We start from the raw sequence: 114,798 nt of genomic DNA, 5'->3' as shown, positions 1-114,798 counted from the left end.
GCGGATGTCGCCGCGGGACGCCTGCCGGACCTGCCACAGCAGGTACGACGGATCGATCGGCAGGCAATGTCCTCCGACACCGGGCCCCGGGGTGAAGCGCATGTACCCGAACGGTTTGGAGTCCGCCGCGTCGATGGCCTCCCAGATGTCGACGCCGAGCGGGCGCGACACCGAGGCGATCTCGTTGACCAGCGCGATGTTGACATGCCGGAATGTGTTCTCGAGCAGCTTCGTCATCTCTGCGGTACGAGTGCTCGAGACTGGTACCGGGTTCTCCACGATGCGGCCGTAGAAACTCATCACCCTGACGAGAGACTCATCGTCGATGCCGGAGACCACTTTTGGCGTGTTGGCCAACTGCCAGGTCTTGTTGCCGGGGTCGATCCGCTCCGGGCTGTAGCCGAGAAAGAAGTCCCTGCCCGCTTTCAGGCCACTGCCCTCCTCCAGGATCGGCTGGAGAACCTGGTCGGTGGTGCCCGGATAGGTGGTCGACTCGAGCACCACCAATGCTCCCTCGGTGAGGTGGGGAGACATCTGAGAGGCGGCTTCCTCGATATACCGCAGGTCCGGGGCACCCTCTCGCAGCGGCGTCGGCACGGTGATCACGCAGATGTCGAAGCCGCGAGTGTCGGTCCACGTCCCGCTGGGCCGGTACCGGCCGCTGGCGAGGGCAGCAGTGAGAACCTCCGAGGAGATGTCCTCCACGAACGAGTCACCGGCCCGCAGCCGGTTCAACCGGTCCGGGTCCGACTCCAGACCGATCACGTCGAACCCGGCCTCGACTGCGGCCATGGACAACGGCAACCCGACGTACCCTTGACCGACTACGACGACGGTGGTGGTCATGCAGATCTGCCCTCGGTGCTGCCCAACGTGCTCTCCATCTCCGGCCTCGTCCAAACAGGTGGCGTCAGCGCCCGTCCGGCCGCCGGATTCCGCCTCCGGTCAGCGAAGTGTAGTAGGTCAGGAGGGCCACTCCTGTCCGGCCCACGGGATCAGGCGACGGGCTCATCGCGCACGAGGTCGGCAGGTGGTGCTCAGCCCGACGACTCCATCGGCGCGAGTGCGTGGTGCCCGAAGTACAGAGCCACCCGGTCCATCACGTCGCGTGATCGACTGAGGAAGACGTAACGCTTCCGACCACGGCCGACGGCGCGGAAGTCGACCAGCCAACCCTCCGCACGAGCGATGACGGCGAGCGCTTCCGGTGTGTAGTACGAGGTGTGGTCGGGATAGAAGATGTAGCGGTGCTTGCGCAGCTCGCTGTATCCATCGTTGATGTCGGTGCCGCAGATGAGCAGACCATCGTCCTCGACGTAGTCGAGCATGTGTCGGAAGTCCGGACGAGGTGTACGGAAGTGCTCGATCACCTCGCTCGCGATGACGAGATCGAAGCGCTGCTCCGCCGGCCTGCTGATATCGAAGAAGTGCTCATCGGAGCGAACCTGCATGATGTCGCCGACACCGACCATGCCGGTCCGGCCCAGCTTCTCCAGATGGAGGTTGTCCATGCTCGATCCGACCCCGTAGAGCAGGACATCGGGCGCCTCGGCAGCCAAGATCTCAAGCCCCATGCGACCCATCTGGAACTCGCGGCCAGGCCGATCCACCGTTCCGGCCCTCCGCCCGCGCGGAAGGTCCTCGAAGCTGGTGATCTCGCGATACTTGCCACTTTCGCTTCGCACGATGGTCACGAATCCACAGTCGAGACAGCGTCGCGTGCGGCAGGTGAGCGTCGGGTCGCCAGAGTAGGCGAGCTGACGCCGGCGCAGGTGCTCGCCAGCGCAGACCAGGCACTGCTTGTTGGGCCGGGAGATCTCGAACTCATACCCGGGAGCGGCGCCTGGCGTCGCTGCCCACGTCGCGAGCGTGTGCCGGGCACTGCTCCCCAGGCGTCGTGCACCCTGCCCGGCCCGCATCGCGGCAGCTTTACTGGATCCCATGAGGCGTCGCATCGCCCATACGGTAGCCCGTAATCCGCCGCAGGTTCGGCACGCAGTCCGACTGGTGTCGGCGATCTGGGTCGGCTGGCCTCAGGCCAGCGAGTCACCACGCACCAGGTCGCTGTCCGGAAGCGCCTCGGCGGGGTCGAAGCCGGTGGCGAGGATCTGGTTGTGCGCGTCGACGAAGACGACGTGCGGCTTGAGCTCCCGAGCCTCCTCGGTCGTCATCTGGCCGTAGCCGATCAGGATGACCAGGTCTCCGGGGTGCACCAGGTGGGCGGCGGCCCCGTTGATGCCGATCACGCCCGAGCCGCGCTCGCCGGCGATCGTGTAGGTCTCCAGGCGGGCGCCGTTGGTGATGTCGACGATGTGAACCAGTTCGCCGGGCAGCAGGTCCGCCGCGTCGAGCAGGTCCTCGTCGACGGTCACCGAACCGACGTAGTGCAGGTCGGCCTGGGTGACAGTGGCGCGGTGGATCTTGGAGGTCATCATGGTGCGGAGCATCAGGGGGTTCCTTCCCGCCCGAGGTGGAGCGGCATGTTGTCGATGAGCCGGGTCGAGCCGACCCGGGCTGCGATGAGGATGCGTGCCTCGGTGCCGGGCGGCACGTCGGCAGGGAGCTGCGAGAGGTCAGGGGCGAGGATCTGGAGGTAGTCCAGGTCCACGGCCTTCGCGGAGTCGAGCTCGGTACGCGCGGCCGCGAGTGCGGCCTCGGGTCCGTGCTGGTCAGCGCGCTGGGCGGCGCACAGGGCCCGGCTCAGGGCGAGCGCTTCCACCCTGTCCTGCGCGCTTAGGTACTGGTTGCGGCTGGAGAGCGCCAGCCCGTCGGCCTCACGGATCGTGGGCGCACCGACCACCTCGACCCCGAGACACAGGTCGGAGGACATCTGGCGGATCAGGGCGAGCTGCTGATAGTCCTTCTGCCCGAAGACCGCGACGTCGGGACGCACCAGCCCGAACAGCTTGCCCACGACGGTGAGCACACCGTGGAAGTGCGTGGGCCGGGAGCGGCCCTCCAGGACCGTGGCCAACGGGCCGGGGTCGACGGTGACCATCGGGTCCCCGCCCGGGTAGACCTCGGCCACGCTCGGCGCGAAGACCAGGTCGACGTCCTCCCGGGCGCAGATCTCCAGGTCGGCGTCGAAGGTGCGCGGATAGCGATCCAGATCCTCACCAGGGGCGAACTGCATCGGGTTGACGAAGATGGACACGACCAGCGGGCCGGTCCGGCCATCCTCGGTCACCCGTGCGCGCGCCTCCCGCATCAGGCTGGCGTGCCCGTCGTGGAGAGCCCCCATGGTGGGCACGAACGCGACCCGCTCCCCCGACTCGCGACGCTTCGCGAGCAGATCGGCCAGTTCGGTTCGGGTCCGGGCGACGACCGGGGCGCTCATCGCTGACTCTCCACGGGCGCGGACGGGTTCGGAACACGAGCCGGACCGGCGTGGACGCCGGCCACGGCCGAGTCGAGCAGGTCGGCGATCTTCTGGGCCTGGATCGGCAGGAGTCGGCCATCGGCGAGCGACCGTTCGAGCGTGCCGCGTGCCATCGCGACGTAGGACGCCACGGTCTGCGGCGCGTTGGTGGCGATGTCGTCGAGGTGGGCCCGGACGGTGCCGACATCACCCCGAACGATCGGCCCGGTCAGGGCGGCGTCACCGTGCCCGAGGGCGTTGTCGAGGGCGGCGGTCAGCAGCGGCCGAAGGGTCCCGGCCGGGTCGCCGGCCCCCGCCGCGGCGAGGATCTCCATCGCCTCGGTGACCAGCGTGACCAGATGGTTGGCGCCGTGCGCGAGCCCGGCGTGGTAGAGCGTCCGCATCTCCTCGGGCACCCACATCGGGCGCCCGCCCAGGTCTGCCACCAGTGCTTCGGCGACCTCCCTGTCGGCGGTCTCGGCGGTCAGCCCGAACACACACCCCGCCAGTCGCTCCAGGTCGACGGCTGTGCCGGTGAAGGTCATCGCCGGGTGCAGCGCGATGGTCCGCGCACCCACCTCGCGGGCAGGGGCCAGGACCGCCAGGCCGTGACGACCGGAGGTGTGCACGACGTACTGCCCCTCGTGCAGGGCTCCGGCCGCGGCCAGCATCGTGACGACGTTCTCGAGCATGTCGTCGGGCACGGTGAGCAGCAGGATGTCGCAGGAGCGGGCCACCGCGGTCGGCTTGAGCACCGCCACCCCGGGAAGGAGGTCGGCGATGCGGGCGCGGGACGCCGCGGACTCGCCGGCGGTCGCGGCCACCGGGTGACCGGCCGTGCGCAGGGCCGCGGACAGGATGGCACCGACGCGGCCCGCGCCGATCACACCCACCGTGCCCCGGAGGGGACGATGCGTCATGGGTCTCCGACCTTTCGTTCCAGTCCCGCCGACCATCCGGGGCGACCGACTCGGGGCCGGCCACCGCGGACCGGTGTGGGTACCGGACGCTTGTGTTGAGAGCAACGAAAACGGTACGCCGACCCTTCCCGGCTGTGAACTCCCCAGGGTGTGACCTGCAACACGCCCAGACGGTCCAGTCCTTCGGCCCGTTCCGCCGGCCCCCGACCTAGCCCGTCCGACTGCCCGAACGGGCGCCGCCGAGACCGGCGACCACCTCCTTCACGAACGCACCCTCCCGTTCGAAATCGAAGTGGAAGCCAGCCTGGAACGCTCCGGGCTGCCAGCGACCGTCGCTCCATTCGGCCTCGCTACGGCACCACGCCACGTGGACCTGGTGCCCCACCAGCCCAGCGATCAGCCATTCGTTGCGCGCGCTGTACGACTCCGAGGTGATCAGAATGACCTCCTTCGGTTCCTCAGCCCACAGCAGGCCGAACATCCCGCTGCCCGCATAGCCGGCGACGACGTCCGCCTGGCGGAACATCCGAACCTGTTCGGGCAAGGAATGCTTCTCCGGGTACACCAGCGTGAATCCGGAGCGCTCGAAGAACGCCTCGACCTCATCGGCGTTTCGGCACGGCCTGTTGGCAATGCTTCGGGCGACAAAGATTCGAGAAGGAGACTCCGCGTCCGGCACTCCTTCCAGCAGGCTGTCCCCCGTACGCCGCCAGATCGTCTTCAACTCAGGATGCACATACCGCGGTTGCGCGAACATCGGGGCAGCGACCACCAGGCGATCAACCAGCACCGGCCCAGGCTCGTAGACCACGTCACGGGCGGGGATACCGCACGCCGCCAGGAGTTCGAGCTCCCACGAGGCAGGTTCAGCCCGACGGTTACCGTGCACGAGGGCCCGAATCCCCGGATACCGAGTTCGGGCCTGCTCCCATCCCCAGGTCTTCGAAATCACATCAGTCATGGTGTGACCGAAGTGCCCTCGAAACTCGTTGTCGAGGTGGAAGTACGTGCCTTCTCTTCGAGGTACGTCCGGCTGGCGCGGCGTCGCGTTCCGAGGAGTGATGTACTCCCGTTGTACGAACAGGTTGCCGATCGGCACCGTCCACTCGTTCTTTCGCCTGCCCGTCAGAGGCCGAATGCTCCCGGGCAACAGTGCCGATCCATGGTCGAGGAGTTGACCCGGCGAACTCACACAATCGAAGTACTCGCGCAACACCAGGGGCGGGACGCTCCACTCGGTACGGAATTCTTGCGGATGATCCGCATCCGACTGGGTCAGACGCGCTTCCGACTCCACGTGTGACCCGGGCAGGGTCAGGAGGACCCGTCCGACGTGCGGCGCCCGCTTCAAGAACGCGACTGTCTGGCGTTCACGGATGACGGCACGGGCGCCCGTGCCGTTACGGAGCGCGATGAATCTCGGCCAGATCCGGGAAGCCGCCAGCGAGTCCCCCAGGAGATCGTGCACCTCTGCGCGGAACTGGGCACGCTGTTCACTCGGGGCGTCGGCGAGGTCTCCGAGTCCGGCCAGCAGGGCTCCGCCCTGCTGGGTGTGGAGCAGCAGGTGCGAGAGCCGATCCGGCGCGCCAGAGCCACGCGATGTGTCCACCACAAGATGGTTCGGTCCCGAGGCTGCCAACGCCAGGTGGAGCGCCTCGTCACCCAAACCCGGGGAGAGCCGTACGACGGTTGAGCCGGGGAATCGAGCTCGGATGAAGGCTTCCAGTCCCAGGCTGTGAGCCGGCTGAATGAGAACGACACGAGGTCCGTCCACGCCTTGGAGCCAGGTCTCGAACACCCAGGACACCCTCTGCTGCAGAGCCGTTGGCGTGGGTGCGACGTCGCCCTCATCCTCATTGCGTCCTCGACGCGCGCTTATCATCGTTTCCCCTTCTCAGAGATCCCGCACGCCCGGGGATCACCGACCAGTGTTCTGCGCCGGAATGTATTCGGTCGGGACGGTCAGCCCGACCGGCCGCCCCTCCGAACCCGCCACGCTGCCCAAGCATCGCCCACCATGTCATCCAGGTTCTTGTCCGCCCGCCAGCCAAGCTCTTGGTTGGCCCGCACGGGCGATGCCACCACCGTGGCAGGATCTCCGAGCCTTCGCGGGGACACCTGCCATGTTGCTGGGGCACCCGTGGCGCGGCCGATGGCCTCGATGACCTCGAGCACGGAGTATCCCCTGCCGGTGCCGATGTTGAAGACGTCGTGCGCGAGGTCACCGCTCAGGCGATCGATCGCGGAGAGATGTGCCGCCGCGAGATCCACGACGTGCACGAAGTCTCGCACACAGGTGCCGTCCGGCGTGGGGTAGTCATCCCCGAACACGAGCGGCTCCAGCCCCTGCTCGACCCGCTCGAAGACCATGGGGATGAGGTTGTTCGCGCCGAGATCACCCAGATCCGGCGCTCCCGCCCCCGCCACGTTGAAGTACCGCAGACCCACGAACCGCGGGCCGCCTGCGACGGCGGCAGCCCGCGCCATCGCCTCGCCGTACAGCTTCGTCTCCCCATAGGGGTTGGTGGGCGAAGTCGGGTCGTCCTCGCCGACAAGTTCAGAGGTGGTGTTGCCGTACACCGCGGCCGAGGAGGAGAACACCAGTTTCGGGACCTGAGCAGCCGTCATCGCCTCGAGCACGGTCGCCAGCCCGCCCAGGTTCTGCCGGTAGTACCACAACGGCCGCTCCACCGACTCCGGCACACTCTTCTTCGCCGCGAAGTGGACGACTGCCTCGACCCGATGGGCGCGCATCACGCCTTCCAGCCGTGCGGCCGAATGAGGCGCCGTCAGGTCCAACTCGACCAGCTCCGCGCCGGAAACTCGGCCGGCAGCACCCGAGCTCAGGTCATCGACCACCACCACCGCATCGCCACGCTGCTGCAGCAGCCGCACCACATGGGCACCGATGTAGCCCGCCCCACCCGTCACCAGAACCGTCACCCCTCGACCCTAATTGACGCTCCAGATGCACTGTTGACGCCGATCCGGGCCGCGGGTACGTGGTCTGTCACAATCGCGTCCATGCTCAGCACAGATCAGTCAGTACGTCGGGTCGCGGTCCTCCTGGCGGGCGGAGTCGGCACGCGCGTCGGCCTTGGCGTTCCCAAGCAGCTGATCAAGATCGCCGGCAAGACGATCCTCGAGCACACCCTGAGCACTCTGCATGAGCACGAACTGGTCGACGAGATCATGATCCTGATGGCGCCGGGTCACCTCGACGCGGTGCACAACATCCTGCGATCGGGCCTCTACCCCAAGGTCGACCACGTCCTGGAGGGCGCCGAGACCCGCAACGGCACCACCCAGAAGGCGTTGGCCGCCCTGGGCGAGGAGGACTGCGAGGTTCTCTTCCATGACGCGGTCCGTCCCCTGGTCAGCGACCGGATCATCACCGACTGCTTCCACGCACTCCGCTCCTACGATGCCGTGGACGTAGCCATCCCTTCGGCGGACACGATCATCGAGGTCACCGAGGACGCCGTCATCTCCGAGGTTCCCGACCGCGATCGCCTCCGCCGCGGCCAGACGCCCCAGGCGTTCCGCGCCAGCGTGTTGCGTCAGGCGTACGAGAAGGCGGTCCAGGATCCCGACTTCCGCGCCACCGACGACTGCTCGGTGGTGCTGCGGTACCTCCCCGACGTGCCGATCAAGGTCGTGGACGGCGAAGAACGCAACATGAAGGTCACCAACCCGGTCGACGTGTATCTCGCGGACAAGTTGTTCCAGCTGACCAGCGAGTCTCGTCCTGCCGCTCGCAGCGAGGCCGAGCTGACCGAGCTGCTGACCGGCAAGGTGATGGTGGTGCTCGGCGGCTCCTACGGGATCGGCGCCGACATCGCCGCGCTTGCCCAGGCACACGGTGCCACGGTGGCCTCCTTCAGCCGGTCAGCCACCAACACGCACGTGGAGCGGCGCGAGGATCTCGTGGCGGTCGCCGAGCAGGTGCTCGCCGAACACGGTCGGATCGACTTCGTCGTCAACACCGCCGGCGTCCTGACCATGGGCGAGCTCGTTGACACGACCGAGGAGTCGATCTATGCCTCGACCGAGGTGAACTACTTGGCTCCGATCTTCATCGCCCAGGTCTTCTACCCGCATCTGCGGGAGACCGGCGGCGGCCTCCTGCTGTTCACCTCGAGCTCCTACACCCGCGGACGCCGCGGATACAGCCTCTACTCCTCGGCCAAGGCCGCCACCGTCAACCTCACCCAGGCGCTGGCGGATGAATGGGCTTCCAGCGGGGTCACGGTCAACTGCGTCAACCCGGAGCGCACCAGCACCCCGATGCGCACCCAGGCCTTCGGCGAGGAGCCCCCCGGCACCTTGCTGGCCTCCGAATCGGTTGCGCACGCCTCGGTGGAGGTTCTTCTCTCCGGCGGCACCGGGCACGTGATCGATCTGCGGCTGGTCGACCCGCTCACCCCCGCCTGATCCCGCTCCCAGCTCAGAGACTGGCGAGAAGCCGCTCCAACTCGGGGGTGTTGGCCGTCATGTCGAACTGCCACTCCGACCGATAGGCGTCGTAGGACCACCTGCCCTGGGGGTGGCTCTGGTCCGGTGCGCTCCAGAAGTAGTGGGTGTCCGCCCCGAGCGCCGACGCGAACAGATGCTCGTTCCGAGCGTCGTAAGCCTCTTGGGACAAGACGATCAGAGTCGACAGGCGCTGGGTGTAGAGCAGGCTGAAGAGGTTCGAGCCTGCGAACCCCGCGACGACCTCGGCCTCGGCGAAGATCGTCGCCTGAGCCGAGAGATCGAGCAGCTCGGGCTGCACGATCTCGAAGCCGTGCGCAGCGAAGAACTCCTCCACCTCGAGGTAGTTGTGGCATCGGCGGTTGCCGATCCGTCGCGTGACGAAGATCCGGCGGTGTCCTGCCCCAGGCTCCTTCACGAGGCCGGCCCGGAGACGGCTCCAGACGTCCCGGAGGCCCGGGTGCACATAGTGAGGTGCATGGTTCTGCCACATCGGAGTGGCTCCGACGATGGATTCGGCCCAGACCGGCTCGTCGATCCACACCTGGTCCTGTTCGGCGATGCCGTACGCCGTCAACAATCTCTGCTCGAAGGGAACCCCGGGCTTGATCGGGTCCACGGTGCGCGTCCGCAACAGGATCTTGAGCTCCGGGTCCTCCTTCTTCGCGACGTCCCATCCCCATAGCTTGGCCAGTGCTTCGGTCATGAAGTGGCCGAAGTGCCCCGTGTTGCTGTAGTCGAGGTAGTAGTACGTCCCCTCCAGCCGGGTCCGGGGGACGTGCTCCTCCCGGAATCGGGCGAACTCCGGACCGGCGTTGAGCAGTCTCGGGTTGATCGGGTTGTCGACCCAATGGAATCGGAATGAGTCCGGCAAGACGCTGTCGCCGGTGTGCAGGACTGCCCCACGGGTCACGGCCAAGTGCCCCTCGTAGCGACGCAGGGACACCATGGGGTAGTCCAAGCGCTGCCTGAACCCGCGCAGCGGAGCCGAGCCCCCGCGGTTGTAGGAGTGCAACTCTCCCTGCGCCTCGAGGGTGCCCGGTGCGAGGGTGGCCAGCGGGGTCACCCGCAGTCCCGGCTCGCGACGCCGCAACAGCCTCGTGGTGGTCACGTCATCGCGCACCTTGAGCAGGTGATCAGTGCGCTTCCCGACGATGATGTAGTCCTCCGCGAACAGGACCCTGCTCACCCCCAGCCGAAGCTCGCGCTCCAGACCCGAGAGGTCGGCGGTGTCGTCCGGGAGCCAGGAGCCCACCTGGGCGGCCGTGCGTCGCAAGGTCGGCAAGAACCCCGAGCCAGTGGTGATCGCAGGCCGCGGAACGACGTAGGCACCACCCCGGCAGAGGTGGAAGAAGAGGCGGGTCCACGCGTCCCGATGCCACCGCCCCTTGGCTGAGCGCAGGTTGATCAGCAGGTCGACAGGACCCAACAGGCTCAACTGGTGGTGCAGCTGGTCCAGAACAGCGGCCTTCCGGAACGTGGCACCGAACCCGGTGACCTTCCATCCGGGCTGCGCCTGTCTGGCGAGGACCCTGGTGCGGTCGCCTCGGAAGGCTTCCAGGAGTCCGTGCATCACCTCGTCCGGGACGCGGTGGTCGGCGAGAATGACGACGACCCTGTCCTTCCCCTCCGGAAGGAGTGCCCGATAACGGTTCCACAGGGACTCCGCGGGCGTGGCGCCACCTTCGACGTCGAACGGACGGGTGGTGCCAGGACGCTCATCCCCGCCGTCGCCCCGGCGCAGTTCGGTCAGCGCCGCTCGCAGCCGCTTGACGGGGGCCCCCCGGTCCATGGCCGTGCTCCTCTCGTTCCGAATTCGCGTGCCCACGGTCTGCGTGATCCCTCCTCCGCAGTTGCGCGGGCTCCCCGCCGCTCCACGGATCGCCCGAAGGCTTCAGATGACGCCCGAGCGAGAGTCTCGGCTCGGGCCGCACCCGCTAATAGGAGTGCCGTATCGCGAGCACCTTCCGCACACCGTCCAGGTCGAACGGCTCACCCAGCCAGGAGAACAGCCCCTCGAGGCTGGCCGGATCGGCGACATATTCGTCATAACTGACCAGGTAGGCGTCCTCGCCCATTTGGGTGGCGGCGTCCCGGATCCGGGCGTCGAATCTCCGCAGAGCTGCCGGATCGGTCTCCTTCCACCACTCGCTCTGCTGCACCTGCTCGAGATCACGCACGTTCATCACGAACTTGGCGCCCGGAAACACGTCCTTCAAGAAGCGGAGGTACGGCACCAGATCCCGCTTGTTCCACCGGATCTCCTTGAAGCCGGTGACTCGAGTGTCCGGAGTCGGCAGGAGGAGCGACTCCTCGACCAGCTTGCGCATCCCACGCTTGGCCTCTTCTGGCCGGTAGTTGTCGATGCCGAACCAGGGAGCATGCGGTCGCTCACTCGCGCCCTGCCGGTCGGCCCTGTTGGCGTGCTTGCTCAGGGTGGTGTGGAAGTTGTAAAGGTCGAAGGTCACCCCACCGTTCTCCCCGCGGATCAGGTAGCCAGGGATCGAGTTCAAGATCCCCATCAGGAGAGTCGACCCGGATCGCCCGTAGGTGACCACGAAGACATAGGATCGCGCCCGGTCCTCGGCGCGTGGTGTCTCAGACATTCGTTCGATCATTCCTTCGCACGGAATCTTCCGAATGCGCGGCCGACTCGCCCACGCAGCGAGCGAGCACGGAACTCCCGGGCGGCCTGCTCCCTGCCCTTCGCCCGCGCCGCTCGGACTCGACGCTGCAGGACCTGTTTGAACTCCTCGTCGGCACGCTGCTTCGTCTCTCGGACACGGGCCTGGGTCTCGTCCTTGGCGATGGCCGCCGAGGCCCTGAACAGATCCGCGTACTGCTCGGCCGCCGCGTCGAACATCGCATCCGCCTCCGCACTGCGCCCGCCGTTCGCGGCGAGGAGGCCACCGGCCTCCCACAGCGACTCCGCGATCTCGGTCAGGGCAGCAGGAAGATCCAGATCCTCGAAGCGGAGAGCGTGGCGCCGCAGTCCCGGCTCGATGAAGTCATCCACGTCGTGGTGGACGCCCGCTTCCAGGCTGTGATTGAGCACGACGCCCGTCGCCACCTGGACCTTGGCCATCTCGCGTCGCCAGTCGCCGAGCAGATCCTCGTAGCGCACATATGCGCGTGCGTAGCCGCGCGTCTGCCGCTCGGCCATGATGGTCTGGTTGACCCAGCCGGCCAGGTTCATCACCGCGAAGTTCCACGCTCCGAGCTGTTCCCCACGCTTGCCGTAGTGGGTGGAGCGGCTGCCGACGACCTCAGCAGGGTGACGCAACATCGTGACGAACCCGATGTCGATGCCGAGCTTCCGACTGGTGTCGACCCACAGTTGCGGTACCCAGGAGGAGCGCGGGTCCTTCACCACGATCTGGTCCGCCTCCTCGGCGACGCCGGTGAGCCACTCCAGGAGTTCGGCACGGGTCTCATCCGTGACCGCCTCATGCATCAGCGCCAGCGCCTCGGGGCGGCCATCGATCTGCTCGATACCTGCCCTGTCCATGAGCCGGCGATGGAACCACAGCGGCCAGGTCGACTCGAAGAACCCACGTGGGTTCGACTCGTTCGGCTTGAGCACCGGCAACGGCACATGCATGCCGAGATAATGCAGGGTGCCTGCGATGGTGCTGGTGCCGCTGCGCCCGGCGCCGGTCACCAGGATCAGCTTCCGCCCGCCAGGCGGGGAGGCAGGGGCCGGGCTCGTCTCAGTCATCGGTCTCCCGCTCTGCAATGACGTCTGTTTCCGGCCCGAAGACCCGATCGACCAGGCGCTCAGCAGAGTGCCCGTCGGAACGTGCGTTGAATGTCTGGTTGAAAAGGCCATAGGCGTCGCGGTACGTCGCGGCTGAATCGCCCAGTCGCAGCACTTCCCTGCGAAGTTCGTCGGCCGTGTGCACCCTCGGGCCCGGTGCTGACTCCGCGTACTCGAAGAGCCCGGGAGTCTCGCGGAGGTAATGCTCCTCGTCGGGCACGTAGAAGATCATGGGCTTTCCGGTGACGCCGTAGTCGAACCGGATGGACGAGTAGTCGAAGACACCAGCATCAGAGGCCAGGATCAGGTCGTTGATCTCCGGGTAGTCCGTTGCGTCGATGACACCGGCCGAATGGCCCGCACGGTAGCGGTGACGCTGGTGTGCAGGGTGTCCACGCAGCAACAGTCGGTAGCCGTCGCCCAGCGATTCGGCGAACTCGTGGGGGTCGAGAAACTCCACCATCTTCGACTTCCACGGGTCCGACGCCGTGTTGTCTCTCCAGGTCGGGGCGTAGAGAAGCAGCTTCACGTCGTCGGGTACGCCGAGTTGGCGCCGGACGCGCTGTCTGACCGACGAGGCCTGTGGGGCGAGCAACGCATCGTTGCGCGGATGCCCGATCTGCAGTGTCTCCAGCCCCTCGATCGGGAAGTTCTCTTGGTACAGCTGAGCCGCCAACGGGCTCGGCGCAACCAGGTAGTCCCATTGGCTGCGCGCGGCCAGCCCTTCGGCAACGATCCACGACGGTACCGACATCACCCGCCAACGGTGCAGGCCCATCGACTTGAACGGGTGCCCGTGGTAGGTCTGGATGACGACCTGCCCCGCCTGCTTGCGGAACTCACTGGGGAGCTCGTGGTTGACACAGATCCAGCGCGACTCGGCCAGGGCCCGCAACCATTCCTCGGAGCCTCGCAGAACCGGCTCGGCTCCCTCCGGGAGCCGCACGGTGTAATCGTTGACCCCCCAGATCAGCCGGAGATCCGGCCGCCGGCGTCGCAGGACGCGATGGATCGCCAGCTGAGAGTCGGAGGCGACCTCACCCCGGAGACACTGGAAGAACACCGCATCCGCCAACACTCGATCCTCGCCGAAGACTCGCTCAGCGGCGGCCAAGAGGGCCGCTCGGCTCGGCTCACCGCCCGCGAACGGACGGACCACGCGGATCACGAAGGCGAATCGCCGACGCAACAGCTGGAGTCGCAGGTGGCCGACCAGCATGGCCGGCGGGATGTCGATCCCCTGGCTGATTCGCGTGGTCGTCTCCTCCCCGTCAACGAGCAGTACGACGCGATATTCGCCGAGCGGCAGGACTCCCTCGGTTTCCTCGCCCCACTCGGAGTATCGGAAGGGAAGCAGCAATCGGGCCTCGCCACCGATCGGCGCGACCGACTCGGAGGGCTCGGTACTCAGCCGCTCGGAGAGCAGGTGTGCCTGGGCCGAGCCCACCGTCTCAGGGAGCCCCGAGACTGTCACCGCGAGCCCCTTGTCGGTGACCTCGGCTGCGGTGATCACCGGATGCTCGCGCGGTGTCATGAACCACTGCCCGCCGAATGGCCCTCGCCCGAGCTCGACCTCGCTGGTGCGCAGCACCTCCGCGAGCTCCGGCGAGACGAACAGTGGCTTCGTCTTGTGACGGGCGTCGAGCATCTCGAGACGCCACTTCTCGGGGGCGCCGTCGAGGTCGATCTGATAGGTGGCCGGGCCGACCTTGGTGGCGAGGGTGCGCGCCTTGGTCAGCCAGTCCACGCTCGTCACCGACTCCACCGTGTCGTCGCTCAGCTTCAGCCGCACCGCGGAGTCAGTGAGCTCGACGCCGGTCGCCAGGACAGCGTGTCGTCGAACCTGGATCTGGGGGCCGGTCCCCTCACAGGTCACCGTTGCGATCGCCGACCCGTCGACGCTGTGCTCGACGATGACGTTCTCCAGCCCGGGATAGGCGATCGCGTGGAGCGGAGCCGTCCGCGTCACCGAACCGGACCGCGTCCGCACCGAGATCGACCAGGTGCGGGTCGATGCCTCACCGGCACACAGAGCGGTCCCGTCGATCTCCGCCCGGAAGTCCGCGTCCGGGTAGGTCAGGTGCCAGTGGCTGGGATGTGGGCCCAGGAACTCGTCCTCCACCACGGTGCAGGGGATCTCGAGTTGATCGTGCGTCGCGGTGTCGCTGAGGATCAAGGTCGTCTCATTGGCGTGGGCCTGACGGTCCAGGAACTCGATGAAGGCACGCCCTGTGATTTCGAGACGTTCATCGATCCACCGGGCGCCCGAGAACCAGGTGTGGAGTCGCAGCTGGTCCTCGGATGGCGCGAACAACTCATCGGGCACCGGAAACCGAGAGTCCTGGAACATCGGCAGTGCCAGCACCGAGCCACCCGCCACGGAGCGCACCGGGAATTCCTTCGCCCGCCGGCCACCACGGTGGCAGAACTCCAACACGGCCTCCCGGCCGTGGACAAGGGCGAGGTAGGTCATCACCCGGTTCTCGGCAGAGCAGTCGGCGAGTGCTGACAGTTGGTCGGCGCTGACGACGTCTCGAGCCATCTCCACGACACCGTCGAACTCGACATCGCCCTTCTCGCACGCCTGGGCGAGGTAATTGGGCAGGTGGTCATCGACGAGCGTCCAGCGCCAGGCGTCGATGATCTCCGCCGGCTGCCCCTCGAGGAGGTCGCGGGTGAGGTCGATCGCCTTGCGACGAGCCTTGACCCGGTGGGGCTCCACGATCGCGAAGCTCAGGGAATCCTCGCGCTTGCGCCACTTGTATGTCACGGCCCGGAGCACGTCGATGGTGCCAGCACGCAGATAGACATCGGTGATGAGTGGCTGGTCCTCGAACAGCACGCCCTCCCGGAAGCGGAGGGCGTGACGCCGCCAGAAGTCGGTGCGGTAGACCTTGTTCGGCGAGTAGAAGTCGCGCAGGATCTTGGGGAATTCGGCCAGTCGGATCCCGATCCGATCCTCGTGGTGCAGGTCCCGCGCCCAACCGATCGGTCTATCGGCACCGGCGCGGATCCTGGTCATCTGACCGACGGCCACGTCGGATCCCGACCCCTCCAAGGACTCGATCATCCGCTGGTACGCCGCCGCCGGGATGATGTCGTCGGAGTCGACGAAGGTGAGGTAGTCGCCACTTGCCTCCTGGACCCCTCTGTTGCGCGCGGCGCCGAGGCCGGCGTTGCTCTGGGTGACGATCTCGATCCGCTCGTCGCCCTGCGCATACGTCTCGACGATGGCCCGGGAGGAGTCCGTCGACCCGTCATCGACCACGATGATCTGGAGGTGGCGGTAGTCCTGCCCCAGCAGGCTGTCCAAGCACTCCGCTACGTAGTCCTCCACGTTGTAGAGCGGGACTACGACACTCAGCAACGCCACCGGCGACTCGGACTGCTCGGCTGATCCGGGTGCGGCGTCCTCGGCCGGTGTCTGGTCTCGGCGCAGGCGCTCCCGCAGCGCCCGGAGTGACTTGCGCACTCGACGCGTCTCCTTCGTGAATCTCGACTAACCGAGCCGCGCTCGTCGGCCCCCGGCAGCGTAACAATCGGACGCTGGCGCCGAATCCTACCGGGGGGAGCGCCTGTTCCATGGCCGCCCCCGCCGCTCGTGCCGATCGGCCCGCCGAGTTCTAGCTGTCCCCTCCGAAGAATCGGGCGACAAGTCGCTCCGCGGCGTGTCCGTCGTGGAAGTACTGGAACTTCGCGTTGAAGTCCTTGATCCGCTCCGCGTAACCGGCCTGGAGGGACGCCAAGTCGGACAACGCCTCGACGGCCTCCTCGGTGCTGCCCACCATCGGCCCGGGTGCGGTGTCGGCGAAGTCGAAGAGGAAACCGCGAACCCCTCCGGTGTAGTCGGCCAGATCAGGCACGAGGAACACCATCGGTCTCTCGGTGAGAGCGAAATCGAACCGCAGACTGGAGTAATCCAGCACAGCGGCGTCACTGGCGAGGATCAGGTCATTGATCTCGGGGTAGTGCGTGACGTCGATCAGCGCGGCAGACTTCGCCGAGCGCTCCCCCGCTCCGGCGTGGTAGCGGTGGCCCCGCATGAGGAACACGTAGTTCTCGCCCAGCTCCCGGCTCGCCGACTCCACGTCGAGATGCTCGACGCTCGCGGCTTCGGTGTACGACTTCGCCAGGTCGTCCCGCCAGGTCGGTGCGTACAGGACCACCTTCTGTCCGGGACCGATGCCGAGTCTCTCCCGCGTCCGGGTGCGGATCTCCGCCGCGGACGGGAGCACCAGCGCATCGTCCCGGGGATACCCCTCATGGTGGATGGGCCCGTCATAGGCGTACTCGGCTCGGTAGTAGGTGTCCATCTCGGGCACCGGCGTCACGATCAGATCCCAGCCCCGCATGGTCTGGTCGAGGGCCATCTCGAGCCGGCGCGGGGTGAACTGCTTGGCCCGCCACATCCGGAGGCCCATCGTCTTGGCCGGGTAACCGTGGAAGGTCTGCAGGAACCGCTGTCCGGGACGCTTGCGCCACCACCACGGGAAATTGTCGTTGCTCACGATGTAGCCGACCCGGGCCATCACGTCGAACCACTCCGGTGACTCGATGATCACCGCGATGCTGCCCTCGGGCACGCGGGAGGAGTGGTCGGCGATCCCCCAGTAGACGGTGATCTCGGGCCGGGTGCGGCGCAGCTCGCGGTAGATCTCCAACTGGCTGTCCGTGGCGGTGGCGCCGCCGTAGACGACGAAGTAGGCGCTCTGTTCATCGATCGGCGCCGTACTGTCCCGCAGTTGCTCCCGGAGCAGATTCTGTTCGTAGGGGGCGGCGACGTCGATCGCGACCGGTGGTCCCAGCTCCACACCGACGGCACCGTCCGGCGAGAATCGCTGCCGGAGGCGGAACTCGTCGCCGACCCGATAGTCCAACAGACCGCGGATGAACTCGCCGCTCGGCAACACGGGACGGTCGGAGTCAGCACTCAACAGGTGGAAGTCGTACTGCCCGGTGGGGATGGCCGAGGGGCCGAGCCCCCACAGGTCTCGGCGGGTGTCGAAGGTTGCCGAGAAGCCACCCTCGGGGAGGGTCTCCATGGAGACCTCCTGCCGATGCCGAGCACCGTGGAGAACCATTCGCGCGGCCAGCGGCGTCGTACCGATCCAGCGGCCCTCCACGGTCATCGTGTCGGCGCCGAGCCGGACCCTGTCGACCGCGGCGGCCTCCGCCAGCTCGAGAGCCTCGCTCGTTCCAGCTGCGGTTCGAGTGAGGAGCACCCCGGCTCCGCCCGCGGCCCACTGCTCGCTGCCGCCCTCGCGCCACGCGATCGACCTCGTCTTACCCCCGACGAGAGCTGTCAACGTCCAGGCGCTGGTGGTCGCCATCGGTGCGGACGGCAACTCGACCCGTACGTCGCCGCTGTCCGTGACATCGGCCTCGACGGACTGCCCGCCCCGGTCGGCGCGCACCGAACTCACCCCGGCGTCCGGCGAGAAGCGGAAATGGAGCGTCCGGCCCTCCACCGTGGCGAGCGCGGGAAGCACCCCGTTCCCGGGCGCCACGGTGAAACCGAGTCCGTCCGTGTCGACGCGGTGCATCCTGACCGAATCGCCGGCCGCGGTGTGACGCACCGGCTGGTCCCTGGTGCCCAGGCGCCCCGCAGGGCTTCGTCCCTCGAGGCTGACCGCAGACGTGGTGCGCGAGACCCCTTGCACGGTGATCGACGTCTCCAGCCGCCACGTCCCGCTCTTCAAGGAGGCGAGGTCGACTTCGACCGTGCAAGCGCCGGGCCCGTAGTCCTGATACCGATGACCGAAGATGTGGTTGGTGGCCGGGTCCAGCCGGGAGCGAACCGGGAGATCGACGACATGGCCGTCCTGGTGGACGAGGTGGACCTCGATCCGGGGAGCTGTCCCGGCCATGTCCACGAAGTCGATACGGGCGATCAGGTCGAGCTCGAGAAGGTCCGGACGGCTGCGAACGTCCACCAGCCGCAGCCGTCCGGGCGTCTCCTCGGGGCCGAGGACGAATCGCACCGGTGCGAGGCCGGTCGCGTCGTCGCAGAAGGGGTACTGCGCATGGACGACGCCGCCTCGCACGCGCGTGCGCACCGCCCCGCGCTCATGGAACCGTCGGATGTGGAAGTCGACCAGGTCCTCGCGACGATCGGCAAGGAGCAGTGAGAGTCTCACCCTGGGCTCGCTCGGGATGCGGAGCCACCCGTCGTCCGACAGAAGCTCGGCGAGAGCCGATCCCACCTCCCGCAGCTGTGTCCACTGTTCCTGGCTGAACCTCTCGGTGTCGGCGAGGAATCGCGGCAACTGGTTCCCCAGAACCTCGACACTCCAGTGTTCCTGCGCGCCGGGCGACGTGCGGGCCGCTTCGGTCAGCGCACCGTTCACACCGTCCACCCAGGCCGCCAACTGACCCGTCGTGTCGTGCTGGTATCCGACGGGGGTGGCCGAGCGGCGCTCCTTGTCCAGGTAGGTGCGTCCCACCAGGACGTCGACGCTCCTGGCTCGGACCAGCGCTCCCAGCGCGACCGCGCTGGCGTCGTCGGCGTCGCCGCCGAAGGCGAGGCCCGAGCTCCGCCAGAACTCGGTGCGGAACAGCCGGTTCCCCAGTGCGGTGTCCGCCGCCAGCGCCGGGAACTCACTCAGCGACGTGCCGCGCAGTCGCGTGCTGTGGACGCGATCCTGGGTGCGGCTCGCCGATCCAGTTCGGCCGACCTTGCCGACGGCGAGATCGGACCCACTCTCCTCGAGCGAGGCCACCCCCAGGGCGATCCCCTTCGGCGGCAGCACATCGTCACCGGAGAGGAAGCAGAGGTACGTGCCGCGAGCGTGCCGCGCACCCCAGCCCCGGGCGAGGTCACGGTCTCCGACGACCTCGCCGGCCACGGTGACCCGCTGATCCTCCGCGCATGATCGGCCCACCAGACGAGTGACCTCGGCGCAGGCGCCGTAGGGGACGAACAGGATCTCCAGGTCGTCGTGCGTCTGCCCGCGGGCCGAGGTGAGCGCCTCGTGGATCCACGCCAGATCCGCGTCCGAGCCAGTGACGATGACAGAGACTGTGGGGGCTTGCGGCTGCTCGCGATCCACCCTTCCCGAATCCGGCAGGGCGCGACGTCGGGAGCGGGCGACCTGGTCGACCAGCCTCTTGACCTGTGACCCCACTCGCACACCGGCTCCTCATCCGCGTTCGACCACGTGCGGCCGATCGGTAGTCGTCACCCGATCGACCTGAACTCCCCAGGGACCCTACCCGTGCGGTCTGGTCTCGGCCGACCGGTGTCGAGGCCACAACTGTTCGATCGCGTCGACGACGCGCTCGGTGGCGTGACCGTCCTGGAACGGGTGGTAGATGGCGTTGAACTCGGCGAGTCGATCGGCCCAGTCCGCGCGCAATCCGGGCACGTCCCTGAGATGGGCGAGTGCCGCAGCGGTGGACTCCACGATCGGCCCGGGCGCGGAGCCGAGGAACGGGAAGAGGAAGCCGCGCGTGCCGCCGTCGTACTCCGCCAGATCGGGAACCAGGAAGACCATCGGCTTCTCCGCGAGCGCGACGTCGAAACGGATCGAGGAGTAGTCGAGCACCGCGACATCGCAGGCCAGGATCAGATCGTTGACCTCGGGGTACGCCGTGACGTCGATGATCCGAGCGCCGCCGTGCGTCGACCGTCCGAGGTCCGTGGCATGGAACCGGTGACCGCGGACCAGGAGGACGTGTCCTGTGCCCAACTCGGCGGCGGCCCCCACGACGTCGAGATAGTCGCCCATCTCGGCCGCTCGGGGGCGGGTCGCCAGATGGTCCCGCCACGTGGGTGCGTACAGCACGACCTGTTGCTCAGGGCTGATGCCGAAGAGGTGCCGTACCCGGTCCCTGGAGGCGCGACTCTCCGTCCTGGACGGTGCGAGGGCGTCATCACGGGGGTAGCCATGCTCGACGACCGGACCCTGATAGTCATACTGCTCGCGGTAATGACGAGTCATCTCCGGCGTCGGGGTCACGATCAGGTCCCACGTGGCCACGGTCCGACGACGGATCGCGCGCACCCGCCTGGGGGGGAACTCTCGGGCCTCCCATTGCATCGCTCCCATGGCCTTGGCCGGATAGCCGTGGAAGGTCTGGACGACCAGCTGATCCGGCCGGTGGCAGAACCACTCGTCCAGATCCGTGTTGCTGATGACCAGGCTCGCCCGCTCGAGGACGTCGTAGTGCGCTCGGCTTCGCAGCACCACCGGTAGTGCGCCTTCGGGTGCCTGCTGGCTGTGGTCGAGGATTCCCCAGTACGCCGTGAGGTCGGGGTGCCGGCGACGCAACTCGGCCAGGATGGCGGCAGGCGAGTCCGTCGCTGTGCGTCCGGCGTAGGACTCCAGGTAGACGACCCGGGGGTCGGTGGGCGGGCACCCGGCTCGGGCCTTCCCGGCGTAGGCCGCACGCAGGAGCTCCTGGTTGTAGGGCCCGGCCTCGGCATCGCCGTACGGCGGAGCAAGCTCAACCCTCAGACTCCCCCGAGGCGCATGGCGGACCGTGACGCGATGGTGCTCGCTGACCCACCCGAGCGGTGCCGCGTCGAGCAACTCCACCGCGGGCACCGCTTCGCCCAGATCAAGGCGATAGCTGCCCAGGGGGAGCCCCTGCTCCGAGCCGAACAGCCGACGCTTCAGGGGCAGCTTCACCCGGGATGGGACGGGTGACTCGGGCGGGAGCGGCTGGGGAGCTCCGGGGGCCTCGTCGACGAGACGTACCCCCCGGAGGTCTCCGGTGCCGGTCATCACCAACTCGTCACCCTCGAGCCCCACGGCGGTGATCACGCCGGTGGTGGAATCGGTGGGCTCGGGCGCTCCGAGTGCAGCCGGGATGCGTATCTCGGTCTCCCTGACGAGCCCGTCCACGTCGAGCCGCAGCCGCACCATCCCTGGCCCTGGCGCAACGATCCGGAAGGTGCCGGGACCAGCGGAGGCGAAGCGTGTGCGCGCCCACCGTTCGGCCGCACTGTCAGGGGCCGCGGCGACCTCCAGGGAGGCACCGTCCCCGTCCCATGCCTCCAGGCGGGGATACGTGCCGGCGAGGTCGACGTTCCTGATGCGGCAGAACAGGTCGACGACCAGAGCCCCCGTGCGATCGGTTGGATCACGAGGACGGCGACGGTGCACGTGTGCGACCAGGGGGGTCTCCTCGGGGTCCAGGACACGGAGCTGGTCGTCCAGGTGGACGGACTCCGCACGCAACAACACCTGCCCGTCGCGCTGCTCCGTGCGGATCTCCGAACCCCAGCCGAGCGTCTCCTCGACGAATGCCTCGAGGTCTCGACGCCGCCCGGCCGCCGCCAGTCCGATGAGTATTCGCGCAAGGACCGTCCCCGGCCGTTCAAGTGGCGAAGCCGCCCAGTCCCGCAAGGTCGCCCATTGTGCCTCGCTCGCCCTCTCGGCGTCCTGCAAGAACCTGGGAAGAACGATGGTGGCGACGTGACGACCCCAAGCCGACCCGATCTCTGTGCCGACGGTGAGTTCCGCGAGTCTGGCGGCTCTCGAGCGCTCCCGCTCGATTCCGGGCAGTGGGCTCGGCGTCGCTCCGTAGGCACGTCTGCCGTGGTCGTGGGAGTACCGGTAGAGCGGGCGCGCTACCCGCCGACCCGTCGCCAGATCCTGCAGGAGTCGGGCGGCCACCGCGGAGACGAGCAGCCCCTCCCCCGGGAGATCCGCCGCAGCACGCGTGGCCTCGGAGAGCGCAGCCGCCGGCCACATTCGCCCGATCAGCCGCAGGTCTCCCTGCTCGGGCCCTCGCCAGGTCTGATCGAGCCAGGGGTCGTCCTCACCGATCTGCTCGATCCCCCCGGTCACGACGACGTCCATCTCCGAGCGCGAGGCGATCCGGTGGAGGGCGCTCGCCGCGGCCGGGGCCAGCTGGTCACAGCCGCGCATCACCAGCACCTGCTCTCCGGCCACAGGACGCACGGCCGCTGCCAACGCCGACCGCACATCCACCGCCGACGGCATCAGCTGAAGACGCGGGTCGCCAACCCTCGACACCGCTGCCGCGACTGCTTCCGTCTCCCCCTGGTCCAGCGCCAGCGGGGCCACGACGACGGCGAGATCCTCGTGAGTCTGACCAAGGGCGCTCCAGACGGCCGAGTCGAGACGTACGACGTCCTCGGGCTCGCAGACCACCACCACGCTGACGCGACCACCGGGTGTGAAGTCACCGACGGTCTGCCCTGCACGTCGACGGATCCGTTCCATGGCACGGGACAGGCGACGCGGGGACACAGCCGCATTGTGCCAGCCCGAGCCCACGCCCCGACCCGGCGCGGGCAGCCCCGCGACCTGCCCACCGCGAGGGGAGCCAGACACGCGAAACGGCCCGCCCGGTCAAGACCGGGCGGGCCGTCGAGGACTTCGCTCTCAGCTCAGGCGCTGAGCTTCTGCTGCTCCCAGCGGGCGCGGGTCGCGTCCAACTCGGCACGGACGGCGTCGAGCTCGGCCTCGAGCTCGGCCACGCGGATCATCGCCTCGGCGGCGCGTCCCTCGGCCACCTCGAGCTTGCCGGAGATCAGCCGGCCGTGGCGCGCCTCCTCGCTGCGTGCCCGGAGCGCGTCGGCTGCTCGGGCGTGCGCGGCGGCGAGGGCCTCCTCGAGTTCGCCGACGGTCTTCTCCCGCTCCGCGATGACGCTGGACATGTGCTGGTCGTGGGCCTGATGCTCGGCGACCCGCTGCTCGGTGATCCGCTTGTAGGCCTGGGCCTGCTCGGCGCGGTCGCGGGCGGCGTCCCGCCGGGTCTGGACGAGTTCGGCATGGGTGATCTTGGTGGCCGCGGCCCCGAGCACCAGTGCCGCGAACGCGGCGAGCACGATGAGCAGCGTCGAGCCGCTGAGCACGGCGCCGATCACAACCAGGGCGGCCAGCACGAGCAGGCCCACCGCGACGGTGAGGCGGGTGCTCCGCTGACGTCGCCGTGTGGCCTGTGTGGCTGATGGTGAAGACATGGGCCCGAGACTAGGGCACCGCCACCGCGACCCCGCGGAGGCGCGCGGCCCGTCGAACTCATCGACCCACATCCGCGATGCACCCCCGTCTGTCCCCGCCGCACGAGCAGGCTCAGGGGTACGGCGCTCAGGGGTACGGCGCTCAGCCGGCGCGGGAGGTGTCGGCGCCGTCGCCCCCGTCCTCGGGATCGCGGACCCGGCAGGCCCGCTCGAGCAGCAGGGCGCCGGCGCAGATGCCGATCCCGGCGACTCCGGCGATAACGGACCGGATCAGGCGCTGGGTGGCGAGTTCGTGGTCCATGCCGATCCAGCTCACGGCGTACCCGAGGTAACCACCGGCGACCAGCGCACCGACCAGCGCACAGGCGCGGGCGAGCACCAGTCTGTTGACAGCGCGGTGCGGTTCGAGCGGGATGTGGTGGACGTGCACCTGCCGCCAGGTGCTCCAGGCGGTGAAGCCCAGGATCGCGGCCGCCATCAGGAGCAACAGCGGTTGCGCCCAGGAGACGATCGGCGCGTGGCCCCACCAGGACTCCCCGAGCGGCCGCAACAGCCAGCCGCCGACCAGCCCCACGACCGCCCAGGCCGTGACGACGCCGGGCCGGGTCGGGGCAAGTCGGCGACGCGACCCATCACCCGGCTCTTCCGGGCGAGGGGGCTGGTCGTGCAGACTCACTCGATCTCGAGCGCGAGGTCCTCGCGGAGCGTGATGGTGTCCTTGGCGACCTTGTCCAGCAGGTCCGCGATCGCGCCGTTGCCGGGGATGGTGGCATCCGGCTCGACGTCGTGCCACGGCTTCAGCACGAACGCGCGCCCGGAGGCGCGCGGGTGCGGAAGGGTGAGGAAGTCGTCGTGATTGATCCGCTCGCCCACGACGATCAGGTCGACGTCGAGGGTGCGCGGCGCGTTCTGCACGTCGGTGCGCTCCCGGTCGAAGGCGTCCTCGATCGCCAGGGCCCGGTCGAGCAGGCGGGCCGCGGACATGGTGGTGTCGAGCAGCACGACCGCGTTGAGGTACTTGCCCGCGCCCTCCGGGGAGTCGACCGGCTCGGTCTCATAGACCGGGGACACGTCGGTCACCCAGACGTCGGGGGTGTCCGCCAGCGCACTGACCGCTCCCTGAAGCGCCGCCATCCGCTCACCCAGGTTGGAACCGAGTGACAGGACCGCCCGCCGGATCGGCCGCATCTCTCCGGTGAGGGTGTCTGCGTCGATGATGTTCGGGTTGGGGGTCTCAGTCACTGGATGCCCTTCGCGTGATCGTCAAGGTGACGTCCGAGAACGTCGCTTCGATAGGTGCTTCTGGTTTGTGGAGTGTGACGCGAACCCATTCAACACCGATCGCCAAGAGACAGACGTCGGCGATGCGCGGGGCAAGCGTTTCGATCAGATCGACGGGATCCCGTTCGACGGCCCCCTTGACCGACGCGACGAGGCTTCCGTAGTCGACCGTGTCCTGCAAGTCGTCGGTGCGCGCCGCAGCCGTGGTGTCGACGCCGAGCACCAGGTCGACCACGAAGCGTTGCCCCTCGCGCTTCTCGAAGTCGAAGACACCGTGATGACCGTGGCACACGATGCCGGTGACCGCGAGTTCGTCGAGCCCGACCGGCACCCCGACGTACGTCGTCGGCGAACTCATGCCGACACCTCCTGGATCTTCTGCACGGCGGCGAGCGCATCCCTGGCGGCGCGCACGTCGTGCACCCGCAGACACCACACGCCCCGTTGGGCGAGGACGACGTTGACCGCGACGTGGGCGCTCTCCCGTTCACCGACCGAGCGCAACCGGTCGGCTGCCGGCTCGGCCCCTGCGTCGAGCTCTCCGAGCAGATGGCCGAGGAAGGTCTTGCGGCTGGCGCCGACCAGGACCGGGAACCCGAGGTCGAGGACCCGGTCGATCCCGGCGACCAGCTGCCAGTTGTGCTCGGCGCTCTTGGAGAAGCCCAGGCCGGGGTCGAGCACGAGCGCGTCGTCCTCGAGGCCGGCGGCCCGGGCGGACTCGACCCGTCGCAGGAGTTCGTCGCAGACCTCGGTGACCACGCCGCGCGGGTAGTCCAGCAGTGCGGCCTGCTGCATCTGAGTGCTGTGCGCCCGCCAGTGCATGGCGACGTAGGTGCCGCCGCCGTCGGCGGTCACCTGGAGGATGCGGGGGTCGGCGAGCCCCCCGGAGACGTCGTTGACGATCCGGGCACCGGCCCGGAGCGAGGCCTCGGCCACCTCGGCGCGCATGGTGTCCACCGAGATCACCGCCCCGCGGGCCGAGAGCTCCGAGATCACCGGGATGACCCGGGCGAGTTCCTCCTCGACGAGCGGCCGGGTGGCGCCCGGTCGGGTGGACTCGCCACCGATGTCGAGGAGGTCCGCACCTTCGTCGAGCAGTTGCACGCCGTGCGCGACCGCGTCATCCGTCGCCAGGAACCGCCCACCGTCGCTGAAGGAGTCGGGGGTCACGTTGACGATCCCCATCACCCTCGGGCGACCGATCGGCGAGAACAGCGGCGACATGCCGCAAATCTATCGGGCAGTCTCCTGGGACGATTCACCGGTAGGCGCCAGAGCTGCCAACTCCGACCACAGGCCAGCGAGCTCGTCCGGCGACGCTGTCCCGCCGTCCCGCAGCTCGACAAGCCGCTTCCACGCGTCCGAGTTCAGCAGGACCTGCGGGTCCACCGCAGTGCGCCGTTCGCGCCACTCGAGCGGAACCTCCTGCGGATCGGGCCCGGTGATCGAGGCCTCGATCTCCGCGAGGTTGTCGTCGAGCACCGTGTTCGTCGGGTCGAGACCGACGATGAGATACGTGCCCGTCGGGGAGGTGTTGACCGGGATCAGGGTGAGGTCGGGGCGATACCGGGTGAGCACCTCGTGGACCTTGTAGACGTCCCCGGTCCAGGCACTCGTACGCCGAATCCGATAGGCCTCCAGGTTATTGCGGGGCAACATGTCGTCGAGCAGCACCACGCCCGTGGTCGCCATGTGCTTCTCCGCGTTCATGAAGTCGCGCAGAAGGAACTCCGACAAGTGCATGCCGTCGAGGAAGGCCAGATCGACCGGCGTGCCGCCCAGGTGGTCGAACGCATCGGCACGCGCGAAGAAGCTGTCGCTCTCCTCCCTGACCAGCTGCACGTCGCACTGGAGCGGCTGCTGGACCGTGAAGAAGGGGTCGACACCGAGCGAGCGGGTGCGCGAGATGGTCATGCTTCGCCCCGTGGAGACCCCGACCTCGAAGTAGGTGCGGGGGCTCAGCACCTCATGGAGTCCGGCCAGCAGCTGGTGCCGTGTCACGGTGGGGGTCGGGAAGGTCGCGCTCGGAGCCGGGCTGGCCCAGCCCACCGGAGGTGCCTTGGGAATGAACCCCTCGGGCTGGCGGCCGAGCAGCTCGATCCGCCGCGCCCGGGTCAGCTTCGCAGGGGCCTTCTTCTTCGGCCCGCCCTTCTTCGGCTTCTGCCCAGCCGGCTTCCTCTTGGCCGGAGCAGCGCTGCCCTCGACGTCCAACATCGTGATCAGTCCACGGCGAATCTTCCGTTCGGCACGCCGCACTCCAGCGGTCCGCTCCGGGCCGGCGAGCCGGTCCAGCGCGCTCCCGACGCTGTGTCGAATACCCATCAAGCCTCCTACGTATTGGAATTCACCTGGTGCCCTGCACGACGAGCGGGCAGCGCCACTCCCCGCATTGTGTCGCGAACCACTCTCGGCGACTCAGGCGCCCTCGCCGGGTGCTCGCGGTGACGAGGGGCCGAGCATACTGCCCTGCCACGACGGGATCCGGGACGATCGCGAGGCGAGACGCTGGCGGGTTCATACCACCATGGGCTCCGACATGGCGGCGCGCGAAACGCCGACGTCAGGCGGAATCTGGAGGTGCGACGGATGGGTTGTGCCGAACTGCCCACTCCGCCATGGCCCCGTTCAGGTCCCCTTCTGCCCCGATGCGGTCCAAGAAGCGAGGAAAGTCCGACTCGATCGTTTCGACGTTGATCGTCATATGGGGACGACCACGAAGGAAGTCCTGGATATTACTTGTCACAGTGTCCACGTAGTGGTTCGCCACATCGATGTGCCTGTCCTCGGGCCAATCCTGCGTTCGAGTGAGGATTCCGTGTGCGAATGCGCGGATGATCGAGGCGCGATACGCCCCGTCCCACCGATTCATAAAGCTGCGAGCCACGGCGTCCCGGTCCCGCAGGAGGTGGACATAAAGAACCTCTCGACCATCCCAGCGGGCGCCCAAGGCACCCAGGTGCCAAGCCAGCCGATTGTCGACCTCGATATGTCCCTGCGGATAGCCGAATCGCTCCTCTCCGAGACGTCCGGAGCGGGTCTCATGACCCGCCGAGTAGTTGGTGAGGTGACCGCATGCCTTGCTGAAGGTGACCGATCCGCTGCGGCCGGTGCATAGGACGAAGACGTTCATCGGTCGGGAGCCTGACCCTCGCTTCGTCCGGGGCCAGCGACCAATCATCGGAGTCTCCGTTCCACAAGGGCCCATTCACACACGCGCTCGGCCATCAGATCCTAGGGCACCTGCTTACGCCGGCAGAGGCGGACCACCGGGATGCCGAACTCGTTCGCGGCGCAGTGCCCGTACCCACGAGTCCCCACCTACATCGCTACTCAGCACCGCCACACTTCGAATCGCTGTGCGTCGAACCTGGTGTGGATCGAAGTGCCACTCCCCTCCTGCGCGCTACTCTCCCCGCCATGGCCTCCAGGAATCAGCTCGAAACCTACTTCCGGAACAACGACGGTCGACTCATCCACAAGTGGCTGCACTACTTCGAGATCTATGAAAGACACTTCGAGAGGTTCCGCGGAAAGAAACCGGTGGTGCTCGAGTTCGGGGTCTCCCAAGGGGGCTCGCTGCAGATGTGGCGCGACTACTTCGGCCGCGGCGCGCGCATCCACGGCGTGGACATCAACCCACGGTGCAAGAGCCTGGAGCAGCGCCGGACCAAGATCTTCATCGGCGATCAGGCCGACCGGACGTTCCTACGCTCGATCGTCGAGGAGATCGGCCGGCCCATCGACGTGGTCATCGAGGACGGAGGCCACTATCCCGTGCAGCAGATCAACACGTTCGAGGAGATCTATCCGCACATGAGCCAGGAGGGGGTCTTCCTCATCGAGGACCTGCACACCAACTACTGGCCGAAGAAGTACGCCGGCGGCCTGCGCAAGTCAGGCACCTTCATCGAGTACGCGAAGGACCTCTCCGACCAGCTCAACGCGTGGCACTCCCGTGAGGAGAGCTTCAAGGTGGACGATTTCACCCGAACCACGACCTCGATGCACTTCTACGACAGCATCATCGTCTTCGAGCGTGGCCAGCGGGTGCGACCCACCCACCAAATGACGGGCACGCCGACCGTCCGTGACAAGGACTGGGCAGAGAAGCGCGGCCCGGTCTCGCGCCTCGTGGAGAGGTTCCGCTGATCCGAGCCATCGTGGAGCCGCGCCACGAGCGCGGCTTCCACGATCAACGGCGGTGGATCAGCGCCATCGCCTCAGCGCGGGTGGCAGCGCTGGCCAGCATCGAGCCCCGCACCGCGGAGGTGATGGTGCGGGCGCCGGCCTTGCGGACGCCACGCATGGTCATGCACAGGTGCTCGGCCTCGATCACGACGATCACACCACGTGCCTCGAGGATCTCCATGAGGGCGTCGGCGACCTGGGTGGTGAGCCGCTCCTGCACCTGAGGGCGCTTGGCGTAGACGTCGACCAGCCGGGCGAGCTTGGAGAGCCCGGTGATCTTCCCCGACTCGGCCGGGATGTACCCGACGTGCGCGACCCCGGTGAACGGCACCAGATGGTGCTCGCACATCGACCACAGCTCGATGTCGCGCACCAGCACGAGCTCGTCGTGGCCGAGGTCGAAGGTGGTGGTGAGGACGTCCTCGGGCTCCATCCGCAGGCCCGCGGTCAGTTCGGCGTACGCCCGGGCCACCCGCGCCGGGGTCTCACGCAGCCCTTCGCGCTCGGGATCCTCCCCGATGGCGGCGAGCAGCTCTCGCACCGCCGCTTCGGCGCGGGCGTGATCGAAGCCGGGTACGTCGCGGGTGGTCGCGGCCAGTGTGACCGGGTCGATGCCCGGCACGGCGTCCGAGGACGCCCCTGAGTGAGTCATACCCGGCTCACTGGGGCGCGTCGCCGGAGTCGGCACGGCCGGTCTCATCGCTCTGCCCGGTCTGGACGGGCTGGGTCACCACCGCGGCCGGAGTCGGCAGGTCGGCCTTGGCCCGGTCGCGGATCGCCTGCGGGATCTCCACCGCCGGGATGGCCGAGGGCTTCCGGTTGGGCGAGCCGGTCCAGGCCGGCCGAGGGGGACGGCGGCGCAGCGGCTCGAAGATCCGAGCGATCTCCTCCTTGCCCAGGGTCTCCTTGTCCAGCAGCTCGAGCACCAGCGAGTCGAGGACGTCGCGGTTCTCCTCCAGGACGTCGAAGGCCTCCTGGTGGGCGGTGTGGAGCAGGCCGGTGGTCTCCTCGTCGACGATCCCCGCAACCTCCTCGGAGTAGTTGCGGGAGTGGCCGAGATCGCGCCCCAGGAAGGGCTCGGAGTTGGACTCCCCCAGCTTGATCGCGCCGAGGCGCTCGGTCATGCCGTACTGGGTGACCATCGCGCGGGCCAGGTTGGTGGCCTTCTCGATGTCGTTGCCGGCACCGGTGGTCGGGTCGTGGAAGATCATCTCCTCAGCGGCCCGGCCGCCCAGCATGTAGGCGAGCTGGTCGAGCATCGCCGAGCGCGGCTGGGAGTACTTGTCCTCGTCGGGCAGGACCATGGTGTAGCCCAGCGCCCGCCCGCGCGGCAGGATCGTGATCTTGTGCACCGGGTCGTTGTGCGGCAGCGCCGCGGCGACCAGGGCGTGGCCGCCCTCGTGGTAGGCGGTGATCAGCTTCTCGTGCTCGCTCATCAGGCGGGTACGCCGCTGCGGGCCGGCGATGACCCGGTCGATCGCCTCGTCCAGCGCGGTGGCGGTGATCAGCTTCTCGTTGGACCGGGCGGTGAGCAGCGCGGCCTCGTTGAGCACGTTGGCCAGGTCGGCGCCGGTGAAGCCCGGCGTACGCCGGGCGACCGACTCAAGGTTGACGTCGGAGGCCAGCGGCTTGCCGCGGCTGTGCACCTCGAGGATCTTGGCGCGGCCGGAGAGGTCGGGGGCGTCGACCTGGATCTGACGGTCGAACCGGCCCGGTCGCAGCAGCGCGGGGTCGAGCACGTCGGGACGGTTGGTGGCCGCGATCAGGATGACCCCGCCGCGGACGTCGAAGCCGTCCATCTCGACCAGCAACTGGTTGAGGGTCTGCTCCCGCTCGTCGTGACCGCCACCCATGCCGGCACCGCGGTGCCGGCCGACGGCGTCGATCTCGTCGATGAAGACGATCGCGGGCGCGTTCTCCTTGGCCTGCTCGAACAGGTCGCGGACGCGGGAGGCGCCGACACCGACGAACATCTCGACGAAGTCGGATCCGGAGATCGAGTAGAACGGCACCCCGGCCTCGCCGGCGACCGCACGGGCCAGCAGGGTCTTGCCGGTGCCGGGCTGGCCGTAGAGCAGCACACCCTTGGGGATCTTGGCCCCGACCGCCTGGAACTTGGCCGGCTCCTGGAGGAACTCCTTGATCTCGCCGAGCTCCTCGATCGCCTCGTCGCAGCCGGCGACATCGGCGAAGGTCGACTTCGGCATGTCCTTGGAGATGAGCTTCGCCTTGGACTTGGCGAACTGCATGACGCCACGGCCGCCGCCACCCTGCACGGAATTCATCAGGAACAGGAAGAGCAGCACGATCAGGATGAACGGCAGCATGAAGCTGAGGATCGAGCCGAGCAGGCTCGGCTGCGCGATCTCGGTCGAGTACTTCTCGATGGTGCCTTCGTCGATCTGCTTCTGGACCTCGGTCTCCAGTTGCGCCTGGGTGCCGTCCAACCAGAACGAGGTGACCTCGTCGCCGCTGTCGCGCACCCCGTCGTCCAGGGTCGCCTTGATCTCCTGGTCACCGTCGACGAAGGTGAGTTCGTCGACCTGACCCTGCTCGATGTAGGAGACCATCTGGGACGTGGAGATCTCATCCCCACCCCGCTGGGGGGCGAGGTACTGGAGGGCCAGGAGCACGCCGACGACGGCGACGATGATCCACAGCCACGGACCCTTGAAAATGCGCTTCACGAGCTTCTCTCGACCGGTTTTGGTTGGAACTGCCGACGGTACAACGTCTGGACGACTCGGATCGTCCCCAGCCGCCGCGACCACCATTGTCGCAGCCCGCACCAATGCCGATGCAGGCAGCCACGATCGTGGACAGGGAGCACCACCTCAGCGGGCAGTCCGCCCGGGAGCACTGCGAGAGGAGGTGCCCAGCTCCACTCAGGAATAGATGTGGGGTGCGAGGGTGGCGATGTCGCGCAGGTTGCGGTAGCGCTCGTCATAGTCGAGGCCGTAGCCGACCACGAACTCGTTGGGGATGTCCCAGCCGACGTACCTGGCCTCCACCGGCATCGTCTGCGCCTCCGGCTTGCGGAGAAGCGTGGCGATCTCCACGCTCGCCGGCCCGCGGGAGGACAGGTTGGCGACCAGCCAGGAGATGGTCAGACCGGTGTCGATGATCTCGTCGACGACCAGGACGTGTCGCCCGCTCAGGTCGGTGTCGAGGTCCTTGAGGATCCGGACCACGCCGCTGGACTTGGTGCCCGAGCCGTAGGAGGAGACGGCCATCCAGTCGATCTCGACGTGCCGATCGAGGTGGCGGGCCAGGTCGGCCATCACCATGACCGCGCCGCGCAGAACGCCGACCAGCAGCAGGTCCTCGCCCTCGTAGTCGGCCCGGATCTGCTCGGCCAGCTCCTTGAGCCGGCCCTGGATCTGATCTTCGGTGTAGAGGACCTCGACGAGGTCGCCGCTGACGGAGGAGACGTCCATGACTCGGAGCCTAACCGGCCGACCCCCCGGACACCTGATTCGGTCGACGGTCGAAGACGAGGCGGCCCTCCCGGCGTACGCCGCGGAGATGGCCGGGCAGGTCGATCCAGCGCTGGCCGCGCCAGCCGGTGATCAGGGTGTCCAGGGCCAGGACGTGCTCGTGGAAGAGCTCGGCGCCGGGCGCGCCGGCGGCGAGCGCGGCCAACCGGAGCACCCGGCGCCGGATGGCGGTGGGCAGCTCGGCGAGTGCCTCGACCGACAAGCCGTGCGGCACCGGCTCCCCCGGCCCCGCAGGTGGGGCGAGGACGGCGAAGGCCGCCTCGGCCTGATCGTCGAGGTGATCCATGTCGACGCGGAGCTGGTCGGCGGTGCGCGCCAATGTGGCCGCGACGCCGGGGCCGAGCTCGTCCTCCAGCATCGGCAGCACCCGGGTGCGCACGCGCACCCTGGTGTAGGCCGGATCGCTGTTGTGCGGGTCGGTCCAGTAGTCGATCCCCTCGACCTGGCAGGCCGTGACGGTGTCCGCCCGGGAGACATCCAGCAGCGGCCGGCGGTAGCGGTCGAACCCGCGCCGCATCCCGGCCAGCGAACGGCCACCCGAACCACGGGTCAGGCCCAGCAGCACGGTCTCGGCCTGGTCGTCACGGGTGTGCCCGAGCAGGATCGCCTCGGCCCCGACCTGCTCGGCGACCTGGTCGAGCACGTCGTACCGCGCCCGCCGCGCGGCCGCCTCCGGTCCCATGCCGCCGCCGTCCTCGACGGTGACCCGGGCCGTCACGGTCTGGGCGGCACCGAGCTGGGCCATCTGTTCGACCACATGGGCGGCGTACTCGGCCGACCCCGACTGGAGAGCGTGGTCGACGGTCACCCCGAGGACCACGAGCGCCTGGGTGCGTGCCTCGGCGACGGTCGCGCTGAGCAGCGCCAGCGAGTCGGCGCCACCGGAGCAGGCCACCAACACGGTGGCCCCCGGGGTCAGTGGTTGCAGGGCGGCGCGTACGCCGCGGCGTACCTGGGCGAGGGCGGGATGCAGACTCACCGCCGGCTCACAGCACCCGCGCGATCCAGGCCTGGGGGTCCGCGATCTCCGCGGTGGAGGGCAGGTGGGCGGGCTCGGCCCAGACGGCGTTGAACTCGTCCATGCCCACCTTGTGCACCACCCGCCGCACGAAGCGGGCGCCGTCCCGGTACTGCGCCATCTTGGCATCCAGGCCCAGCAGTCGGCGGAGCATCCGGTCGAGCGAGCCGGCTCCCTTGCGTCGCTTGTTGAACTTGGTGCGGATCTCTCGCACCGTGGGGATCACCCCGGGTCCGACCCCGTCCATCACGACGTCCGCATGACCCTCCAGCAGGCTCATCACACCGGTGACCCGGTCGATGATGGCCTTCTGCTCCTCGTTGCTCACCGCGTCGAGGAGGCTTCCCTCCCGGCTGCGGACCGCCTGTCCGACCCGACGCAGGCCCTCGTCGAGCAGACTGTGGGTGTCGAAGGTGCCGACCAGGTGCTCGATCTCGCCGAACAGGTGCTGCCGCAGCCACGGGACGGCGGTGAACTGCACCCGGTGGGTCTCCTCGTGCAGGCAGACCCAGAGCCTGAAGTCGGTCGGGTCGACGTCCATCTCACGCTCGACGTGGACGACGTTCGGGGCGACCAGGAGCAGTCGGCCGTGCGGCTCGAAGAAGGGGTCGAACTGGCCCAGCACCTTGCTGCTCAAGAAGCCCAGCATCCCACCCAGCTCGGTGCCGGCCACCTTGGCGCTGACCGCGGTGGACCACGCGCCGGGAGGCTTGGTCTGCTTGCGCGCGAGCGCCTCGGCGACCGGCCCGATCAGGCCGGCGAATCCCTCGGCGTTGGCCCGCACCCAGCCCGGACGGTCCACCACCAGGACCGGTGCCGTCCCCGCAGGAGCCTCCAGCCCGGTGTGCTCGGCCACCAGCCCGGTGCTCCTGCGCGCATGCGCACGCAGTTCGGCGACCACGTCCGAGGCCTCCTGCGCGGTCACCTCCGGCCCGTCCCCGGCGATCCGGGCCCCCAGTCGGCAGGCAAGCTCCCAGTCGACCATCGAGGCTCCGGCGGGTCCGTCGTACGACCGTGATGCAGGCAGACTCATGTGCCCGACGCTAGCCGAGGGCTGGGCGGCCGCGGGACGCGTGGGCCGCGTCGATCGAGTGAGTGCGCCGGGCTCAGCCCGCCCCGCAGGCGCAGGCGCCGAGGGCGGAGGCGGCCCGGTCGAGCGCCGCCCGGGCTCCGAGGGTGTCGACCGGATCGATCCGATCCGCAGCGACCACGAAGACCATCCCGGTGCCGTCCACCCCGGTCGCCACCCCGGCCAGGCTGCTGACACCGGTCAGGGTGCCGGTCTTGGCGCGCACGCGGCCCAGGCCGCGGTCGGCGGCGCCCTCGTCGAAGCGGGTGGTGAGGCTGCCGGTGAAGCCCGCCACCGGCAGTCCGCCGACGACCGTGGCGAGTGCCGGATGGGCCGGGTCGCCGGCGGCCTGCAGGGTCGTGAGCAGGGCGGACGCCGTCAGCCGGCCCTGCCGGGACAGTCCGCTGCCGTCGTAGATCCGGCTGTCCGCGAGGTCGACCCCCAGCGCGGTCAGGGTCGCCATCACGTCGCGGACCCCGGCGGCCGAGCTGCCCTCGCCGGAGACGGCCAGCCCGACCTGTCGCGCGACCACCTCGGTCGCCTCGTTGTCGCTGATCAGGATGAGATGCTCGACGATCTCGCGCAACGGCGGGCTCTGCACCCGGGCCAGTTCCGCGCCGGTGGCCCCGGCGGTGCCGTGGGCGGGTCTGCCGCGCACCGTGATCCCCTCCTTGCGGAGGCCGTCGGCGAAGGCCTGCGCCGCGGAAAATGACGGATCGGCCACCCGCCCGATCCCGTCCGCCGGCCTACCCTCGTCGACCCACAGCGCCGTGATCGGGGAGACCACCCCGTCCGGCACGTAGTCCGCCTCCCACGCGGGGTTGACCGCCGGTCCGGTGAACAGGGAGTCGTCATAGCCGAGCCGCACCCGGGTCTGCCCGTCCGCCTTCAACGCCGCGGCGGTACGTCGGGCCAGGGTGCGGATGTCGGCACCGTCGGCATAGTCCTCCTCGGCCGCGGCGGGGTCCGAGGCGAGCAGCGGGTCACCGCCTCCGACCAGCACGATCCGCCCATCGCCGCCGGCCACCACACGGGTCGCGAAGCGGGTCTCCGGATCGATCACGTCGAGGGCGGCCGTGCTGGTCAGCAGCTTGGTGGTCGAGGCGGGGATGAAGGCTCCGCTGCCCTGCGTCCACACCGTCTCGCCGCCGCCCACCGGGGCGACCCCGGCGACCACATGAGGTCCGAGGTCGTCGTCGCCGAGCGGACCGGAGATCGCCCGGCGTACCTTCGCGGGGCCGGGGGCGGTGGCCTCGACCGGCGCGGCCACGGCAGCGGGAGTCACCACCTCGGGGAGGTCCAGACCCTCCGGCTCGGGCGCGGGCGGAGGCGCCTCCTCGGCGAACCAGGTGTCCTGCGCGTAGTCCACCCAGCCCAATTGGTAGGCCGCCGCGGCGGTGCCGCCCAGGACGAGGACCACGGCGAGCGCGACCCAGCGGCCGGTACGCCGTCGGCGGGGCGCGCGCCGGGCGGCACGCCGCCCACCGGCGTGGCTTACGTCACCTCGAGCCATGCTTCGACCTCCCTGAATCGCCTCAGGAGCCATTGTGGTGGACACTGATGTGACATTCACGGCGGGTCCCCCGACCCGCACCACCAAGATCGGCGGGCCCTGCCCGCACCACGATGGGGCGGCCCTGAGCCGCTGGACTGCGGAGGCAAGACGTGCTGGAGTTCGACGTTCTGGTCGAGATCCCCAAGGGTGAGCGCAACAAGTACGAAGTCGACCACGAGAGCGGCAGGCTTCGTCTCGACCGCACCCTGTTCACCTCGACGGTGTACCCCGCCGACTACGGCTACATCGAGGACACCCTCGGTCAGGACGGCGACCCGCTGGACGCGCTGGTCCTCCTCCCCTACCCGACCTTCCCCGGTTGCCTGATCAAGTGCCGCGCGATCGGCATGTTCCGGATGACCGACGAGGCCGGCGGCGACGACAAGGTGCTGTGCGTGCCGGTCGACCCGCGCAACGCCGGTATCGAGGACATCGACGACGTCGACGAGCACGAACTGATGGAGATCAAGCACTTCTTCGAGGTCTACAAGGACCTCGAGCCGGGCAAGTCGGTCGAGGGCGCGGACTGGGTCCACCACGACGCAGCCGTGGCCGAGATCCAGGCCTCCTTCGAGCGGTTCAAGACCGACGGTCACTGATCCTCCGCCTCACTCTGATGAGGCACACCACGAGCCCCCGGATCCTCTCCGGGGGCTCGTTGCATTTCTCCCGCCCCGGGTTGAGTGGGGAGTTGCAGACAGTCGAAATGGGAGTTGCAGACGGTTGAGTCGGTAGTCCGGGAGGACCGACTCAACCGCCCGGGAGGACCCACTCAACCGCCCGGGAGGACCCACTCAACGGGGTGGGGAGGTCAGGCGGAGGTTTCGGTGGCGCGGGCGTCGAGGGCGGCCTCGCGCTTGACCTGCCCCTTGCGGCCGAACTTGTGCCCAGAGACGACGCCACCCACGTAGAAGGAGACCAGGGCCAGGCAGATGCCGGCGACGTCGTCGGCGACGTAGTGCCAGCCGAAGTAGAGGGTGGCGCACACCGTCAGCCCGAAGTTCACCCAGGCCAGGATGCGGAAGACCCGGTGCCTGATCGTGTACTGCACCATCAGTGCGATCAGCAGCGTGATCCCGCAGTGCAGCGACGCGAAGCCCGCGACGGACTGCACCCCTGCAATGCCGTCGATGATCACGTTGTGGCGCGCGTTGACCAGACTGTTCATCAGGTCTGTGGTGGGTGTGTGCGCCAGCGTCGAGTAGACGTAGGGGTAGGCGATGCCGGGGCCCAGCGTGGGCAGTGCGTAGTACGACGCGGTGCCCAGCGTCCAGGCGATGCACTGGGAGGTCACGAACCAGTAGCCGTAGGTCAACGTCCTGGACCACACCAGCCAGATGGCGACCGCGATCGGCACCAGCGGCATGAACCACAGGTAGATGTAGGACAGCGGCCAGACGAAGATGTCGGTGCCGAAGATCTGCTGGAGCACCGTGCCCGGCTCGTGGCCGAAGAAGATCGCCCGGTCGATCAGGTGCAGCTCGTGGTCGTACTTCGTCTCGATGATGTACGGCAGGAACGACTTCAGGTTCCGGTAGCAGACGTAGACCGTGTAGAAGCAGATGATCCCGAGGAAGACGAGGATCACCCGCTGCTTGGTCCAGTGGCTCTTGAGCCGCTCCCGGATGATCGGCCCCCACGCCGCCGGCTTGGCCCTGCCGTACCACAGCGCACGCGGGATGAGGTCGATCGCGACCGCCATCAGGAGGAGCAGCGGGAGCCGCACCCAGGTCGGCCCGAGGAAGCTCCCCTCGGGGTCCATCACGTGACGGTCGAGGGACGCGGCGATGGGGAACGCCAGCCCGGCCATGACGACAGCGTTCACGACCAGCAGGATTTGGGCACGGCGATACACGCACAACAGGGTAGCTACTGGTCAGGAACGTCTCGACCCGGCACCGGCGCGATCCTCGCCACGTCGATCCTGAGCCGGACGTCGTCGCCAGCTCCAGGGTGGCGATGGGGCCCGGCCACGGCGTCGAGCTCGCCGATCCCGGAGACGTCGACCTTCAGCCTGACCTGGTCGGGGGTGACCGTGGCCGAGAGCACCCGGCCGGTGAGGACGCCGGCGTCGTCCACGACCAGGGCCGAGCGCCGTACGGCGACCACGGGCGCCGCCTCGCCGCCGGCTACCTGGGTGCCGGCTCTCTGGGTGCCGGCTCGGGCGGCATCCAGGACGCGTCTTGCCGCCGCCCCGGTGAGCACTCGGGCGTAGCCCAGGAACAGCGCGGTCTCGGCATCCGCCGGCCGCGCCCACACGTCGGCGGTCTCGCCCTCCTGGACCAGGTGCCCGGCCCGCATCACGGCGAGCCGGTCCGCGACGGCGAACGCCTCCTCCTGGTCATGGGTCACCATCAGCGCCGTGGTGCCCGACTCCCGGAGGATGCGGGCCAGGTCCCCGGCCAACCGCTCGCGCAGGCCGGCGTCGAGCGCGGAGAGGGGTTCGTCGAGCAGGAGCAGCTTCGGCTCGACCGCCAGGGCGCGGGCGAGGGCGACCCGTTGCCGTTCCCCACCGGAGAGGGTGCCGGGCAGCCGGTCGGCGTACCCCTCCAGGCCGACCAGGGCCAACAGCTCCTCGATCCGGGAACTGGCCGCGGATCCGCGGACCTTGCGCAGCTTGAGCGGGTAGCCGACGTTGCGTGCCACGGTGAGGTGACCGAAGAGCTGGCCGTCCTGGAACATCAGCGCGAACCCCCGCCGATGGGTGGGTACGCCGGCCAGCGACCGCCCGTCCCAACTGATCGTGCCCGCCGCGGGCTCCAGGCCGGCCACCGCCCGCAGCAGGGTGGACTTGCCGGAGCCGGAGGGCCCCAGCACCGCGAGGACCGCGGCGTCGGGGAGTTCGAGGCTCACGTCGCGGACGGCGGGCACCCCGTCGTACTCCACGGTGACGTGGTCGAGGCTGAGTCCGTGGTCGAGGGGGCTCACATCGCCCCCGCAGAGGGCACCCGCAGCCGCTCCACCAGCAGCATCACGACGGTGGTGGCCGCTGCCAACACCACGGAGGCGGCCAGCGCCATCTGGTAGTTCATCGCGCCAGGGTGGCCGATGAGTTGGAAGATCACCACCGGGAGGGTGGGTTCCTCGGCCCGGGCGAGGAACGAGGTGGCCCCGAACTCCCCCAGGGACACCGCGAAGCAGAAGCCGGCCGCGGCGAGGAGCGGCTTCCACACGATCGGCAGGTCGACCACCAGCGCGGTCCGGAGAGGGCCGGCGCCGAGCGAGGCGGCGGCCTGGCGCTGCCGGTCGTCGATCCCGCCCAGCACCGGCACCAGGGTCCGCACCACCAGCGGCAACGCCACCAGCGCCTGCGCGATCGGCACCAGCAGCGGACTGCTGCGCAGCGGCCCGAGGGTGATGAGGAAGCCGAAGCCGAGGGTCACCGCCGAGACGCCGAGGGGCAGCATGAAGAAGCCGTCCAGCACCCCCCGGATCCGGCGCTCGGAGCGCGAGTGACTGCGCCGGGTCACGACCAGCGCGACCAGTCCGCCCAGCAGCAGCGCCATCCAGGTGGCGTCCACCGCGGTGCGCAGGCTCGTGACCAGTGCGTCGATCGCCGGTGCGAGCAGGGCGTCGTGCTCACCGGTGCCGCCGAGCGCCTGGTAGTTGTCGAGGGTCCACCCGCCCCCGCCGGAGCGCTGCAGGCTGCCCACGATCAGGGTCACGATCGGGGCCGCGACCAGCAGCAACAGCAGCAGGGTGCTGAGCGCGGCCAGCACGTCGCCGTACGCCGGTGGGCCGGGTCGGCGGGCCGCCCGGCGGGGGAACAGGGGTCGCGGGCGACTCACGCCGCGGGCGACGGCCCCGTCGGGCGTGGCCCGCAGCCGCGCGGAGAGGGCCAGCAACAGGGTGACCACCAGTAGTTGCAGCAGGGAGAGCGCCGCTGCGGCGGAGAGGTCGAACAGGTTGGTGGTGAGCAGGTAGATCTCGGTCTCCACCGAGGCGTAGCGGACCCCGCCGAGGGTCAGCACGACACCGAACGCGGTGGCGCAGAACAGGAAGACCACACTGGCCGCGCTCACCACGGCCGGCCGCAGGGCGGGCAGCGTGACGGTCCGGAAGACCGTCCACGGGCCCGCACCGAGCGCCGCCGCGGCCTCGGCCGGGCGGGGGTCGAGCGACTCCCACGTGGCGCCGACCGTCCGGATCACGACGGCGGTGTTGAAGAAGACCAGGCCCGCCAGGATGGCGGCCGGGGTGCCGTCCCAGCCGAGGAAGCCGAGCGGCCCGCCCTCGCCGAGGAGTTCGCGGAAGGCGACACCGACCACCACCGTCGGCAACACGAACGGCACCAGCAGCAGGGCCCGCACCAGTCCGCGCAGCGGGAACGCCAGTCGGTGCAGCGCGTACGCCGCCGGCAGGCCGAACAGCACCGCGATCGCGGTCGCGGCGGTCGAGGTCCACAGCGTGAACCACAGCACCCGGTGGGTCCGGGGCCGGCCGAGCACGTCGAGGACCTGGCCGGGATCGAAGGTGCCCTCGGGCCAGAACCCCCGCGCGACCATGCCGCTCACCGGCAGCACGAAGAAGACCGACAGCACCGCCACCGGCAGTGCCGCCAGCGCGACCAGGCCCGCCGTACGTCTCATCGGGTGGTGAGGTCGCTCCACTCGCGGAGCCAGGTCTCCCGGTTGTCCTCGATCTCGGCCGGGTCCAGCGTGTGGGGGTCCTCGGCCCGGGGGGCGTGCTCCGCCCAGGCCTTCGGCAGGTCGACCGTGTCGGAGACCGGGTAGACGTACATCAGGTCCGGCAGCGCCGCCTGCACCTCGTCGGTGAGCAGGAAGTCGACCAGCGCCCGGGCCCCTTCCTCGTTCTCGGCGCCGTCGAGGACACCGGCGTACTCGACCTGGGCGAAGCAGGTGTCGAGCAGCGCTTCGGTGGTGCTCGAGCCGTCCTTGCCGATGGTGAAGGCCGGGGATGAGTCGTAGGAGAGCACGATCGGCCGCTGTCCGTTGCCGCCGCCCTGGGTGAAGTCGGTGTAGTAGGCGTCCTCCCAGCCGTCGACCAACTTGGCGCCGTTGTCGAGCAGGTCGGTCCAGTAGTCCTGCCACCCGTCCTCGCCGTACTCGGCGATGGTGGCCAGGAGGAAGGCCATGCCCGGTGAACTGGTCGCCGCGCCCGGAGTGACGAACAGGTCCCGGTAGGCGGGGTCGGTGAGATCGTCCAGGGTGCTCGGCCTCGGCAGGCCCTGGTCGGTGAACCAGGCGGTGTCGAGGTTGACGCACACGTTGCCGGTGTCGACCGGGGTCAGGTGGGAGCCGTCATCGCCGGGCAGGTCGTAGGCCGCCACGCCGTCGGGACGCTGGGCCGGGGTGTACTCCGCGAACACACCTTCCTCCAGCGCGCGCGAGGCGAAGGTGTTGTCGACGCCGAGGGCCACGTCGCCGGGCGGGTCGCCGGCGGTGAGGGCGAGCTTGTTGGTGAGCGTGCCACCGTCGCCGGCCGCCTGCACGACCAGTTCGTAGCCGGTCTCCCGTTCGAAGTCGGCGATCAGGTCCTCGCCCAGGTTGAACGAGCCGTGGGTGACCAGGACGACCTTGCCACCGGCCGACTCCGGCGAACCGGAGGCGGCCGCGTCCGACCCGCTGTCGTCCTCGCCTCCCCCGCCGATCACCGAGCAGGATGCGAGCGCCAGGCCGGCCGCGGTCGCGGCCAACGTGATCCGCAGCGGCCGGAAGAATCCAGGGGTGGGATCGGTGGGCGCAGCGAAGCGCATGAGAACTCCCTTCGCCGGTGCTAACCGGAGCAGGTTCGGAGGGTCTGCCTTCCGCCGTACGCCGGCGGTGCACTCTCAGCCCCTCACCGGGGCTCCCCTGTCTGTGTCACCTCCAGCCTAACCGGCCCCGCTGTCGCGGACCGAGGCCACCCTGCTCGCCCCGGGCGAGGCCCACCACCCTGCGGGTGGTGTGCCTCCGTCGCCCCCGAAGGACGCCGATCTCGTGCGGGGAGGTCAGGTCTCCTCGCCGGAACGCCCCGCCGAACCGCCGCCATCGGCCCTAGGGTGTCGCCATGCTCGTCACCACCGGCTCCTTCGCGCAGCTCGACGCCCGCACCGTCTACGCCGTCGCGCGGCTGCGCCAGGACGTCTTCGTGGTGGAGCAGGAGTGCGCCTACCCCGATCTGGACGGCCGCGATCTCGACCCCCACACGACGCACGTGCTGTTGCACGAGGGCGATGACTTGGTCGGCTACGCGCGGCTGCTCGACGAGGGCACGGTGTGGCGGATCGGACGGGTGGTGCTGGCCCGCGCGGTGCGCGGCCGGGGGCGTGGGGACGCGCTGATGGGCGCCATCCTCGAGCACGCCCAGGCGACCGATCCGAGCCGCGACATCCTGCTCGACGGCCAGTCCCCGCTGGTGGAGTGGTACACCACCCACGGCTTCGAGCCGGACGGCGACGAGTTCCTCGAGGACGGCATCCCCCACACCCCCATGCGCCGCCGCGCCGCATGAGCAGAGTCGTCCCTCTCCGGTCAGTCGGGAGACGACCGCGAGTCATCCGCTCGCCGGAGTGACCCCAGGGTCGCGATCACCGCGCCGGTAGGCCCGATACCTCCGTCGAGGGCGGACCGCCAGGCCGTGCCCAGCGCGCCCGCGTCGCGGACCGCGTCGACCGCGAGCCACTCACCGCTCCAGGCGGTGATCCCGTCCAGCGCCTGCTCGAGTTCGGCATCGAACGCGGCCGGTCCCAGGTCACGGGCCTGCGCGGCGATGACGTCGGGGGCGAAGAACCGCTCCCCCTCGTCAGGAGCTCCGTCGCCGGACTCCCGGAGGTCACCGATCCGGATCCATGCGGCGAGACTCCCACCCAAGGCCGCCCCCAGGTGGGCACGGATCCTGGCGGACCCCGCGAAGTCACACACGATCTGCTCGCCGGGACGCACCCTCAACGCCGTCGGGTCGGTCGCCAGGTCGTCGTAGGACAGCACCTGCGTGTAACACCCCAGACCGCGCAGCGTCGCGACGTGGCGAGCCGAGGTCAGGCCGGTCACCGGGACCCCCCGCCCGGTGAGCAGGTACGCGGTGCCGATCGCGGTTCGGCTGCTCGCGGAGGTGAGGACCACGCCCGTCGAGGCGTGGCGGCGGGCGTGGTCACGATCGAGGACGAAGGAGGTGATGAACAGCGGTCGGAGGAGTGTCTGACGCCAGAGGTCGGCCTCCTCGAGGCCGTCCGTGCTCAACCGCCGGTAGAAGCGGTACGCCGCCGCACCACGGTGAACCCGGGTGAAGCCGTGACCACCGGCCGCCCCCACGCTGAGGGTGACCTCGGTGGCCATCGGCACGAGACCGTGGAACCGGTCGCCCACCTCGATGCCGGCCACCCGTGACTCGGTGGCGACGAGGTGGCCCCACGCCGGGACCCGCCCCCACGGCGGTAACGCGGGAAAGAGCTCCCAGTAGCCAAGTTCGTCGCCGAGGCGGGCGTAGGTCGCGTTGTTGCTGGTGAGTGCGAAGTGGTCGATCCCCAGACGCACCTCTCCGGGGTCGAGCGGCTGCCGGGGGGAGCGCTCGACCCGGGTCCGGGTGAGGTCGCGGCGATCAGTCTCCAGGACCTCCACGCCATCGGGTTGCTCATGCCCCTCGGAAGCCACCCTTCGACCCTAGGACGCGACGACGGCGCGAGAGATGAACACGACCTCAAGTACGCGCGAAATCGCCGTGCCACCGCCCCCGGCGGCGGCGCCGGGCATGACCGGGGTGGTGGGTCTCGGCGCGGCCGATGGCCCGCGCCGAGACCCACCACCCGCTCGGCTCAGGCAGGCAGCAGCTCGAAGTGGACGATGCCGTCCCGCTCCTCGCGGCTCACCTGACCGCGGGCGACGAGCAGCTCGAGGTGGGCCTTGGTCTCCATCGCGGCCAGACCCTGGTTGAAGAAGTCGAGCGTGCTGAACGCGTGCTCGTGCCGGGTCCAGGGCAGCTGGCCGGCGATGTCGACCGAGGTGGCCTCGCCGCCGCGCAGTGCGGCGACGCACAGGTCGAGCCGCTCCTCGTGGTGGGCCAGCAGCTGATCGACCCGGGCATGGGTCGAGGGCGACACCGGGCCGTGGGCGGGCAGCAGGGTGCGGTCGGGCAGGCCGCGCACCTTGGTCAGCGAGGCCATGAAGTCACCCAGCGGCGAGACCGCCATCGAGGACTCGAAACCGATCGACGGGGTGATCGTGGGCAGCACGTGGTCACCGGCGAAGAGGAGGCCCGCGTCGGCGTCTGCGAAGACGTAGTGCCCGCGGGTGTGCCCGGGCGTGTGGACGGCGTCGAGGGTCCGCTCCCCGGCCGGGACGCGGACATCGCCCTCCAGCCAGACGTCGGGCAGCCGCCAGAACGTCGGGTCGTCGGACTGCCCGGAGCTGGACCACTGCTCGGCGATGGCGGTCGCACCCGCCTGGGCGAGGGATCGGGCGATCGTGTTGTCCCCGGTGCGGTGGTGGATCATGTCGAGCGAGGCGCGCTCGCCCTCACCGAGGGCCACCTGCGCCCCGACCTCGCCACCGAGCACCGAGGCCAGGGTGTAGTGATCACGGTGGATGTGCGTGACGTAGAACCGCTTGATGTCGCCGAAGCCGGCGTCGAGCTGCTTGAGCCCCTGCTCGAGGGCCGCGCGCCCCTCGGTGATGGCCCAGCCGCCGTCGATCAGGGTGTACCCGTCCTCACCCTCGATGGCGTAGACGTTGACCGCCTTGAGACCGTCCATCGGAAGCGGCAGCGGGATCCGGTACACGCCCTCGGCGACCCGCCATGCGCCGGGCGCACTCCAGTGCTCACCGGAGTCGGGGGACACCGCCACTGCTGTGGACTGTCCGTTCGGCTGAGTCATCGTCCTGCCTCCTTGGTGGGCGCCGCCGCGGCGGCCCCGCTCGCCATGGCGCGGCGGGTGCGCCGCAACCAGATCAGTCCCAGCACCGGCAGCACCGCGGGCACCAGGCCGTAGCCGATCCCGAAGTCGGACCAGACCGTCGCGTCGGGGAACCATTGGGGTTCGACGAGCGAGAGCGTGCCGACGACGAGGACCCCGACCAACTCCACCCACAGCATCACCGAGGCGAAGCCGGTACGGCCGTCGGCGGCGCGACGGATCGCGAACCAGCCGAGCACGTAGGTGCAGGCTGCCAGCAGCGAGAGGGTGTAGGCGAACGGGGCCTCATCGGCCTTGGTGAGCAATTGCACCAGACTCCTGGCGCCGGCCGCGAGCGCGAAGACCGCGTACACGGCAAGCAGGATCTGGTGGACGCCTGAGCGCCCCGTGCTGGGATTACTCACCGGGTCATCATGACGCGTACGGCGACGACCCCGATCACCAGGGCGGTGACGGCGATCACCCCGGACGCCCAGTGGCCCCGATCCTCCTTGACGGCACTCATCCCGATCGGGATGACAGCGACCAGTGCGGCGAGGTACCCGAGATAGGTCGCCATGCTCTCCGGCCGCTCCCCCTCGCCCAGGGAGGCGAGCGCCACCAGGGCGAGCACGACCGCGAGTGCCTCGAGCATCCAGGCGAACTGGTCCAGCCACCGCGGTCTGGGCGCCTTCAGCAACACCCCGATCCCGCCGGCGGCCGCCACGAAGGCGGCGTACCCGACGACGATCCAGGCGACGGGGGTGAGCATGCGGGCCATTTTCCCCGATCCGCACACAGGCGACGAAACCGCGGCTGGAGACCACTTGCGGTCTGGCTATTCAGCGTTACTATGTACTAGTAGTCATTGACACTGAATAGCTAAGGAGGTGGCTCGTGAGGAAGCAGTTGACCGAGATGCTCAAGGGCACGCTCGAGGGCATCGTCCTGGCGATCCTGGCCAAGCAGCCGGCCTACGGCTACGAGATCACCGCGGGACTACGCGACCGCGGCTTCACCGACATCGCCGAGGGCACCGTCTACGCCCTACTGATCCGCATCGAGCAGCGCGGCCTGGTCGATGTGGAGAAGGTCCCCTCCGAGAAGGGGCCGCCGCGCAAGGTCTTCGCGCTCAACGCGGAGGGCCGGACCTATCTGGAGGAGTTCTGGCGGACCTGGGACTTCCTCGCCGAACGCATCGCAGACCTACACGAAGGAGAGAAGTGACATGGCAGCCAAGTGGATCGAGACGCTCACCGGCCCGCTCGAGCAGAAGAAGCAGTACAAGCAGGCCAAGGCGCGCCTGGATGCGCTGCCCGAGCCCTATCGCGCGGCGGCGAACGCCTTCAACCGCTACCTCATGTACTACAGCGGCGTCACCGAGGGCGACACGATCGTGCAGATGTTCGTCGACCTCGCGGACCTCTGGGAGCGCGCCGCGACCGACGGCACCCCGGTCCGGGAGATCGCCGGCGACGACCCGGTCGAGGTCGCGGAGACCTTCGCCCAGGCCTACGTCGGCAAGCGCTGGCTCGACAAGGAGCGCGCCCGCCTGATCAAGGAGATCGAGCAGCTCGACACCGAGGAGGAACGATGACCACGACCACCGACCCGCCCGCCATCCGGGTGCAGGGCCTGGAGAAGTCCTACGGCGACCTGCCGGTGCTGCGCGGGGTCGACTTCGACGTCGCACCCGGCAGCATCTTCGCCCTGCTCGGCTCCAACGGCGCGGGCAAGACCACGGCCGTGCGGATCCTGTCCACCCTGCTGAAGGCGGACCGGGGGACGGCCACCGTGCAGGGCTTCGACGTGGCAACCCGGGGCGCCGACGTACGGGAGTCGATCAGCCTCACCGGGCAGTTCGCGGCGGTCGACGAGATCCTCACCGGCCGGGAGAACCTGATGCTGGTCGCCGAACTGCGCCATCTGAGGCGCCCCGGCGAGATCGCGGACGCACTGCTGGCCCGGTTCTCGCTGACCGAGGCCGGCGGCCGGCGGGCCGGCACCTACTCCGGTGGGATGCGTCGCCGCCTGGACATCGCGATGAGCCTGATCGGGAGCCCGCCGGTCATCTTCCTCGACGAGCCGACCACCGGTCTGGACCCGCAGGCCCGCATCGAGGTCTGGGACGCGGTCAGGGAACTCGCGTCCACCGGTACGACGGTCCTGCTCACCACGCAGTACCTCGACGAGGCCGAACAGCTCGCCGACCGGATCGCGGTCCTGCACGATGGCCGGATCATCGCCGAGGGCACCCTGGCCGAACTCAAGGGGCTGCTGCCGCCGGCGAGGGTCGAGTACGTCGAGAAGCAGCCCACCCTCGAAGAGGTCTTCCTCGCGCTGGTGGGCGGCCCGCCCACACCCGGCGACGCGGACACGGCCACACCTCCGACCTCCCAGGAGCAGTGATGAGTACCACCCACTTCGTCGCGGACACCTCCGCGCTCACCCGCCGGTCGCTGCGGCACATCCTGCGCAGCCCGGACACCATCATCACGACCGCGGTCACCCCCGTCGCCCTGATGTTGATCTTCGTCTACGTCTTCGGCGGTGCGATCGAGGTCGGGTCGGCGTCCTACATCAACTACATGCTGCCGGGCATCCTGCTGATCACGGTCGCCTCGGGAATCGCCTACACCGCCTACCGACTGTTCATGGACCTGCAGGGCGGCATCTTCGAGCGGTTCCAGTCGATGCCGATCGCCCGCTCCAGCGCGCTGTGGGCGCACGTGCTGACCTCCCTGGTGGCCAACCTGGTCTCGCTCGCGGTGGTGGTCGGCGTGGCACTGCTGATGGGCTTCCGCACCGGCGCCGGTCTGCTCGGCTGGCTGGCCGTGCTCGGGATCCTGACCCTGTTCACCCTGGCGCTGACCTGGGTGGCGACCATCGCCGGGCTCAGCGCGAAGACGGTCGACGGGGCGAGCGCGTTCTCCTACCCGCTGATCTTCCTGCCGTTCATCAGCTCGGCGTTCGTCCCGACCGACACCATGCCGGCTCCCGTGGAGTGGTTCGCCGAAAACCAGCCGGTGACCTCGATCGTCAACACCATCCGCGACATCTTCGCCCAGCAGCCGGTCGGCACCGACATCTGGATCGCGCTTGCGTGGTGCGTCGGCATCCTCGTCGCCGGCTACGCCTTCGCGATGCTGACCTACCGACGACGGACCGCCTGAGACCGCGATCACACGGCCGTGGCAGGGTGGAGAGATGGCGCACCAGGCAGTGCAGGAGCTGATCGGACTCCTCCCGGACGGAGTGGTGATCACCGGGCCCGACGAGATCGAGAAGTACCGCGAGGACTTCGCCCACGACGGCTCGGCCGGTACGCCGATCGCCGTCGTCCGGGCCGAAAGCGCCGAGCAGGTGCAGCAGACGGTCCGGTGGGCGGCCGAGCATCGGGTGCCGGTGGTGCCGCGCGGCGCCGGCACCGGCCTCTCCGGCGGTTCGTCCGCGGTCGACGGCGGCATCACCCTGTGCCTGGAGCGGATGCGCGGTGTCGAGATCGACCCCGCCTGCCAGGTCGCGATCGTGGAGCCGGGGGCGTTGAACGTCGAGGTCAAGCGGGCCGCAGCCGAGCACGGCCTGTGGTATCCGCCCGACCCGTCGTCGTACGAGATCTGCTCGATCGGCGGCAACCTCGCCACCAACGCCGGCGGCCTGTGCTGCGTGAAGTACGGCGTGACCACCGACTACGTGCTGGGCATAGACGTCGTCCTGGCCGACGGCACCCAGGTGAGCCTCGGCGGCAAGCGGATCAAGGACGTCGCCGGCCTGTCCCTGCTCAAGCTCTTCGTCGGCAGCGAGGGCACCCTGGGCGTCATCACCAAGGCGATCCTGCGGCTGGTGCCGGCCCAGACGGTCGGTGCCACCGTGGTGAGCAGCTTCCCGTCCATGACGGCGGCCTCGCGGGCGGTGGTCGCGATCCGCACCCTGTTGCGGCCCGCCATGCTGGAACTGATGGACAACCCGTCGATCAGGGCCGTCGAGGAGTGGCGCTCCCATGGTCTGGACGGGGCGGCGGGAGCCCTGCTCATCGCGCAGTCCGACGCGCCCGACGCCGCCTGCGCGGCCGAGGTCGAGTTGATGCGACGCTGCTGTGAGGAGGCCGGGGCCACCGAGGCCTTCACCACCACCGACCCCACCGAGGCGGAGCTGTTCGTCTCGGCCCGGCGCAACGCCTTCCACGCCCTGGAGACGCGCGGGAGCGTGCTCTTCGAGGACGTCGGCGTCCCCGTGCCGCTCCTCCCCGACCTGGTCGACGGTGTGGCCGCGATCGCCGCCCGCTGCGAGGTCGAGATCGCGGTCGTCGCTCACGCCGGTGACGGCAACACCCATCCGGTGATCGTCTACGACGGCACCGACCCGGCCTGCGTCGACCGCGCCCGCAAGGCCTTCGAGGAGGTGATGGCGCTGGCGATCTCGCTGGGCGGCACCATCACCGGCGAGCACGGCGTGGGCCGAGCGAAGAAGGGCGCCCTCCCCGACCAACTGGGCGAGGAGGTGATGGCCCTGACCCGCCGGGTCAAGGACGCCCTCGACCCTGACGGCCTGCTCAACCCGGGCGCGGTTCTGTAGTTTCGCTGCCATGCCCATCACCCACCGCCATCTGTTCGGCCCCGGCCCCACCAACCCCTACCCGGAGGCGACCGAGGGGCTCGCCCGTCCGTTGCTGGGCCACCTCGACCCGGAGTTCCTCGCGGTCATGGACGAGACCTGCGACCGGCTCCGCCAGGTCTGGGGCACCGCCAACACCCGCACCCTCCCCCTCTCCGCGACCGGCTCCGCCGGCATGGAGGCCGCCTTCGTCAACACCGTCCACCCCGGCGACGTCGTCGTGGTCGCGGTCAACGGGCTCTTCGGGCAGCGGATGTGCGACGTCGCGGCCCGCTGCGGGGCCGAGGTGATCCCGGTCGAGCACACCTGGGGCACACCGGTCGACCCCGAGCGCGTGGTCGCCGCGCATCCGAACCCGGCCGTGGTGGCCGCCGTCCATGCCGAGACCTCGACCGGCGTCCGCTCCGACATCGCCGCCCTGGGCGAGGCGGTGCGCGCGGCCGGCGATGCGCTCCTCCTGGTCGACGCGGTCACCTCGATCGGTGGGATCGAACTCCGGGCCGATGACTGGGGCGTCGACGTCGGGTACGCCGGCACCCAGAAATGCCTCGGCGTCGCCCCCGGCCTGGCGCCGTTCACGATCAACGACCGCGCCTTCGCGCGCCGCGTGCAGCGCCCCCAGTCGTGGTATCTCGACCTCGGCCTGCTCGGCGGGTACGTCGGCGAGGCGGGCGGCTCCGGCGGCCGCACCTACCACCACACCGCGCCGGTCGCCATGGTCAGCTCACTGCACCGTGCCCTCGGACGGGTCCTCGAGGAGGGCCTGGAGAACGTCTGGGCCCGGCATGCCGAGGCCGGGCAGCAGCTCCAGCAGGGGCTGGAGGCCCTCGGCCTCGAACTCTTCGTCGACAAGGACCACCGCCTGCCGGAGCTGACCACGGTCAGGGTGCCCGACGGGGTCGATTCGGCCGCGGTCCGACGCACCCTGCTCGAGCGGTACGACGTCGAGATCGGCGCGGGTGTGGGCGAGTACGCCGGATCCCTGTGGCGGATCGGTCTGATGGGCCCCAACGCCCGCCCCGACGCCGTCACCCTGGTCCTCGGCGCGCTGGCCGAGACGCTGGGTCGCTGAGCCGGATCCGGGCCGCGCCGGAAGCCGGAGAGGTCGCCCACCCCCCACTGGTGGACGACCTCATGCCGATGGAACGGTCGGGCGGGAGGAACGTGACGCGAGTCTGGTGAGATTCTCGAAGTTTTTTTCCAGGGCCTGCGCGGGCGCCCCCAGGGCCTCGGCCGAGCAGGCGGGCCGGGCGGTCAGACCTCGGGCGGGCTGAGCACCCCGGTGGCCTCGAAGTCGGCCAGCGCGGCGGCGTACGGCGCCAGGTCGAGCCCCTGCTCCGCGATCCAGGCGTCCGAGTAGTAGGTGCTGGCGTAGCGCTCGCCGCCGTCGCAGAGCAGGGTGACGACGCTGCCGTGCTCACCGGCCGCTCGCATCCGATCGATGGTGACCAGCGAGGCCCACACGTTAGTGCCGGTGGAGCCGCCCACCGGCCGGCCCATCCGGCCCGAGGTCCAGCGCATGGTGGCGATCGAGGCGGCGTCGGGCACCCGGAGCATGTCGTCGACGACCCCGGGCACGAACGAGGGTTCGACCCGGGGCCGTCCGATGCCCTCGATCCGCGACGGCAGCCCGGTGGTGGCGTCGGGGTCGTCGTCCTGCCAGCCGTCGTAGAAGGCGGAGTTCTCCGGGTCGGCGACCAACACCCGGGTGGGGTGGCGGCGGTAGCGGACATAGCGGCCGATGGTGGCCGCGGTGCCGCCGGTGCCGGCCGAGACCACGACCCACGCGGGCACCGGGTGCGGTTCCCGGGCGAGCTGACCGAAGACGGATTCGGCGATGTTGTTGTTGCCCCGCCAGTCGGTGGCCCGCTCGGCATAGGTGAACTGGTCCATGTAGTGCCCACCGAGCTCGGCGGCGAGTCGCCGGGCCTCGTCGTACACCTCCGACGGGCGGTCCACGAAGTGACACCGGCCGCCGTGCCACTCGATCAGGGCACACTTCTGCGGGCTGGTCGAGCGCGGCATCACCGCTACGAACGGCAGCCCCAGCAGCCTGGCGAAGTAGGCCTCGCTCACCGCCGTCGAGCCGCTGGACGCCTCGACCACGGTCGACCCGCGGTGGAGCCAGCCATTGCACAGGGCGTAGAGGAACAGTGACCTGGCCAGCCGGTGCTTGAGGCTGCCGGTCGGGTGCACCGACTCGTCCTTGAGGTAGAGCGAGACGCCCACCTGCTCGGGGAGCGGGACGACATGCAGATGCGTGTCGGCGCTGCGGTTGGAGTCGGCCTCGACCCGGCGTACCGCCTCGTCGATCCAGGCACGGTGGGCGGCGGGCTGGACGGGCACATCCCCGAGCCTATTACCCGACCACTGAACAACGATCCGGATGCATCAGGCGCTCCCGAGAGGCACTGTGACTTGTCTCATAACGTTGCGGAATCCTCGCGGCCCGATTTGCCCCGAGGGGTCCGAGTGGCGCATACAGATAGGTGTGGAGAAACCGGCTGACGTAGTCCTCATCGGTGGCGGCATCATGAGCGCCACCCTCGGCGTGCTGCTGCAGGAACTCGAACCTACCTGGGACATCAGGGTCTACGAGCGCCTCGACGCCCTAGGTGTGGAGAGTTCCGGGCCGTGGAACAACGCCGGCACCGGCCACTCGGCCCTGTGCGAGCTCAACTACACGCCCGAGAAGGCCGACGGCAGCATCGACATCGCCAAGGCCGTCAACGTCAACGAGCAGTTCCAGATCTCCCGGCAGCTGTGGTCGTTCCTGATCGAGAAGGGCCGGATCCCGGACCCGGACGCGTTCATCCACGCCACCCCGCACATGAGCTTCGTGTGGGGCGAGGAGAACGTCGAGTACCTCCGCCGCCGGCACGAGTCCCTCTCCACCCACCCGCTGTTCACCGGCATGGAGTTCACCGACGACCCCGAGGTCATCCGTGGCTGGGCTCCCCTGCTGCTCGAGGGCCGCGACGGCTCGGTCCCGATCGCGGCCACCCGCTCCGACGCCGGCTCGGACGTCGACTTCGGCCAGCTGACCAAGCTGCTGATGGCCTCCCTGACCGAGCACGGGGCCACCCTGCAGTTGGGCACCGAGATCAGCAAGGTCCGGCGTACCAGCGACGACCTGTGGGCGGTCAGCGGCCGGAGCCAGGGCGGCGAGAAGTTCACCGTCACCAGCCGGTTCGTCTTCGTCGGCGCCGGCGGCTACGCGCTGCGCCTCCTCCAGGGCTCGGGCATCCCCGAGATCAAGGGGTTCGGCGGCTTCCCCGTCAGCGGCGAGTTCCTGCGCACCAGCAAGCCCGAGGTGGTCGCCAAGCACCAGGCCAAGGTGTACGGCAAGGCCGCCGTCGGTGCCCCGCCGATGTCGGTGCCCCACCTGGACACCCGCGTGGTGCAGGGCTCCAGCAGCCTGATGTTCGGTCCGTACGCCGGTTTCAGCCCGCGCTTCTTGAAGTTCGGCTCGTTCTTCGACCTGTTCCGCTCGATCCGCTGGCACAACCTGCTGCCGATGATCAAGGCCGGTCTGCGCAACCTCGACCTGACCCTCTATCTGATCCAGCAGCTGATCGCCCGGCCGAAGACCAAGTTCAACGACCTCCTGGACTTCTTCCCCGACGCCGACCCGCGCGACTGGGAGAAGCTCGTCGCCGGTCAGCGGGTGCAGGTCATCCGCCCCGACGGAGTCCTCCAGTTCGGCACCGAGGTGATCGCAGCCAAGGACGGCTCCATCGCCGGCCTGCTCGGCGCCTCCCCCGGCGCCTCGACCGCGGCCCCGATCATGCTCCAGGTGCTCGAGCGCTGCTTCCCCGACCGGATGGCCGATTGGGCCCCGGCGCTCGCGGCGATGGTGCCGAGCCACGGCTCCCCGCTCGCCGAGGACCCCGCGCTGGCCCTCCAGGTGATGGGGCGCACCGCCGACACCCTCAAGCTGAACCCGCCCGTCCTCCCCGACGAGGCCGCGACCGCCTGATCCCCCGCTCCTCACCACGACGCCCCTGCTGCTCCCGCAGCAGGGGCGTCGTCGTCGAGGCAGGGCCGGTCGCGCCCTGGATGTGGTCCCGGACGAAGCCCACCGAGCCCGGGCCGGAGGCGAACGGTCTCGTCCCGGACCACCCCGCGGGCGCGATCCCGCGGCCGGCGGGGCCGGGCCGTGTGTCGCCTACTTCCAGCCGCCGTCGACGCGCAGCGTCGCGCCGGTGGTGTACGACGCCGCGGGGCCGGCCAGGTGCAGGACCGCTCCGACGATCTCCTCGGGCTGGCCGCACCGCTGCAGCGCGACCTGCTGGGCCAGCCGGTCGGCGTGGCCCTCACCCCAGGCGTCGGAGATGTCGGTGAGGAACGCGCCGGGCTGCACGGTGTTGACCCGAACGGTCGGGCCGAAGCCCTGGGCGAACCCCTCGGTGAGCGCGTTCAGGCCGGCCTTGGCGGCGGCGTACGGCAGTGCGGTGGGACCCGGCCGGATCGCCTCGATGGAACTGATGTTGACGATGCTGCCGCCCTCGCCCGCCGCCATCCGGGTGCCGATCGCGGCGGCGAGCCGGAACGGGCCGCGCAGGTTGACGCCGATGACCTTGTCGAAGAGCGCCTCACTGACCTCCTCCAGGCTCGGGTAGAGCGGGGAGAGGCCGGCGTTGTTGACCAGGATGTCGACCCGGCCGAACTCCGCATAGGCCGCCTCGACCAGCTGGTCGCAGTCCGCCCAGGAGCTGACGTTGCAGGCCAGGGGCAGCGCGCGGACGCCGTGCGTCTCCACCACCTCGGCGGCGAGCTTCTCGCAGGCCTCCAGCTTCCGGCTGGCGATCACCACGTGTGCCCCGCGGGCCGCGAGGGCCAGCACCACCTCGCGCCCCATCCCCCGGCTGCCGCCGGTGACCAGTGCGACCTTGCCCTTGAATCCTTCGTGGGATCCGGTGTCCTGCATGTCTTCCTCCACCTCCTGGACACCCCGCTGCCGGCGGCGTCCGGTTCGCTTGCACGGTCCTTCGAAATGGCGGGCGGGAGGGTGTACGGATCCCCCGGTTCACCGGGGATCCGTACACCCTCCCGCCTCACCCCGGAGCCAGGCTCCGGCAGATCTCCATCGGGTCGCGGCCGACCGGCGTGAGCGCCATCACGGGGATGGTGACACCGGCGTCGATGTAGCGCTGCACGTGCTCGCGGATCGCCTCCGGTGAGCCGTGCACGATGAGTTCGTCGACGACGTCATCGGGGATGGCCTCCAGGGCACCGCGTCGGTCCCCGGCCTCCCACAGCTTCCACATCGGGCCGAGCTCCTCTCGGCCCAGCCATTCCTGGAACGCCCGGTAGACCGGGACGTTGAGATAGGCGGTGATCATCCGGCGGCCGATCGCCCGGGCACGCTCCGCGTCGTCGGTGGGCACCACCATGATCCGGGCGATGACGTCGGGCTGTACGCCGCCCGCGGCCTCCGCCACGACCGGCACGACGGTTCGGACGTCCTCGGCCGAGAGCCAGTTGATGATCACCCCGTCGGCCTCGGCGCCGGCCAGGCGGAGCATCCGGCCCCGCAGGGCCGCCAGGGCCAGCCGGGGAGGTTCGGGCGGCACCACACCGAGCCGGAAGCCTCGGACGTCGAGGGTGTCGAAGCCGTTCGCCGGGGTCGCGTCGACCTTCTCACCCGCCCAGGTCGTGGGCAGGAACCGCAGCAGGTCGCGGCAGTGCGACCAGGGCCGCTCGAAGGGGATCCCGTTGAACTGCTCCACGATCGTGCTCGACGAGGACCCGATCCCGATCGTGACCCGGCCCGGGGCGGTGGCCGCCAGGGTGGCCGCGGTCTGGGCCATCAGCGCCGGCCCACGGGTGTACGCCGGGGCGATGGCGATCCCGAGATGCACGGTGGAGGTGACCGCGGCCGCGACCCCTAGCGGGATGAACCCCTCGGTCCCGGTGCCCTCCGCGCTCCACAGGTCGGTGTAGCCGGTCGCCTCGAGTTCGCGGTAGGTCTCGCCCTGCCGGGCGAGGTCGGTGTCTCCGAGCGGGATCGTGATCCCCCATCGGGTCATGGCTGCCTCCTCTGGTTCGGACCGGGGGGCCGCGCCGGGTGCGCCGGCGCGGCCCCGGCTCAGGCCTGCGGGTCGGAGAACCGCGGGGCGATCCCGGCGACCACGTCGCCGTTCTTGCCGCGGCGCAGCGAGGATCGGGCGGCCATGTGCGGATGCTCGACGGCCTCCTCGAAGCTCAGCACCGGGCTCACACAGGCGTCGGTGGCGTCGAAGATGCCCTCCCAGTGAGCACGCGGCTGCGCGATGAAGGCCTCTTCGAGGACCTTGTGCAGCTCCGGCCAGGCGCCCTTGTCGTTGCGGTCGGGGATCTGGTCCGCCTCCAGGCCCAGGCCCTTGATGAGCAGGGCGTAGAACTGCGGCTCGATCGCGCCCACGGCCATGAAGCCGTCGTCGGCACAGCGGTAGGTGCGGTAGAACGGCGCGCCGCCGTCGAGCATGTTCTCCTCGCGTCCGTCGGTCCAGCCCCGGCCGGCCCGGAGCTCGAGGATGAGCTGGAGCAGGACCGAGACACCGTCGACCATGGCGGCGTCGACGACCTGACCCTTGCCGGTGGTCCCGCGCTGCACCAGCGCGGCCAGGATGCCCTGCACCACCAGCATCGACCCGCCACCGAAGTCGCCGACCAGGTTGAGCGGCGGCACCGGGTGGTCCTTGGGACCGATGGCGTGCAGGGCACCGGTGAGCGAGATGTAGTTGATGTCGTGGCCGGCAGCCTTGGCCCACGGGCCGTCCTGTCCCCAGCCGGTCATCCGGGCGTAGACCAGGCGGGGGTTGCGCTCCAGAGCGGTCTCCGGGCCGAGCCCGAGACGCTCCATCACGCCCGGCCGCAGGCCCTCCAGGAGGACGTCGGCGCCAGCGATCAGGTCGAGGACGGCGGCGATGTCGTCGGGGTTCTTCAGGTCGCGGATCTGCACCTCGCGGCCGCGCAGGCTGTGCTCGGCGTCCTCCGGCACGTGCGAGCCCGGACGGTCGATCCGGGTGACGGTCGCACCCAGGTCGCTGAGGATCATCGCCGCGTGCGGGCCGGGGCCGATCCCGGCCATCTCGATGACGTGTACGCCGGTCAGGGGCTTGTCCACGGTGTCTCTCTCCTTGTTCCTACCAGGTTCCTACCAGTGATCCGCTGAGTGCGGTGGGGTCTGGTGCTGGGCTCGTGTTGCTGGGCTCGTGTTGCTGGGCTCGTGTTGCTGCGGATCGGGGTGCCGTGCCGGGTGCTGGTGCGCCGGGTGCTGCGTCCGGGCGGCTCAGCCGCCGGCGGCGGCCTCGTGCGCCCGCCGGATAAGTTCGGTGGCGTGGCGGTGCAGCCGGTCCCCCACGCCCTCGGGGGCCAGCCCGGCACAGGCGCGGGCGTGGGTGCCCTCGAGCACGATGCCGATCTTGAAGCCGCCGAGCGCGATGTACCAGTTCAGGTCGGTGAGGTCGCGGCCGCTGCGTTCGGCGTACCGTTCGGTGATCTCCGCGGCGCTCGGCAGCCCGCCCAGGGCGCCGATCCTGCTCTCCAGCATGTTGTCGCGGGTGGGGTCGGGCCAGCCGATGGTCAGCCAGCCGAGATCGAGCAGCGGGTCGCCGACCGTGGCCATCTCCCAGTCGACCACGCCGGTGACCAGGCCGTCCGCACCCACCATCACGTTGGCGAGGTGGAAGTCGCCGTGCATGATGCCGGGCCTGCCGTCGGCCGGCCGGTGCTCCTCGAGCCACCGGGCCAGGTCGTGTACGTCGCCGATGTCTGGCCCCGGGTAGCCCTCCAGCGCGCTGTAGGACTCCAGTTCGGCCAGCCAGCGGGGCACCTGCCGCTCGAGGAAGCCCTCGGGGTGGCCCACGCCCTCCAGGCCCACGGCCTTGTGGTCCACCGAGCCGATCGCGGCGAGCGCGTCGATGACGGAGAGACCCAGCGCGTGCCTGAGCGCGGGATCGGCCGCGACGGCCTCCGGCACCTCCTGGGAGGGGTTGACGCCGTCCAGCGGCTCCATCAGGTAGAACACCGCGCCACCGAGGACCGACTCGTCGGGGCAGGCGGCCACCAGCCGAGGATGTGGTACGTCGGTGTCGCGGAGCGCACCGAGCACCTGCATCTCGCGGCGGATGTTCTTGTTGGTCGCCGGGCGGAGGTGCCGCGGCCCCCGGCGCAGGACGACGTCGAGGTCGCCGCGGCGGAACCGGAGCAGGATGTTCTGGGTGCCGCCGGCGAGCAGCCGGGCCTCCTCGATGGGCCCCTCGCCCAGCCCCTGCCCGTCCATCCAGGCGGTCAGCGCCGCCAGGTCGACGGCGCCCTCCAACTGGTCGACGCTCACCGGCCCGACCGCCCCTTGGTACGGCGCGACGCCGCGGGGGCGGGCGCGAGGGGGCCGGGGCGGGTCACGACTCCTCCATCCCGAAGAGCTCGCGTGCCCGGCGCCGCTCCTCGTAGCCGATGTAGGAGGGGAAGTTGCCGTCGTACCCCTTGAAGTCACCGAGCACCTGCTTGGCGACGACCATCTTGTGCACCTCGGTGGGGCCGTCGGCCAGGCCGATGTGGAAGGAGTTGATCACCCACTTGGAGAACGGCATCTCGGTGCTGATGCCCAGCGAGCCGTGCAGGTGCAGTGCCCGCGAGGCGATGTCGTGCAGCACCTGCGGCATCAGCATCTTGACCGCGGAGATGTTGCGGCGGATCTCCTTCCAGTCCCGGCCCTGATCGGCCATCCAGGCCGTCTCCAGCACGAGCAGGCGGAACTGGCGCAGCTGCACCCAGCTGTCCGCGATCTTCTCCTGCACCATCTGCTTGGCGGCCAGCTGCTCGCCCTTGGTGACCCGGGAGAGGACGCGCTCGCACATCATCTCGAAGGCCCGCTGGGCCTGGGCAAGGGTCCGCATCGCATGGTGGAGCCGGCCGCCGCCGAGACGGGTCTGGGCGATCGCGAACGCCTTGCCCCGCTCCCCCAGGATCGCGGAGTCGGGGACGCGTACGTCGGTGAGTCGCAGGTGGGCGTGGTTGGGCTCGTGCTCGCCGTAGAACCCGTGGTTGCGCACGATCTCCAGACCGGGGGTGCCCTGGTCGATGAGGAACATCGTGGCCTTGTCGTAGGGGTTCTCCGCGTCGGGGTCGGTCACCACCATCATGATGATGAACGCGGCGTACTGGGCGTCGGAGGCGAACCACTTCTCGCCGTTGATGACCCACTCGTCGCCATCGCGCACCGCCGAGGTGCGGAAGAGGAGCGGGTCGGCGCCCCCTTGCGGCTCGGTCATCGAGAAGCAGGAGACGACCTCGCCGGCGAGCAGCGGCTCGAGGTACTTCTTCTTCTGCTCCGGGGTGCCGAAGTGCGCCAGGATCTCGGAGTTCCCGGTGTCGGGTGCCTGGGCACCGAAGACGATCGGACCGAACCGCGCCATGCCGAACTTCTCGTTCATCAGCGCGAGCTTGAGCTGACCGAAGCCCCGGCCACCCAGTTCGGGGCCGAGGTGGCAGGCCCACAGCCCGCGTTCCTTGACCTCGGCCTGAAGCGGCCGGACCAGCCGGACGAAGTCCGGGTGGTTGACGTCGTACTGGTCGCCCAGCACGTGTTCGAGGGGTTGCACCCGCTCGCGTACGAACGTGTCGATCCAGTCCAGTTCGGGCTGGAACTCGGGGTCGTTCTCGAAGCTCCACATGGCGCGGTTCTGAGTCCTTCCGTCAGGGTGTCTCGGTCACGAAGGTGAGCGCGTCGCCCACCTCGGCCCGGGGCATCCGGGCTCGGTTTGCCGGGTGATCCTCGTCGGCGTATCCGAGGGCCACGCCGCACACGACGACGCGGTCCTCGGGGAGGTCGAGGAACTCCCGTACGACGTCGGACTGCATCGCGATCGCCGCCTGCGGGCAGGAGGCCACCCCGCGGGCGAAGGCCGCGTGCATCAGGTTGGCGACGTAGGCGCCGACGTCGATGTGGGCGTAGAGCCCCTGGTTGCGGTCGCTGGTGACGATGGCGACGTGCGGGGCGCCGAAGAAGCGGTAGTTCTCCAGCATCTGCAGCGCCCGCGCCTCACGATCCTCCCGAGCGATGCCGAGCGCGGCGTAGAGCCGGTACCCGGCGTCGCGTCGACGCTCCTGGTAGACCCCCCGGTAGTCGGAGGGCATCTCCAGGTCCGCGCTGAACGCACCGCTGCTCGCCGAGGCGTAGAGCCGCTCGGCCAGCTCCGCCCGGGCGGTCCCGGTCACCAGGTGGGTATGCCACGGCTGGGTGTTGCACCAGGACGCCGTCCGCTGGGCCGCCTGCGCGACGTCGGTCAGGACCTCGGCGGGTACCTCGTCGGTGCGGAAGCCCCGGCAGCTCCACCGGTCGGCGAGCAGCCGGTCGAAGCCCTCCGCATCGAGGCCCCGCTCCTCCATCAGGCTCAAGCCTGCACCTGCTCGCCGGCACCCACCAGCGCGCTGAGCCGCTCGTTGACGATCTCGTCGGCCTCGGCGACGATCCGGGAGATCAGGTCGGCGCAGGTCGGGATGTCGTCGATCAGGCCCTGGACCTGGCCTGCCGACCAGATGCCCGCCTCCGGGTCGCCGTTCTCGTAGACCTTGACGCCCCGGACGCCGGCGACGAGCTGCTGGACGTCCTCGAACTTGCCGCCCTCGTTGAGGATGCGCACGGTCTCGCGGCTGACCTCGTTGCTGGCCACGCGGGAGGTGTTGCGCAGGGTGCGGAAGATCAGCTCGGTGTCGAGCTCGGAGTTCTCCACGATCTGCTGCTTGACCTTCTCGTGGATCGGCGACTCGACGGTGCACATGAACCGGGTGCCCATGTTGATGCCGTCGGCGCCCAGCGCGAGCGCGGCGACCAGGCCGCGGCCGTCGGCGAAGCCACCCGAGGCGATCATCGGGATGGAGATCTCCTTGCGCGCGGCCGCGATCAGGATCAGGCCGGGCACGTCGTCCTCACCGGGGTGACCGGCGCACTCGAAGCCGTCGATGCTGATCCCGTCGACGCCGACCGCCTGGGCCTTGACGGCGTGGCGGACGCTGGTGCACTTGTGGAGCACCTTCACGTTGTGCTCGTGGAAGAAGTCCATGTGCGGAGCCGGGTTGGAGCCCGCGGTCTCCACGATGGTGATGCCGGCGTCGACGATCGCGTGACGGTACTCGTCGTAGGGCACCGGCTTGATCGTGGGCAGGATGGTCAGGTTGACGCCGAACGGCTTGTCGGTGATCTCACGGGCCCGAGCGATCTCCTTGGTGAGGTCCTCGGGGGTGGGCTGGGTCAGGGCGGTGATCAGGCCCAGGCCGCCCGCCTCCGAGACGGCGCCGGCCAGTTCGGCCCGGCCGACCCACTGCATGCCGCCCTGGACGATGGGGTACTCGACGCCGAAGGCCTCGGTGAAGGGAGTGCGCACGGGATTGCTCCTCTGGTTTCTGGTTGGTTCGGTGGTGCTACTGGATGGTTCTCGGGGGTGGTACTGCTGGTGGTTCATGGGCCGTGGGCCGGCCATGCTGCGGGTGCCGGCTCAGGCGGTGGTGCCTCAGGCCCTGGTCTGCTCCCGGCCGCGGTCGATGATCGCCGCCCGCCGGGCCTCCACCTGGGAGCGGTCGAAGGCCCGCTCCATCCAGGCCTTGCTGGTGGCCGCCTCGACGGCGTACCCCTCACCGATCTGGGCCTCCTCGATCGCCTTGTACGACGCCAGCAGGGCGAGGACGGCGTCCCGCTCGTTGGCCGCGATGGTGGCGGCGACGCGGTGGGCGGTGGGCAGCAGTTCCTCGTGCGGCACGACCTCGCTGACCAGGCCCGCCCGCAGGGCACGCTCGGCGTCGAGGAAGTCACCGGTGAGGCTCATCTGCCGGGCGAGGCTGCGCCCGACCGCGAGCGGGAGGAGGACGGAGAGCCCCCAGCCGGGGAGGATGCCGACCCGGGCGTGGGTGTCGGCGAACCGGGCCCGCTCGGAGGCGATCAGGATGTCGCAGTTGAGCGCGAGCTCGAAGCCCCCGGTGACCGCGACGCCGTTGATCGCGCCGATCACCGGCGTGGACATCTCCGGCCACGGCAGGTGCGTGCCGGCGCGGCCGTCCCGCTCCTGCCCGCCGCCACCGAGGTTGCTGCCGTCGCTGCCGAGCTGCTTGAGGTCGAGCCCCGCGCAGAACGCCGGGTCGGCACCGGTCAGCACCACCGCACCGACACTGTCGTCGGCGTCCAGCGCGGACAGGGTCTCGCCGAGCTGGGCGATCAGGTCAGCGCTCAGCGCGTTCCGGGCCTCGGGGCGGTTGAGGGTCACGGTGGCCACGCCGTCACGGCGCTCGACCAGCAAGATGTCGGACATCGGGCTCCTTCGAGGGGGTTGTCGTTGGGTCGGGCGGGATCTCAGTGCTGCTGCCAGCGCGGCGGGCGCTTCTCCAGGAACGCCGCCACGCCCTCGGCGCGGTCCGGCGAGGCCGCGATCCGGGCGATCGCCAGATCGGTCGCCGGCCAGCCGGTGGCCTCGGTGGTGGCGCGGGCGTCGTGCAGGGCCCGCAGCGAGGCGGAGACGGCGTCGGGCGCGTTCTGGGTGATCAGGGCGGCCAACCGGCGGGCCTCCGCGACCGCCTGACCCGGCTCGGTGACCCGGTTGACCAGGCCGTGCGCCGCAGCCCGCTCGGCGGAGATCGACTCACCGGTCAGCAGCAGCTCGGCGGCGAGGGTGGCGGGTAGCGCGTGCGGCGTACGGAACAGGCCGCCGCAGGCGGCGACCAGGCCGCGCTTGACCTCGGGCAGGCCGAAGGAGGCAGTGGTCGAGGCCACCACCAGGTCGCAGGAGAGCACCAGTTCGAAGCCGCCGCCCAGTGCGGGGCCCTCGAGGGCCGCGATCACGGGCTTGGTACGACGGCGGCGGACCAGGCCGTACTCCCCGCCCCGGTCGGTGGCCGGGCTGCGCCCCTCCTTCAGATCGGTGCCGGCGGAGAAGACCGGGCCGGCACCGGACAGGATCCCGACACGCACCGACGGGTCGTCGTCGACCCGGTCGAAGGCCTCGCTCAGGGCGTCGGCCAGGCTCCGGTCCACGGCGTTGCGCTGCCGCTCGCGACGCATCTCGATGAGCAGGATGCCGTCCACACACTCGGTGTGGACCACGTCGCTGTGAGTCACCCGTCCCTACCCCGCTTGATCCGACGGGGCGACCTGGCCCCGTACTACTGAACGCTCGTTAAGTAGGATCGTAGAGGCAAGCCCCCCTCTACTCCACCCCTCATGTGACGTACCTCGCATGATGAGACGGCGACGATCCGCTCGGGGGCCGGACGGGACGGCCCCGGGCGGCGGCTGCTACTGCTGCGGCTCAGGAGTAGCCGCGAGCGTAGGCCGAGTCGAGGTCGTCGTTGTCGACGATCTCGCGGCCCAGCGGCAGCAGCGAGACCGGCACCAGCTTGAAGCTGGCGATCCCGAAGGGGATGCCGATGATCGTGACGCACCAGGCGATGCCGGACACGATGTGACCGATCGCCAGCCACCAGCCGGCGAGCACGACCCAGAAGATGTTGCCGATCGACGAGGGCGCCCCGGCGGTGGGCCGCCGTACGACGGTGCGCCCGAAGGGCCACAGGGCGTAGACGCCGATCCGGAACGAGGCCAGCCCGAAGGGGATGCCGATGATCGTGATGCAGAAGAAGAGCCCGGCCAGGGCATAGCCGAGGAACATCCAGAACCCGCAGAAGATGGCCCAGATCAGGTTGAGGATGAACCGCATGACGCGAGCGTAGTGCGCGGCAGGAAGACAAGGGTTCAACACAGGTGTCGACGCCGGACGCGGGTTGCGGCACAGTCGTCATATGGGCGCGTACGCCGACCGTGGGCCCCGGCGCCGGCCGCCGACCCGGGCCCGCCGGGTGTGCCTGAGGGACACCCGGCGACCCGAGGGCAGTCGGCTGCGGCTCGACGCGGAACTCACCCCGTCCGGGGATCTGCGCCTGCGCGGCCACGACGAGGGGCCGGTGGCCGAGCGGATCAACCCTGAGGGCGACTACCGCTACCTACACCACGTCCCGGCCGGGGCCGTGGGCGAACTTCTCGTCCACCTCGGCCACGGCCCGGACGCCGATGCCCTCACCGTGCTCGCCTCCCACTGGAGCGACGCCGCGTCCTACCGGCTCGAGGAACTGGTCCAGAGCTTCCCCGGCCCGCACGCCTTCAGCACCTGGGAGTAGGCCCGCGACGGCGATGGCACCGCCTGCGTCAGGCGCCGACGGAGACCGCGTCCAGCAGGTGGGCGAACTTCTCCTGGGCGGCCGCGCGCCGGGTCGGGACGTGCTCGGAGGGCACCTCGTGCGGCGTGTAGTCGCGCAGGATCCGGCGGGAGACGGTGACCTTGTGGACCTCGTCGGGACCGTCGTAGATCCGCGAGGCCCTGGCGTGGCGGTACATCGCCTCCAACGGCAGGTCGGTGGTGTAACCGAGCGAGCCGTGCACCTGGATGGCGCGGTCGATGACGTTGTACAGCACCGTGGCGCCGTAGTACTTGATCATCGCGATGTCGGTCAGCGCGGCCTCGGTGCCGCCCTGGTCCATCTTCCAGGCCGCGTGCAGGGTCATCAGCCGCGCGGCCTGCATCTCGGCTGCCGAGCTGGCGATCATGTCCTGGATCATCTGCTTGTCGGCGAGGTGGGAGCCGTGCGCGTAACGCGACACCGCCCGCTCGCACATCATGTCGAAGGCCCGCTGCGACTGGCCGAGCCAGCGCATGCAGTGGTGGATCCGGCCGGGGCCGAGCCGCTTCTGGGCGAGCACGAACCCCTCGCCCTCACCACCGATGAGGTGGTCGAGCGGGATGCGGACGTCGCGGTAGACGACCTCGGCGTGCCCGCCGGGCTTGCCGAAGCTCTCCTCGGGGTGCCCCATCGTCGGTACGTCGCGCACCACGTCCACGCCGGGGGTGTCGACGGGTACGACGAACATGCTCGCCCGGCGACGCGGCGAGGCGTCGGGGTCGGTCACGGCCATCACGATGAGGAAGTCGGCCACCGAGGCGTTCGAGGTGAACCACTTGTGCCCGTTGATGACATAGCTGTCCCCGTCGCGCACCGCACGGGTGGTGAGCAGGGTGGGGTCGGCACCGGCGCCGGGCTCGGTCATCGAGAAGGCACTGCGCAGCTCGCCGTCGAGCAGCGGCTGCATCCAGCGCTTCTTCTGAGCGTCGTCGGCGCCGATGGCGAGCAGTTCGGCGTTGCCCGAATCGGGGGCGTTGTTGCCGAAGATCGCCGGGGCGTGCGCGGACGCGCCGAGGATCTCGTGCATGAGACCCAGCCGCACCTGGCCGAAGCCGCCGCCGCCGAGCTCGACCGGCAGGTGGGCGGCCCAGAGGCCGCGGGCCTTGACCTCCTCCTTGAGCGGTGCGGTCGCGCGGGCGTAGGCCTCACGGTCGAGGTCGACGAGTTCGAGCGGGTAGATCTCCTCGCGCACGAAGGTGCGCATCCACGCCAACTGCTCCTCGAACTCGGGTTCGGTCGAAAAGTCCCAGGCCATCGGTTTCCTCCGTAGATCAGTGTGGTCGAGCAGGTCAGATGCCCAGGTCGCGCAGCGACTCCCGGGCGGCATGCGCCATCCGGGACTCGCTCTCGCTGCGGGCGGTGAGTTGTTCGCGGTAGCCGTCGTCGGCCATGTGGCCGGCGGTGTAACGGGCGCGGACGCCGGCGCTGATGCAGGCCGAGCGCCAGCGGGAGAAGGCCAGCCAGTAGGGCAGGCCGGAGACGTCGCGGCCGGAGAGACGGGCGTAGCGCTCGACGACGGCGTCGCGGCCCGGGAAGCCGGGGACCGCGCTCGGACCGGGGGTCGTCGGCAGGACGTCGTCGTCGGCCTGGGCCCAGGTCGAGATCAGCCAGCCGAGGTCGGCCATCGGGTCACCCGAGGTGGCCAACTCCCAGTCGAACACGCCCGTCACCCGGCCGTCCGGGGCGAAGGCGAGGTTGCCGGGGCGATAGTCGCCGTGCACGATCCCGGTGCTCTGCGCGGGCACGTGCTCGGCGAGCAGGTCGTGCACCTCGTCGAGAAGGGCCAGGTCGGCGGCACCGCTGGCGTGCACCTGGGCCTGCCAGCGGCGCAGCTGCCGCTCGACGAACCCGGTCCGGCGGACCAGGTCACCCAGGCCCACCTCGACCGGGTCGAAGGAGTGCAGCTGCACGAGGACGTCGACCAGGTGGTCGGCCGCGGGCGCACGAGAGCCCTCCGGGAACTCGAGTCCGGCCTCCTCGTCGGCGAGCACCTTGCCGTCGACGAAGCCCATCACGTAGAAGGCGGCCCCGGTGACCTCGGTGTCATCGCACAGTGCCACCGGCTCCGCGACGGGGAAGCCCGTCGGCGCCAGCGCGGAGATGAAGGCCCACTCCCGGCCGACGTCGTGGGCGGTGCTCAGGACGCCGCCGACCGGCGGGCGGCGCAGCGCGTAGGCGTGGCCGGCCGCATCGGTGATCCGGTAGGTGAGGTTGGACCGCCCTCCGGAGAGGAACTCGAAGTCGATCTCCCCCTCCAGGGCCGGGACGTGCTCGGCGAGCCAGCGGCGTACGCGCGGCAGGTCCAGGCCGACGGTGGTGCTCTCTGACTGGGTACTCATCTGCCCACGAACTCCGGTTCTCTCTTCTCCAGGAATGAACGGACCCCTTCGCGGTGGTCCTCGGTGGTGAACAGCTCCCCCAGGGTGCTGCTCACCCAGCGGCCGAGCTCGGTCCAGTCGGGGTCGAGCGTGCTGCGCAGGCCGCGCTTGATCGCCGCCACCGCGAGCGGCGGATTGGCCGCGATCCGGCCGGCCAGCTCGAGTGCGGTGGGCAGCAGGTCCTCGTCCTCGACGACCCGGCCGACCAACCCGATCCGCTCGGCGCGCTCGGCGTCGATCACCTCGCCGGTGAGCAGCAGCTCGACCGCCCGCTCCCGGCCGACCAACTGGGCCAGCCGGCCCAGACCGGCCACGTCGCTGACCAGACCGCGCCTGACGAAGAGCTCACCGAAGCGTGCCCGTCTCGCGGCGACCCGGAGGTCTGCCATCAGCGCCAGTTCCATCCCCCAGCCCACGGCCGGGCCGTTGACCGCGGCGATGACGGGGACGTCGGTGTGCAGCAGCGCGCCGGCTGCCGGGGTGAGCCGCGGCTCGGTGACCGTCGGCGGCTTCTCCCCGCCGCCGAGCAGTTCGCGGACGTCGTCGCCGGAGCAGAACGACGGCCCGGCGCCGGTGATCACCAGCACCCGCGCGGTCGTCGTACGCACCGCCTCGGTGAGCTCGTCGTAGGTCTCCCGCCGGAGCGCGTTGTGGACCTCCGGCCGGTCCAGGGTCAGGACCCCGATGTGGTCGTGTTCGGTGTAGCGGATGTCGCTCATCGTGATTCCTTCTCGAGGGTGGCCCGGGGAGCTGCGGAACGGGTCATCGCTCGGCGCTCACGCGCTCCGCGACGACGGTGCGCAGGTCGCGCTTGAGCACCTTGCCGGTGACGGTGCGGGGCAACGGCTCGCCCCACACCAGCACCCGGGCGGGCACCTTGAACGCGGCCAGCCGCTCCCCGACGTGAGCCTGGATCTCGGCCTCGGTGGGGGCCTGCCCCGGTCGCGGCAGGATCACCGCGATCGCCTCCTCGCCCAGGGTCGGGTGGGGGACGCCGACCAACGTAGCGTCCTGGATCGCCGGGTGCTCGAAGAGCGCGGCCTCGACCTCGGCGCAGTAGATGTTCTCACCGCCACGCAGCACCATGTCCTTGAGCCGGTCCAGCACGTAGACCCACTCGCCGTCGACCCGGCCGATGTCGCCGGTGCGGAACCAGCCGCCGCCGAAGGCGGCCTCGGAGGCCGAGGGGTTGTTCCAGTAGCCGCGCACGATGGTGGGGCCGCGGAACCACAGCTCGCCGGTCTGCCCCGGCGCGGCATCCTCGCCGGTGGCCGGGTCGACCACCCGCACCTGCGAACCGGGGAGGAGCCGGCCCACGCTGTCGGGGCGCTCGAGGTAGTCGGTGCCGGTGTTGGCGACCACCGCCGAGGTCGTCTCGGTGAGGCCGTAGCCGTTGGTCGGTGCGACCGTCCTCTCGAACTGCGACCCGATCCGCCCGATCAGGTCGGGGGGCACCGGGGCCCCGCCCGCGCTCAGGCCACCGAGGGTGGCCAGGTCCTCGGGATGGGTCGCGGCCACCTCGACCAGTTCACGCACCACCGTCGGTACGCCGGCGACCGCGCCCAACTGCTCGCGGGCGACGAGGGCGCAGGCCTCGGCGGCGTTCCAGCGGTACTGGGTGACCAGCTTCGCGCCGCTGCCGGTCGCGAAGAGCATCCCGCTGAGACCGGCGATGTGGAAGATCGGGAAGGTGTTGAGCAGGCCGGGCTGGGGCGCATCGGGGGCGGGCGGGGGCGGCGGGCCGCCGGCCTCGATCACCTTTCCGACCACGGCTCCGAGCTGCGTCGTGCGCAGGGTCGTCGCGTGGTTGCGGTGGGTGCCGACCGCGCCCTTCGGCTTCCCGGTGGTGCCCGAGGTGTAGAGGATGGTGGCGTCGTCGTCGGGGTGCACCTCGACCTCGGGGGCGCTCGCCTGTGGGTCCAGGGATCCCATCACGTCCGACCAGGAGCGGACGCCGGGCGCCGGGTCGCCACCCCGCACCTCGATCATCGGCAGCTTGTCCCCGTCCGCCGCCAGCTCACCGGCGTACGGCGCGACCAGGGCGATCCGTTCGGCGTCGGCGATCAGCAGGCGGGCCCCGGAGTCCTCGATCGCGTAGCGCAGCTCGGCCGCGCTCCACCAGGCGTTGAGCGGCACGGTGACCACCCCGAGCGCCTGGCAGGCGAGCACGGCCGGAGCCCACTCCGGGTAGTTGCGCATCGCCACCGCCACCCGGTCGCCCCGACGCAGCCCGTACTCGTCGTGGAGACACCGGGCCAGGCCGTTGATCTGCCGGGACAGCTCGGTGTAGGTGACCCGCTCCTCGTCGTACACCGTGGCGACCAGGTCGCCGAAGGCACCGGTGGCCAGGGCGAGCTCCCGCAGGGTCTGGAGCCCGCCGCTGTAGACCTGGAGCGGCACCCCCCGCACCTCCTGCTCGACCATCTCGAACTCCTGGCCCGGTGCGGTCAGGAAGTCGATCACGTCAGTGCGCTGGAGCATGGGGCTGTCTGCCATCTGAGGTCTCCTCGTCTCGACACAGGAGGACCGCCCGAGGTCATCGCCTGAGTGAGCGGTCGCTTAGCGTAGCGCACCACTTCCGGCCCGGCGTGTCAATCATCACAACGCTGTCGGACCGGTCTGGTTCACTCGCTCCCATGGCCCTCGACCGCACCCGGTCGTAGCCTCGAAGTGGCGTCCACCCGCTGCACCCACCGGTGCGGCGGTGCCGCCGCACGACCACGCAGGAGTCCACGATGACACTCCCCACCCAGCGACGTCTGGTGACCACGACCATCCCCGGTCCCGAGTCCATCCGCCTGCACGAGCGCCGCAGACACGAGCTCGCGGCCGGGTTCGGCACCGTGCTCCCGGTCTTCGTCGCCGAGGCCGGCGGCGGGATCATCGTCGACGTCGACGGCAACCACCTGATCGACCTGGCCTCCGGCATCGCCGTCACCAGCGTCGGCGCCTCCCACCCCGAGGTGGTCCGAGCGGTGGCCGAGCAGGCCGAGCGGTTCACCCACACCTGCCTCCTGGTGACCGAGTACGACGCCGCGGTGGAGGTGGCCGCCACCCTCAACCGGCTGACCCCCGGCGACCACGACAAGCGCACCGCCCTGTTCAGCACCGGCGCCGAGGCGGTGGAGAACGCCGTCAAGATCGCCCGCACCCATACCGGCCGGTCCGCGGTCGTGGTCCTCACCCACGCCTACCACGGCCGCACCCTGCTGACGATGTCGATGACCGCGAAGAACGTGCCCTACAAGGAGGGGTTCGGCCCGTACGCCCCCGAGATCTACCGGGTGCCCTCGCCCTACCCGTTCCGCTGGGCCGGCGGTGGCCGGAGCCCGGCGGAGGTGGCCCGGGAGGCGCTCGATCTGCTGGTCGACACGATCAGCAGCCAGATCGGCGCCCACAACGTCGCCGCCATCGTGGTCGAGCCGATCCAGGGCGAGGGCGGCTTCGTGGTCCCACCGGACGGCTACCTCAGCGGCGTGGCCGAGTTCGCCGGCGAGCACGGGATCGTCTTCGTGGCCGACGAGATCCAGAGCGGGCTGGGTCGCACCGGCGCGATGTTCGCGGTCGACCACGAGGGGGTCGTGCCCGACCTGGTCACCACCGCCAAGGCCCTGGCCGGCGGGCTGCCGCTGGCCGCGGTCACGGGTCGGGCCGAGATCATGGATTCGGTCGCCCCCGGCGGGTTGGGCGGCACCTACGCCGGCAACCCGGTGGCCTGCGCGGCGGCACTCGCCGCGCTCCGGGTGATCGAGCGCGACGACCTGCCGGCGAAGGCGCGCCGGATCGAGCAGCTCGCCCTGCCGCGTCTCCGCGCCCTGGCCGGTCCCGACTCCTGGGTCGGCGAGGTGCGCGGTCGGGGGGCGATGCTCGCGCTGGAGTTCTGCGAGCCCGGCACCACCCGGCCCGCTCCGCTGGCGGCCGCCCGGGTCTCGGCGTACTGCCATCGGCAGGGCGTGCTCACCCTGACCTGCGGCACCTACGGCAACGTCCTGCGGCTGCTGCCGCCGCTGGTCATCGACGAGGAGCTCCTCGACGATGCGCTGGGCGTGCTCGAGAAGGGTGTGGCGACCGCGGCCGAGGGCGGCGAGCGCGCATGACCGGTCCGGTGACGATGTTCGGCCCCGACTTCCCGTTCCCCTTCGATGAGTGGGTCAGCCACCCGGCGGGGCTCGGATCGGTGCCCTACGAGGCCCACGGCGCCTCCGTCGCGGTGATCGGCGGCGGGCTGTCCGGCACCGTGGCGGCGTACGAACTGATGAGCCTGGGCCTGCGGCCGGTGGTCTACGAGGCCTCCCGGCTGGGCGGGCGTCTCCGCTCGCACGAGTTCGAGGGGAGCAGCGGCGTCGTCGCCGAGCTCGGCGGGATGCGCTTCCCGATCTCGGGCACCTCGTTCTTCCACTACGCCGACCGGTTGGGCCTGCGCCACGACCCGTTCCCCAACCCGCTCACCCCCGCGGCCCCCAGCACGGTGATCGACATCGGGGGCGAGACCTCCTACGGGCGCACCATCGAGGACATGCCGCACCTGTTCCAGTCGATCGCCAAGGCCTGGGAGTCGGCGCTGGAGGAGGTCGGATTCACCCCGATCCAGGAGGCCATCCGGGCCCGCGACGCCACCACCCTCAAGCGACTGTGGAACGAGCTGGTCCCCCTGTGGGACGACCGCACCTTCTACGACTTCCTCTCCGCCTCCGAGTCCTTCTCCCAACTGCCCTTCCGGGCTCGGGAGGTCTTCGGCCAGGTCGGGTTCGGCACCGGCGGCTGGGATTCGGACTTCTCCAACTCCATGCTGGAGATCCTTCGGGTGGTGCTCACCAACTGCGACACCGACCAGCGGCTCATCCTCGGTGGTGCCGAGCAGCTCCCGCGCGGCCTGTGGGCACTGCCGGTCCGCCCCGGCAGCCCATGGCCCGAGGGCACCTCGCTGGCCTCCCTGCACGGCGGGGTCCCGCGCCCGGGGGTGGCGGCGATCGACAAGGACGGCGACGGCCGGTTCCGGGTGCGCGACCGCTGGGGGGTCGAGCGCACCCACGGTGCGGTCATCGCGACCTGCCAGAGCTGGCTGCTCACCACCGAGATCGACTGCGACGAGAGCCTGTTCTCCCAGGATCTGTGGATGGCGCTCGACCGGACGCGCTACATGCAGTCCTCCAAGACGTTCGTGATGGTCGACGAGCCGTTCTGGAAGCAGACCGACCCCGCCACCGGTCGCGACCGGATGAGCATGACCCTCACCGACCGGCTCACCCGCGGCACCTATCTCTTCGACAACGGCGACGACCGACCCGGCGTGCTCTGCCTCTCCTACGCCTGGATGTCCGACGCGCTCAAGATGCTCCCCTACGACGTCGACCGGCGGGTCGAGCTCGCCCTGGCGGCCCTGCGCAAGATCTACCCCGACGTCGACATCGCCAGCCACATCGTCGGGGATCCGGTGGCCATCTCCTGGGAGGACGACCCCTGCTTCCTCGGTGCGTTCAAGGGAGCCCTGCCCGGCCACTACCGCTACAACCACCGGATGTACGGCCAGTTCATGCAGGACGGACTGCCGCCGGCCGAGCGCGGCATCTTCCTCGCCGGTGACGACGTCTCCTTCACCCCCGCGTGGGCTGAGGGGGCCGTCCAGACCGCGCTCAACGCCGTGTGGGGTGTGCTCACCCACTTCGGCGGCTCCACCCATCCCGACAACCCCGGCCCCGGGGATCTCTACCCCGAACTCGGCCCGATCGATCTGGGCGAGTGAGCGCGATGTCCGAGTCCTCCACCCGTACGCCGGGTGCGCCGGGGCCCGCAGCGGCCCCTCGCCCGGCGCCCGGCCCGCCCCCGACACCGCTCCGGGTGGCCGCCTGGCAGACCACCGCCGGGTCCCTCGACGTCGCCGGCAACCTGCGCCGGCTCGAGGGGGCCTGCGCCCAGGCCGCCGACGCCGGCGCCGAGGTCCTGGTCGCCCCCGAGATGTTCCTGACCGGCTACGCCCGACCCGACGAGGCGGCCCGACTGGCCGAGCCCGCCGACGGTCCCAGCGCGGCTGCGATCGCCTCGTTCAGCCGGCGTTGCGGCGTCGCGGTGGTCTACGGCTTCCCGGAACTCGTCGAGGGCGGTCATGTCCACAACTCCGCGGCCCTGGTCGACGGCCGCGTCGGCACCTCCCTGGAGGAGGCGGTGATCGGCGTCCACCGCAAGGCGCACCTGTTCGGGGGGCCGGAGCAGGGCGCGTTCGTCCCCGGCCCGACCGCCGCCACCGTGCTGCCGCTGCGCGGTCACCGGGTCGGGCTGGTGATCTGCTACGACGTGGAGTTCCCCGAGACTGTCCGGGCCGCCGCCGAGGCCGGGGCGAGCGCCGTCCTGGTCCCGACCGCCAACCCGTCCGGCTACGAATTCGTCTCCGAGGTCCTGGTCCGCGCGCGGGCCTACGAGAGCGGCTGCCACGTCGTCTACGCCGACCTGTGCGGCACCGAGGCGTCCCTGACCTACGCCGGCCTCTCCCTCATCGCCTCCCCCACCGGCGAGATCCTCGCCGCCGCCGGCACCCGCGAGGCCCTCCTCGTCGCCGACCTCACCACCGCCGGCCGTCGCCCCGACTACCTGCGCGACCGGCGCCCCGAGCTCTACCGCTGACAACCGCCGGACGCCGTGCCCCCACAAGGCCACCGACGCCGAGGGCTCGCCACCCCCGACAACGCGGCCGGTCCGAGGTCGCCGCACCCTGGCAACACCGGCCGAGGTGTGCTCACCGGCCCGGCGGGAGCGTCGTCCACCGAAACGACGGCACGCCACCGACAACCCGCCCGCGCGAGGCCTCGCGGGCTCGGTCGCCGGATCACTCCTGCGCGAGGCGGGCCGCCACCCGGGTGACGCGGTTGCCCTCCATCGCGGTCACGGCGACCTCCGCGCCGTCGGCGCTCACCATGTCGCCGACCTGCGGGATCCGGCCGATCCGTGCGATCACGTACCCGGCGACGGTCTCGTAGTCACCGGCGGACAGTTGCAGGCCGGTCCGCTCGGCGAAGTCGGCCAGACTCAACCCGGCGTCGACCGACGAGAGGTCGGCGGCGGCCTCACCGGGCACGCGGTGGTCGTACTCGTCCCGGATCTCGCCCACGAGTTCCTCGACCAGGTCCTCCAGCGTGACGATCCCGTCGGTCCCGCCGTACTCGTCGACCACCACGGCCAGGTGGGTGCCGTTCTCGCGCATCGTGGCCACCGAGGGCAGCACGAGTTTGCTCCCCGGGAGCAGCACGATCGGCCGGGCGAACTCACCCACCGTGCGTCGTTCGTCGGCAGGCAACCCCAACAGGTCGCGCACGTGCAGGAACCCGAGCACGTCGTCCACGCCGTCCCCGATGACGGGGTACCGCGAGAACGGCTTCTGCTGGACGAACGTGATCGCCTGCCCGAGGGGCATGTCCGCGGACAGGAACTCGACGTCACCGCGCGGCCGCATGACCTCCTTCACCCGTGTCTCGGTCGCGGCGAACACGTCGCCGAGGATGCGGCGCTCCTGCTCCTCGAGCCCCTCGTGCGTGGACACCAGGTCGCGCAGTTCCTCCTCGCTGAGCTGTTCGCTGACCGCCTTCGGGTCACCGCCCAGGAGGCGGACCAGGAGGTCGGTCGACTTGGACAGGACCCAGATGACCGGGCGCATGACGGTCGCGAAACGGTCGAGCACCGGGGCGGCGAGCAGGGCGAGGCCGGCGGCCTTCTGTAGTGCCAGCCGCTTGGGCACCAGCTCGCCCAGCACCAGGGAGAGATAGGCGATGAAGAGCGTCATCGCCACCAGGGCGACCGTCTGCGCCGTACCCTCGGCCAGACCGAGTTGCTCGAGGTACGGCGCGAGGTCCGGGGCCAGGGTGGAGGCGCCGTACGCCGCGGAGAAGAACCCGGCCACGGTGACACCGATCTGGACGGCCGCCAGGAACCGGTTGGGGTCGCGGGCCACCTGGGCGACTCGAGCGCCCCGGGAGCCTCGCCGTTCGAGTTGGGAGAGCTGGCTCTCGCGCAAGGAGACCAGCGCGATCTCGGTGGCCGCGAACACCCCACCGAGCAGGACGAAGCCCAGCACCAGAAGGAAGTTGGTCAGCGTCTGGCCGTCCATCAGGTCCATCCATCCGTCTGCGAGGCGGATGGATGGCCGGTACTTCGGGGCTTCATGGTCGAGAGGGTAGCCACCACCGACAACCCGTCGATCCCTGATCGACGCAGTCCCGGGGACCCCGGGACGACCAGACCCGGCCCACCTGGGTGGACCGGGTCTGGTCGGATGTCGCCGGACATCAGCGGCGGTGACGGTGGGATTTGAACCCACGGTGGACTTGCACCCACAAACGCTTTCGAGGCGTTCTCCTTAGGCCGCTCGGACACGTCACCGCGAAGAAATGTACCGGAGCGCCGGAGGGCCGCGAAATCGAGGCCCGGGTCCTCCGAGAGCGCCGGAGGCGGCGGTCGCGGGGCTGGGTAGGGCGGGGCATGATCGATGAGGGCCGGGCGGATCGTGCGTGTCCACCGGCCCTCGGTCACCGCGTCGCCAGTCGGCGGAAAGGGTTCCTGATGAGCAACCTCCTGCTTCTGTCCAACTCGACCGCGCCCGGTCGTGGCTACCTCGAGCACGCCGAGCAGGCCATCCGGGAGATCCTCGCGGGGGTGACCCGGCTGGCGTTCGTGCCGTACGCCCTCGCCGATCACGACACCTACACCACTCAGGTGCGCGACACCCTCGGCCCGTGGGGTTTCGACGTGGTCGGCGTCCACGCCGGCGACCCGCGCGCCGTGCTCGCCGACGCCGAGGCGGTCTTCGTCGGAGGCGGCAACACCTTCCGACTGGTCGATCGCCTCCATCGACTCGGGCTGCTCGAGGTGATCCGGGAGCGGGTGGCCGCCGGCGCGCCGTACGTCGGCTCCTCGGCGGGCACCAACGTGGCGACCCCCTCGCTGCGGACCACGAACGACATGCCGATCGTGGAGCCACCCTCTTTCGCCACCCTCGGCCTGGTGCCCTTCCAGATCAATCCCCACTACCTCGACCCCGACCCCGCCTCGACCCATCAGGGCGAGACCCGGGAGCAGCGCCTGCTGCAGTACCTCGAGGAGAACGCCGGCCCGGTGCTGGCCATGCGCGAGGGCACCTGGCTGCGAGGTCGCGGCGACGCCCTCACCCTCGGGGGCGAGCCGTCCGGTGCGCGTCTGTTCTGTCGGGACGCCGATCCCCGCGAACTGGTCCCGGAGTCCGATCTCGGCTTCCTGCTCTCCACCTGAGGGCGCCACACCACCCGTTCCCCACCCGAGGAGAATCATGCTCAAGCACGTCCTGGACACCCTCGACCTTCTCGACGACCCGGCCGCGAGCGGCGAGGCCGTGCTGACCGCGCTGCGGGCGCGGGCGGGCGACACCGGAGGCGTCCTGCTGGACTCGACCACGGTCACCGGCGAGAAGGGCAGCACCGACTTCGTCACGGTCACCGTGCCCGGCACCGCCGGCAAGCGGGCCGGGGGCACCGCCCGGACCCTCGGGGTGGTCGGCCGGCTCGGCGGCGTCGGCGCCCGGCCCGAGCGGATCGGCTACGTATCCGACGGCGACGGTGCCACCGCCGCCCTGGCCCTGGCCGCGAAGCTCGTCGAGATGCACAGCCGCGGCGATCGGCTGCCGGGAGACGTCGTCATCGGCACCCACGTCTGCCCGAAGGCGCCCACCCGGCCGCACCAGCCGGTGCCGTTCATGGACTCCCCGGTCGACATGGCCGCGATGAACGACAACGAGGTCCTGCCCGAGATGGACGCGATCGTCTCCATCGACACGACCAAGGGCAACCGCATCATCAACCATCGCGGGATCGCCATCTCCAACACCGTCCGGGAGGGCTACATCCTCCCGGTCAGCCCCGACCTGGTGAGCGTCTACGAGACGGTGTGCGGGATCGCCGCCCAGGTGTTCCCGCTCTCCACCCAGGACATCACGCCATACGCCAACGGCCTGTACCACATCAACTCGATCCTCCAGCCCGCCGTGGCCGCAGCCGTACCCGTCGTCGGGGTCGCACTCACCACCGAGACCGCCGTGGCCGGCTCCGCCACCGGGGCGAGCCACGAGACCGACATCGCGCTCGCCGCGAGGTTCGCACTCGAGGTCGCCAAGGGGTACGGCGCCGGCACGCTGCAGCTGCACGACGAGGAGGAGTTCGCGCGGCTCGTCGAGCTCTACGGCCCAGCAACGCACCTGCAGACCGGAGGGCGCTGACCCGCCGCCCGGCTTCCCCGCTCACTTCGCCCCATTCCGGAGCCCGTCCGACCGTCCTGGTCGGACGGGCTTCGTGGCTGTGGATGTCCTCCGGCCCATCTGCACCTTTCGCCGGTTCACCGGGGAAAGGTGCGGCAGGCGTCCCACGATGTGGACGGGCGGTTGTACATCGTTCGCCCCCTCATGTCACCGTTTCTCAAATCGCAATCCATGTTCCGCTAATCGCAACAGGTGACTTGATGGCCAGCAGACCCGCTGAACTCCTCACCGTGAGCCGCGCCCTCCGGGTACTCCAGGCGTTCACCGAGGAGCACCCCACCTGGGGCATCACCGAACTGGCCACCGAGCAGCGGCTGGACAAGTCGCAGGTGCACCGCATCCTGACGACGTTCACGCAACACGGATTCACCGTGCTCGACCCCGACACCCGGCGGTACTCGCTGGGGCCCGCGCTCGTGCCGCTCGGCCGGCGCGCCGAGGACAGCCCCGGGCTTCGCCACCAGCTGGAGCCACACCTGGACAAGCTGGCCGCGCGGGCCGGGGAGAGCGTCGTGGTCTGCGTCCCGGACGGCTTCCGCTACCGCACCATCGCGGCCTGCGAGGGGCCGGGGCTGGTCCGCTACGCGACCGCACTGGGCCGCTCCTTCCCCGGCCACCTCGGCGCCACCGGGCAGGCGATCTTCGCCTTCCAACCGACCGTGTCCCCCGCCGACCTGCTCGGCGCGCACGGCGAACCGATCACCGACGGGGCCGTCGCCGAACTCGAGGCCAGATACAGCCAGGTACGCACCGACGGCTACCTGGTCTCCGAGGGCGAGTACGACGCCCGGGTGATGGCCATCGCCGCCCCCATCCTGATCGACGGCGCGCTGTTCGGCTCGGTCAGCGTGCTCGGGCCCCGCGACTACATGCACTCCGACTCCGTCGAGATCGTCGCCGGCGTACTCGACTCCGCCACCGCGATCGGCGACGCCCTGCGTCCCTGAGCCGCGCCTACACCCCTGCACGAATCGAGGAACCGTCATGGCTCCACAACCCACGCACAGCGAGCTCATCGAGGAGCCCCTGCAGCACCCGCGGGCGTTCGCGCCGCGGACACTCGTGGTCACCCTCCTGCTCTCCGCCCTCGGCGCCTTCATCGGCCTGCACCTGATCACCACGCTGGGCATCTCCGCGAACACCTCGGTGATCGGCGCGCTCATCGCGATGATGCTCGGCCGCGTCGGGATCTGGGGATTGAGCAGCTTCCGGGACACCAACCGGCAGAACCTCGCCCAGACCGCGATCTCCTCGGCGACCTTCGGCGCGGCGAACGCGCTGCTCACGCCTATCGCGATCGGGTGGGCCTTCGGCCGGTCCGACCTGGTCTGGCCGCTCCTCTTCGGTGCCGCCGCAGGTCTCGCGGTCGACTCCTGGGTGCTCTACAAGACCTTCGGCTCCCGCTTCCTCCCGGCCAGCGCGGCCTGGCCGCCGGGCATCGCGGCCGCAGAGACGATCAAGGCCGGCGACGAGGGCGGCCACCGCGCCAAGGTGCTGATCGCGGGCGGCGTCCTGGGCGCGGTACTCGCCTGGCTCGGGCTGAGCGCCTCGGCCGCCGGTGCCGCCCTGATCGGCAACATCGTCGCCCTCTTCATGTTCGGCGTCGGCCTGCTGATCAACCAGTACTCGCCGATGATCCCGGGCCTGGAGGACGTCTCCCTCGCGGGTGAGTACATCCCCCACGGCGTGATGATCGGTGCCGGCCTGGTCGCGCTGATCCAGGCGATGCGGATCCTGTTCAGCCGCCGCGGCGCCAAGGAGCAGCGGGTCACCCCCGCCGAGTCGAACCCCGCGGAGGCCGACGCCTCGCTCGTGCCCAGCCGCAGCTCGGAGGATCTGGGCAAGGGCCTCGGGTTCGGGTTCGTCCTGTTCATCCTGGTCGGGGTCGCCCTGGCCGCCGTCTCGGGGATCACCGCCGACCTGTCCGTCCCGGCACTGATCGGCTGGGTCCTCTTCGCGGCCGTCGCCGCCTTCGTCCACGAGATCATCGTCGGCCTCGCGGCGATGCACTCCGGCTGGTTCCCGGCGTTCGCCGTGACCCTGATCTTCCTGGTCATCGGCCTGGTGATCGGGCTGCCGGAGGTGCCTCTGGTGGTCCTGGTCGGCTACTGCGCCGCGACCGGTCCCGCCTTCGCCGACCTGGGCTACGACTTCAAGGCCGGCTGGGTGCTGCGCCGGATCCACTCCGGCCGCCCCGGGTACGCCACCTACGAGATGTCGGGCCGCAAGCAGCAGTACTACTCCGCGATCATCGGCTTCGTCGTCGCGCTGGTCATGGTCGCCCTGCTCTGGCGCTACTACTTCGAGGACGGCCTGATCCCCCCGGTCGCCACCGTCTTCGCCGACACCATCACCAGCGGCCTGGGCAACCCGGACGCCGTCCGCAACCTGATCATCTGGGCGATCCCCGGCGCCCTCATCCAGGCCCTCGGCGGGTCCAGTCGACAGATGGGCGTGATGCTCGCGACCGGCCTGCTCATCGCCTCGCCGTACGCCTGCTGGCTGGTCTTCGCCGCCCTGCTCGTGAGGGTGCTGGTGCGCCGCTACAAGGGCACCAAGGCCGAGGAGGACCTCGCCCTCGTCGGCGCCGGCCTGATCGCCGGGGACGCCATCGCCTCGCTCGGCAAGATCGTCAAGACCTGACCCTGCCGACGCCCCGCCACACCCCGGCGGACATCGCAACACCACCCCGAGAACCAGAGCGACACCCCGCTACCCCCAGGAACAAGGAGGAACCTCGATGGAGGTCACCAACCGGATCGAGTCGCGCAGCGAATACCTCGCCTTCGAGGCGTTCGTCGGCGCGCGCAAGCTGATCGAAGAGATCATGTGCGTCCAGAAGGGCGAGAACGTCCTGATCACGGCCGACACCTCGTCGGACATGCGAGTCGCCGAGCTCCTCGGCGGCGCCGCGAAGGCGGTCGGTGCGCACCCCGTGATCGTGCGCTACGAGACCCGCTGGCAGTCGGCGATCGAGCCGCCGGCACCCGTGGCCGGAGCCGCGCTCGGCGCCGACGTGTGGATCGAGCTCCAGCTCGGCTACATCATGCACTCCGACGCGTTCCGGGCAGCGATGGAGCGGGGCACCCGCTACACCTGCCTGACCGGCCTGGACGTGCAGATGCTCGTCGACACCGTCGCCAAGGTCGACTACGCCGGCGTCCGCAAGCTCGGGGACAAGCTGGTCGATCTGCTCAGCTCCGGCGACGAGGTACGCATCACCTCTGCCAACGGCATGGACATCACCGGACGCACCGGCGACCGCCCCATCCACGTCCGCGGCATCCCCGCCGACAAGCCGGGCATGTCGGTGATGCTCGCCGGCCAGATCTCCTGGAACCCCCTCGAGGAGACCCAGAACGGCACCATCGTCTTCGACGGCGCCGCCTGGCCGCCCGACGAGAACGGCCTGATCACCAACCCGATCACCCTCACCGTGGAGAACGGCGTCGTCACCGACGTCGCCGGCGAGGGCCGCGACGCCACCGTCTACCGCGACTGGCTGGCCGCCCAGAACGACCCCAACATGTACCGCGTCGCGCACTGGTCGCTGGGCTACAACCCGGGCGTGACCAAGTCGACCGGCCGGATCGTCGAGGACGAGCGCGTCTTCGGCTGCGTGGAGTTCGGGATCGGCACCAAGGGCGCCTGGATCGGCGGCGAGCCCTGGGTCGCCCCCGCCCACACCGACGGCTCGAACGTGCTGCCCTCGATCTACGTCGACGGGGTCGCCATCGAGGAGAACGGCGTCTACGTCCACCCCGAGGTCGTGGCGATCTGCCAGGAACTCGGCGTCGACGGGTACTGAGACCGCAGGAACCGCTGAGGTGACCACCATGGAGACCAGCACCCACCGCCTGGACGGTCACACCGTCCACGAGCACACCCTGACCGTCCCCCTCGACCACGCCTCGCCGACCGGCGCGAAGATCGAGCTGTTCGCCCGCGAGTTCGTGCGGGACGGCGGCGACGGGCGCCCCCGCCTGGTGTGGTTCCAGGGCGGGCCGGGCAACCGGGCCAACCGGCCGGACTCGATCGGCGGCTGGCTCGACCGCGCCCTGGAGGAGTACCGGGTCGTGCTGCTCGACCAGCGCGGCACCGGCCTGTCCACTCCTGCGGACCGGCAGTCGCTGGCCCAGTTCGGTGACCCGGCCGAGCAGGCGGCGTACCTGGCACACTTCCGGGCCGACTCGATCGTCGCGGACGCCGAACTGCTGCGGCAGGCCCTGGGCGAGCAGCGCTGGAGCGTCCTGGGCCAGTCCTACGGCGGATTCATCGCCACGGCGTACCTCTCGCAGGCGCCACAGGGGCTGCGCGAGGTGCTGATCACCGCCGGGCTGCCGGCACTCACCGGACCGGCCGACGAGGTCTACCGGCGTACCTTCGCGCAGACCGCTCGGCGCAACGCCGAGTTCTTCGCGCGGTACCCGGGTGACGCGGCCACCGTCCGGGAGATCGTCCGGCACCTCTCGGACACCGAGGAGGTGCTGCCCACCGGCGAACGGCTCTCGGCACGTCGCTTCCTCCAGGTGGGGATCAACCTCGGCTCCTCCACCGGGTTCGACGGACTCCACTACACCTTCGAGGCGCCGTTCACGACCGTCCGGGGTGAACGACGGCTCCGGGAGCGTTTCCTCCGCGAGGTCGGGTCAGTGGTCTCCTTCGCCGCCAACCCGCTCTACGCCGTCATGCACGAGACCATCTACGCGCAGGGGGCAGCCTCCGGCGGCGCCACCGGATGGGCCGCCCAGCGGGTGCGCTCGTCCCTGCCCGAGTTCGACCCGGGTGCCGAGGTACCCCTCCTCACCGGCGAGCACATCTTCCCGTGGCAGTTCGAGGAGGACCCGGCGCTGGTGCCGCTCCGCGGAGCCGCCGAGGCGCTCGCCGCCCGGGCGGACTTCGCCGCGTTGTACCGACCCGACGTGCTGGCGGAGAACGAGGTCCCGGTCGCCGCGGCGATCTACCACGACGACATGTTCGTCCCCCGGGACCTCTCCTTGCAGACCGCTGCCGCCGTCCGCGGACTCCGTCCGCTGATCACCAACGAGTACCAGCACGACGGGATCCGGGCCGACGGACGCCGTCTGCTCGACCGGTTGCTGACCACCCTGCGGCGCTGACCCGCGGGGAGACGGGGCCGGCTCGGAGGTGAGCGGGCGTCCGTCTAGCCAGGTCGACCAGCGCTCGCTTCCCGGGTGGAGTTCCGCCCGGGAAGCGAGCGTTCAGCTGATACCTCGACGAGTGCCCCGCCCGGCACCCCGACCTCATCGGTGCGAGGCGAAGAAACCGTCCAGCAGGACGGAGGAGTCCTCGGCCAGGACGCCGGCCAGTACCTCGGGACGGTGGTTGAGCCGGCGATCGCGGACGACGTCCCAGAGCGAACCGACGGCACCGGCCTTCGCGTCCCACGCCCCGAAGACGATCCGGTCGACCCGGGCGAGGACCGCGGCGCCGGCGCACATCGTGCAGGGCTCGAGCGTGACGACCAGCGTGCAGCCGTCCAGGCGCCACTGCCCGCGGGCGCCGGCGGCCTGACGCAGGGCGACCACCTCGGCATGACCGGTGGGGTCCGCCTCGGCCTCCCGGACGTTCCGACCGCGACCGACGACCGACCCCTCGGGGTCCAGGACGACGGCGCCGATCGGGACGTCGCAGGTGGCCAGCGCGGCGCGCGCCTCGTCCAGCGCGGAGCGCATCGCGGGCTCCCAGTCGGCCGTGATCACGACCGAAGACTACGCGTTGGTGAGACCGACGGCGTCGTCGTAGAGCTCACCGAAACCGAGGGCGCGGGCCACCTCGGAGAGGACCTCGTCGGGGTAGAGATCCTCCTCCTCGTCGAGCAGCTCGCCCATCGCGGCGGCGCTCATCCCGAGGTCGGCGAGCAGACCCAGGTCGCCGGCGGGCTCGGGCTCCTCGTCGTCCTCCTCATCGGGCAACGGCAGGCCGAGGAACTCCACCACGTCGGCGGCGAGCTCCCACTCGTCGGAGGCGGTGATGTCGGAGAGCAGGGCGCGGGTGGAATTGCCCGCGACACGGAGAAGGATGAAGAAGTCCTCGTCGATGGCGACCATGCCCACCGCTCCCCCGTCGCCGGGGAACCGTCGCAGTGCGTGGGCGAGCGCGTCGACGTCGGTCAGCAGGTCGTGGGCCAGCTCCTCGAGCTGCCACACGCCCTCCTCGCGGTAGACGGCGAGCGCGAAGTCGACGCCATCGATCTGCTCGGGCATGCCCCCAAGCGTGACAGAGGTTCCCCGGACCGCCAAGGGGTTTGAGGTCAAGGACGGGGCCGTTCGCGCAGGTCACACCGCACCCGCCGGACGGGCCGCTCGGGTGGCCGGAAGGGCGGTCGCTCGGGTGGCCGGAAGGACCGCCTCCACCGGGCGTCGTCGGCCTCCCGGCGAGGCTGATGGACAAGACGGTCGCCGCGCTGTCGCGCGGATCGGGCATCCCCCTCCTAAGCTCGGAGCATGCGCACGCACGTCGTGGACCACCCGCTCGTCGCCCACAAACTGACGGCCCTCCGTGCGGTCGAGACCGACTCGCCGACCTTCCGGGCCCTGGCCGACGAACTGGTCACGCTGCTCGCCTACGAGGCCACCCGCGAGGTCCGGGTGGAGCCGTTCGACATCATGACGCCGGTGGCGCCCACCACCGGCGTACGCCTGGCCCACCCCCGCCCGTTGGTGGTGCCCATCCTGCGCGCCGGTCTCGGCATGCTGGAGGGAATGATGCGGCTGCTGCCCACCGGCGAGGTCGGCTTCCTCGGGATGGTCCGCAACGAGGAGACCCTCGAGGCGGTGACGTACGCCGAGCGGCTCCCCGACGACCTCTCCGGCCGGCAGTGCTACGTGCTCGACCCGATGCTCGCGACCGGCGGCACCCTTGCGGAGGCCCTGCGGTTCCTCATCGACCGGGGAGCCGACCACGTCACCGCGATCTGCCTGCTCGCCGCACCCGAGGGCTGTGCCCGACTCGAGCGAGAACTGGCCGACGTCGACGTCCCCGTCACCGTCGTCGTCGCCGCCGTGGACGAGAGGCTCAACGAGTCGGGCTACATCGTCCCCGGCCTCGGCGACGCCGGCGACCGGATGTACGGCGTCGCCGACTGACCGAGTTCGGGGCGCACGTGGTGTCTCCGCCGCCGCGCCGGAAAGCAGGAGCCTGACGCGGCGGGTCCGGCCACGCTGCCGCGCGGCGGAGTTCGATGGCGCGAGCGCTCAGGCGGACCGGCGACGGGCCAGCAGGGTGGAGTCGTCGATGTCGATGGTGACGCCTTCGCGGGTCACCCGGCGTGGTCGCTGCTCGACGACGAGCACCTCGAAGTCCTCCGGCAGTGCGGGGAGCAGGTCCGCGGCGAGGAACATGGCCCGCCGGTGCTGCTCGCCCATCTGCTGGTGGAGCTCCGAGGGGGCGTGTCCGACCACCAGCAGGTGACCACCCGGGGCCACGGCCTCGGTCAGTCGCCGGGCCACCTCCACCATCCCGCCGTTCGGCGGGTGCAGGAAGTGGGTGGTGACCAGGTCGAAGGTGCGGCCGTCCGCGGCGAAGTCGCGCGCGTCGACCTCCCACCAGTCGGTGCGCTCGGCGACGCCGGCCTGCTCGGCGTGGCGGGCCGCGCGGGCGAGCCCGTTCGCGGAGAAGTCCGCCCCGGTGACCCGCCAGCCCTGCTGGGCCAGCCAGATCACGTCGCCGCCCTCCCCGCAGCCGACATCGAGCGCGGTGCCCGGAGTCAGGCCGGCCGCCTCGGTGACCAGCTGCGGGTTCGGGTCGCCGCTCCAGATCTGGTCCTCGCCGGCGTACCGCTCCTGCCAGCCGTGCGGCTCGAACAGCGCCGCCACCTCCTCCTCGCTGGGCCCGTGTCCGGAGTGCTGCCCGGGCTGTCCGGCCTGGGACTCCCCGGCCCGACCATGGGAGTGGTCATGGGAGTGGTCAGAGGTGCGCTGATGGGTGTGTCCGCTCATTCGCGGTCCTTCCTCGATCTCGAAGCCGGCGGGCCCGGCTGGTCCTGCACCTCCAGCGTGCGACACCCGCCGCCGCTTGACAAACTTCGTTGCCATTTCGGCAAACTAGCCGGATGGATGAGGTCACCCACACCCTCGAGCAGGTCGGTCCCCGGCTGCGGGCTCTGCGCGCCGAGCGGGGCGCGACCCTGTCCGAGGTGGCCGATTCCACGGGCATCTCGGTGAGCACGCTGTCCCGCCTCGAGTCGGGCGGACGCCGGCCGACGCTGGAGCTCCTGCTCCCGCTCGCTCGGGCCTACCAGGTGCCGCTCGACGAACTCGTCGACGCTCCGGAGACCGGCGACCCCCGCGTGCGGGCCAAGCCGATCAAGCGGCACGGCCGCACCTTCATCCCGCTGACCCGCCGTCCGGGCGGCGTCCAGGCGTTCAAGCTGGTCATTCCGGCGCACGACCCGCCCGAGCCGTACCAGCCGGCCGTCCACGAGGGCTACGAATGGATCTATGTCCTGTCGGGGAGCCTCCACCTCGTGCTCGGCACCCGCGTGCTCGACCTGGGGCCGGGAGAGGTGGTCGAGTTCGACACGCGTACGCCGCACGTGATCGCCAACCGTGGCGACCACCCGACCGAGGTGCTGGCCCTCTTCGGCCCGCAGGGCGAGCGGATGCACGTGCGGTCCGGCGGCTGAGGTGATCGACCCGGATGCGGGTCACGCGTGACTGGCCGGCACCACCGTGGGGAGCCCGGCGACCGGGTCGGGGAAGACGTGGGCCTTCAGCCCGAAGACCGAGGCCAGCATCGGCTCGGTCATCACCTCGGCCGGAGGCCCTTCGACGACCAGCCCGCCTCGGTCGAGGACGACCAGGTGGTCGCTGTAGCGGGCCGCCAGGCTGAGGTCGTGCAGGACCAGGACGACGCTCTTGCCGGCGTGACGCCGCAGACCCACCACGACGTCGAGCACCTCGACGGCGTGCGCCAGGTCGAGATGGGTGGTGGGTTCGTCCAGGATCATCAGGTCGGTCTGCTGGGCCAGGGTCATCGCGATCCAGGCCCGCTGCCGCTGGCCGCCGGAGAGCTCGTCCAACGGCCACTCGGCCAACTCGTCGACACCGGTGTGCCGCATGGCCTCGGCCGCGATCTCCTCGTCCTCCGGGGACCACTGGCGGTACCAGGGCTGGTGCGGCTGGCGGCCGCGGGCGACCAGGTCTCCGACCGTCATCCCCTCGGGGGCGAGCGGGTTCTGCGGGAGCATCGAGAGCCGGGCGGCCAACTGACGACCGCGGAATGTCTGGAGCGGGACGCCGTCCAGCCTGACCTCGCCCGCGCTCGGCCGCAGCAGCCGGGACAGCACCCGCACCAGGGTGGACTTGCCGCAGCCGTTGGGACCGATGATGGTCGTGACCCGGCCCCGCGGCAGATCGACCCTCAGGTCGCGCAGCACCGGCTCGGCGCCGTACCCGACGGTGATGTCGTGGGCGCTGAGCACGAGATCGGTCACGGACTCGGCGACTGGTTCAGACACTGGCCCTCCTGGTGTTCCGGATGACGAGATAGAGAAGACAGGGCGCACCGACCACCGCGGTCACGACCCCCACCGGCAGCGGGACGGGGAGGCGCTGCGCGACCATGTCCGCGGCGAGCAGCAGCACCGCTCCGACCAGTCCGCCGGCGAGCGGCGGCGGGCCGGCAGTGCGGAACAGGCGCATCGCCGCCTGGGGGGCCACGAAGGCGACGAAACCGATCGGACCGGCCAGGGCTGTCGTCGTCGCGGCCAGCACCACCGCCACCGCGAGCGCGAGCCCCTCCGTGCGGCCGGGCGGCGTGCCGAGCGAACCGGCGATGTCCCAGCCCAGCCGCAGAGCCGCGACGTCGCGGCTCAGCACCAGACTGGCCGCCAGACCGACGAGCACCACCGGCAGCAGCCAGGCCAGGTCGTCGTACCGGACTCCGTCGAGGCTGCCGACCAGCCAGCGGCTGGCCACCGCGGCGCTGTCGAGCGAGGCTCGGGTGAGCAGCCAGGTCGTGAGGGATGCGGCCAGGGCGTTCACCGCGATGCCGACCAGGATCAGGCGCAGGCACGAGAACCCGCCCCGCCAGCCCAGCGCCAGGATCAGAACGGTGGTCACCAGCCCGCCGAGCAGCGCCGCGGGCACCAGCACCGCCGAGGCGCTGGTGGCATCCCCGACCGCACCCGGGATGGTCAGGATGAACGTCGCGGTGGCGGCCGCACCCGCACTGACCCCGAGGATGTCGGGGCTGGCGATCGGGTTGCGGGTGATCGACTGGGTGAGCCCCCCGGAGCAGCCGAGCGCGAACCCGATCAGGACGGCGACCATGGCCCGCCCGAATCGGCGATCCAGGACCACCAGTTCCTCGATGCGGGTGCCGGCGCCGGTCAGGGCCGCCCAGACCCGGTCGAGCGGCAGGTCGAGCGTCCCGGTGACGGTGGAGAACACCACCAGCACCACCAGGACGGCGAGCCCGAGCAGCGTCGCCACCACAGGCCAGGGCCGGACGGCCAGGCCGACGGGCCCGATCCGGACGCCGCGCCGTGCGGATCGTCGGGCAGGGACGAGCGTCTGGTCACTCACAGGCTCACCAGCCTCTTCGCACGCGCGATGGAGAGCAGCACGGGTGCGCCGATGACCGCCATCACGATGCCGGCCTCGAGCTCGCCGGGCGGGCTCACCACTCTTCCGATGGTGTCGGCGAGGAGGAGAAGCACGGCCCCCGCACACCCCGCCAGCGGCACCAGCCACCGGTAGTCGTGCGCACAGGCCCGACGTACGACGTGCGGCGCCACCAGGCCGATGAAGGCCAACGGCCCGCACAGCGCGGTCGCGCCGCCGCAGAGCAGGGTGATCGCGGCGATCCCCACCACCCGAGCGGTGGCCACGCGGGTGCCCAGGGCCTGGGCCACCTCCTCGCCGAGCGCGAGTTCCCGCAGGGCCACCCCGTTGGCCAGTGCCAGGACCATCCCGACCCCCATCAACGGCATCACGAGGCCCCAGGCCGAGCGGTCCGGTGCGGCCAGAGAACCTGCGTCCCAGAAGCGGAGGACATCGAGGGTCTGCTTGTCGAGCAGGACCAGCGCGGAGGTCAGCGCGGTGCACAGGGCCGCCACACTGGTGCCGACCACGGCCAACTGGACCAGCGCCCCGCCGCGCAGGGCGCCCAGTCCCGCCACGAAGACCAGGACCGACACCGCGCCGGCTCCGACGAGCGCGGCGAACACGATCGCCTCGGGCGCCGCGACCCCGAAGCCGAAGACCAGCACGGCCACGCCGAGGCCGGCGCCGCCGTTCACGCCGAACAGTCCGGGATCCGCGAGCGGGTTGCGGGTGTGGCCCTGCATCAGCGCTCCGGCCATTCCGAGCGCCAGCCCGCAGACGAGTCCGAGGATGGTCCGGGGCAGGCGCTGGCTCGTGATCACCGTGGCGTTGTCCGAGTCGAGGCCGGAGAAGATCGCGCCCAGGACCTCGCCCGGCGCGATCGCGCGACTGCCCAACGCCAGGCTGAGCAGCACGGCGAGCACCAGGCAACCGCCCACACAGGCGGCCATCACCCGGATGCGCCGTTGTCGGGGGCGGACTGGAGCAAGCACGACGCTAGGTTAGCCTTACCTATCTCGTCGTCCCGAGTCGCCCACCAGAAGGAGACCTCGTGCCTCGCCCAGCCCGACTGATGCTCGCCGCCATCGCCTCGACCCTGGCGCTCACCCTCGCCGCCTGCGGCGGCAGCGACGCGTCCGAGTCCGACACCTCGTCCGGGTCCGACACCCGGACCGTGGAGGACACCATGAACGGGACGGTCGAGGACGTGCCCACCGACCCGCAACGGATCGTCGCCCTGTGGCGGACCGGGTCTCTGCTCGCCGACATGGGGGTGGAGCCGGTCGGCTCGCTCGAGGGCGAGTTCCTGGTCGAGGAGCTCGGCCCCGACGTCTACGCGGAGTACGAGGACGTCCCGACCGTGGGCACCTTCGAAGGCGTCGACGTGGAGAAGGTCATCGAGCTCGAGCCCGACCTCATCATCGGCATGGACAACGGCGGCCTGAGCATCGACTACGACGAGCTCTCCGAGGTCGCTCCGACCGTGATCCTCGACATCAAGGAGCCCACCGACGTGTGGGACAACTACCCGACCGTCGCCGACCTCGTCGGGGAGTCCACCGACTTCGAGAAGAAGAACGCCGCGCTGGATGCCGCACTCGCCGACGTGTCCGAGCAGTACGGCGACACCGTGGGCGGACTCGAGGTCACCTCGCTGGGCGCCTACGAGGGCGCGATCTACGTCGACACCTCCAAGTCGCTGACCTGGCGGCGACTCGACGCCGCCGGCTTCGGCTACAACCCGGACTTCACCGACAACCCCGAGCGCTACTCCGAGGAACTGTCCCAGGAGAACATCGCCGACCTCGCCGACCAGGACATCATCTTCTACGACGCCACCCTCGAGGGCGAGGCGACCCCGGACACCCAGGCGCTGCTCGACACGGCGTCGTTCAAGCGCCTGCCCGCGGCGAAGAAGGGCAACGTGTTCCCGCTGACCTCCGGGACCATCTACACCTTCGCGGCCGCCGACCTCCAGGTCGAGGATCTCACCGAGGCGGCGGAGAACTACCGGCCCTGACCCATCCTTCCGGCGTGACCGGGCCCGGGCACCGAACCTCACATTCGGCGCCCGGGCCCGACGCTCTGGTGCAGCTCATCCACGAGGCCGACCCCGCCGCGTGACCGAGAGGGGCGGGGATGCCGCCCGGGGCGAGACGGCACCGCTCAGCCCCGGGGTGGAGCGTCCACGTTCACCGTCGGGACGCCGCCACCCACGCGGGCGATCACCGCCAGCGACGGCTCGCTGCTGGGGTTCGACTCCCGATGCACCGTCCAGGCCGGGACATGGACGAAGTCGCCGGGGCCGGCGTCCAGATAGCCCTCGAAGCCCTCGAACTCCAGCCGCAGCACGCCGCGCACGACGTACAGGCTCGACTCGTTGCGCTCGTGGTGGTGCCACCCGGAGACGGCTCCGGGCTCGGTGAGCACCTGGCCGGCCCAGAGCAACGGCAACTCGAAGGCGCGTGCCCGGTCCATGCCGGGCGTCGGGTCGGCGGAGACCAGATCGGAAGGGGTGAAGATGCGGACGGGACGCGGCAGCTCAGACACCCCTCCAGGGTGACAGCGCCCGGCGGTCGGTGGCGAACGCCTTCGGGGTCTGCCCGAAACGCGTGCGGAAGGCGAGGATGTAGCCGTTGGCGCTGGCGAACCCGACGCGGTGGGCGACCGCGGAGACCAGCAGTCCCGAGGCGAGCAGGGGCAGCGAGGCGTTGAGGCGGGCCCTGGTGCGCCACTCGGAGAAGGTGAGTCCCGTCTCCGCCACGAATCCGCGGCGGAGGGTGGTGGAGCTGACGAAGAGCGAGTCGGCCCACTCCTGGGCGGTGCGCTGGTCGCAGGGTCGATCGCGCAGACCTGCGGCGACCTCGCAGACCGCGGGCGACTGCGGGTCGGGAAGGGGCAGACCGGCCTGCTCCGGAGGGTCGCCCAGGAACGCGTCGTACAACCCCGAGGGCAGCCGGGGCCGGCGGCCGGCCGTCCGCAGCCAGGCGAGCAGCAGTCGGCGCCGGTCCTCACCGACCAGCAGCTGCCGCGCCGGCTCCGGGGGACGCGGGAAGCGGACGACGTCGAACGGGACCGCCTCGACCAGGCAGTCGGCGTCGAACCGGGCGCTGTGCCAGACACCCGCGGGCAGCCACAGTGCCACGGTGGCGCTGAGGTGATGGGCCACCCCCTCGGCCTCGACGACGGCGTGGCCGATCGGCGTGTACAGGAGCAGGTGGCAGTCGTGGACGTGTGGGTCGTGTCCCCAGGCACCGAAGGCCGGCTCGACGGCCGCGGCAGTCGATGCGGCGCCGCCCACGGAACTGCCACCCGGATCGAGGAACATGAGGCAACCCTAACTAGCCGGGTCGCCCAGCGGCCCGAGGTTCAGTGCCGCACCACCCCGCCCATCATCTCGACACTGCGGTCGGCCCGGCCCACGGTGTCGGGGCGGTGTGCGATCACCACGACGGCGCGCCCGCGCGCGGCCCGGCTCAGCGCGTCCTCGACACTGGCAGCCGTGCCCGGGTCGACGTCCGCGGTCGCCTCGTCCAGCACGAGCACCGCGGGATCCAGCAGCGCCGCCCGCACCAGGGCGACCAACTGGCGCTCGCCCGCCGAGATCCGGGTGCCGTGATCACCCACCGGCGTATCCAGGCCCTCCGGCAGCGACTCCAGCCAACCGTCCAGCCCCAGCGAGGCGGCGGCCGCCGCCATCGTGCGCCGCGGGTCTGGCTCCAGGTCGACCGGGACCATCATCAGGTTGTCGGCCACCGTCCCGCTGACCAGCGTCACCTCCTGCGGCACGAAGACGACCTCGCGCCGCAGCGCCGCCGGATCCCACCGAGACAGCGGTACGCCGCCGAGCCGCACGTCGCCGGAGTCCGGGCGGTACAGCCCGGCCAGGAGCTTGCCGAGAGTGGTCTTGCCCGATCCGGTCGCGCCGACCAGTGCGACCCGCTCCCCGGAGCGAACGGTGAGGTCCACCCCGTGCAGGACGGCGGTGCCGGGGTCGTAGGCGTACCCGACGTCGGTGGCGACCAGCGTCGCCGCGGACCCGTTCTCCCCCACGGCCCTCGGCTCGGGGGTCGGAGAGGTCGCGGGGGCGGTGGCGTCGGTCAGGTCGATCACCCGAGCCAGGTGGGTGCGGGCAGCACGGAGGTCGCCCAACTGTCCGACCAACTGCTCGACACTGCCGAAGGCGCGGCGTGCCGAGAGAAGGAAGACGACCGCTCCGCCGACGCTGATCCATCCCGCAGCGGTGGCCAACGCCGCCGAACCCAGGAGGACCACGACCGCGAGCCCGCCGACCAGGTCGAGGGCCAGCAGCCAGAGTGTGGCGCGGACCTCCAGGATCCGTGCCCCGAGGAGCCGGTCGTTGTCGCCGCCGAGCTGGTGCAGCCGGCGTTCACGAGCGCCCAGCGCCCGGAGCTGGTCATGGGCCGGAATCGACTCCGAGAGCCGGGCCGAGACCTGCGCCTCGGCCGCCGCCCGCTCGGCGAACGCCCTCGGTGCCCTGTGGAGGAAGCCGACAACGACGGGGGTCGAACCGATGGTGGCCGCGGCGACCAGCACGAGAGTGAGCGGCCAGGAGTAGCCCAGCAGCATCACCACGGTGAGGACCACCAGGAAGGCGCTGTTGGCCAAGGCCGGCAGGGTCTGACCGACGAACTGCGACAGGGCGGCGATCTCACCGGTGAGGCGGCGTACCAGCTCGCCGCCCCGGTGGGCCTCCAGGAACCGCAGCGGCGCGGACGCGACCCGCTCGAACGCCTCCTCGCGCAGGTCGCGCACGACTGCCTCCCCGACGCGCACGACGAGGTACCCGCTCAGCCAGGTGAGGGCGAACCCCGCCAGCACGAGCACGGCCAGTCCGCCCACGGCCTGGAGCAGCCGGGCACGGTCCTCGGCGAGGACGGCGTCGGTGATGACTCCCACCAGCGCGAACCCGAGGATCCGCGACCCCGCCGCGCCGATGGTGGCGAGCGTGGTGAGGGTCAGCATCGCGCCGTGGCCACGCAGGTACGGCGCGGCCCGGCGTAGCACCCGGGTCTCGTCGGGGCTGTCGGAGAGCACGCGGAGCTCAGCCACGGGCGACCACCCCCAGGTCCACGACGTGATCGGCACGCGCCCGGACCGCGTCGCGGTGACCGGTCCACAGCACCACCGTGTCGGCGGTGGCCGTGCGCAGTCGATCCAGGACGAGTTGCTCCGTCGCCGTGTCGAGGGCGGAGGTGACGTCATCGAGCAGGAGCACAGGCGTACGACGCAGCAGGGCGCGTGCCAGTGCGAGCCGCTGCCGCTCACCTCCGGAGAGGGTGGAGCCGCGCTCCCCGACGACGGTGTCGAGGCCGTCGGGCAGCCGCTCCAGCACCGGTTCGAAACCGGCCACCCGGCAGGCGTCCCGCAGTTCCTCGTCCGAGGGCGCCGCGTGGGCGAGTGGTCCGGCGGCGAGGTGCAGGTTCTCCCGGACGGTGCCGTGCAGGAGCAGGGGCGACTGCGGCACCAGCGCGACCTGGTCGAAACGGGTGTCCGCGGCCAGTTCCGCCAGCGCGGTACCGCGCCAGCGGGCCCGGCCCCGGTGGGGCGCCATCCCGGCCACGGCGCGGAGCATCGTGGACTTCCCCGCCCCGGTGGGCCCGGTGAGCAGGCCCCACTCCCCCGGTCCGAGGGCGAGCCGGACCGGAGCGGCCTCGTTCACCGCGAGATCCTCCAGGTCGAGGCGGACCGGCCCGCTCGGGGGTGTCGCGGACGGCCCGCTCGTCCGGGGCGCGAGGGCGAGGACCTCGGCGATGCGGTCGGCACTGACCCGCGCGGCGCCGTAGTCGCCCAGTCGCAGCACGATCGCGTTGGTCGCCAACTGCACGGTGCCCATCCACAGCGCGAAGGTGGTGAGCTGGCCGACGTCGATCCGGCCGGTGAGCGCGGCGAGTCCGCCGACGGCCAGGCCCACCGCGATCCCGACCTGCGGAACGGCGTCGCCGCTCGCGGTCCACAGCGATCGGATCCGGGCCACGGCCATGATCCGGTGGGTGACCTCCGCACTCCGCGCCAGGTGCCGCTCGATCAGAACGCCCTCACCGCCGACGCCACGCAGGGCGGTGTGCGCCGCCGTCATCTCCTCCACCGAACGGGCCCGGGCGCCTTGGGCACGGGCGAAGGCACCCACCCGCCTCCTGAACCGCGCGGGCAGCACGATGTTGACCGCGGCGAGGGCCACGGCACACCCGAGGGCGACGGCGAGGAGGACGGGGTCGATGGCCGCCAGGGCCGGGACCAGCACCACGACGGTGGTGCCGATCACCACCCAGGTGGCCAGGCCGTGCACCCAGACCAGCACCGTGTCCACGTCGTCGACCGCGCGGGAGAGCAGGTCGCCGTACCCCTGGGACCGGGAGTCCAGCTCCTCGGCATCGACCTGGAGGACCGCGCTCAGCATCTGCTCCCGCAGTTGGGCGGCCAGCCGGGCCTCGGCCAGGTTCGACCACGCCATCCACCCGCACAGACCGACGTACTCGACCACGACCACCGCCGCCAGCACGAGGAGATAGGCGGCCAACCGGTCATGGTTCCCCTCCGCGATCACCTCCTGCACCGCCCGGCCCAGGATGAAGGGCAGCGCCAGGAACGCGAGTTGCCGCACGAAGGAGGCCCCCATCCCCAGCCCGAGACGTCCGCGGGCGCGACGCAGGCAGCTGCGCAACAGGCGTGATCCGGTGAGTTCCTCCACGCGCCCGACGCTAGGAGGATCCGCTCCCGCGCAGTACCTGTGTGCGCGCGCGTGGTCGAAGCGAGCGCCCGGATCCGGCCCGACCTGCACAGATCGGGCCCATGTGCCACGTGATGAACGTCGCTGCCCGGTTCGTCGTCAGGTCAGTAGGTTGAGGCCACCCACCTCGGAGCGCGTCGGCCAGGACGGCGTGCACGACGGCGGTACGCCGACGCGGTGCACGACGCACGCTGCCGGCCCGGGGTGGCTGACGAGACATGCCAAGGAGGCACGGTGCTGATCGGGATCCCGAAGGAGTCCGCGCCGGGACAGACCCTGGTCGCGGCGACGGGCGCCACGACCGCGAAGTTGGTCAGACTCGGCTACGACGTGGTGGTGGAGTCGGGTGCGGGCGGATACGCCGACCAGGCGGATGCCGCATACCTCGAGGCGGGCGGACGGGTCGGCACGGCCGAGGAGGTCTGGGCCGCCGACGTCGTGGTCAAGATCGATGCACCGACCGAGGACGAGATCGCTCGGCTGCGCGAGGGCGCCACGGTGGTCGCGATGATGGCCCCCGCACGCAGCCCCGAACTGGTCGAGTCGCTGGGCGCTCGGGGCGTGACGGCGCTGGCCCTGGACGCGGTGCCGCGGATCAGCCGCGCGCAGTCGATGGACGTGCTGAGCTCGATGGCCAACGTCGGCGGCTACCGCGCGGTGGTCGAGGCGGCGCACGAGTTCGGCCGGATGTTCACCGGCCAGGTCACCGCGGCGGGCAAGGTTCCCCCGGCCCGGGTGTTCGTGGTCGGCGCCGGGGTCGCGGGACTGGCCGCGATCGGTGCGGCCGGTTCGATGGGCGCGATCGTCCGCGCCTTCGACGTCCGTCCGGAGGTGGCCGAGCAGGTCGCCTCGATGGGCGGCGACTTCGTGACCGTGGAGATGGAGACCGAGGTCAGCTCCGACGGCTACGCCAAGGAGATGACCGCCGAGCAGGAGCTGGCGACCGCGGTGATGTACGCCGAGGAGGCGACCGCGGCCGACATCGTGATCACCACCGCGCTGATCCCGGGCCGTCCCGCCCCGACGCTGATCACCGCCGAGACCGTGGCCGCGATGCGGCCGGGCAGCGTGATCGTCGACATGGCGGCGGCGACCGGCGGCAACTGTGAGCTCACCGTCCCCGGGCAGCGGACCGTCACCGAGAACGGCGTGATCATCCTCGGCTACACCGACCTGCCGGGTCGGCTGGCCGCCCAGACCTCGCAGCTCTACGGCACCAACGTGGTCAACCTGATGACGCTGCTGACGCCCGGCAAGGACGGTCAGCTCACCCTCGACCTCGAGGACGTCGTCCAGCGTGGGCTCACCGTCACCCGGTCCGGCGAGGTCCTGTGGCCGCCGCCGCCGGTGCAGGTCTCCGCGGCCCCGGCCCCCACTGCTCCCGCAGCCGTGGCGGCACCCGCCGAGAAGAGGCCGGCCCTGACCGAGAGCGGGAAGGTCACCGTGGTCTCGGTGGCCGCCGCCGCGCTCTTCGCCCTGATCGCCCTCTCCCCGCCCCAGCTCCAGGGCAACCTGACCGTCTTCGCGCTCGCGGTGGTGATCGGGTTCTACGTCATCGGGCACGTGCACCACGCGCTGCACACCCCGCTCATGTCGGTGACCAACGCGATCTCCGGGATCATCGTGGTCGGCGCGATCCTGCAGATCGGCGACCCCAACCGGCTGATCAGCGCGCTGGCGTTCGTCGCCGTGCTGGTCGCGAGCATCAACATCTTCGGTGGCTTCGCCGTGACCCGGCGGATGCTCGGCATGTTCTCCAGGAGCTGAGGCGGAAGTGATCACCATCGAGACCGCCAGCACGGCGGCGTACGTCGTCGCCGGGCTGCTGTTCATCCTCGCCCTGGCCGGCCTGTCCAGGCACGAGACCGCCCGGACCGGCAACACCTTCGGCATGATCGGCATGGCGATCGCCCTGGTCGCCACCATCGCCCTGGCCTTCGACCACGGGCTCGGGTCCGGAGCCTTCGCGCTGCTGGTCGCGGCCATGGTCGTCGGCGCTCTGGTGGGCCTGCAGCGTGCGCGCACCGTCGAGATGACCGGGATGCCCGAACTGATCGCGCTGCTGCACAGCTTCGTGGGTCTGGCCGCGGTCCTGGTCGGCTGGAACGGCTACCTCCACGTCGAGGCCCATCCGCTGCACCCGGCCGCGATCCTGCTGCGACGTACCGACATGCTCGGCATCCACAGCGCCGAGGTGTTCATCGGCGTGTTCATCGGCGCGGTCACCTTCACCGGCTCGATCGTCGCCTTCCTCAAGCTGTCCGCCCGGATCTCCTCCGCACCCCTGGTGCTGCCCGGCAAGAACTACCTCAACCTCGGCGCCCTGGCCGCCTTCGTCGTCCTCACCGTCTGGTTCGTGATCTCACCGGCGCTGTGGCTGCTCATCGCGGTGACCATCCTGGCCCTGCTGCTCGGCTGGCACCTGGTCGCCAGCATCGGCGGCGGCGACATGCCGGTCGTCGTGTCGATGCTGAACAGCTACTCCGGCTGGGCCGCCGCGGCCTCCGGCTTCCTGCTCGACAACGACCTGCTGATCGTCACCGGTGCGCTGGTCGGCGCCTCCGGTGCCTACCTGAGCTACATCATGTGCAAGGCGATGAACCGCTCCTTCATCTCCGTCATCGCCGGCGGATTCGGCATCGAGGCCCCCAGCGGCGAGGAGGCCGACCACGGCGAGCACCGCGAGATCGGTGCCGAGGAGGCCGCCGAAGTGCTGGCCGGCGCGTCCTCGGTGGTCATCACCCCCGGGTACGGCATGGCCGTGGCCCAGGCGCAGTACCCCGTCGCCGAGCTCACCGCTCAGTTGCGCTCCCGCGGAGTCGAGGTCCGCTTCGGCATCCACCCGGTCGCCGGCCGCCTGCCCGGCCACATGAACGTGCTGCTCGCCGAGGCCAAGGTGCCCTACGACATCGTCCTCGAGCTCGACGAGATCAACGACGACCTCGCCGAGACCGACGTCGTCCTGGTCATCGGCGCCAACGACACCGTCAACCCCGCTGCCGCCGAGGACCCCGGCTCCCCCATCGCCGGCATGCCGGTGCTGCGGGTGTGGGAGGCCGGCGAGGTGATCGTCTTCAAGCGCTCGATGGCCACCGGGTACGCCGGCGTACAGAACCCGCTCTTCTTCCGCGACAACTCCCGGATGCTCTTCGGCGACGCCAAGGAACGGGTCGAGGACATCCTCCGCCACCTGCCCTGAGGGAGCGGGGCCGCGGTTGCTCAGGTCTTGCCCGGCGCAGTATCGGAGGCCCCGCTGGTGGCCTCGTCCAGGTCGGTGGTCTCACCGTGGGTCAGGCGAAGGGCCTTGCCCTGGGCGATGTCCTCCTCCCGCTTCCGGGCGGCCTTCTCGCTCTTCTTGGTGTCCCGCGGCGGGAGCTGGATGAACTCCTCGGCCGGCAGACCGGCCTGGAGTTGCCGGCTCCGCTCGAGCTCGGCGTCGAGTTCGGCCCCGAAGAGCAGTGCGAGGTTGGTGATCCACAGCCACAGCAGGAAGGCGATCACGCCCGCCAGGGAACCGTAGGTGCGGTCGTAGCTGGAGAAGTTCGCGACATAGAAGCCGAACAGGGCCGAGGCCACGATCCAGGTCAGGATCGCGACCACCGAGCCGACCGAGATCCACCGGAACTTCGATTGCTTGACGTTGGGCGTGGCGTAATAGAGCAGCGCCACGATGATGATGACCACGAGGAGCATCACCGGCCACTTCGCGAACCGCCAGACGGTCACCGCCGTGTCCCCGAGGCCGATCACGTCGCCGACGGCCCGGGCGGCGGGGCCGGTCAGGACCAGGCTGAGCGCGACCAGCGCGGTCAACACCAGCGTGATCAGGGTGACGACCAGCATCACCGGGCGGAACTTCCAGACGGGTCGCCCCTCCTCGACGTCGTAGACACGGTTCATCCCGCGCCCGAACGCGCTGACGTAGCCGGACGCCGACCACACCGCGAGCGCGAGTCCGATGATGAAGCCCAGGCCCGCGCTCTGGTTCTGGCTGAGCCTGGTCAGTGTCGGTTCGAGGGTCTCGGCGGCGCTCGACGCGCCCAGATCCCGCAGGATCTGTCCCATCGTGTCGACGGTCCGCTCGGGGTTGCCGACCAGTCCGACCAGTGACAGGGTCGCGATCGCGGCCGGGAACATCGCCAGCACGGAGTAGTAGGTGAGCGCGGCGGCGAGGTCGGTGCACTGGTCCTCGCCGAACTCGCGCATCGTCTTGCGAGCGACATAGAGCCAGGACCGCTTGGTCAGTTGCAGGGTCGAATCCGCTTCCTCGCCGGCGTCGGGCGCGGCGGCATCCGATCCGTCGGCACCCGCCGAGCCAGCGCCTCCCCCGGGAGCACCCTCCCGGGATCCCGGCCTGGTCGGTGCGTCGCTCACGGTCCGGCCTGACTGGTGGGGCCCTCGCCCGGGGCCGCGGCGCCGGGCGTGGTGAGCGGGTCCGGTGCGCGGGTCGGGTCGGTCTCGCCGGTCTCCTCAGGGGAGACCTTCTCCTTCACCTTCTCCGCGACCTTTGCCCCTGCCTCGGCCGCCTTCTCAGCGACCACCGCTGCGGCGGCAGCACCCTTGTCCTTCACGACCTGCTGGGCGTGTTCGGTCTTGTCCTGCACCCGAGGGTCGTGCCACACCCCCTGCGCCTTCGCGGCGATCTGCTCGTAGCGTGCCCGACCCGCTCGGGCGCCGAGCACGTACCCGGCTCCGACACCCACGAGGAACCACAGTTTCCCGGCCATGAGGGCCTCCTCCGACTCGAATCCGACTGTTCACGTCACGATCGTCGAGTTGCCACCAACCCGTCAGCCTACGCCGCTGCACTCCTAGTGCCCAGGCGTTCCCCGCTCATGCGCCCGGCCGGGGCGCGACCCACCGGGAGGGGGCGGGGAGTGCGCGAGCGACGGTCAGTGGTCCTCGGAGAGCTTCGGCAGTGGCACGGTCCAACCGCGCCAGATCGCGCCGAGCCGCCAGGCGATGGTGAGGAAGGCGGCGGGCAGGGCGAACATCAGGGTGGGCAACTCGGTCTGGGCCCCCACCACCGTGAGCGCCGCCCCGAGGGTGGCCGGGATGGCGTACAGCTCACCGGTGCTGATGACCACGGGCACCCGCCCCGCGAGGACATCGCGCATCATGCCGCCGCCGACACCGGTGACCACGCCCAGCAGCGCCGCCGGCATGGGGCCGAGACCGTACTCGGTGGCCTTGAGCGCCCCGCTGACGCAGAACAGACCGAGCCCGAAGGCGTCGAACACATTGATCAGCGTGTCCATCCGGCCCAGCGCGGGGTGGTACCTGAAGACGATCAGGCCCGCGATCACCGCCGTGACCAGATAGCGCCAGTCGGCCAGACCGGCCGGCGGGGTCGCACCGATGAGTACGTCGCGCACGCACCCGCCACCGAGACCGGTCACGATCGCCAGCACCAGCACCCCGATGACATCGAGCCGGCGACGTACCGCCACCAGGGCGCCGGAGACCGCGAAGACCGAGAGGCCGAGGAGGTCGAGGATCAGCAGCATCGCTCGCCGTCCTCGTGACGGTCGGAGAGATTCACCGCGACGAGGCGTTCCCTGGGCACCGGATCAGGGTAGTGCCGAGCCCCGCCGCGTCATGCCTCGCCGAGCGCGAAATCCGCCATCGTCTGATAGCGGGGCCGGCCGCGCGGCCCCTCCCCCAGGTGCGAGGCGATCAGGGTGACGCGGTCGGCGGTCCAGGCCGGGCCGCGGTAACCGTCGAGCAGTCGGACCCAGTTGCTCAGCTCCTGGGGGTGCCGCACCCGGGCGAGGGTGAGGTGAGGACGGAACCGCCGGCCGACCACGTCGATCCCGCTCTTCGAGGTCGCCGCCCGGGCGCCGGTGACGAGCCGGTCGAGTTCGGTGACCGCCTCGGGGCCGAGATCCAGACCGGCCCACAGCACCCGGCCGCGAGCCGGGTCCGGGAAGGCACCCCCACCCGCGAGCGCCACGTCGAAGGGAGTACGGCGATGTGCCGCCCGCTCCAGCCGCTCCATCCATTCGTCCAGCGCACGATCCGGTACGTCGGCGGCGAAGGCGAGCGTCACATGCAACTGGTCGCGCGCGCTCCAGCGGAAGTCCGCCGCCTCCCGGCGCGGCTCCAGGAAGTCGTCCAGATCCTCGATCGCCGGCTCCGGCGGCACCAGCGCGACGAAGGCCCGCATCCTCACACCACCCCGGCCCCACCCAGCGCCGAGCCGACCAGGAAGGTGACCAGCATCGCGAAGAACCCGCCGGCGACATTGCGCAGCACGGCCCGGCGGGGGTCGGCGTACCCGAGGCGGGCGCTGATCCAGCCGGTGCACGCCAGCGCCGCCACCACCGCGACCACGGTCACCCAGAGGCGGTGGTGGACGGGCAGCAGGATGGTCAGCGTCGGCAGCAGGGCCCCGACGGTGAAGGCCAGCATCGAGGCCAGCGCGGCCTGCCACGGGTTGGTGATGTCGTCCGGGTCGATGCCCAGCTCGATCTCGGCGTGCGCGCTGAAGGCGTCGTGCTCGGTCAGCTCGGTGGCGACCTCGCGGGCCAGCTCCGGGGAGAGGCCCTTGCCCTCGAGCAGTCCGGCGAGTTCGTCGTACTCCTCCTCCGGCATCTCCTCGAGCTCCTGCCGCTCCTGGTCGAGGAGGGAGAGCTCGGCGTCGCGCTGGGTGGAGACCGAGACGTACTCTCCCGCCGCCATCGACAGCGCCCCCGCCACCAGCCCGGCGACACCCGCGATCAGGATCGGGCCGCGCTCGGTGGTGGCGCCGGCGACCCCCATCACGATGCCGGCCACCGACACGATCCCGTCGTTGGCTCCGAGGACGCCGGCCCGCAGCCAGTTCAGTCGGTTCCCGAGCCCCTCTTGGGCATGAGGCTCCCCCGGATGCCCGGCCTGGGTGTCGCTGCCTGCGGACTCCGAGCTCATGGGCTCAACCTACGGCGTCCAGCCCCGGCCGGGCGCGCCCCGCCTGGGGGTGCTCAAGGGAGTCGCGCTGACCCACTCGACCGTGCAGCACCGGAATGGGTGAGCAAGAATAGGATCGCCTAACCTTGGCGGTCGGTAGTGGGCGAGGCGACGCGAGGGACGCTGATGTGGACGTGGTTGTTCTTCTTCTGCGTCGTGCTGGCCCGCGCCCAGGCCACCTACTGGGTCGCCCGGGTCGTCACCAACCAGACCCTCCTGCACACCAGCCCCACCACCGGCTGGCGCGCGCGGGTGCACCGCTGGCTCAGCGGTGAGACCGCCAACCGTGGCCTGCGCCTGGTCCAGCGTTGGGGGGCACCTGCGGTGACGGTCTCGTTCCTGACCGTGGGCGCCCAGACAGCGGTCAACGCCGGCGCCGGGGTGGCGCGGATGCCCTTCCGCCGCTACCTGATCGCGATGGTTCCCGGCTGCGCCGCCTGGGCTCTGGTCTGGACCACGATCGGTCTCTCGGCCTTCTACGCCGCGCTCGGCCGCGAGGTCACCTCCTGGTGGGGCATCGTGCTCCTGGCGGCCGCCGCCGTCGCCGCACTGGCCGGCATCGCCGTACGCCGCACCACCGCCCGCACCCGCCAGGACACGCCAGCAGACTGACCGGTCGCGAGGTGTCCACCTGCCAGAGCCCGGCAGCAGCTACGGGCAGGACCGGTCCGGGGCCGCTCCCGCCCGCCAGGTCAGGAACTGTCGCACGGCCAGGGCCAGGAACTGCCACGCCAGGTAGCCCACGGTGCCGAGGACCAGCCCGAACCAGAGCGACAGCAGGGTCGAGCCTTCACCCCCGGACCCGGACACCAGCCAGGTGCAGATCGCCACCCCCGCCAGCCAGGGCGCTACCCACGCCAGCAGCTCCTGGCGCACCGAGAGCGACTCGCGGCCGTAGATCACGGCCTGGAAGACACTGGCCGGGACGACGTAGGCCATCGCGACGAGGGCCAGGATCCAGCTGCCGGAGAGCGCCGGCACCGCCAGCCACACGGCTCCCGCGATCACGTTGCCGAGGAGCACCGTCCGGTCGAGCCGCGGCCGTGCGACCCCGGGCTGGGCGGCCGCGACGTCGGCGTGGTCGTTCACGTGGGTGATTGTGCCCGACACCGGGCGTCTCCGCCGCCGTTCGCGCACTCCTGCGTCCGGGGGCGGCACGGACTCGCGCAGGACGAGGTGGGGCGGAATCGGTCCGTTGAGCTCCGAGCGCCTACTCGAACGCGCTCGCTGCGCCCTCCGCCGCAAGGCGCTGGGGTGATACTGCGGCAGCACTCATCATGCCTCCTGGCCGAGGTAGGCCAGGACGCCGACGACGATCGCCTCGGCGCCGGTGGCCAGGGTGGGCTGCTGAACCGGTGCGAAGAAGGGCGAGTGGTTGCCGGGCGCCGTCACACCCTCCGGATAGCCGCCCAGTCCCCAGAACGTGTACGGGACGCCGAACGCGTCCGGGATCCGGCTGAAGTCCTCGCTCGCCGGGACGGGCGCCATCTCACCGACGCGATCCTCGCCGAAATGCCGGCGTAGCGCGGCGTCGACCCTCTCGGTCGTGACCGCGTCGTTGATGGTCAGCGGGAACTGGTCGTAGTACTCGAACTCCGGCTCGCTCGGGCAGCCCGACGTGACGCATTCACCGCGCACGATCCGCTCGATCGCCGCGCGGATCTGCAGGCGGATCTCCTCGGAGTAGGCCCTGGTGTTGAGCAGCAGCTCCGCGCGGTCGGAGATGATGTTGCTCTTCGTCCCGGCACGGATCGCGCCGACGGTGACGACCGCCCGCTCGCCCGGTGGGAGCTCGCGCGACACGATCCCCTGGAGCCGCATCACGATCGCCGCCGCGACCACGACCGGGTCGACCCCGAGATTGGGCATCGCGCCGTGGGAACCGGCGCCGTGCACGGTGATGCGGATGCTGTCGGCACACGACAGCACCGGACCGGACCGGGTGTCCACCGTGCCCGCCACACTGCCCAGCACGTGCTGGGCCAGCGCCACATCGGGGCGCGGCAGCCTCGCCACGAGTTCGTCGTCGACCATCGCCCGTGCGCCCGCGGCGGTCTCCTCCGCAGGTTGGAACAGCGCGAGGAAGGTGCCGGCCCAGGAGTCACGGGACTCGGCGAGCAGTCGGGCGGCGCTGAGCAGCGAGGTCACATGTACGTCGTGCCCGCAGGCGTGCATGACGCCGACGGTGTTGCCCTCCCCGTCGGTGGCAGTGACCGTGGAGGCGTACGGGAGGCCGGTCTGCTCGGTCACCGGGAGTGCGTCCATGTCGGCTCGGAACAGAACGCACGGGCCCTCCCCCTGCGTCAGGACGCCGACGACACCCCCGCCGATCCGGTGCACCTGGTAGCCGAACTCGGTGAGGTGGCCCGCCACCACGTCCGCGGTGCGGGTCTCGTGCGAGCTCAGCTCCGGGTGCTGATGCAGATCGACGTACACCTCTTCCTGCCAGGCGCGGATCGCCGGCAGGCCCTCCAACACCTCGAAGACACCGGTCATGAACTGTTCCCCTGCTGGCGCCACCGGAACAATCGGCCCCCGGGCACCGCATCGCCGCCCTCGAAGCCGTGCTGACCTCTCGACAGTAGAACCGTCCGTGCCGGCTGTCGATGGACACGGACCGTCACCGCACCCTCACCCTCAAGGGGATGCCGAGTCATCGCCAACGGACTCAAGCGGGCGGAAACCCCTTCGCATCCAGGTAGTGGGACGAGATCTCACCGGCCCCGCGCACGCCGACGGGGTCGCTGCGATCAGTTGATGATCTCGGCGCGCTCATCCGCACTGATCGCCGCCAACCGGTCGCGCCAGGCTTGGAGCGCTTCGGGGGTGAGCCGTGTCCAGTCCTCGACCTCGCCGACCACCCGGAGGGGTGCCGAACTGCGGTAGGAGCGGGTGGGGTTGCCCGGGAACTTCTTGTCCGTCACGTTCGGGTCGTTCTCGAAGGCGCCGGTCGGCTCCACGGCGTACACCCGCGGATCGCCGTCGCCTGCCGCGAGTTCCGCGGCGAGACCGGCACCGTCCCGCAGGGCGGTGAAGTAGATGTGGTTCATCACGACCTCGGGCCGGTAGTTGGACCGGAAGCCCGCGGTCAGGAGATCGCCCACCCGCAGGTCCGCCTTGGTGCCGTGGAAGAACGGCCCCTCGTCCAACGTCTCGTCCACCCGGCCGATCCTAGTGGTGTGACTCGCGGGCGAGCCGCTCGCGGGAGGGGCGAGGGTACCCGCGCCATAGTGTCCTGGTGGGACGAACACAGCGCCTGCTGACCGGCCTCGAGGCATGGTGGGACGCGCGCCGGCGCCGCCGCCGCGTGCAGCGTCCGATGCAGAACTTCCGGATCGAGTCGTACGGCGGGCACGGTGGCCGGCACGGCGTCGTGGTGCGTGGGCGGGTGCTGGACAACCCGGTGCCGACCTCGGCCGTCGAGGGCGAGGGGTTGTTCACCGCGCTGCGTCGCAGCGTGGCCCAGTTCCGCACCATCGAACTGCCGGGCGTGCCGCTGCGGCTCGTCGTCGCCGACACGTGTGTGCAGGTGGTCACCGACGGCGACGGCTACTTCCGCGCCGAACTCCCGGGCCTGCCGCTGGAGCATCCCTGGCACCAGGGGTCCGTGGAGCTCCGCGGCACCTACCGCGACGTGACCGACCCGCACCGCACCCCGGTGGCGATCCGGGTGCCGGCCGAGAGCGCGACGTACGGCGTGATCTCGGACGTGGACGACACGATCCTGCAGACCGGGGTCCAGCGAGTGTGGGTGATGGTGCGCCGCACGTTGTTCGGCTCCGCCCTGACCCGTGCCCCCTTCCCGGGAGCCGCCGAGTTGTATCGCGACCTGGCGGGCGAGGAGAACCCGGTCTTCTACGTCTCCTCCAGCCCGTGGAACCTGCACGGCTTCCTCCTCGCCTTCCTGCGCCACCACGGCTTCCCGTCCGGGCCCGTGCTCCTGCGCGACCTGGTCGGCGACCGCACCGGACGGGCCCGGAAGCACGAGCGCATCGAGGAGGTCCTGGCGCTCCATCCCCACCTCCGGTTCGTGCTGATCGGCGACTCGGGCGAGCTGGATCCCCAGATCTACGCCGACATCGTCCGTGCACACCCCGGACGGATCCGCGCGGTCTACATCCGGGAGGTACGACTGGATCCGGGCGACCGGCGGGTCGAGCAGGTCAGCGACACCTGGTCACACGACGTCCCGTTCGTGCTCGCGGCCGACACGGATGCCGTCCGTCAGCACGCCCGGTCGATCGGACTGCTCCCCGCGCGTTGAGCCTGCCCCACTCGGGGACCGTGCTCGGCACAGCGGCACGACGCCCACAACCGCAAGACCCTGACCGTGCGGACTCGAACCCGGCATCTGGGGTTTCGCCGCCTGGCCTGGTGGGCATTCGCTCGCCAAGGAGGTCCAGATGTCGAACGAACCGGTGATGTTGCCCATCGCCCCCGGGCAGAGACCGTTCCTGCGTGGCTGGGGGCTGGCGGGATTGTTGGTCATGCCCGTCACACCTTGGGGCGCCATGAGCGTGATCGCCGTACTGGGCCTGGACCCCGACAGCGTCGGTGGAAACCTCGTGGCTGCTGTCTGCTGCGCCTTGACCGCCGTCGCTGCCTTCTTCGGTCTGCGCGAACTTCAGCGGCGCGACGGCGAGCGCCGGGTCGAGCGCTATGCACGCGACCGGCTGCCCTCCCTGCAGCGGATCGCGGCGGACCACGCCTACAGTCGCGGCGGGTTCGCAGACCTCGAGGAGGCATGGCGCTCGGTGGAAGCGGGCGCGATGGAGTTCTGGGCCAAGGAACTGGCCATCGTTCGGGAGGTCTATCGCAACTACAACCGCTTGTGCTGGCTCCCGGTCCAGTACGTCAGCGCCTACCCGGCCCTCATCGCGATGTTCGCCCTGGGGAATTCCCTAGCCATGGTGACCGGTCTCTCCGGCTGACGATCCGGGCACTGGACAACAGCGACGCGTCGCCCGATGTGCCGTCCACGCCGAGCGGAACGGGAGCGGCGAGGCCTACATCCACCGAGAGTTGCCGCTCGGCCTCTACTGCGAGTTGCCGCTCGACGAGCTGCTCGGTGACCGATGTAGGACTGTCCAGAGGCGCAGTCGCCTCACTCCACGACGAGGACGGTGAGTCGCCGGGGGCCGTGCACGCCCTCGACCCGGTCGAGTTCGATGTCGCTGGTTGCCGAGGGGCCGCTGATCCAGGTCTGGGGGCGGCCCGGGTCGAGCAGTGCCACCGCCTCGGGTACGTCGGGGACGACCTGGTCGGCGCGGACCACACACACGTGCAGGTCGGGGACGAGGGTGAGCGCGCGGCGACCCTGGTCGGGCCCGTGGTCGAGCACGATGGTGCCGGTCTCGGCGATCCCCACGCGGGCGCAGGTGACCACGGCGTCGAGCGCGTCGAGTTCGGCGGCGGAGAGCTCCTCGTCGGCGACCTGGAACTCGATCCCGGCCAGCACCTCGGCCGGCAGCCCCGCCGGTACGACGGCGCGCGCGCCCTGCGGCAGGGCTGCTCGCACGGCGGCGGCCAGGTCCGCGGCCGGCGTACGCACCACTTCGGCACGGTAGTCGGCGACCCGTTCGGCGAAGTGACCGACCGGGTCGTGGGGACGCGCGCCGGGCGGCGCGATCACGGGGGGCTCGGCCCGGACCTCGGGGTCGATGTCGGCGAGTGCGGCCCGCACCCGGCCCAGGATCTCCTCGCGCGCGTTCATGCGCCGTCCTCCTCGCTGTGGTGACCGTGTTGGCCAGGCTCGTCGAGACGCCCGTCGGTACGCGACCACCACGCCCGGAAGGACTCGCCCGCGGGCGCGGGCAGGTCACGCGCGCCGGTCCAGGCCGCAGCCGGCCCACCGACGCGAGGTGCGGATCGCCGCCCTCCGGGCAGGGTGCTGGAGCCGAACCGGTCCAGCATCCGGCCGGCCAGGCCCGACGCCCGTTCGGCCCGCTCCAGTCGCGCGGCGGACCCGAAGGCCCACCCGGCCGCCTTCATCGCCACCGCCTCCGCCTTCGGGAACCGGTCCTCGCGATGGCCGTCGACGACCTGGGCGCGCAGGTCGACCAGCACCGAGGGGATGTCGATGCGCACCGGGCAGGCCTCGAAACAGGCCCCGCACAGCGAGGAGGCGTAGGGCAGCGAGTCGGTCTGGGCGTCGGTCCCGGTGCCCTTGAGCAGCGGGTTGAGGATCGCGCCGATCGGGCCGGGGTAGACCGACCCGTAGGCGTGCCCGCCGACCCGCTCGTAGACCGGGCAGACGTTGAGACAGGCCGAGCAGCGGATGCAACGCAGCGCCTGCCGCCCGACCTCGTCGGCCAGGGCCCGGGTGCGGCCGTTGTCCAGCAGCACCACGTGCACCTCCTGCGGACCGTCGCCGGGCGTGATCCCGGTCCAGGTCGAGGTGTAGGGGTTCATCCGCTCACCGGTCGAGGAGCGCGGCAGCAGCCGCAGCAACGGGTCGAGCTCGGCCCAGGTCGGCACGACCTTCTCGATGCCGACCACGCTGACCAGCACCTCGGGCAGGGTCAGGCACATCCGGCCGTTGCCCTCCGACTCCACCACCACCAGGGTGCCGGTGTCGGCGACCGCGAAGTTCGCCCCGCTGACCGCCATCGTGGCGCGCAGGAACTTCTCCCGCAGGTGCTCCCGCGCGGCCCCGGCCAGCACGGCCGGCTCGTCGGTGAGGTCCTCGGGAGCAGGGCGGCCGACCTCGGCCATCCGGCGGCGGAAGATCTCCCGGATCTCGGCCCGGTTGCGATGGATCGCGGGCACCAGGATGTGGCTGGGCAGGTCGCCGCCGAGCTGCACGATCAGCTCGGCCAGGTCGGTCTCCCAGGCCGCGATGCCCTCCGCCTCGAGGGCCTCGTTGAGGCCGATCTCCTGGGTGACCATCGACTTGACCTTGACCACCTCCCGGACCGCGTGCTGCTTCGCGATCCGGGTGACGATCGCGTTCGCCTCCTCGGCATCACGCGCCCAGTGCACGGTGGCACCGCGGGCGGTCAGACGCTCCTCGAGGGTCACCAGGTTGCGCTCCAGGTCCAGCAGCGCGCGCTCCTTCACCGCCGCGCCGGCGACCCGCAGCGACTCCCACTCCTCGACCTCGCCCACCACCGCGGCCCGCTTGGCCCGGATGGTGCCGGTGGCGTGGGCGAGGTTGTGCCGCAGCTGGGTGTCGGCCAGGGCCTCCCGGGCCGCGGACGGGAACGGCGGCATCCCCACGAAGGTGGCGCTCACCGGACACCTCCTGCCACGGACTGCTCCAGCGGTGATTCCTCGGTCGAGGCCAGGATGTCGGCCAGGTGCAGCACCCGTACGCCGGAACGCTGCCGCGAGAGCATCCCGCCGATGTGCATCAGGCACGAGTTGTCACCGGCCACCACGACCTCCGCCCCGGTCTCCCGGACATGGCGCACCTTGTCGGCGCCCATCGCGACGGAGGTGTCGGAGTTCTTGAGGGCGAAGGTGCCGCCGAAGCCACAGCACTCCTCCGCGTGCGGCAGGTCCACCAGCCGCAGGCCGCGCACCGCCTCCAGCAACCGGCGGGGCCGATCGCCCACCCCGAGCATCCGTAGCGAGTGGCAGGTCGGGTGGTAGGTGACCCGGTGCGGGAAGTAGGCCCCCACATCGGTCACCCCCAGCACGTCGACCAGGAACTCGCTGAGCTCATAGGTGCGCGGCGCCGTGTGCGCCACCGCCCGCTCCAGCGCGGGATCACCCGCACGCCGGGCGACGAGCCCGTGCTGGTGCCGCGCGGAGCCCGCGCACGACCCGGACGGCGTCACGATCGCGTCATAGGAGGCGAACGCGTCGACGAAGGACCGCACCGCCGGCACCGCCTCGTCCAGGTAGCCGGTGTTGACCATCGGCTGACCACAACACGTCTGCGCCTCCGGGAAGTCGACCTCCACCCCCAACCGGCGCAGCAGACGCACCGTCGCAGCCCCCGTCCCCGGGAACATGGTGTCGTTGATACAGGTCACCATCAGCGCGACTCTCATCGGGCCACTTCCTTCCTTCGCACACGGTACGACGCCCGTGCGGCTGCCGATCGACCACCCAGCACCGGTCAGTGACCGACCTGCGCGTCGACGTAGGGCACCAGCCGGACCGGACCGAGCAGACCCTGCTCGGCCCGGGCCGCCGCCCCGTAGACGTCGGGAGTGACGGTGCGGAGCCGGTTGATCAGTGGGCTGGTCACCTCGACCTCGATCTGGTTGCGGCCGCGCACCAGGTGGGCGCCGAGGTCGACGGTGGTGTCGAGCCGGTCGCAGGGCGGCAGGTCGCGGCCGTTGACGCGCACCCGGAAGGTGTCGCTGACCGCACCCAGTTCCAACCGGGCGCCGTCGCCCTTGCCCCAGTCACGGCCGAGGTCGACGGTGGTGCGGTAGCGCCCGACCCCCGCGACGTCCTCGATCCCCGGGACCTCCGACCACGGGACCAGCGCGTCGAGGTGCTTCCAGCGCACCGGCCTGACCGTCTCGGTGGCGCTCTCGCCGCGCGGTTGCCAGTCCTCGAGCTCGAGGTCCCACGAGGCGAGGTCGATCGGCTCCCGTACCCGGTCGACGGTGGTGCGTACGGTGCGGCCGCCGGGCAGGGTGGTCGTGACCACGCCGGCCGTGTCCGCGCGGACCAGCAGGCGGCCGCCCTCACTGCGGACCGCCTCGCCGGTGGTCGCGGTCGCCCAGACACGGTTGCCCGGGCGCGGTGCGGCCAGTGCGATGACGGTGGACTGGCCGGGGTGCAGGTCGACCGAGACCCGGATCCGGTCACCGGAGCGCTCGTAGAGCGCGAGCGGCTCGATCTCCCCCGTCCAGGCGTTCAGCCGGTACGGCACCGCCCGGGCGCTGGTGGCCGTCAGCCACACGTCCTGGGTGACCCGGGAGAGCCGTCGGTTCTCGGCATGCTTGGCGTTGGCCAGGTAGTACAGATCCGTGTCGCCCTCGACCCGGCGCACGTGCTGGACGGTGGAGTCCTCGTGCTCGACGTCGCGGACGATGCCGAGGTCGGCGAGGGCGTCGCCGACCTTCTCCTTGTCCAGCGACTGGCGGGTGGTGCTCAGCGCCGCCACCTGTCCGATCACGCTGCGGAGTTCGTCGACGTCGTCGTTCTCGGCGAGTCCGACCGGCACCACGGTGGACCAGTCGCCCACGAGCACGATCGGCAGGCCGGCACGCCCGTAGGCGAGCACCTTGCGCGCGGTGTCCAGGGCGATGGCGCGCTCCTGGCCGCGGAAGAAGTCGTTCTCGAGCACGAGCACCTTGTACGCCGGCCCTTCGGGGGCCAGGACGCCACGCCGGACGACGGCACGGGGCTGCTCCAGTGCGGGCGCGGTCAGGAAGCCGTGCGACCAGCCGTACTTGGTGCCGTTGTTGGTGATCCACGCCGGCCCGATCCCGGTGGAGGCCCACCCCTTGGCGCGCAGGAAGCCCACGTCGTACTTCGGCGTGCCAGTCTGGAGGACGAGCTGGGTGCGGGCCAGGTAGGCGGCGATGTCCGGCATGTGCCGCCACTGCGGGGTGCGCGGCCCCCATGCCTCGCCGTACCCGATCGCGCCGTTGTAGTAGGGCGAGAAGGCGGCGAAGCCGGGCCAGGTCACCTCGGGGGCCTCGGCGTAGGCGAAGCCGTGCAGCACCGCCTGGTTCACGCCGGCGACGAAGATGCTGTTGAGCGTCTGCAGCGCCCGGTCCCAGGTGGTCTGGTAGGCGGCGCCGAAGTAGCAGGCCGCCTCGCAGGAGAGCAGGGTGTGCCCCGCCATGTCCCGCCCGCCGGCCAGGATGCGGTAGTCGTCGAGGTTCTTGAAGCCCAGCGACTCGGTCTCGGGCACATCCACGATCCCCGCGTGCTCGAGGGTGTCGGTCTCCAAGCCGTAGGGCTGGATGCGGATGCCCATCCCGAGGGTCTTCGCGAAGCGCTGAAGCGGTACCAGGTGGTGGTCGCGGTAGAGGTCGGAGAGGACCTGGTTGTAGTCGTCGCGGACGTGGCCTGGGTCCACGTCGGTGAAGGAGTAGGGATACTTCTCGTCCCGTTCGACGACCGCCGGAAGGTAGGGCCGCAGGTCGTAGCCGATCCGCTGCTCGAACTCGGCCAGCATCCGCGGTGTCCAGATGGTCGCGTCGGTCTCGATCTCGAGGGAGTCCTCGAACAGGTAGCCGCCGGCCCTCCGCAGGAGGCTGCGCATCTCGCCGTCGAGCACCTGGTCGTTCCACAGGTCGATGACGGCCTGCACCCCGGCCATGCTGAAGTGGTCCACGACGTAGGAGCGCGGGTCGGTGTGCGGACCCGCCTCGGGCTCCTGGGCCGAGCCGCGACGCCAGTACGACAGCAGCACCCAGGCCCCCTGGTCGGGCGCGGTCCAACTGATCGCCCCGTCGGCGACCTGGTCGGTCAGGTCGAGGAAGGACGCCTGGATCAGCTTCGTCTCCCGGGTGGTCACCTCCGCGACCCGGAAGGCGTGGACGGCCTCCAGGGTCCGCACGGTGCTGGCCTCCTCGGCCCCGACGAGCGGCTCGGGTACGGCGCCCTGGTAGGTCTCGCCAGCGGCCACGTCGACGCTCCCGTGGGCCAGTTCGGTGCAGGCGGCCTCGTCGTCGGGGGTGATGGTGGAGACCGCGGCCGGCCACGACGGGCCGACGGTGATGTCGATGCGTACCTCGCGGCGGTGCCCCTGCCGCAGGGCGGCCTTGACCCCGTCCCGCCACGCCTTCGTGCCCCAGCCGTGGGTGCCGAGGTCGATCTCGATGTCGCGCGCCCGCAGGCTGTGGGTGACGTCGGCGATCTCCAGCACTCCGAAGCCCGCGGCGGCGATCTGGTCGACCTCGCGGGCCACCTCGACCGGGTCGACGGCGCCGTGCGGCCACCACCAGCGGAAGCCGGCGGCGGTGGCGGTGCCGGGCGAGCGGAAGCCGCGGACCAGGGCGTCGGGGAGGAGGCCGTGGCCCGGTCCCTGGCCTCGGGCGGGCATGGCCGCGGCCGGGTCGTGCGGCAGCAGGGCGAAGCCGGCAGCGACGGCGGCTCCGCCGAACAGGGTGCGGCGCCGGACGGGCAGTGCGGGCGTGGTGGGGGTGGCGGGGGTCGTCATGCGGGTCTCCGGGGGTGCGGCGGGACTCTGGCGTGTTCGGGTTCGAGGGTTTGAAACGTTGCAAACGTAGTGGCGATGTGAGCGTCACCACAACAAGGGTCCGAGCGGGAGGTCGCGACCTGCCTCCGCTCAGGGCGGGCCAGGCATCGATCCGGTGGAGCTGCCGCCTGGGTGAGGCATCCTCAGATCATCCGGCGCCGGACGGCCAGGACGACCGTCTCGATCGTGGAGGACGCTCCGAGAGCTCGGGCGGCCGAACGCATCCGCCGCCGGACGGTCCGGTCCGAGACTCCGAGCTCCCGGGCCACCCGGTCCACGGTGTTGCCCTCCGCGAGCAGGGCGAGGACGGCCAGCTCCTCCTCGGCGAGGGCCCCCTGCCGCCTGGCCTCGCCGGGCTCCATCGCTCACCTCGTCCGCGGCTGGAATCCGACCGGCGGGTCGGTCCGCGCCACCAGCGCGCGAAGCTCGCTCAGCTCGGGGCCGACCGCACCGGCGGCCCGGGCCTGCACCAAGACATTGCCCAGCGCCGTGGCCTCGACCGGTCCCGCGAGCACCGGCACGCCGGCACGGTCGGCGATCAGCTGGCACAGCAGGTGGTTGCGGGCTCCCCCGCCCACCACGTGCAGCACTCCGACCGAGCGTCCGGACAGCTCGGCGGCGGTGCCCAGCGCGTCGGCGTACGCCACCGCGAGGGACTCCAGCAGACACCGCACCAGCGCGGCCTTGCCCTCCGGCGGCGCCACCCCGTGCTCGGCGCACCAGGCAGCGATCCGGACCGACATGTCCCCCGGCGGCGAGAACCGCGGGTCCTGTACGTCGATGACCGGCACGGGGGTGTCGACCGCGGCCGCGGCGGCGAGCAGCCCGGGCAGCTCGTCCTCGGGCGATCCGATCTCACCGGCCCGGTGCCAGCTGCGCAGGGTCTCGCTGAGCACCCAGGTGCCCATCACGTTGCTGAGGAACCGGACCTTGCCGTCCACTCCGCCCTCGTTGGTGAAGTTGGCCGCCCGGGCCGCCTCGGTGAGCACCGGCGCGTCCAGTTCCAAGCCGACCAGCCCCCAGGTCCCGAGGGACAGGTACGCCGCGTCGTCGGTCTGGATGGGCACTCCCACCACGGCCGAAGCGGTGTCGTGCGAGCCGACGGCCACCACCGGCGCGGACGTGCCGACCTGCTCCCGCACGTGCGGCAACAGCTCCCCGATCCGGGTGCCGGGATCGACCAGCTCCGGGAACAGCCCGTCCGGGAGCCCCAGCCGGGCCGCCAGGTCGGTGTCCCACCGGCCGGTGGTCACGTCGAGCAGGCCCGTCGTGGAGGCGTTCGTGCGCTCGGCCACCTGCCGGCCGGTGAGCCAGTAGGTGAGCAGATCCGGCACCAGGAGGAGGCGCTCGGCGTGCGCGGCCCACGGATCGGCGGCCAGCTGGTAGAGGGTGTTGAACGGCAGGTACTGCAGCCCGTTGCGCGGATAGAGCTCCGCGTGCGAGAGCCGCGCATGCACCGACTCCGGTCCCACCCGGTTGCGCTGTTCGTCGCGGTAGTGAAAGGGCAGCCCGAGCAGCCGCCCCTGCACCATCAGGCCGTAGTCGACCGCCCAGGTGTCGATCCCGATGGCGGAGAGCGGCCCGGCCGCCGCCGCCTCGCGCAGTCCCGCGAGCGCAGCGGCGTACAGCCCCGGCAGGTTCCAGTGCAGGCCGTCGGGCAGCCGCAGCGGGTCGTTGGGGAACCGGGCGGCCGCCCGGAGCCGCAGCGTGTCCGGGCCGACCTCACCGATCATCACCCGACCGCTGGAGGCGCCGAGGTCGACGGCGGCGACGCGCACGGTCATGCGCCCCTCCCCCGGCCGCGGGCCTCGCCGAGCCCGGCCGACCTCGCCGGGGCCGACCTCACCAGGACCGGGCGCCGCGTGGCCCGGTCATGCTGCGGACGGTTCATCGCAGGAAGGCAGCGGCCACGCCGGCGTCGACGGGCACGTGCAGACCGGTGGTGTGGGTCAGGTCGGGGCCGCAGAGGACGAAGACCGCGTTGGCGATGTTCTCCGGCAGCACCTCCCGCTTGAGCAGGGTGCGCTGGGCGTAGAACTTGCCCAGGTCCTTCTCCTCGACCCCGTAGACCTCGGCCCGCTTGGCGCCCCAGCCGCCGGCGAAGATGCCGGAGCCCTGGACGACGCCGTCGGGGTTGATGCCGTTGACCTTGATGCCGTGCTCGCCGAGCTCGGCGGCCAGCAGCCGCACCTGGTGGGCCTGGTCCGCCTTGGCGGCGCCGTAGGCGACGTTGTTGGGGCCGGCGAACAGGGAGTTCTTGCTGGAGATGTAGACCAGGTCGCCGCCCATGCCCTGCTCGATGAGCACCTTCGCGGTCGCCTTGGCGACCAGGAAGGACCCCTTGGCCATCACGTCGTGCTGGAGGTCCCAGTCGCGCTCGGTGGTCTCGAGCAGCGACTTGGACAGCGACAGCCCGGCGTTGTTGACCACCAGGTCCAGGCCGCCGAAGGCCAGCACGGCGGCGTCCACCATCGCCTGGACGGCGGCCTCGTCGGAGACGTCCGCGGCCACGCCGACGGCCACGTCGGGGCCGCCGATCTCGGCCGCTGCCGCGACCGCCTTCGCACCGTCCAGGTCGGCGATGACGACGCAGGCACCCTCGGCGGCGAGTCGCTGCGCGGTGGCCTTGCCGATCCCGGATGCTGCGCCGGTCACCAGCGCGATCCGGGTGGCGAGCGGCTTGGGCTTCGGCATCCGCTGGAGCTTGGCCTCCTCGAGCGCCCAGTACTCGATCCGGAACTTCTCCGACTCATCGATCGGGGAGTACGTCGAGAGCCCCTCGGCGCCGCGCATCACGTTGATCGCGTTGACGTAGAACTCGCCCGCCACGCGCGCGGTCTGCTTGTCCTTCCCGAAGCTGAACATGCCCACCCCGGGGACCAGCACGATCAGCGGGTCCTTGCCGCGGATCGCGGGGCTCTCGGCGGTCGCGTGCCGGTCGTAGTAGGCCTGGTAGTCCTCGCGGTAGGAGACCGCCAGCTCCTGGAGCCGGGCGACCGACTCCTCGACCGAGGCACCGGCCGGAAGGTCGAGGACCAGCGGCTTCACCTTGGTGCGCAG

104 protein-coding genes, 1 tRNA gene and 1 riboswitch (2 of these 106 running past the window's edge) are annotated in these 114,798 nt (G+C 70.6%); of the genes, 29 read left to right on the top strand and 76 right to left on the bottom strand.

Annotation, left to right across the window (positions count from 1 at the left end; translation table 11 throughout):
- The 7 genes from G515_RS0111780 to galE all read right to left on the bottom strand — a co-directional run.
- A protein-coding gene (locus tag G515_RS0111780) for a nucleotide sugar dehydrogenase (protein ID WP_028660297.1) crosses the window boundary here: on the bottom strand, window positions 1–846 show its 5' portion. 414 nt of this gene lie to the left of the window's left edge; 846 of the gene's 1,260 nt are visible here — the first part of the coding sequence; it begins with the start codon at window positions 844–846; its stop codon lies beyond the left edge, outside the window.
- 191 nt (window positions 847–1,037) lie between these two features.
- The gene (locus G515_RS0111775) at window positions 1,038–1,919 is read right to left on the bottom strand and encodes a methyltransferase domain-containing protein (RefSeq protein WP_169570573.1); all 882 of its coding nucleotides are present in this window, start codon (window positions 1,917–1,919) and stop codon (window positions 1,038–1,040) included.
- A gap of 114 nt (window positions 1,920–2,033) precedes the next feature.
- Window positions 2,034–2,447, bottom strand: a complete 414-nt coding sequence (panD, locus tag G515_RS0111770; protein ID WP_028660295.1) for an aspartate 1-decarboxylase — start codon at window positions 2,445–2,447, stop codon at window positions 2,034–2,036.
- Window positions 2,447–3,337, bottom strand: a complete 891-nt coding sequence (gene panC, locus G515_RS0111765; protein WP_028660294.1) for a pantoate--beta-alanine ligase — start codon at window positions 3,335–3,337, stop codon at window positions 2,447–2,449. Before panC ends, panD begins: the two co-directional genes overlap by 1 nt.
- Window positions 3,334–4,278 (bottom strand): Rossmann-like and DUF2520 domain-containing protein, encoded by a 945-nt coding sequence (locus tag G515_RS0111760; RefSeq protein WP_028660293.1) that lies wholly within the window; start codon window positions 4,276–4,278, stop codon window positions 3,334–3,336. Before G515_RS0111760 ends, panC begins: the two co-directional genes overlap by 4 nt.
- A gap of 208 nt (window positions 4,279–4,486) precedes the next feature.
- Window positions 4,487–6,076, bottom strand: coding sequence for a glycosyltransferase family 61 protein (locus tag G515_RS0111755; protein WP_169570569.1), 1,590 nt, complete (start codon window positions 6,074–6,076; stop codon window positions 4,487–4,489).
- Window positions 6,077–6,240: 164 nt separating this feature from the next.
- Window positions 6,241–7,209 carry a UDP-glucose 4-epimerase GalE gene (galE, locus tag G515_RS0111745; RefSeq protein ID WP_281168305.1) on the bottom strand — a complete coding sequence of 323 codons (969 nt, stop codon included), beginning with the start codon at window positions 7,207–7,209 and terminating at the stop codon, window positions 6,241–6,243.
- A 93-nt stretch (window positions 7,210–7,302) separates the two neighbouring features.
- Here galE and G515_RS0111740 point away from each other — a divergent pair, with 93 nt between their 5' ends.
- Complete coding sequence (locus G515_RS0111740; RefSeq protein WP_028660289.1) at window positions 7,303–8,712, top strand: bifunctional cytidylyltransferase/SDR family oxidoreductase; 1,410 nt, start codon at window positions 7,303–7,305, stop codon at window positions 8,710–8,712.
- Window positions 8,713–8,725: 13 nt separating this feature from the next.
- Here G515_RS0111740 and G515_RS0111735 read toward each other — a convergent pair whose 3' ends face one another.
- The 13 genes from G515_RS0111735 to G515_RS0111675 form a co-directional block, all read right to left on the bottom strand.
- Window positions 8,726–10,543: a glycosyltransferase family 61 protein gene (locus tag G515_RS0111735; RefSeq protein ID WP_028660288.1), complete on the bottom strand. Its 1,818-nt coding sequence runs from the start codon at window positions 10,541–10,543 to the stop codon at window positions 8,726–8,728.
- Between the two features lie 145 nt (window positions 10,544–10,688).
- A complete protein-coding gene (locus G515_RS21050; RefSeq protein WP_051218305.1) occupies window positions 10,689–11,357 on the bottom strand; it encodes a sulfotransferase in 669 nt (222 codons plus the stop codon).
- An 8-nt stretch (window positions 11,358–11,365) separates the two neighbouring features.
- On the bottom strand, window positions 11,366–12,469 hold the full coding sequence (locus G515_RS0111725) for a sulfotransferase family protein (protein ID WP_169570566.1): 1,104 nt from the start codon (window positions 12,467–12,469) through the stop codon (window positions 11,366–11,368).
- Window positions 12,462–15,980, bottom strand: a complete 3,519-nt coding sequence (locus G515_RS0111720) for a bifunctional glycosyltransferase/CDP-glycerol:glycerophosphate glycerophosphotransferase (RefSeq protein ID WP_028660286.1) — start codon at window positions 15,978–15,980, stop codon at window positions 12,462–12,464. The genes G515_RS0111725 and G515_RS0111720 overlap by 8 nt, the downstream gene beginning before the upstream one ends.
- 151 nt (window positions 15,981–16,131) lie before the next feature.
- The gene (locus G515_RS0111715) at window positions 16,132–19,638 is read right to left on the bottom strand and encodes a bifunctional glycosyltransferase/CDP-glycerol:glycerophosphate glycerophosphotransferase (protein WP_084653482.1); all 3,507 of its coding nucleotides are present in this window, start codon (window positions 19,636–19,638) and stop codon (window positions 16,132–16,134) included.
- A 78-nt stretch (window positions 19,639–19,716) separates the two neighbouring features.
- Window positions 19,717–22,728, bottom strand: a complete 3,012-nt coding sequence (locus tag G515_RS0111710; RefSeq protein ID WP_157571088.1) for a CDP-glycerol glycerophosphotransferase family protein — start codon at window positions 22,726–22,728, stop codon at window positions 19,717–19,719.
- A gap of 140 nt (window positions 22,729–22,868) precedes the next feature.
- Window positions 22,869–23,444 carry a hypothetical protein gene (locus G515_RS0111705; protein ID WP_028660283.1) on the bottom strand — a complete coding sequence of 192 codons (576 nt, stop codon included), beginning with the start codon at window positions 23,442–23,444 and terminating at the stop codon, window positions 22,869–22,871.
- 142 nt (window positions 23,445–23,586) lie between these two features.
- Window positions 23,587–24,120 carry a DUF3180 domain-containing protein gene (locus tag G515_RS21045; protein WP_245565360.1) on the bottom strand — a complete coding sequence of 178 codons (534 nt, stop codon included), beginning with the start codon at window positions 24,118–24,120 and terminating at the stop codon, window positions 23,587–23,589.
- On the bottom strand, window positions 24,117–24,686 hold the full coding sequence (folK, locus tag G515_RS0111695; RefSeq protein ID WP_028660282.1) for a 2-amino-4-hydroxy-6-hydroxymethyldihydropteridine diphosphokinase: 570 nt from the start codon (window positions 24,684–24,686) through the stop codon (window positions 24,117–24,119). Before folK ends, G515_RS21045 begins: the two co-directional genes overlap by 4 nt.
- Window positions 24,679–25,083, bottom strand: a complete 405-nt coding sequence (gene folB / locus G515_RS0111690) for a dihydroneopterin aldolase (RefSeq protein ID WP_051218303.1) — start codon at window positions 25,081–25,083, stop codon at window positions 24,679–24,681. Before folB ends, folK begins: the two co-directional genes overlap by 8 nt.
- On the bottom strand, window positions 25,080–25,949 hold the full coding sequence (folP, locus tag G515_RS0111685) for a dihydropteroate synthase (RefSeq protein ID WP_036555458.1): 870 nt from the start codon (window positions 25,947–25,949) through the stop codon (window positions 25,080–25,082). Before folP ends, folB begins: the two co-directional genes overlap by 4 nt.
- Window positions 25,950–25,958: 9 nt before the next feature.
- A complete protein-coding gene (locus tag G515_RS21040; protein ID WP_157571087.1) occupies window positions 25,959–27,047 on the bottom strand; it encodes a class I SAM-dependent methyltransferase in 1,089 nt (362 codons plus the stop codon).
- A 238-nt stretch (window positions 27,048–27,285) separates the two neighbouring features.
- On the bottom strand, window positions 27,286–27,855 hold the full coding sequence (locus G515_RS0111675) for a hypothetical protein (protein ID WP_036555457.1): 570 nt from the start codon (window positions 27,853–27,855) through the stop codon (window positions 27,286–27,288).
- A 287-nt stretch (window positions 27,856–28,142) separates the two neighbouring features.
- Between G515_RS0111675 and G515_RS21035 the strand changes: the two genes are divergently transcribed.
- Entirely contained in the window at window positions 28,143–28,874 is a 732-nt protein-coding gene (locus G515_RS21035; RefSeq protein ID WP_051218298.1) for a class I SAM-dependent methyltransferase, read from the top strand.
- 43 nt (window positions 28,875–28,917) lie between these two features.
- Here G515_RS21035 and folE read toward each other — a convergent pair whose 3' ends face one another.
- The 6 genes from folE to dacB all read right to left on the bottom strand — a co-directional run bounded on the left by folE (window position 28,918) and on the right by dacB (window position 36,010).
- Window positions 28,918–29,565, bottom strand: a complete 648-nt coding sequence (folE, locus tag G515_RS0111665) for a GTP cyclohydrolase I FolE (RefSeq protein ID WP_051218295.1) — start codon at window positions 29,563–29,565, stop codon at window positions 28,918–28,920.
- A gap of 7 nt (window positions 29,566–29,572) precedes the next feature.
- A complete protein-coding gene (gene ftsH, locus G515_RS21030) occupies window positions 29,573–31,600 on the bottom strand; it encodes an ATP-dependent zinc metalloprotease FtsH (RefSeq protein WP_051218293.1) in 2,028 nt (675 codons plus the stop codon).
- A gap of 198 nt (window positions 31,601–31,798) precedes the next feature.
- Complete coding sequence (gene hpt / locus G515_RS0111655; protein ID WP_028660277.1) at window positions 31,799–32,350, bottom strand: hypoxanthine phosphoribosyltransferase; 552 nt, start codon at window positions 32,348–32,350, stop codon at window positions 31,799–31,801.
- Between the two features lie 10 nt (window positions 32,351–32,360).
- Complete coding sequence (gene tilS / locus G515_RS21025) at window positions 32,361–33,389, bottom strand: tRNA lysidine(34) synthetase TilS (protein WP_036555456.1); 1,029 nt, start codon at window positions 33,387–33,389, stop codon at window positions 32,361–32,363.
- A 7-nt stretch (window positions 33,390–33,396) separates the two neighbouring features.
- A complete protein-coding gene (locus G515_RS0111645; RefSeq protein WP_245565359.1) occupies window positions 33,397–34,461 on the bottom strand; it encodes a zinc-dependent metalloprotease in 1,065 nt (354 codons plus the stop codon).
- Window positions 34,462–34,534: 73 nt separating this feature from the next.
- Window positions 34,535–36,010, bottom strand: coding sequence for a D-alanyl-D-alanine carboxypeptidase/D-alanyl-D-alanine endopeptidase (gene dacB, locus G515_RS0111640; protein ID WP_169570563.1), 1,476 nt, complete (start codon window positions 36,008–36,010; stop codon window positions 34,535–34,537).
- Window positions 36,011–36,165: 155 nt separating this feature from the next.
- Between dacB and G515_RS0111635 the strand changes: the two genes are divergently transcribed.
- Window positions 36,166–36,651: an inorganic diphosphatase gene (locus tag G515_RS0111635; protein WP_028660274.1), complete on the top strand. Its 486-nt coding sequence runs from the start codon at window positions 36,166–36,168 to the stop codon at window positions 36,649–36,651.
- Window positions 36,652–36,863: 212 nt separating this feature from the next.
- On the opposite strand, the gene G515_RS21020 is transcribed toward G515_RS0111635, so the two are convergent.
- From G515_RS21020 to G515_RS0111615, 4 genes are all read right to left on the bottom strand, one after another.
- Window positions 36,864–37,877: a phosphatase PAP2 family protein gene (locus G515_RS21020; protein ID WP_245565357.1), complete on the bottom strand. Its 1,014-nt coding sequence runs from the start codon at window positions 37,875–37,877 to the stop codon at window positions 36,864–36,866.
- Between the two features lie 44 nt (window positions 37,878–37,921).
- Window positions 37,922–38,980, bottom strand: a complete 1,059-nt coding sequence (locus G515_RS0111625) for an ABC transporter ATP-binding protein (RefSeq protein ID WP_028660273.1) — start codon at window positions 38,978–38,980, stop codon at window positions 37,922–37,924.
- Window positions 38,977–40,641, bottom strand: coding sequence for an ABC transporter permease (locus tag G515_RS0111620; protein WP_028660272.1), 1,665 nt, complete (start codon window positions 40,639–40,641; stop codon window positions 38,977–38,979). The genes G515_RS0111625 and G515_RS0111620 overlap by 4 nt, the downstream gene beginning before the upstream one ends.
- The gene (locus tag G515_RS0111615; protein WP_028660271.1) at window positions 40,638–41,768 is read right to left on the bottom strand and encodes a thiamine ABC transporter substrate-binding protein; all 1,131 of its coding nucleotides are present in this window, start codon (window positions 41,766–41,768) and stop codon (window positions 40,638–40,640) included. Before G515_RS0111615 ends, G515_RS0111620 begins: the two co-directional genes overlap by 4 nt.
- Window positions 41,757–41,877: riboswitch (TPP riboswitch) on the bottom strand. Its footprint overlaps the gene before it by 12 nt.
- Before the next feature lie 184 nt (window positions 41,878–42,061).
- Between G515_RS0111615 and G515_RS0111610 the strand changes: the two genes are divergently transcribed.
- Window positions 42,062–42,505: a GNAT family N-acetyltransferase gene (locus G515_RS0111610; protein WP_028660270.1), complete on the top strand. Its 444-nt coding sequence runs from the start codon at window positions 42,062–42,064 to the stop codon at window positions 42,503–42,505.
- Window positions 42,506–42,525: 20 nt separating this feature from the next.
- Here G515_RS0111610 and G515_RS21015 read toward each other — a convergent pair whose 3' ends face one another.
- The 4 genes from G515_RS21015 to G515_RS0111590 all read right to left on the bottom strand — a co-directional run bounded on the left by G515_RS21015 (window position 42,526) and on the right by G515_RS0111590 (window position 45,654).
- Window positions 42,526–43,644, bottom strand: a complete 1,119-nt coding sequence (locus G515_RS21015; protein WP_084653474.1) for a DUF2855 family protein — start codon at window positions 43,642–43,644, stop codon at window positions 42,526–42,528.
- Between the two features lie 161 nt (window positions 43,645–43,805).
- A complete protein-coding gene (locus G515_RS0111600) occupies window positions 43,806–44,864 on the bottom strand; it encodes an MBL fold metallo-hydrolase (protein WP_036555454.1) in 1,059 nt (352 codons plus the stop codon).
- Complete coding sequence (locus tag G515_RS21010; protein WP_036555453.1) at window positions 44,861–45,307, bottom strand: hypothetical protein; 447 nt, start codon at window positions 45,305–45,307, stop codon at window positions 44,861–44,863. Before G515_RS21010 ends, G515_RS0111600 begins: the two co-directional genes overlap by 4 nt.
- Complete coding sequence (locus G515_RS0111590; RefSeq protein ID WP_245565356.1) at window positions 45,304–45,654, bottom strand: hypothetical protein; 351 nt, start codon at window positions 45,652–45,654, stop codon at window positions 45,304–45,306. The genes G515_RS21010 and G515_RS0111590 overlap by 4 nt, the downstream gene beginning before the upstream one ends.
- Window positions 45,655–45,779: 125 nt before the next feature.
- Here G515_RS0111590 and G515_RS0111585 point away from each other — a divergent pair, with 125 nt between their 5' ends.
- From G515_RS0111585 to G515_RS0111560, 6 genes are read left to right on the top strand one after another with little or no spacing between them, the layout of a single operon-like run.
- The gene (locus G515_RS0111585) at window positions 45,780–46,109 is read left to right on the top strand and encodes a PadR family transcriptional regulator (RefSeq protein ID WP_028660267.1); all 330 of its coding nucleotides are present in this window, start codon (window positions 45,780–45,782) and stop codon (window positions 46,107–46,109) included.
- 1 nt (window position 46,110) lies between these two features.
- Window positions 46,111–46,479: a DUF1048 domain-containing protein gene (locus G515_RS0111580; protein ID WP_028660266.1), complete on the top strand. Its 369-nt coding sequence runs from the start codon at window positions 46,111–46,113 to the stop codon at window positions 46,477–46,479.
- Window positions 46,476–47,291, top strand: coding sequence for an ABC transporter ATP-binding protein (locus G515_RS0111575; RefSeq protein WP_028660265.1), 816 nt, complete (start codon window positions 46,476–46,478; stop codon window positions 47,289–47,291). Before G515_RS0111580 ends, G515_RS0111575 begins: the two co-directional genes overlap by 4 nt.
- A complete protein-coding gene (locus tag G515_RS0111570) occupies window positions 47,291–48,055 on the top strand; it encodes an ABC transporter permease (RefSeq protein ID WP_028660264.1) in 765 nt (254 codons plus the stop codon). The genes G515_RS0111575 and G515_RS0111570 overlap by 1 nt, the downstream gene beginning before the upstream one ends.
- 34 nt (window positions 48,056–48,089) lie before the next feature.
- Window positions 48,090–49,457, top strand: a complete 1,368-nt coding sequence (locus G515_RS0111565) for an FAD-binding oxidoreductase (RefSeq protein ID WP_028660263.1) — start codon at window positions 48,090–48,092, stop codon at window positions 49,455–49,457.
- 10 nt (window positions 49,458–49,467) lie between these two features.
- The gene (locus tag G515_RS0111560; RefSeq protein WP_028660262.1) at window positions 49,468–50,568 is read left to right on the top strand and encodes a pyridoxal-phosphate-dependent aminotransferase family protein; all 1,101 of its coding nucleotides are present in this window, start codon (window positions 49,468–49,470) and stop codon (window positions 50,566–50,568) included.
- Between the two features lie 182 nt (window positions 50,569–50,750).
- Here the strand turns inward: G515_RS0111560 and cds1 are convergent, their stop codons facing one another.
- Window positions 50,751–51,842: an L-cysteine desulfhydrase Cds1 gene (gene cds1 / locus G515_RS0111555; RefSeq protein ID WP_028660261.1), complete on the bottom strand. Its 1,092-nt coding sequence runs from the start codon at window positions 51,840–51,842 to the stop codon at window positions 50,751–50,753.
- A gap of 145 nt (window positions 51,843–51,987) precedes the next feature.
- Between cds1 and mqo the strand changes: the two genes are divergently transcribed.
- Window positions 51,988–53,475, top strand: a complete 1,488-nt coding sequence (gene mqo, locus G515_RS0111550; RefSeq protein WP_028660260.1) for a malate dehydrogenase (quinone) — start codon at window positions 51,988–51,990, stop codon at window positions 53,473–53,475.
- A gap of 189 nt (window positions 53,476–53,664) precedes the next feature.
- On the opposite strand, the gene G515_RS0111545 is transcribed toward mqo, so the two are convergent.
- The 10 genes from G515_RS0111545 to G515_RS0111500 all read right to left on the bottom strand — a co-directional run bounded on the left by G515_RS0111545 (window position 53,665) and on the right by G515_RS0111500 (window position 63,187).
- Window positions 53,665–54,426, bottom strand: a complete 762-nt coding sequence (locus tag G515_RS0111545) for an SDR family NAD(P)-dependent oxidoreductase (RefSeq protein ID WP_028660259.1) — start codon at window positions 54,424–54,426, stop codon at window positions 53,665–53,667.
- Between the two features lie 127 nt (window positions 54,427–54,553).
- On the bottom strand, window positions 54,554–55,528 hold the full coding sequence (locus G515_RS0111540) for an LLM class F420-dependent oxidoreductase (protein WP_028660258.1): 975 nt from the start codon (window positions 55,526–55,528) through the stop codon (window positions 54,554–54,556).
- A gap of 59 nt (window positions 55,529–55,587) precedes the next feature.
- Window positions 55,588–56,607, bottom strand: a complete 1,020-nt coding sequence (locus tag G515_RS21005) for a CaiB/BaiF CoA transferase family protein (RefSeq protein ID WP_157571086.1) — start codon at window positions 56,605–56,607, stop codon at window positions 55,588–55,590.
- Between the two features lie 165 nt (window positions 56,608–56,772).
- Complete coding sequence (locus G515_RS0111530) at window positions 56,773–57,819, bottom strand: phosphotransferase family protein (protein WP_028660257.1); 1,047 nt, start codon at window positions 57,817–57,819, stop codon at window positions 56,773–56,775.
- Between the two features lie 64 nt (window positions 57,820–57,883).
- On the bottom strand, window positions 57,884–59,158 hold the full coding sequence (locus tag G515_RS0111525; RefSeq protein WP_028660256.1) for an acyl-CoA dehydrogenase family protein: 1,275 nt from the start codon (window positions 59,156–59,158) through the stop codon (window positions 57,884–57,886).
- A 22-nt stretch (window positions 59,159–59,180) separates the two neighbouring features.
- Window positions 59,181–59,873, bottom strand: a complete 693-nt coding sequence (locus G515_RS0111520; protein WP_028660255.1) for a nitroreductase — start codon at window positions 59,871–59,873, stop codon at window positions 59,181–59,183.
- A gap of 5 nt (window positions 59,874–59,878) precedes the next feature.
- Window positions 59,879–60,868, bottom strand: coding sequence for an NAD(P)H-dependent flavin oxidoreductase (locus G515_RS0111515; protein ID WP_028660254.1), 990 nt, complete (start codon window positions 60,866–60,868; stop codon window positions 59,879–59,881).
- Window positions 60,869–60,994: 126 nt separating this feature from the next.
- A complete protein-coding gene (locus G515_RS0111510) occupies window positions 60,995–61,786 on the bottom strand; it encodes an enoyl-CoA hydratase (protein ID WP_028660253.1) in 792 nt (263 codons plus the stop codon).
- Window positions 61,787–61,827: 41 nt separating this feature from the next.
- Complete coding sequence (locus G515_RS0111505; RefSeq protein ID WP_211221020.1) at window positions 61,828–62,589, bottom strand: enoyl-CoA hydratase-related protein; 762 nt, start codon at window positions 62,587–62,589, stop codon at window positions 61,828–61,830.
- Window positions 62,590–62,779: 190 nt separating this feature from the next.
- The gene (locus G515_RS0111500) at window positions 62,780–63,187 is read right to left on the bottom strand and encodes a YccF domain-containing protein (protein WP_028660251.1); all 408 of its coding nucleotides are present in this window, start codon (window positions 63,185–63,187) and stop codon (window positions 62,780–62,782) included.
- 82 nt (window positions 63,188–63,269) lie between these two features.
- Here G515_RS0111500 and G515_RS0111495 point away from each other — a divergent pair, with 82 nt between their 5' ends.
- Window positions 63,270–63,644 carry a hypothetical protein gene (locus G515_RS0111495; RefSeq protein WP_028660250.1) on the top strand — a complete coding sequence of 125 codons (375 nt, stop codon included), beginning with the start codon at window positions 63,270–63,272 and terminating at the stop codon, window positions 63,642–63,644.
- A gap of 28 nt (window positions 63,645–63,672) precedes the next feature.
- Here G515_RS0111495 and G515_RS0111490 read toward each other — a convergent pair whose 3' ends face one another.
- The 4 genes from G515_RS0111490 to G515_RS0111475 are packed head-to-tail and all read right to left on the bottom strand — an operon-like array spanning window position 63,673 to window position 68,578.
- The gene (locus G515_RS0111490; RefSeq protein ID WP_028660249.1) at window positions 63,673–64,959 is read right to left on the bottom strand and encodes an acyl-CoA dehydrogenase family protein; all 1,287 of its coding nucleotides are present in this window, start codon (window positions 64,957–64,959) and stop codon (window positions 63,673–63,675) included.
- A gap of 34 nt (window positions 64,960–64,993) precedes the next feature.
- Entirely contained in the window at window positions 64,994–66,043 is a 1,050-nt protein-coding gene (locus tag G515_RS0111485; protein ID WP_036555449.1) for a phosphotransferase family protein, read from the bottom strand.
- A complete protein-coding gene (locus tag G515_RS0111480) occupies window positions 66,040–66,801 on the bottom strand; it encodes an enoyl-CoA hydratase/isomerase family protein (protein ID WP_028660247.1) in 762 nt (253 codons plus the stop codon). Before G515_RS0111480 ends, G515_RS0111485 begins: the two co-directional genes overlap by 4 nt.
- A gap of 43 nt (window positions 66,802–66,844) precedes the next feature.
- On the bottom strand, window positions 66,845–68,578 hold the full coding sequence (locus G515_RS0111475) for a class I adenylate-forming enzyme family protein (protein ID WP_036555446.1): 1,734 nt from the start codon (window positions 68,576–68,578) through the stop codon (window positions 66,845–66,847).
- Window positions 68,579–68,817: 239 nt separating this feature from the next.
- On the opposite strand from G515_RS0111475, the gene gabT reads away from it, so the two are divergent.
- Genes gabT through G515_RS0111460 form a run of 3 tightly spaced genes read left to right on the top strand, consistent with a single transcriptional unit; the run spans window position 68,818 to window position 72,700 of the window.
- Window positions 68,818–70,179 carry a 4-aminobutyrate--2-oxoglutarate transaminase gene (gene gabT, locus G515_RS21000; protein WP_036555442.1) on the top strand — a complete coding sequence of 454 codons (1,362 nt, stop codon included), beginning with the start codon at window positions 68,818–68,820 and terminating at the stop codon, window positions 70,177–70,179.
- Window positions 70,176–71,825: a flavin monoamine oxidase family protein gene (locus G515_RS0111465; protein WP_028660245.1), complete on the top strand. Its 1,650-nt coding sequence runs from the start codon at window positions 70,176–70,178 to the stop codon at window positions 71,823–71,825. The genes gabT and G515_RS0111465 overlap by 4 nt, the downstream gene beginning before the upstream one ends.
- Before the next feature lie 5 nt (window positions 71,826–71,830).
- Window positions 71,831–72,700, top strand: coding sequence for a carbon-nitrogen hydrolase family protein (locus G515_RS0111460; RefSeq protein ID WP_084653470.1), 870 nt, complete (start codon window positions 71,831–71,833; stop codon window positions 72,698–72,700).
- Between the two features lie 202 nt (window positions 72,701–72,902).
- On the opposite strand, the gene G515_RS0111455 is transcribed toward G515_RS0111460, so the two are convergent.
- Entirely contained in the window at window positions 72,903–74,177 is a 1,275-nt protein-coding gene (locus G515_RS0111455; protein WP_028660243.1) for a hemolysin family protein, read from the bottom strand.
- Window positions 74,178–74,362: 185 nt separating this feature from the next.
- Window positions 74,363–74,449: transfer RNA gene (locus G515_RS0111450), tRNA-Ser, on the bottom strand.
- A 180-nt stretch (window positions 74,450–74,629) separates the two neighbouring features.
- Between G515_RS0111450 and pepE the strand changes: the two genes are divergently transcribed.
- From pepE to G515_RS0111420, 6 genes are all read left to right on the top strand, one after another.
- On the top strand, window positions 74,630–75,334 hold the full coding sequence (pepE, locus tag G515_RS0111445; RefSeq protein WP_036555440.1) for a dipeptidase PepE: 705 nt from the start codon (window positions 74,630–74,632) through the stop codon (window positions 75,332–75,334).
- Between the two features lie 37 nt (window positions 75,335–75,371).
- The gene (locus tag G515_RS0111440; protein WP_028660241.1) at window positions 75,372–76,313 is read left to right on the top strand and encodes a DUF1177 domain-containing protein; all 942 of its coding nucleotides are present in this window, start codon (window positions 75,372–75,374) and stop codon (window positions 76,311–76,313) included.
- A gap of 239 nt (window positions 76,314–76,552) precedes the next feature.
- A complete protein-coding gene (locus G515_RS20995) occupies window positions 76,553–77,299 on the top strand; it encodes an IclR family transcriptional regulator (protein ID WP_051218288.1) in 747 nt (248 codons plus the stop codon).
- A 37-nt stretch (window positions 77,300–77,336) separates the two neighbouring features.
- Complete coding sequence (locus G515_RS0111430; protein ID WP_084653466.1) at window positions 77,337–78,995, top strand: OPT/YSL family transporter; 1,659 nt, start codon at window positions 77,337–77,339, stop codon at window positions 78,993–78,995.
- Window positions 78,996–79,092: 97 nt separating this feature from the next.
- Window positions 79,093–80,160 carry a 2,5-dihydroxypyridine 5,6-dioxygenase NicX family protein gene (locus tag G515_RS0111425; protein WP_028660239.1) on the top strand — a complete coding sequence of 356 codons (1,068 nt, stop codon included), beginning with the start codon at window positions 79,093–79,095 and terminating at the stop codon, window positions 80,158–80,160.
- A 28-nt stretch (window positions 80,161–80,188) separates the two neighbouring features.
- A complete protein-coding gene (locus tag G515_RS0111420) occupies window positions 80,189–81,472 on the top strand; it encodes an alpha/beta fold hydrolase (RefSeq protein WP_036555662.1) in 1,284 nt (427 codons plus the stop codon).
- Between the two features lie 144 nt (window positions 81,473–81,616).
- On the opposite strand, the gene G515_RS0111415 is transcribed toward G515_RS0111420, so the two are convergent.
- Window positions 81,617–82,072 carry a nucleoside deaminase gene (locus G515_RS0111415; RefSeq protein ID WP_281168304.1) on the bottom strand — a complete coding sequence of 152 codons (456 nt, stop codon included), beginning with the start codon at window positions 82,070–82,072 and terminating at the stop codon, window positions 81,617–81,619.
- Between the two features lie 12 nt (window positions 82,073–82,084).
- Window positions 82,085–82,579 carry a tRNA adenosine deaminase-associated protein gene (locus G515_RS0111410; RefSeq protein WP_028660236.1) on the bottom strand — a complete coding sequence of 165 codons (495 nt, stop codon included), beginning with the start codon at window positions 82,577–82,579 and terminating at the stop codon, window positions 82,085–82,087.
- 240 nt (window positions 82,580–82,819) lie between these two features.
- On the opposite strand from G515_RS0111410, the gene upp reads away from it, so the two are divergent.
- On the top strand, window positions 82,820–83,461 hold the full coding sequence (gene upp / locus G515_RS0111405; RefSeq protein WP_028660235.1) for a uracil phosphoribosyltransferase: 642 nt from the start codon (window positions 82,820–82,822) through the stop codon (window positions 83,459–83,461).
- A gap of 108 nt (window positions 83,462–83,569) precedes the next feature.
- On the opposite strand, the gene G515_RS0111400 is transcribed toward upp, so the two are convergent.
- Entirely contained in the window at window positions 83,570–84,313 is a 744-nt protein-coding gene (locus G515_RS0111400; RefSeq protein ID WP_028660234.1) for a class I SAM-dependent methyltransferase, read from the bottom strand.
- 113 nt (window positions 84,314–84,426) lie between these two features.
- Between G515_RS0111400 and G515_RS0111395 the strand changes: the two genes are divergently transcribed.
- Window positions 84,427–84,999: a helix-turn-helix domain-containing protein gene (locus G515_RS0111395; RefSeq protein WP_028660233.1), complete on the top strand. Its 573-nt coding sequence runs from the start codon at window positions 84,427–84,429 to the stop codon at window positions 84,997–84,999.
- A 21-nt stretch (window positions 85,000–85,020) separates the two neighbouring features.
- On the opposite strand, the gene G515_RS0111390 is transcribed toward G515_RS0111395, so the two are convergent.
- Genes G515_RS0111390 through G515_RS0111380 form a run of 3 tightly spaced genes read right to left on the bottom strand, consistent with a single transcriptional unit; the run spans window position 85,021 to window position 87,915 of the window.
- Window positions 85,021–85,833: an ABC transporter ATP-binding protein gene (locus tag G515_RS0111390; protein WP_028660232.1), complete on the bottom strand. Its 813-nt coding sequence runs from the start codon at window positions 85,831–85,833 to the stop codon at window positions 85,021–85,023.
- Window positions 85,826–86,902, bottom strand: coding sequence for a FecCD family ABC transporter permease (locus G515_RS20990; RefSeq protein ID WP_211221019.1), 1,077 nt, complete (start codon window positions 86,900–86,902; stop codon window positions 85,826–85,828). The genes G515_RS0111390 and G515_RS20990 overlap by 8 nt, the downstream gene beginning before the upstream one ends.
- Window positions 86,899–87,915 carry a FecCD family ABC transporter permease gene (locus tag G515_RS0111380; RefSeq protein ID WP_028660231.1) on the bottom strand — a complete coding sequence of 339 codons (1,017 nt, stop codon included), beginning with the start codon at window positions 87,913–87,915 and terminating at the stop codon, window positions 86,899–86,901. The genes G515_RS20990 and G515_RS0111380 overlap by 4 nt, the downstream gene beginning before the upstream one ends.
- Window positions 87,916–87,974: 59 nt before the next feature.
- Between G515_RS0111380 and G515_RS22715 the strand changes: the two genes are divergently transcribed.
- Entirely contained in the window at window positions 87,975–88,943 is a 969-nt protein-coding gene (locus tag G515_RS22715; RefSeq protein ID WP_028660230.1) for an ABC transporter substrate-binding protein, read from the top strand.
- Between the two features lie 146 nt (window positions 88,944–89,089).
- Here G515_RS22715 and G515_RS20980 read toward each other — a convergent pair whose 3' ends face one another.
- Genes G515_RS20980 through G515_RS20970 form a run of 4 tightly spaced genes read right to left on the bottom strand, consistent with a single transcriptional unit; the run spans window position 89,090 to window position 93,635 of the window.
- Window positions 89,090–89,473, bottom strand: coding sequence for a cupin domain-containing protein (locus G515_RS20980; protein WP_051218283.1), 384 nt, complete (start codon window positions 89,471–89,473; stop codon window positions 89,090–89,092).
- The gene (locus G515_RS20975) at window positions 89,466–90,251 is read right to left on the bottom strand and encodes a helix-turn-helix transcriptional regulator (RefSeq protein ID WP_084653464.1); all 786 of its coding nucleotides are present in this window, start codon (window positions 90,249–90,251) and stop codon (window positions 89,466–89,468) included. Before G515_RS20975 ends, G515_RS20980 begins: the two co-directional genes overlap by 8 nt.
- Window positions 90,252–90,292: 41 nt before the next feature.
- On the bottom strand, window positions 90,293–91,996 hold the full coding sequence (locus G515_RS0111360; RefSeq protein ID WP_028660229.1) for an ABC transporter ATP-binding protein: 1,704 nt from the start codon (window positions 91,994–91,996) through the stop codon (window positions 90,293–90,295).
- Window positions 91,989–93,635, bottom strand: coding sequence for an ATP-binding cassette domain-containing protein (locus G515_RS20970; RefSeq protein WP_036555435.1), 1,647 nt, complete (start codon window positions 93,633–93,635; stop codon window positions 91,989–91,991). The genes G515_RS0111360 and G515_RS20970 overlap by 8 nt, the downstream gene beginning before the upstream one ends.
- Before the next feature lie 273 nt (window positions 93,636–93,908).
- Between G515_RS20970 and G515_RS0111350 the strand changes: the two genes are divergently transcribed.
- Window positions 93,909–95,441, top strand: a complete 1,533-nt coding sequence (locus G515_RS0111350; protein WP_028660228.1) for a Re/Si-specific NAD(P)(+) transhydrogenase subunit alpha — start codon at window positions 93,909–93,911, stop codon at window positions 95,439–95,441.
- 7 nt (window positions 95,442–95,448) lie between these two features.
- Window positions 95,449–96,873 carry a Re/Si-specific NAD(P)(+) transhydrogenase subunit beta gene (gene pntB, locus G515_RS0111345; protein WP_028660227.1) on the top strand — a complete coding sequence of 475 codons (1,425 nt, stop codon included), beginning with the start codon at window positions 95,449–95,451 and terminating at the stop codon, window positions 96,871–96,873.
- 20 nt (window positions 96,874–96,893) lie between these two features.
- Here pntB and G515_RS20965 read toward each other — a convergent pair whose 3' ends face one another.
- The 5 genes from G515_RS20965 to G515_RS0111320 all read right to left on the bottom strand — a co-directional run bounded on the left by G515_RS20965 (window position 96,894) and on the right by G515_RS0111320 (window position 100,583).
- Window positions 96,894–98,048, bottom strand: coding sequence for a YihY/virulence factor BrkB family protein (locus tag G515_RS20965; RefSeq protein ID WP_245565354.1), 1,155 nt, complete (start codon window positions 98,046–98,048; stop codon window positions 96,894–96,896).
- A complete protein-coding gene (locus G515_RS20960; RefSeq protein ID WP_036555433.1) occupies window positions 98,045–98,401 on the bottom strand; it encodes a hypothetical protein in 357 nt (118 codons plus the stop codon). Before G515_RS20960 ends, G515_RS20965 begins: the two co-directional genes overlap by 4 nt.
- A gap of 165 nt (window positions 98,402–98,566) precedes the next feature.
- Window positions 98,567–99,181 (bottom strand): trimeric intracellular cation channel family protein, encoded by a 615-nt coding sequence (locus G515_RS0111330; RefSeq protein ID WP_028660226.1) that lies wholly within the window; start codon window positions 99,179–99,181, stop codon window positions 98,567–98,569.
- An 89-nt stretch (window positions 99,182–99,270) separates the two neighbouring features.
- Entirely contained in the window at window positions 99,271–99,840 is a 570-nt protein-coding gene (thpR, locus tag G515_RS0111325) for an RNA 2',3'-cyclic phosphodiesterase (protein ID WP_028660225.1), read from the bottom strand.
- A gap of 2 nt (window positions 99,841–99,842) precedes the next feature.
- A complete protein-coding gene (locus tag G515_RS0111320) occupies window positions 99,843–100,583 on the bottom strand; it encodes a VIT1/CCC1 transporter family protein (RefSeq protein ID WP_028660224.1) in 741 nt (246 codons plus the stop codon).
- Between the two features lie 165 nt (window positions 100,584–100,748).
- Between G515_RS0111320 and G515_RS0111315 the strand changes: the two genes are divergently transcribed.
- The gene (locus tag G515_RS0111315) at window positions 100,749–101,234 is read left to right on the top strand and encodes a VTT domain-containing protein (protein ID WP_036555431.1); all 486 of its coding nucleotides are present in this window, start codon (window positions 100,749–100,751) and stop codon (window positions 101,232–101,234) included.
- A 39-nt stretch (window positions 101,235–101,273) separates the two neighbouring features.
- Here the strand turns inward: G515_RS0111315 and G515_RS0111310 are convergent, their stop codons facing one another.
- From G515_RS0111310 to arr, 3 genes are all read right to left on the bottom strand, one after another.
- On the bottom strand, window positions 101,274–101,711 hold the full coding sequence (locus tag G515_RS0111310; protein ID WP_157571084.1) for a hypothetical protein: 438 nt from the start codon (window positions 101,709–101,711) through the stop codon (window positions 101,274–101,276).
- 186 nt (window positions 101,712–101,897) lie between these two features.
- Window positions 101,898–103,118, bottom strand: coding sequence for an amidohydrolase (locus G515_RS0111305; RefSeq protein ID WP_051218281.1), 1,221 nt, complete (start codon window positions 103,116–103,118; stop codon window positions 101,898–101,900).
- A gap of 254 nt (window positions 103,119–103,372) precedes the next feature.
- The gene (gene arr / locus G515_RS0111300; protein ID WP_028660220.1) at window positions 103,373–103,783 is read right to left on the bottom strand and encodes an NAD(+)--rifampin ADP-ribosyltransferase; all 411 of its coding nucleotides are present in this window, start codon (window positions 103,781–103,783) and stop codon (window positions 103,373–103,375) included.
- Window positions 103,784–103,860: 77 nt separating this feature from the next.
- Between arr and G515_RS20955 the strand changes: the two genes are divergently transcribed.
- The gene (locus G515_RS20955) at window positions 103,861–104,886 is read left to right on the top strand and encodes an App1 family protein phosphatidate phosphatase (protein ID WP_157571083.1); all 1,026 of its coding nucleotides are present in this window, start codon (window positions 103,861–103,863) and stop codon (window positions 104,884–104,886) included.
- A 139-nt stretch (window positions 104,887–105,025) separates the two neighbouring features.
- Window positions 105,026–105,553 (top strand): hypothetical protein, encoded by a 528-nt coding sequence (locus tag G515_RS0111290; RefSeq protein WP_028660219.1) that lies wholly within the window; start codon window positions 105,026–105,028, stop codon window positions 105,551–105,553.
- A 173-nt stretch (window positions 105,554–105,726) separates the two neighbouring features.
- Here G515_RS0111290 and G515_RS0111285 read toward each other — a convergent pair whose 3' ends face one another.
- The 7 genes from G515_RS0111285 to G515_RS0111255 form a co-directional block, all read right to left on the bottom strand.
- A complete protein-coding gene (locus tag G515_RS0111285; RefSeq protein WP_028660218.1) occupies window positions 105,727–106,335 on the bottom strand; it encodes a LutC/YkgG family protein in 609 nt (202 codons plus the stop codon).
- Window positions 106,332–107,834: a lactate utilization protein B gene (locus G515_RS20950; protein ID WP_084653605.1), complete on the bottom strand. Its 1,503-nt coding sequence runs from the start codon at window positions 107,832–107,834 to the stop codon at window positions 106,332–106,334. Before G515_RS20950 ends, G515_RS0111285 begins: the two co-directional genes overlap by 4 nt.
- Before the next feature lie 17 nt (window positions 107,835–107,851).
- Window positions 107,852–108,619, bottom strand: coding sequence for a (Fe-S)-binding protein (locus G515_RS20945; RefSeq protein WP_036555425.1), 768 nt, complete (start codon window positions 108,617–108,619; stop codon window positions 107,852–107,854).
- 68 nt (window positions 108,620–108,687) lie between these two features.
- Entirely contained in the window at window positions 108,688–111,699 is a 3,012-nt protein-coding gene (locus G515_RS0111270) for a glycosyl hydrolase (protein ID WP_051218279.1), read from the bottom strand.
- 182 nt (window positions 111,700–111,881) lie between these two features.
- Window positions 111,882–112,100, bottom strand: coding sequence for a LuxR C-terminal-related transcriptional regulator (locus G515_RS20940; RefSeq protein WP_036555423.1), 219 nt, complete (start codon window positions 112,098–112,100; stop codon window positions 111,882–111,884).
- Between the two features lie 3 nt (window positions 112,101–112,103).
- On the bottom strand, window positions 112,104–113,522 hold the full coding sequence (locus tag G515_RS0111260; RefSeq protein ID WP_028660216.1) for a rhamnulokinase: 1,419 nt from the start codon (window positions 113,520–113,522) through the stop codon (window positions 112,104–112,106).
- Window positions 113,523–113,625: 103 nt separating this feature from the next.
- A protein-coding gene (locus tag G515_RS0111255; RefSeq protein WP_028660215.1) for a bifunctional rhamnulose-1-phosphate aldolase/short-chain dehydrogenase crosses the window boundary here: on the bottom strand, window positions 113,626–114,798 show its 3' portion. 864 nt of this gene lie beyond the right edge of the window; 1,173 of the gene's 2,037 nt are visible here — the last part of the coding sequence; its start codon lies beyond the right edge, outside the window; its stop codon occupies window positions 113,626–113,628.

Origin of the sequence: Nocardioides insulae DSM 17944, assembly GCF_000422825.1 — a bacterium.
Taxonomy (GTDB): domain Bacteria; phylum Actinomycetota; class Actinomycetes; order Propionibacteriales; family Nocardioidaceae; genus Nocardioides; species Nocardioides insulae.
Note: the sequence above shows the minus strand (reverse complement) of the source record. Positions and strands in the feature narration are given on the sequence as shown.

Coding starts and splice junctions, on each gene's coding strand:
- G515_RS0111285 (WP_028660218.1), bottom strand. CDS start 106,335: ATGAACGCGCGCGAGGAGATCCTGGGCCGGGTGCGGGCCGCACTCGCC.
- G515_RS21050 (WP_051218305.1), bottom strand. CDS start 11,357: ATGTCTGAGACACCACGCGCCGAGGACCGGGCGCGATCCTATGTCTTC.
- G515_RS0111740 (WP_028660289.1), top strand. CDS start 7,303: ATGCTCAGCACAGATCAGTCAGTACGTCGGGTCGCGGTCCTCCTGGCG.
- G515_RS0111580 (WP_028660266.1), top strand. CDS start 46,111: ATGGCAGCCAAGTGGATCGAGACGCTCACCGGCCCGCTCGAGCAGAAG.
- G515_RS0111290 (WP_028660219.1), top strand. CDS start 105,026: ATGTCGAACGAACCGGTGATGTTGCCCATCGCCCCCGGGCAGAGACCG.
- G515_RS0111400 (WP_028660234.1), bottom strand. CDS start 84,313: ATGAGCGGACACACCCATCAGCGCACCTCTGACCACTCCCATGACCAC.
- G515_RS0111775 (WP_169570573.1), bottom strand. CDS start 1,919: ATGCGGGCCGGGCAGGGTGCACGACGCCTGGGGAGCAGTGCCCGGCAC.
- G515_RS0111440 (WP_028660241.1), top strand. CDS start 75,372: ATGCTCAAGCACGTCCTGGACACCCTCGACCTTCTCGACGACCCGGCC.
- G515_RS0111425 (WP_028660239.1), top strand. CDS start 79,093: ATGGAGGTCACCAACCGGATCGAGTCGCGCAGCGAATACCTCGCCTTC.
- folB (WP_051218303.1), bottom strand. CDS start 25,083: ATGAGTTCGCCGACGACGTACGTCGGGGTGCCGGTCGGGCTCGACGAA.
- folE (WP_051218295.1), bottom strand. CDS start 29,565: ATGACTCACTCAGGGGCGTCCTCGGACGCCGTGCCGGGCATCGACCCG.
- G515_RS0111315 (WP_036555431.1), top strand. CDS start 100,749: ATGTGGACGTGGTTGTTCTTCTTCTGCGTCGTGCTGGCCCGCGCCCAG.
- G515_RS0111645 (WP_245565359.1), bottom strand. CDS start 34,461: ATGAGTCTGCCTGCATCACGGTCGTACGACGGACCCGCCGGAGCCTCG.
- gabT (WP_036555442.1), top strand. CDS start 68,818: ATGACACTCCCCACCCAGCGACGTCTGGTGACCACGACCATCCCCGGT.
- G515_RS0111260 (WP_028660216.1), bottom strand. CDS start 113,522: ATGACCGTGCGCGTCGCCGCCGTCGACCTCGGCGCCTCCAGCGGTCGG.
- G515_RS21035 (WP_051218298.1), top strand. CDS start 28,143: ATGGCCTCCAGGAATCAGCTCGAAACCTACTTCCGGAACAACGACGGT.
- G515_RS0111525 (WP_028660256.1), bottom strand. CDS start 59,158: ATGTGGAGCTTCGAGAACGACCCCGAGTTCCAGCCCGAACTGGACTGG.
- G515_RS0111565 (WP_028660263.1), top strand. CDS start 48,090: ATGGCGCACCAGGCAGTGCAGGAGCTGATCGGACTCCTCCCGGACGGA.
- G515_RS0111510 (WP_028660253.1), bottom strand. CDS start 61,786: ATGTCCGACATCTTGCTGGTCGAGCGCCGTGACGGCGTGGCCACCGTG.
- G515_RS0111475 (WP_036555446.1), bottom strand. CDS start 68,578: ATGGCAGACAGCCCCATGCTCCAGCGCACTGACGTGATCGACTTCCTG.
- G515_RS0111420 (WP_036555662.1), top strand. CDS start 80,189: ATGGAGACCAGCACCCACCGCCTGGACGGTCACACCGTCCACGAGCAC.
- G515_RS0111410 (WP_028660236.1), bottom strand. CDS start 82,579: ATGCCCGAGCAGATCGATGGCGTCGACTTCGCGCTCGCCGTCTACCGC.
- G515_RS0111760 (WP_028660293.1), bottom strand. CDS start 4,278: ATGACGCATCGTCCCCTCCGGGGCACGGTGGGTGTGATCGGCGCGGGC.
- hpt (WP_028660277.1), bottom strand. CDS start 32,350: ATGGACGTCTCCTCCGTCAGCGGCGACCTCGTCGAGGTCCTCTACACC.
- G515_RS20950 (WP_084653605.1), bottom strand. CDS start 107,834: ATGCCGCCGTTCCCGTCCGCGGCCCGGGAGGCCCTGGCCGACACCCAG.
- G515_RS0111610 (WP_028660270.1), top strand. CDS start 42,062: ATGCTCGTCACCACCGGCTCCTTCGCGCAGCTCGACGCCCGCACCGTC.
- G515_RS0111460 (WP_084653470.1), top strand. CDS start 71,831: ATGTCCGAGTCCTCCACCCGTACGCCGGGTGCGCCGGGGCCCGCAGCG.
- G515_RS0111620 (WP_028660272.1), bottom strand. CDS start 40,641: ATGAGACGTACGGCGGGCCTGGTCGCGCTGGCGGCACTGCCGGTGGCG.
- folP (WP_036555458.1), bottom strand. CDS start 25,949: ATGTCGCCGCTGTTCTCGCCGATCGGTCGCCCGAGGGTGATGGGGATC.
- G515_RS0111495 (WP_028660250.1), top strand. CDS start 63,270: ATGGGCGCGTACGCCGACCGTGGGCCCCGGCGCCGGCCGCCGACCCGG.
- G515_RS0111520 (WP_028660255.1), bottom strand. CDS start 59,873: ATGGAGGAGCGGGGCCTCGATGCGGAGGGCTTCGACCGGCTGCTCGCC.
- G515_RS0111735 (WP_028660288.1), bottom strand. CDS start 10,543: ATGGACCGGGGGGCCCCCGTCAAGCGGCTGCGAGCGGCGCTGACCGAA.
- G515_RS0111330 (WP_028660226.1), bottom strand. CDS start 99,181: ATGCTGCTGATCCTCGACCTCCTCGGCCTCTCGGTCTTCGCGGTCTCC.
- G515_RS0111615 (WP_028660271.1), bottom strand. CDS start 41,768: ATGCGCTTCGCTGCGCCCACCGATCCCACCCCTGGATTCTTCCGGCCG.
- G515_RS20940 (WP_036555423.1), bottom strand. CDS start 112,100: ATGGAGCCCGGCGAGGCCAGGCGGCAGGGGGCCCTCGCCGAGGAGGAG.
- G515_RS20960 (WP_036555433.1), bottom strand. CDS start 98,401: ATGGCCGGGAAACTGTGGTTCCTCGTGGGTGTCGGAGCCGGGTACGTG.
- G515_RS0111575 (WP_028660265.1), top strand. CDS start 46,476: ATGACCACGACCACCGACCCGCCCGCCATCCGGGTGCAGGGCCTGGAG.
- G515_RS0111560 (WP_028660262.1), top strand. CDS start 49,468: ATGCCCATCACCCACCGCCATCTGTTCGGCCCCGGCCCCACCAACCCC.
- G515_RS0111455 (WP_028660243.1), bottom strand. CDS start 74,177: ATGGACGGCCAGACGCTGACCAACTTCCTTCTGGTGCTGGGCTTCGTC.
- panD (WP_028660295.1), bottom strand. CDS start 2,447: ATGCTCCGCACCATGATGACCTCCAAGATCCACCGCGCCACTGTCACC.
- G515_RS0111600 (WP_036555454.1), bottom strand. CDS start 44,864: ATGACTCAGCCGAACGGACAGTCCACAGCAGTGGCGGTGTCCCCCGAC.
- G515_RS0111465 (WP_028660245.1), top strand. CDS start 70,176: ATGACCGGTCCGGTGACGATGTTCGGCCCCGACTTCCCGTTCCCCTTC.
- pepE (WP_036555440.1), top strand. CDS start 74,630: ATGAGCAACCTCCTGCTTCTGTCCAACTCGACCGCGCCCGGTCGTGGC.
- dacB (WP_169570563.1), bottom strand. CDS start 36,010: ATGGCTCGAGGTGACGTAAGCCACGCCGGTGGGCGGCGTGCCGCCCGG.
- G515_RS0111430 (WP_084653466.1), top strand. CDS start 77,337: ATGGCTCCACAACCCACGCACAGCGAGCTCATCGAGGAGCCCCTGCAG.
- thpR (WP_028660225.1), bottom strand. CDS start 99,840: ATGCGGGCCTTCGTCGCGCTGGTGCCGCCGGAGCCGGCGATCGAGGAT.
- G515_RS0111590 (WP_245565356.1), bottom strand. CDS start 45,654: ATGCTCACCCCCGTCGCCTGGATCGTCGTCGGGTACGCCGCCTTCGTG.
- G515_RS0111545 (WP_028660259.1), bottom strand. CDS start 54,426: ATGCAGGACACCGGATCCCACGAAGGATTCAAGGGCAAGGTCGCACTG.
- G515_RS0111570 (WP_028660264.1), top strand. CDS start 47,291: ATGAGTACCACCCACTTCGTCGCGGACACCTCCGCGCTCACCCGCCGG.
- G515_RS20975 (WP_084653464.1), bottom strand. CDS start 90,251: ATGTTCCTCGATCCGGGTGGCAGTTCCGTGGGCGGCGCCGCATCGACT.
- G515_RS0111480 (WP_028660247.1), bottom strand. CDS start 66,801: ATGAGCGACATCCGCTACACCGAACACGACCACATCGGGGTCCTGACC.
- G515_RS0111270 (WP_051218279.1), bottom strand. CDS start 111,699: ATGACGACCCCCGCCACCCCCACCACGCCCGCACTGCCCGTCCGGCGC.
- G515_RS0111490 (WP_028660249.1), bottom strand. CDS start 64,959: ATGGCCTGGGACTTTTCGACCGAACCCGAGTTCGAGGAGCAGTTGGCG.
- G515_RS20995 (WP_051218288.1), top strand. CDS start 76,553: ATGGCCAGCAGACCCGCTGAACTCCTCACCGTGAGCCGCGCCCTCCGG.
- G515_RS0111705 (WP_028660283.1), bottom strand. CDS start 23,444: ATGTCTTCACCATCAGCCACACAGGCCACACGGCGACGTCAGCGGAGC.
- panC (WP_028660294.1), bottom strand. CDS start 3,337: ATGAGCGCCCCGGTCGTCGCCCGGACCCGAACCGAACTGGCCGATCTG.
- G515_RS0111305 (WP_051218281.1), bottom strand. CDS start 103,118: ATGACCGGTGTCTTCGAGGTGTTGGAGGGCCTGCCGGCGATCCGCGCC.
- upp (WP_028660235.1), top strand. CDS start 82,820: ATGCGCACGCACGTCGTGGACCACCCGCTCGTCGCCCACAAACTGACG.
- G515_RS0111725 (WP_169570566.1), bottom strand. CDS start 12,469: ATGACTGAGACGAGCCCGGCCCCTGCCTCCCCGCCTGGCGGGCGGAAG.
- G515_RS0111320 (WP_028660224.1), bottom strand. CDS start 100,583: ATGAGCTCGGAGTCCGCAGGCAGCGACACCCAGGCCGGGCATCCGGGG.
- G515_RS0111540 (WP_028660258.1), bottom strand. CDS start 55,528: ATGACCCGATGGGGGATCACGATCCCGCTCGGAGACACCGACCTCGCC.
- G515_RS20945 (WP_036555425.1), bottom strand. CDS start 108,619: ATGAGAGTCGCGCTGATGGTGACCTGTATCAACGACACCATGTTCCCG.
- G515_RS0111675 (WP_036555457.1), bottom strand. CDS start 27,855: ATGAACGTCTTCGTCCTATGCACCGGCCGCAGCGGATCGGTCACCTTC.
- G515_RS21040 (WP_157571087.1), bottom strand. CDS start 27,047: ATGGGTATTCGACACAGCGTCGGGAGCGCGCTGGACCGGCTCGCCGGC.
- G515_RS0111395 (WP_028660233.1), top strand. CDS start 84,427: ATGGATGAGGTCACCCACACCCTCGAGCAGGTCGGTCCCCGGCTGCGG.
- G515_RS0111500 (WP_028660251.1), bottom strand. CDS start 63,187: ATGCGGTTCATCCTCAACCTGATCTGGGCCATCTTCTGCGGGTTCTGG.
- G515_RS0111485 (WP_036555449.1), bottom strand. CDS start 66,043: ATGAGTACCCAGTCAGAGAGCACCACCGTCGGCCTGGACCTGCCGCGC.